The organism is Streptomyces toyocaensis, assembly GCF_000725125.1.
GTDB lineage: Bacteria > Actinomycetota > Actinomycetes > Streptomycetales > Streptomycetaceae > Streptomyces > Streptomyces toyocaensis.
In genome coordinates, this window is record NZ_JFCB01000009.1 from 1 (window position 1) to 115343 (window position 115343).

The 115343-nt window shown below is 70.7% G+C and carries 104 protein-coding genes and 2 pseudogenes (1 of these 106 running past the window's edge); 56 read left to right on the forward strand and 50 right to left on the reverse strand.

Features of this window, described 5'->3' with window-relative positions:
- Positions 1–308 (reverse strand): annotated as a pseudogene (locus BU52_RS35260) (hypothetical protein); the annotation flags it as partial.
- A 125-nt stretch (positions 309–433) separates the two neighbouring features.
- On the opposite strand from BU52_RS35260, the gene BU52_RS12305 reads away from it, so the two are divergent.
- Together BU52_RS12305 and BU52_RS12310 are read left to right on the forward strand one after the other, a co-directional pair.
- A complete protein-coding gene (locus BU52_RS12305; protein ID WP_037932579.1) occupies positions 434–1645 on the forward strand; it encodes a pyridoxal phosphate-dependent aminotransferase in 1212 nt (403 codons plus the stop codon).
- A gap of 93 nt (positions 1646–1738) precedes the next feature.
- Positions 1739–2161, forward strand: a complete 423-nt coding sequence (locus BU52_RS12310) for an SCO4983 family protein (protein WP_037932580.1) — start codon at positions 1739–1741, stop codon at positions 2159–2161.
- 79 nt (positions 2162–2240) lie between these two features.
- Here the strand turns inward: BU52_RS12310 and BU52_RS35635 are convergent, their stop codons facing one another.
- The 3 genes from BU52_RS35635 to BU52_RS12325 all read right to left on the reverse strand — a co-directional run bounded on the left by BU52_RS35635 (position 2241) and on the right by BU52_RS12325 (position 4633).
- Positions 2241–2417 (reverse strand): hypothetical protein, encoded by a 177-nt coding sequence (locus tag BU52_RS35635; RefSeq protein WP_037932583.1) that lies wholly within the window; start codon positions 2415–2417, stop codon positions 2241–2243.
- A 94-nt stretch (positions 2418–2511) separates the two neighbouring features.
- Complete coding sequence (locus BU52_RS12320) at positions 2512–4155, reverse strand: N-acetylmuramoyl-L-alanine amidase (protein WP_051858129.1); 1644 nt, start codon at positions 4153–4155, stop codon at positions 2512–2514.
- A 31-nt stretch (positions 4156–4186) separates the two neighbouring features.
- Positions 4187–4633, reverse strand: coding sequence for an MmpS family transport accessory protein (locus BU52_RS12325; RefSeq protein WP_078903208.1), 447 nt, complete (start codon positions 4631–4633; stop codon positions 4187–4189).
- Positions 4634–5032: 399 nt separating this feature from the next.
- On the opposite strand from BU52_RS12325, the gene BU52_RS12330 reads away from it, so the two are divergent.
- Positions 5033–13738, forward strand: coding sequence for a golvesin C-terminal-like domain-containing protein (locus BU52_RS12330; RefSeq protein WP_051858131.1), 8706 nt, complete (start codon positions 5033–5035; stop codon positions 13736–13738).
- Positions 13739–13850: 112 nt separating this feature from the next.
- A complete protein-coding gene (locus BU52_RS12335) occupies positions 13851–14813 on the forward strand; it encodes a hypothetical protein (protein ID WP_037932588.1) in 963 nt (320 codons plus the stop codon).
- Positions 14814–15074: 261 nt separating this feature from the next.
- On the opposite strand, the gene BU52_RS12340 is transcribed toward BU52_RS12335, so the two are convergent.
- Positions 15075–15182, reverse strand: a complete 108-nt coding sequence (locus tag BU52_RS12340; protein ID WP_037932591.1) for a helicase associated domain-containing protein — start codon at positions 15180–15182, stop codon at positions 15075–15077.
- Between the two features lie 223 nt (positions 15183–15405).
- Between BU52_RS12340 and BU52_RS12345 the strand changes: the two genes are divergently transcribed.
- The 8 genes from BU52_RS12345 (at position 15406) to BU52_RS12380 (ending at position 21898) form a co-directional block, all read left to right on the forward strand.
- A complete protein-coding gene (locus BU52_RS12345) occupies positions 15406–16014 on the forward strand; it encodes an SMI1/KNR4 family protein (protein WP_327149442.1) in 609 nt (202 codons plus the stop codon).
- Between the two features lie 444 nt (positions 16015–16458).
- A complete protein-coding gene (locus BU52_RS33470; protein ID WP_078903209.1) occupies positions 16459–16959 on the forward strand; it encodes an Imm21 family immunity protein in 501 nt (166 codons plus the stop codon).
- Between the two features lie 129 nt (positions 16960–17088).
- Positions 17089–17745, forward strand: coding sequence for a signal peptidase I (lepB, locus tag BU52_RS12355; protein ID WP_235216318.1), 657 nt, complete (start codon positions 17089–17091; stop codon positions 17743–17745).
- Between the two features lie 205 nt (positions 17746–17950).
- Positions 17951–18244 carry a hypothetical protein gene (locus BU52_RS12360; protein ID WP_037932595.1) on the forward strand — a complete coding sequence of 98 codons (294 nt, stop codon included), beginning with the start codon at positions 17951–17953 and terminating at the stop codon, positions 18242–18244.
- Between the two features lie 355 nt (positions 18245–18599).
- Positions 18600–19217 (forward strand): SMI1/KNR4 family protein, encoded by a 618-nt coding sequence (locus BU52_RS12365; protein WP_051858137.1) that lies wholly within the window; start codon positions 18600–18602, stop codon positions 19215–19217.
- Positions 19218–19701: 484 nt separating this feature from the next.
- Entirely contained in the window at positions 19702–19974 is a 273-nt protein-coding gene (locus BU52_RS12370; protein WP_037932597.1) for a hypothetical protein, read from the forward strand.
- Between the two features lie 149 nt (positions 19975–20123).
- Positions 20124–20522 carry a hypothetical protein gene (locus tag BU52_RS12375; RefSeq protein WP_037932599.1) on the forward strand — a complete coding sequence of 133 codons (399 nt, stop codon included), beginning with the start codon at positions 20124–20126 and terminating at the stop codon, positions 20520–20522.
- A gap of 986 nt (positions 20523–21508) precedes the next feature.
- A complete protein-coding gene (locus BU52_RS12380; RefSeq protein ID WP_037932602.1) occupies positions 21509–21898 on the forward strand; it encodes a hypothetical protein in 390 nt (129 codons plus the stop codon).
- Between the two features lie 114 nt (positions 21899–22012).
- Here the strand turns inward: BU52_RS12380 and BU52_RS12385 are convergent, their stop codons facing one another.
- Complete coding sequence (locus tag BU52_RS12385; protein WP_235216319.1) at positions 22013–22438, reverse strand: SMI1/KNR4 family protein; 426 nt, start codon at positions 22436–22438, stop codon at positions 22013–22015.
- 300 nt (positions 22439–22738) lie between these two features.
- On the opposite strand from BU52_RS12385, the gene BU52_RS12390 reads away from it, so the two are divergent.
- Positions 22739–23290: a GNAT family N-acetyltransferase gene (locus BU52_RS12390; RefSeq protein WP_037932604.1), complete on the forward strand. Its 552-nt coding sequence runs from the start codon at positions 22739–22741 to the stop codon at positions 23288–23290.
- A 62-nt stretch (positions 23291–23352) separates the two neighbouring features.
- Here BU52_RS12390 and BU52_RS12395 read toward each other — a convergent pair whose 3' ends face one another.
- Positions 23353–24207, reverse strand: a complete 855-nt coding sequence (locus tag BU52_RS12395) for an alpha/beta fold hydrolase (protein WP_037932606.1) — start codon at positions 24205–24207, stop codon at positions 23353–23355.
- A 138-nt stretch (positions 24208–24345) separates the two neighbouring features.
- Here BU52_RS12395 and BU52_RS12400 point away from each other — a divergent pair, with 138 nt between their 5' ends.
- The 3 genes from BU52_RS12400 (at position 24346) to BU52_RS12410 (ending at position 26944) form a co-directional block, all read left to right on the forward strand.
- Complete coding sequence (locus BU52_RS12400) at positions 24346–24828, forward strand: hypothetical protein (RefSeq protein ID WP_037932609.1); 483 nt, start codon at positions 24346–24348, stop codon at positions 24826–24828.
- A 65-nt stretch (positions 24829–24893) separates the two neighbouring features.
- Entirely contained in the window at positions 24894–26264 is a 1371-nt protein-coding gene (locus BU52_RS12405; protein WP_037932611.1) for an SMI1/KNR4 family protein, read from the forward strand.
- Positions 26261–26944 carry a hypothetical protein gene (locus BU52_RS12410; protein WP_235216320.1) on the forward strand — a complete coding sequence of 228 codons (684 nt, stop codon included), beginning with the start codon at positions 26261–26263 and terminating at the stop codon, positions 26942–26944. Before BU52_RS12405 ends, BU52_RS12410 begins: the two co-directional genes overlap by 4 nt.
- Positions 26945–26951: 7 nt before the next feature.
- Here the strand turns inward: BU52_RS12410 and BU52_RS12415 are convergent, their stop codons facing one another.
- The gene (locus BU52_RS12415; protein WP_037932613.1) at positions 26952–27134 is read right to left on the reverse strand and encodes a DUF397 domain-containing protein; all 183 of its coding nucleotides are present in this window, start codon (positions 27132–27134) and stop codon (positions 26952–26954) included.
- Positions 27135–27242: 108 nt separating this feature from the next.
- On the opposite strand from BU52_RS12415, the gene BU52_RS12420 reads away from it, so the two are divergent.
- Positions 27243–27875: an SMI1/KNR4 family protein gene (locus tag BU52_RS12420; protein WP_037932614.1), complete on the forward strand. Its 633-nt coding sequence runs from the start codon at positions 27243–27245 to the stop codon at positions 27873–27875.
- A 53-nt stretch (positions 27876–27928) separates the two neighbouring features.
- Here BU52_RS12420 and BU52_RS12425 read toward each other — a convergent pair whose 3' ends face one another.
- Entirely contained in the window at positions 27929–31549 is a 3621-nt protein-coding gene (locus BU52_RS12425) for a DNRLRE domain-containing protein (RefSeq protein ID WP_051858157.1), read from the reverse strand.
- 665 nt (positions 31550–32214) lie between these two features.
- Positions 32215–32721 (reverse strand): annotated as a pseudogene (locus BU52_RS37140) (UvrD-helicase domain-containing protein); the annotation flags it as partial.
- 121 nt (positions 32722–32842) lie between these two features.
- Here BU52_RS37140 and BU52_RS32755 point away from each other — a divergent pair.
- Positions 32843–33007: a hypothetical protein gene (locus BU52_RS32755; RefSeq protein WP_200881184.1), complete on the forward strand. Its 165-nt coding sequence runs from the start codon at positions 32843–32845 to the stop codon at positions 33005–33007.
- Positions 33008–33014: 7 nt separating this feature from the next.
- Here BU52_RS32755 and BU52_RS12440 read toward each other — a convergent pair whose 3' ends face one another.
- Both BU52_RS12440 and BU52_RS12445 read right to left on the reverse strand, forming a co-directional pair.
- Positions 33015–33290: a DUF397 domain-containing protein gene (locus tag BU52_RS12440; protein ID WP_037932619.1), complete on the reverse strand. Its 276-nt coding sequence runs from the start codon at positions 33288–33290 to the stop codon at positions 33015–33017.
- Positions 33271–34125 carry a helix-turn-helix domain-containing protein gene (locus BU52_RS12445; RefSeq protein ID WP_019526024.1) on the reverse strand — a complete coding sequence of 285 codons (855 nt, stop codon included), beginning with the start codon at positions 34123–34125 and terminating at the stop codon, positions 33271–33273. The genes BU52_RS12440 and BU52_RS12445 overlap by 20 nt, the downstream gene beginning before the upstream one ends.
- A gap of 158 nt (positions 34126–34283) precedes the next feature.
- Between BU52_RS12445 and BU52_RS12450 the strand changes: the two genes are divergently transcribed.
- Together BU52_RS12450 and BU52_RS12455 are read left to right on the forward strand one after the other, a co-directional pair.
- On the forward strand, positions 34284–34487 hold the full coding sequence (locus BU52_RS12450) for a hypothetical protein (protein WP_037932622.1): 204 nt from the start codon (positions 34284–34286) through the stop codon (positions 34485–34487).
- Positions 34487–34927 (forward strand): ATP-binding protein, encoded by a 441-nt coding sequence (locus BU52_RS12455; protein ID WP_037932624.1) that lies wholly within the window; start codon positions 34487–34489, stop codon positions 34925–34927. The genes BU52_RS12450 and BU52_RS12455 overlap by 1 nt, the downstream gene beginning before the upstream one ends.
- Positions 34928–34954: 27 nt before the next feature.
- Here the strand turns inward: BU52_RS12455 and BU52_RS12460 are convergent, their stop codons facing one another.
- On the reverse strand, positions 34955–36436 hold the full coding sequence (locus BU52_RS12460; RefSeq protein WP_051858143.1) for a VCBS repeat-containing protein: 1482 nt from the start codon (positions 36434–36436) through the stop codon (positions 34955–34957).
- Positions 36437–36669: 233 nt separating this feature from the next.
- Here BU52_RS12460 and BU52_RS12465 point away from each other — a divergent pair, with 233 nt between their 5' ends.
- Complete coding sequence (locus BU52_RS12465) at positions 36670–37191, forward strand: hypothetical protein (RefSeq protein WP_037932626.1); 522 nt, start codon at positions 36670–36672, stop codon at positions 37189–37191.
- A gap of 154 nt (positions 37192–37345) precedes the next feature.
- On the opposite strand, the gene BU52_RS12470 is transcribed toward BU52_RS12465, so the two are convergent.
- Positions 37346–38080, reverse strand: coding sequence for an NUDIX hydrolase (locus BU52_RS12470; protein WP_037932628.1), 735 nt, complete (start codon positions 38078–38080; stop codon positions 37346–37348).
- A gap of 115 nt (positions 38081–38195) precedes the next feature.
- Between BU52_RS12470 and BU52_RS12475 the strand changes: the two genes are divergently transcribed.
- The 3 genes from BU52_RS12475 (at position 38196) to BU52_RS12485 (ending at position 39562) form a co-directional block, all read left to right on the forward strand.
- A complete protein-coding gene (locus BU52_RS12475; protein WP_037932629.1) occupies positions 38196–38579 on the forward strand; it encodes a type II toxin-antitoxin system RelE/ParE family toxin in 384 nt (127 codons plus the stop codon).
- A complete protein-coding gene (locus BU52_RS12480) occupies positions 38576–38914 on the forward strand; it encodes a helix-turn-helix domain-containing protein (protein ID WP_037932631.1) in 339 nt (112 codons plus the stop codon). The genes BU52_RS12475 and BU52_RS12480 overlap by 4 nt, the downstream gene beginning before the upstream one ends.
- Positions 38915–39043: 129 nt before the next feature.
- Entirely contained in the window at positions 39044–39562 is a 519-nt protein-coding gene (locus tag BU52_RS12485; protein ID WP_037932633.1) for an SMI1/KNR4 family protein, read from the forward strand.
- 28 nt (positions 39563–39590) lie between these two features.
- Here the strand turns inward: BU52_RS12485 and BU52_RS12490 are convergent, their stop codons facing one another.
- The 4 genes from BU52_RS12490 to BU52_RS12505 form a co-directional block, all read right to left on the reverse strand.
- Complete coding sequence (locus BU52_RS12490; protein ID WP_037932635.1) at positions 39591–40004, reverse strand: hypothetical protein; 414 nt, start codon at positions 40002–40004, stop codon at positions 39591–39593.
- Between the two features lie 111 nt (positions 40005–40115).
- Positions 40116–40724, reverse strand: a complete 609-nt coding sequence (locus BU52_RS12495) for a hypothetical protein (protein WP_037932638.1) — start codon at positions 40722–40724, stop codon at positions 40116–40118.
- 17 nt (positions 40725–40741) lie between these two features.
- A complete protein-coding gene (locus BU52_RS12500; RefSeq protein WP_037932641.1) occupies positions 40742–41569 on the reverse strand; it encodes an SGNH/GDSL hydrolase family protein in 828 nt (275 codons plus the stop codon).
- Entirely contained in the window at positions 41556–42125 is a 570-nt protein-coding gene (locus BU52_RS12505) for a PadR family transcriptional regulator (RefSeq protein ID WP_037932643.1), read from the reverse strand. The genes BU52_RS12500 and BU52_RS12505 overlap by 14 nt, the downstream gene beginning before the upstream one ends.
- 97 nt (positions 42126–42222) lie before the next feature.
- On the opposite strand from BU52_RS12505, the gene BU52_RS12510 reads away from it, so the two are divergent.
- Positions 42223–42654 (forward strand): nuclear transport factor 2 family protein, encoded by a 432-nt coding sequence (locus BU52_RS12510; RefSeq protein ID WP_037932646.1) that lies wholly within the window; start codon positions 42223–42225, stop codon positions 42652–42654.
- Between the two features lie 300 nt (positions 42655–42954).
- The gene (locus BU52_RS12515; protein WP_037932648.1) at positions 42955–43686 is read left to right on the forward strand and encodes a dienelactone hydrolase family protein; all 732 of its coding nucleotides are present in this window, start codon (positions 42955–42957) and stop codon (positions 43684–43686) included.
- A gap of 145 nt (positions 43687–43831) precedes the next feature.
- Here the strand turns inward: BU52_RS12515 and BU52_RS12520 are convergent, their stop codons facing one another.
- From BU52_RS12520 to BU52_RS12530, 3 genes are all read right to left on the reverse strand, one after another.
- Positions 43832–45322, reverse strand: coding sequence for an AAA family ATPase (locus tag BU52_RS12520; RefSeq protein ID WP_327149377.1), 1491 nt, complete (start codon positions 45320–45322; stop codon positions 43832–43834).
- 106 nt (positions 45323–45428) lie between these two features.
- On the reverse strand, positions 45429–47162 hold the full coding sequence (locus BU52_RS12525; RefSeq protein ID WP_037932653.1) for a YncE family protein: 1734 nt from the start codon (positions 47160–47162) through the stop codon (positions 45429–45431).
- A gap of 314 nt (positions 47163–47476) precedes the next feature.
- The gene (locus BU52_RS12530; RefSeq protein ID WP_037932655.1) at positions 47477–49297 is read right to left on the reverse strand and encodes a phosphoenolpyruvate carboxykinase (GTP); all 1821 of its coding nucleotides are present in this window, start codon (positions 49295–49297) and stop codon (positions 47477–47479) included.
- Positions 49298–49623: 326 nt separating this feature from the next.
- Here BU52_RS12530 and trhA point away from each other — a divergent pair, with 326 nt between their 5' ends.
- Both trhA and BU52_RS12540 read left to right on the forward strand, forming a co-directional pair.
- On the forward strand, positions 49624–50337 hold the full coding sequence (gene trhA, locus BU52_RS12535) for a PAQR family membrane homeostasis protein TrhA (protein WP_037932657.1): 714 nt from the start codon (positions 49624–49626) through the stop codon (positions 50335–50337).
- Positions 50338–50524: 187 nt separating this feature from the next.
- Positions 50525–51256, forward strand: a complete 732-nt coding sequence (locus BU52_RS12540; RefSeq protein ID WP_037932660.1) for a Mut7-C RNAse domain-containing protein — start codon at positions 50525–50527, stop codon at positions 51254–51256.
- Between the two features lie 133 nt (positions 51257–51389).
- Here the strand turns inward: BU52_RS12540 and BU52_RS12545 are convergent, their stop codons facing one another.
- The 5 genes from BU52_RS12545 to BU52_RS12565 form a co-directional block, all read right to left on the reverse strand.
- Positions 51390–53813, reverse strand: coding sequence for a galactose oxidase-like domain-containing protein (locus tag BU52_RS12545; protein ID WP_037932663.1), 2424 nt, complete (start codon positions 53811–53813; stop codon positions 51390–51392).
- The gene (locus BU52_RS12550) at positions 53810–54991 is read right to left on the reverse strand and encodes a glycosyltransferase (RefSeq protein ID WP_037932665.1); all 1182 of its coding nucleotides are present in this window, start codon (positions 54989–54991) and stop codon (positions 53810–53812) included. Before BU52_RS12550 ends, BU52_RS12545 begins: the two co-directional genes overlap by 4 nt.
- Entirely contained in the window at positions 54988–56634 is a 1647-nt protein-coding gene (locus BU52_RS12555; protein WP_037932667.1) for an ArnT family glycosyltransferase, read from the reverse strand. The genes BU52_RS12550 and BU52_RS12555 overlap by 4 nt, the downstream gene beginning before the upstream one ends.
- Positions 56631–57941 (reverse strand): glycosyltransferase, encoded by a 1311-nt coding sequence (locus BU52_RS12560; protein WP_037932670.1) that lies wholly within the window; start codon positions 57939–57941, stop codon positions 56631–56633. Before BU52_RS12560 ends, BU52_RS12555 begins: the two co-directional genes overlap by 4 nt.
- Before the next feature lie 240 nt (positions 57942–58181).
- Entirely contained in the window at positions 58182–60215 is a 2034-nt protein-coding gene (locus BU52_RS12565) for a thioredoxin domain-containing protein (RefSeq protein WP_037933006.1), read from the reverse strand.
- 149 nt (positions 60216–60364) lie between these two features.
- On the opposite strand from BU52_RS12565, the gene BU52_RS12570 reads away from it, so the two are divergent.
- Positions 60365–63565, forward strand: a complete 3201-nt coding sequence (locus BU52_RS12570; RefSeq protein WP_037932673.1) for a tetratricopeptide repeat protein — start codon at positions 60365–60367, stop codon at positions 63563–63565.
- A 184-nt stretch (positions 63566–63749) separates the two neighbouring features.
- Here BU52_RS12570 and BU52_RS12575 read toward each other — a convergent pair whose 3' ends face one another.
- Both BU52_RS12575 and mca read right to left on the reverse strand, forming a co-directional pair.
- Positions 63750–63998: a hypothetical protein gene (locus BU52_RS12575; RefSeq protein WP_037932675.1), complete on the reverse strand. Its 249-nt coding sequence runs from the start codon at positions 63996–63998 to the stop codon at positions 63750–63752.
- The gene (mca, locus tag BU52_RS12580; RefSeq protein ID WP_037932678.1) at positions 63991–64872 is read right to left on the reverse strand and encodes a mycothiol conjugate amidase Mca; all 882 of its coding nucleotides are present in this window, start codon (positions 64870–64872) and stop codon (positions 63991–63993) included. The genes BU52_RS12575 and mca overlap by 8 nt, the downstream gene beginning before the upstream one ends.
- 148 nt (positions 64873–65020) lie before the next feature.
- On the opposite strand from mca, the gene BU52_RS12585 reads away from it, so the two are divergent.
- Positions 65021–65419 (forward strand): DUF4307 domain-containing protein, encoded by a 399-nt coding sequence (locus BU52_RS12585; RefSeq protein ID WP_037932681.1) that lies wholly within the window; start codon positions 65021–65023, stop codon positions 65417–65419.
- A gap of 169 nt (positions 65420–65588) precedes the next feature.
- Positions 65589–66086: a transcription elongation factor GreA gene (greA, locus tag BU52_RS12590; protein WP_037932683.1), complete on the forward strand. Its 498-nt coding sequence runs from the start codon at positions 65589–65591 to the stop codon at positions 66084–66086.
- 58 nt (positions 66087–66144) lie between these two features.
- Here the strand turns inward: greA and BU52_RS12595 are convergent, their stop codons facing one another.
- The 3 genes from BU52_RS12595 to ilvA all read right to left on the reverse strand — a co-directional run bounded on the left by BU52_RS12595 (position 66145) and on the right by ilvA (position 69434).
- The gene (locus tag BU52_RS12595; protein ID WP_037932688.1) at positions 66145–66990 is read right to left on the reverse strand and encodes an ABC transporter permease; all 846 of its coding nucleotides are present in this window, start codon (positions 66988–66990) and stop codon (positions 66145–66147) included.
- 1 nt (position 66991) lies between these two features.
- A complete protein-coding gene (locus BU52_RS12600; RefSeq protein WP_051858145.1) occupies positions 66992–68023 on the reverse strand; it encodes an ATP-binding cassette domain-containing protein in 1032 nt (343 codons plus the stop codon).
- A 181-nt stretch (positions 68024–68204) separates the two neighbouring features.
- A complete protein-coding gene (gene ilvA, locus BU52_RS12605) occupies positions 68205–69434 on the reverse strand; it encodes a threonine ammonia-lyase (protein WP_037932691.1) in 1230 nt (409 codons plus the stop codon).
- Between the two features lie 174 nt (positions 69435–69608).
- On the opposite strand from ilvA, the gene BU52_RS12610 reads away from it, so the two are divergent.
- The 3 genes from BU52_RS12610 (at position 69609) to BU52_RS12620 (ending at position 71066) form a co-directional block, all read left to right on the forward strand.
- Positions 69609–70097, forward strand: a complete 489-nt coding sequence (locus BU52_RS12610; RefSeq protein WP_456154824.1) for a MarR family winged helix-turn-helix transcriptional regulator — start codon at positions 69609–69611, stop codon at positions 70095–70097.
- Between the two features lie 203 nt (positions 70098–70300).
- A complete protein-coding gene (locus BU52_RS12615; RefSeq protein ID WP_037932696.1) occupies positions 70301–70804 on the forward strand; it encodes a sigma factor-like helix-turn-helix DNA-binding protein in 504 nt (167 codons plus the stop codon).
- A 13-nt stretch (positions 70805–70817) separates the two neighbouring features.
- Positions 70818–71066: a hypothetical protein gene (locus BU52_RS12620; protein WP_037932698.1), complete on the forward strand. Its 249-nt coding sequence runs from the start codon at positions 70818–70820 to the stop codon at positions 71064–71066.
- Between the two features lie 6 nt (positions 71067–71072).
- Here the strand turns inward: BU52_RS12620 and BU52_RS12625 are convergent, their stop codons facing one another.
- A complete protein-coding gene (locus BU52_RS12625; protein ID WP_037932701.1) occupies positions 71073–72230 on the reverse strand; it encodes a cystathionine gamma-synthase in 1158 nt (385 codons plus the stop codon).
- Positions 72231–72371: 141 nt separating this feature from the next.
- On the opposite strand from BU52_RS12625, the gene BU52_RS12630 reads away from it, so the two are divergent.
- Complete coding sequence (locus BU52_RS12630; protein ID WP_037932704.1) at positions 72372–73490, forward strand: membrane protein; 1119 nt, start codon at positions 72372–72374, stop codon at positions 73488–73490.
- A 64-nt stretch (positions 73491–73554) separates the two neighbouring features.
- On the opposite strand, the gene BU52_RS12635 is transcribed toward BU52_RS12630, so the two are convergent.
- Positions 73555–74595 carry an NAD(P)-dependent alcohol dehydrogenase gene (locus tag BU52_RS12635; RefSeq protein WP_037932707.1) on the reverse strand — a complete coding sequence of 347 codons (1041 nt, stop codon included), beginning with the start codon at positions 74593–74595 and terminating at the stop codon, positions 73555–73557.
- Positions 74596–74768: 173 nt separating this feature from the next.
- Here BU52_RS12635 and BU52_RS12640 point away from each other — a divergent pair, with 173 nt between their 5' ends.
- On the forward strand, positions 74769–75683 hold the full coding sequence (locus BU52_RS12640) for a helix-turn-helix domain-containing protein (RefSeq protein ID WP_037932710.1): 915 nt from the start codon (positions 74769–74771) through the stop codon (positions 75681–75683).
- Between the two features lie 70 nt (positions 75684–75753).
- Here the strand turns inward: BU52_RS12640 and BU52_RS12645 are convergent, their stop codons facing one another.
- The 3 genes from BU52_RS12645 to BU52_RS12655 all read right to left on the reverse strand — a co-directional run bounded on the left by BU52_RS12645 (position 75754) and on the right by BU52_RS12655 (position 81278).
- The gene (locus BU52_RS12645; RefSeq protein ID WP_051858160.1) at positions 75754–79011 is read right to left on the reverse strand and encodes a S8 family peptidase; all 3258 of its coding nucleotides are present in this window, start codon (positions 79009–79011) and stop codon (positions 75754–75756) included.
- 398 nt (positions 79012–79409) lie between these two features.
- A complete protein-coding gene (locus tag BU52_RS12650; RefSeq protein WP_037933009.1) occupies positions 79410–80660 on the reverse strand; it encodes a L,D-transpeptidase in 1251 nt (416 codons plus the stop codon).
- A gap of 237 nt (positions 80661–80897) precedes the next feature.
- On the reverse strand, positions 80898–81278 hold the full coding sequence (locus tag BU52_RS12655) for a hypothetical protein (RefSeq protein WP_051858148.1): 381 nt from the start codon (positions 81276–81278) through the stop codon (positions 80898–80900).
- A gap of 109 nt (positions 81279–81387) precedes the next feature.
- On the opposite strand from BU52_RS12655, the gene BU52_RS12660 reads away from it, so the two are divergent.
- Entirely contained in the window at positions 81388–81714 is a 327-nt protein-coding gene (locus BU52_RS12660; protein ID WP_167343514.1) for an LPXTG cell wall anchor domain-containing protein, read from the forward strand.
- Between the two features lie 57 nt (positions 81715–81771).
- Here BU52_RS12660 and hutH read toward each other — a convergent pair whose 3' ends face one another.
- The 3 genes from hutH to BU52_RS12675 all read right to left on the reverse strand — a co-directional run bounded on the left by hutH (position 81772) and on the right by BU52_RS12675 (position 85415).
- Positions 81772–83310, reverse strand: coding sequence for a histidine ammonia-lyase (gene hutH / locus BU52_RS12665; protein ID WP_037932719.1), 1539 nt, complete (start codon positions 83308–83310; stop codon positions 81772–81774).
- Between the two features lie 90 nt (positions 83311–83400).
- Positions 83401–84549 (reverse strand): GGDEF domain-containing protein, encoded by a 1149-nt coding sequence (locus BU52_RS12670; RefSeq protein WP_037932722.1) that lies wholly within the window; start codon positions 84547–84549, stop codon positions 83401–83403.
- 65 nt (positions 84550–84614) lie between these two features.
- A complete protein-coding gene (locus BU52_RS12675; RefSeq protein WP_037932725.1) occupies positions 84615–85415 on the reverse strand; it encodes an enoyl-CoA hydratase/isomerase family protein in 801 nt (266 codons plus the stop codon).
- Between the two features lie 208 nt (positions 85416–85623).
- On the opposite strand from BU52_RS12675, the gene BU52_RS12680 reads away from it, so the two are divergent.
- Positions 85624–86235: a hypothetical protein gene (locus tag BU52_RS12680; RefSeq protein WP_051858150.1), complete on the forward strand. Its 612-nt coding sequence runs from the start codon at positions 85624–85626 to the stop codon at positions 86233–86235.
- On the opposite strand, the gene BU52_RS12685 is transcribed toward BU52_RS12680, so the two are convergent.
- Together BU52_RS12685 and BU52_RS12690 are read right to left on the reverse strand one after the other, a co-directional pair.
- On the reverse strand, positions 86232–87341 hold the full coding sequence (locus BU52_RS12685) for an adenylate/guanylate cyclase domain-containing protein (protein ID WP_037932728.1): 1110 nt from the start codon (positions 87339–87341) through the stop codon (positions 86232–86234). The genes BU52_RS12680 and BU52_RS12685 overlap by 4 nt on opposite strands.
- Positions 87342–88024: 683 nt before the next feature.
- Positions 88025–88894, reverse strand: coding sequence for a biotin--[acetyl-CoA-carboxylase] ligase (locus tag BU52_RS12690; protein ID WP_037932731.1), 870 nt, complete (start codon positions 88892–88894; stop codon positions 88025–88027).
- A gap of 110 nt (positions 88895–89004) precedes the next feature.
- Between BU52_RS12690 and BU52_RS12695 the strand changes: the two genes are divergently transcribed.
- From BU52_RS12695 to BU52_RS12705, 4 genes are all read left to right on the forward strand, one after another.
- Positions 89005–90594 (forward strand): acyl-CoA carboxylase subunit beta, encoded by a 1590-nt coding sequence (locus BU52_RS12695; RefSeq protein ID WP_037932734.1) that lies wholly within the window; start codon positions 89005–89007, stop codon positions 90592–90594.
- 9 nt (positions 90595–90603) lie between these two features.
- On the forward strand, positions 90604–90813 hold the full coding sequence (locus BU52_RS12700) for an acyl-CoA carboxylase epsilon subunit (RefSeq protein ID WP_037932738.1): 210 nt from the start codon (positions 90604–90606) through the stop codon (positions 90811–90813).
- A 167-nt stretch (positions 90814–90980) separates the two neighbouring features.
- Positions 90981–91109, forward strand: coding sequence for a morphogenic membrane protein MmpB (gene mmpB / locus BU52_RS36815; protein WP_106979509.1), 129 nt, complete (start codon positions 90981–90983; stop codon positions 91107–91109).
- A gap of 31 nt (positions 91110–91140) precedes the next feature.
- A complete protein-coding gene (locus BU52_RS12705; protein ID WP_037932740.1) occupies positions 91141–91761 on the forward strand; it encodes a Maf family protein in 621 nt (206 codons plus the stop codon).
- Here the strand turns inward: BU52_RS12705 and BU52_RS12710 are convergent.
- Positions 91730–92272 carry a hypothetical protein gene (locus BU52_RS12710; RefSeq protein ID WP_037933016.1) on the reverse strand — a complete coding sequence of 181 codons (543 nt, stop codon included), beginning with the start codon at positions 92270–92272 and terminating at the stop codon, positions 91730–91732. The two genes, BU52_RS12705 and BU52_RS12710, sit on opposite strands and share 32 nt — an antisense overlap.
- Before the next feature lie 363 nt (positions 92273–92635).
- Here BU52_RS12710 and BU52_RS12715 point away from each other — a divergent pair, with 363 nt between their 5' ends.
- Positions 92636–94408 (forward strand): acetyl/propionyl/methylcrotonyl-CoA carboxylase subunit alpha, encoded by a 1773-nt coding sequence (locus BU52_RS12715; RefSeq protein WP_037932742.1) that lies wholly within the window; start codon positions 92636–92638, stop codon positions 94406–94408.
- 621 nt (positions 94409–95029) lie between these two features.
- Here the strand turns inward: BU52_RS12715 and BU52_RS12720 are convergent.
- Both BU52_RS12720 and BU52_RS12725 read right to left on the reverse strand, forming a co-directional pair.
- On the reverse strand, positions 95030–95983 hold the full coding sequence (locus tag BU52_RS12720) for a DeoR/GlpR family DNA-binding transcription regulator (protein ID WP_078903212.1): 954 nt from the start codon (positions 95981–95983) through the stop codon (positions 95030–95032).
- Between the two features lie 103 nt (positions 95984–96086).
- Positions 96087–97535 carry an NAD(P)H-quinone dehydrogenase gene (locus BU52_RS12725; protein ID WP_037932748.1) on the reverse strand — a complete coding sequence of 483 codons (1449 nt, stop codon included), beginning with the start codon at positions 97533–97535 and terminating at the stop codon, positions 96087–96089.
- A 97-nt stretch (positions 97536–97632) separates the two neighbouring features.
- Between BU52_RS12725 and BU52_RS12730 the strand changes: the two genes are divergently transcribed.
- From BU52_RS12730 to BU52_RS12740, 3 genes are all read left to right on the forward strand, one after another.
- Positions 97633–98073: a gamma-glutamylcyclotransferase gene (locus BU52_RS12730; protein WP_037932753.1), complete on the forward strand. Its 441-nt coding sequence runs from the start codon at positions 97633–97635 to the stop codon at positions 98071–98073.
- A gap of 92 nt (positions 98074–98165) precedes the next feature.
- The gene (locus tag BU52_RS12735; protein ID WP_037932756.1) at positions 98166–98990 is read left to right on the forward strand and encodes a purine-nucleoside phosphorylase; all 825 of its coding nucleotides are present in this window, start codon (positions 98166–98168) and stop codon (positions 98988–98990) included.
- Positions 98991–99548: 558 nt separating this feature from the next.
- A complete protein-coding gene (locus BU52_RS12740; protein ID WP_037932759.1) occupies positions 99549–101183 on the forward strand; it encodes a phospho-sugar mutase in 1635 nt (544 codons plus the stop codon).
- A gap of 177 nt (positions 101184–101360) precedes the next feature.
- On the opposite strand, the gene BU52_RS12745 is transcribed toward BU52_RS12740, so the two are convergent.
- Positions 101361–102059: a PH domain-containing protein gene (locus BU52_RS12745; protein ID WP_037932762.1), complete on the reverse strand. Its 699-nt coding sequence runs from the start codon at positions 102057–102059 to the stop codon at positions 101361–101363.
- A gap of 146 nt (positions 102060–102205) precedes the next feature.
- Here BU52_RS12745 and deoC point away from each other — a divergent pair, with 146 nt between their 5' ends.
- Genes deoC through BU52_RS12760 form a run of 3 tightly spaced genes read left to right on the forward strand, consistent with a single transcriptional unit; the run spans position 102206 to position 105484 of the window.
- Positions 102206–103159: a deoxyribose-phosphate aldolase gene (gene deoC, locus BU52_RS12750; RefSeq protein WP_037933020.1), complete on the forward strand. Its 954-nt coding sequence runs from the start codon at positions 102206–102208 to the stop codon at positions 103157–103159.
- Positions 103160–103164: 5 nt separating this feature from the next.
- Positions 103165–104601 (forward strand): aldehyde dehydrogenase family protein, encoded by a 1437-nt coding sequence (locus BU52_RS12755; protein ID WP_037932763.1) that lies wholly within the window; start codon positions 103165–103167, stop codon positions 104599–104601.
- Positions 104594–105484, forward strand: a complete 891-nt coding sequence (locus tag BU52_RS12760) for an aldehyde dehydrogenase family protein (RefSeq protein WP_037932767.1) — start codon at positions 104594–104596, stop codon at positions 105482–105484. The genes BU52_RS12755 and BU52_RS12760 overlap by 8 nt, the downstream gene beginning before the upstream one ends.
- Before the next feature lie 84 nt (positions 105485–105568).
- Here the strand turns inward: BU52_RS12760 and BU52_RS12765 are convergent, their stop codons facing one another.
- On the reverse strand, positions 105569–105907 hold the full coding sequence (locus BU52_RS12765) for a hypothetical protein (RefSeq protein WP_037932769.1): 339 nt from the start codon (positions 105905–105907) through the stop codon (positions 105569–105571).
- Positions 105908–105966: 59 nt separating this feature from the next.
- Between BU52_RS12765 and BU52_RS35930 the strand changes: the two genes are divergently transcribed.
- Positions 105967–106725 carry a uridine kinase family protein gene (locus BU52_RS35930; RefSeq protein WP_037932772.1) on the forward strand — a complete coding sequence of 253 codons (759 nt, stop codon included), beginning with the start codon at positions 105967–105969 and terminating at the stop codon, positions 106723–106725.
- A 226-nt stretch (positions 106726–106951) separates the two neighbouring features.
- Here the strand turns inward: BU52_RS35930 and BU52_RS12775 are convergent, their stop codons facing one another.
- The gene (locus BU52_RS12775; RefSeq protein WP_037932775.1) at positions 106952–107704 is read right to left on the reverse strand and encodes a SigE family RNA polymerase sigma factor; all 753 of its coding nucleotides are present in this window, start codon (positions 107702–107704) and stop codon (positions 106952–106954) included.
- 243 nt (positions 107705–107947) lie between these two features.
- On the opposite strand from BU52_RS12775, the gene afsQ1 reads away from it, so the two are divergent.
- The 5 genes from afsQ1 (at position 107948) to BU52_RS12800 (ending at position 111820) form a co-directional block, all read left to right on the forward strand.
- A complete protein-coding gene (afsQ1, locus tag BU52_RS12780; RefSeq protein ID WP_024883374.1) occupies positions 107948–108625 on the forward strand; it encodes a two-component system response regulator AfsQ1 in 678 nt (225 codons plus the stop codon).
- A complete protein-coding gene (locus BU52_RS12785; RefSeq protein ID WP_037932779.1) occupies positions 108622–110238 on the forward strand; it encodes a sensor histidine kinase in 1617 nt (538 codons plus the stop codon). Before afsQ1 ends, BU52_RS12785 begins: the two co-directional genes overlap by 4 nt.
- On the forward strand, positions 110238–110873 hold the full coding sequence (locus BU52_RS12790) for a hypothetical protein (RefSeq protein ID WP_107061153.1): 636 nt from the start codon (positions 110238–110240) through the stop codon (positions 110871–110873). The genes BU52_RS12785 and BU52_RS12790 overlap by 1 nt, the downstream gene beginning before the upstream one ends.
- 105 nt (positions 110874–110978) lie before the next feature.
- On the forward strand, positions 110979–111560 hold the full coding sequence (locus tag BU52_RS12795) for a VanZ family protein (RefSeq protein ID WP_037932784.1): 582 nt from the start codon (positions 110979–110981) through the stop codon (positions 111558–111560).
- Positions 111561–111619: 59 nt separating this feature from the next.
- The gene (locus tag BU52_RS12800; protein ID WP_037932787.1) at positions 111620–111820 is read left to right on the forward strand and encodes a PspC domain-containing protein; all 201 of its coding nucleotides are present in this window, start codon (positions 111620–111622) and stop codon (positions 111818–111820) included.
- An 85-nt stretch (positions 111821–111905) separates the two neighbouring features.
- Here BU52_RS12800 and BU52_RS12805 read toward each other — a convergent pair whose 3' ends face one another.
- Both BU52_RS12805 and BU52_RS12810 read right to left on the reverse strand, forming a co-directional pair.
- Complete coding sequence (locus tag BU52_RS12805; protein ID WP_037932790.1) at positions 111906–112253, reverse strand: hypothetical protein; 348 nt, start codon at positions 112251–112253, stop codon at positions 111906–111908.
- Between the two features lie 139 nt (positions 112254–112392).
- Complete coding sequence (locus BU52_RS12810) at positions 112393–113550, reverse strand: adenosine deaminase (RefSeq protein ID WP_037932793.1); 1158 nt, start codon at positions 113548–113550, stop codon at positions 112393–112395.
- 113 nt (positions 113551–113663) lie between these two features.
- On the opposite strand from BU52_RS12810, the gene BU52_RS12815 reads away from it, so the two are divergent.
- On the forward strand, positions 113664–114425 hold the full coding sequence (locus BU52_RS12815; RefSeq protein WP_037932796.1) for an alpha/beta hydrolase: 762 nt from the start codon (positions 113664–113666) through the stop codon (positions 114423–114425).
- Positions 114426–114442: 17 nt separating this feature from the next.
- Here the strand turns inward: BU52_RS12815 and BU52_RS12820 are convergent, their stop codons facing one another.
- A protein-coding gene (locus BU52_RS12820; protein WP_037932799.1) for a LysR family transcriptional regulator crosses the window boundary here: on the reverse strand, positions 114443–115343 show its 3' portion. Its footprint extends 62 nt past the window's final position; the window shows 901 of its 963 coding nt (coding positions 63–963); its start codon lies beyond the right edge, outside the window; the stop codon is at positions 114443–114445.

Here is a 115343-nt window from a genome sequence, read left to right on the forward strand (position 1 = left end):
CGCGGAGGGTCGCCGCGCGGCCGGTCCGGAGCGTCACCCGCCGCGTGCCCGGCCCCGCCGGAGTGCGGCGCCTCCCCCGGCGGGGCCGGCTCGCCACCGGGCGGCCCGGGCGGCGTCGGCTCACCGGCCGCCACCGGCGGCAGCTCGCGTGTCTCGTCGTACGCGTTCTGCCAGCCGTGGGCGGCCGCCGGGTCGGTGTAGGCGTCGTACGCGGGGGGCGGGGCGGTCTGCGGGAGGTACACGCTCGGCGGACCCTGGGGAACCGACGCGCCGTTCACTCCATCGGCGTACCGGGATGCGCTGGACATGGCCGCGCATTGTAGAGAGGTCGGGGCCCTCAGGGACAGTGAGCGGACATACCATCCGAAAGCGCAGCGTCCCACGTGGCGGAAAACACGGTCCGAAGGGCCATACCGGGCCGTAAGCTCCCAGCATGCAGGTGATCCAGTCGACCAAGCTCGCCAACGTCTGTTACGAGATCCGGGGCCCGGTGCTCGAGGAGGCGATGCGGCTGGAAGCGGCCGGTCACCGCATCCTCAAGCTGAACACCGGAAATCCGGCGGCGTTCGGCTTCGAGTGCCCGCCCGAGATCCTGGAGGACATCCTCCGCAACGTGTCGGCGGCGCACGGCTACGGCGACGCCAAGGGCCTGTTGGCGGCGCGCCGGGCGGTGGTCATGCACAACCAGACCCTCGGCATCGAGACCGACGTCGAGCACGTCTTCATCGGCAACGGCGTCTCCGAGCTGATCGTGATGGCGATGCAGGCGCTGCTGGACGACGGCGACGAGGTGCTCATCCCCGCGCCCGACTACCCGCTGTGGACGGCGGCCGTCTCGCTCTCCGGCGGTACGGCGGTGCACTACCGCTGCGACGAGCAGTCCGACTGGATGCCGGACCTCGCCGACGTGGAGCGCAAGGTGACCGACCGCACCAAGGCGATCGTCATCATCAACCCGAACAACCCGACCGGCGCGGTCTACGACGAGGCGGTCGTCAAGGGCCTGACCGACATCGCCCGCCGCCACAACCTGCTGGTCTGCTCGGACGAGATCTACGACAAGATCCTCTACGACGATGCGGAGCACATCCCGACCGCCTCGGTCGCCCCCGATCTGCTCACCCTCACCTTCAACGGCATGTCGAAGGCGTACCGGGTGGCCGGCTACCGGGTGGGCTGGATGTCGATCTCGGGGCCGCGCGCCCACGCCGACTCCTACATCGAGGGCCTGACGATCCTGGCGAACATGCGCCTGTGCGCGAACATGCCGGGCCAGCACGGCGTGGTCGCGGCGCTCAGCGGCCGCCAGACGATCAACGACCTGGTCCTGCCCGGCGGGCGGCTGCGCGAGCAGCGGGACACGGCGTACGACCTGCTGACCCAGATCCCTGGCGTGACCTGTGTGAAGCCCAAGGGGGCGCTGTACCTCTTCCCCCGCCTCGACCCCGACGTCTTCAAGATCAAGGACGACCGGCGGATGGTCCTGGACCTGCTGCGCCGAGAGAAGATCATGGTCGTCCAGGGCACCGGCTTCAACTGGCCGGAGCCGGATCACTTCCGGGTGGTCACCCTGCCGTCGGTCACCGACCTGCGGGACGCGGTGGGCCGGATCGGCCGCTTCCTGGACGGTTACGGCCAGCCCTGACAAGCGACGCCGATCGTCCGATCTTGAGAGCGACTCAACTTTAGACATGATCTAAGCTAGGATGGCTTCCTGTCAGCACCCAGGAGGCCATCCATGTACGAGCCGATACGCGCCAAGTCGGTCCACAGCACGATGGCCGGCACCCCCCACGACTTCCCCCACCGGTCCCGCGAGGAGGAGCTGGACATCCAGCTCGCGGGCCATCTCGCCGCGCTGCTCGCCGTCACCGACGACCTGCGCGCGGCGGCACCCTCGGCCGAGCTGGACGCCGCGGCCGAGCGGCTCACCGAGCAGGTCGCCCGCCTGCGGGGAGGACGTACGCCGGCCCGCATGCCGGCGACCACGCCGGGCCGCGCGCCGGACGCGGCGGCCCTGCACCGGCGCGCCCACGCCCTGGCGGGCCGCGCCCTGGTCGTCGCCGCGTCCCGCGCCGACACGGCGGTGGCGATCCTCGCCGCCGAACGGATGGACGCCCACGCCGCGGCCCAGCAGCCGCGCGCCCTCGCGTCCCGCTGAGCCCTTCCGGGCTCCCTCGGACGGCCCCGGTCCGCGTGCACCCGCAGCGACGCGCGGACCGGGCGCCCTCGTCCCGCGCTCAGCCGAGCAGCACCGTGATGATCACGAACAGTGCGAGGATGGCGAGGATGATCGCCCACACGGGCCACGTCCCGCGACCCTGCGGATCCTCCGGGCCGCCACCACGCGGGCGGTCCTCCTCGAGATACGGGTCCTCCGGCCGGTCGCGCGAGTAGAAGTCGTCACCGTCCGCCATGGCGTATCCCTCCTTCCGCCGGGCTCCGGGTACCCGGAGCCCGGCGGAAGGCAACGCACCTCACGCCCCGGATTCCCTCACGCCCCGCGCCCGATCAGCGCGCGTACACCGACGCGCCCGCCGCACTGCGGATCTCCGGGAGCGCCGAGTAGAGCGTGGCGCCAGGGCACAGCGTGGCGTAGCCGTCGCGGTGGCCGGAGATCGTGTTCAGCGTGGCCTGCTCGCCGCCGTCGTACACGCCGGTGTCGGCGGCGGCGGTCAGCGTCACCTGCGCCTCCGGGTCCACGCCGTGCAGGCCCAGCTTCCAGGCCGAGAGGTCGGCGATGGCCTGCTTGGCCGCGGCGGTCGGCGTGCCGCCGTTCTCGTAGTCGCCGAGGAGCGAGACACCGGACGAGTAGCCGTTGAAGCCGTAGGTGTGGGCGCCGCGGACCGGCTTGTCGACACCGCCCGCCCGGCCCTCGAAGACCGTGCCGCACTTGTCGACGAAGAAGTTGTAGCCGATGTCGTTCCAGCCGTTGCTCTCCACGTGGTACGTGAGGATCGCCCGGATGACGGCCGCCGAGTCGGCGCAGTCGTAGTCGTTCGTGCCCGCCGTGTGGTGGACGAAGACCGCGTCGACCGTGTCCAGGTAGGAGGGCGGGTCGACGACGAGCGACTCGTCCGCGCCCCAGTCGGCGCGGCTGACGATCGCGGGGGCGGCGGGAGCGGTGGGGGCGGCCGGTGACGTGGACCCGCTCGGGTCCGGCTCGGCGCTCGGCTCCGTCGTGGGCTCGGCTGCCGGGGCCGTCGTGGGCTGAGAGGTGGGTTCCTCGCTCGGGGCGGGGGCGCTGGGCTCGGCGGTCGGCTCCTGGGTCGGCTCCTGGCTCGGCTCCTCGGAGGGGGCCGGGGCGTCGGACGTCGCCGGCTGCTCGCTCGGGACGGGGGCACTGGTCTCCGCCGTCGGCTCCTGAGTCGGCTCCTGTGAGGGCGCCGGGGCGTCGGAGGTGGCCGGCTGCTCGGTGACCGGGGCGTCGGTCGCTTCCTCGGTCGGCTCGGCCGACTGCTCGGGAGCGGTGCTCGGCTCGGCGTCCCCGCCGGAGGGCGAGGCACTCGCGGTGGCGGTTGCGGGCTCCCCGGAACCGGGCTCGGCGGTCGGCTTGCCGGGACCGTCCCCCTTGCCGTTGCCGTCCTTGCCGCCGCCGTCCTTCGTGCCGCCCTCGCCCTGCCCCTTGCCGCCCTTCTCGTCGCCCGGGTCGATCATGTCGAGCCGCAGCGCGTCCGGGACGGCGGTCTCCTTGCCGCCCGCCACCACCCGGGCCTCGACCGCGTCCGACGGTCCCACCCACAGCGGCTCCGAGGCACCACGGACCCCCGAGGCGTCGCCCTCCGCCGTCTCCGGTGCCCGGATGCCGAAGTCGAGGTCCCGCCAGTCGGTCCAGGTGCCGCTGTCCGCCCCGCGGGTGCGGATCTGCGCGGTGCCCTCGAAGTCGTCGGCGCTGTCCTCCCAGGAGACGCCGACGAGGGAGAACAGCTGCGTGTCCGTGCGCGGCAGTTCGCGCTTCTTCGGGTCCTTGCCGTCCAGCGCCAGCGTGTGCGCCCGCGCGGCGCGGGAGCCGTCATCGGCGCCGGTGCCCCCGGGACCGCCGCCGGCGGCCACCGCCGTCACGCCGGTGCCCGCAAGGACCACCGCCCCGGCCGCCAGCCAGATCGTGCGCTTCGACGCGCTCGTGCGCCGTGCGCGGTTTCCCCTCGGGCTCATGCCCACCCCTCGTGAAGTGTGTACGTCGTGATCAGCTGCCGTCGGCGGGCAGCCGGCCGGCGCAGGTGGCGCGCCCGAACTCGCCCGACGCCGTCGCCCTTTGCACGTGCTTGCCGCGGATCGCGAGCGTGCAGGAGGCCTGTCCGCCCTTCTCGCCGAGGACGATCGCCACGGTGGGGGCCGTGCCGAGCGGCACCCGGACCGTGCGTTTCCAGGGAAGTTCGGCGTCCCGGACGACGGTGGCCGTGCCGTCCTCGTCCCGGCCGAGGAAGGAGATCTCGGCCGCGCCCTCACCGGTGACCTCGTAGGTCACGGCGGCGGCCGGCGTCGAGGGCTTCTCCGGCTCCTCCTCGGTGTCGAGCAGTCCGTAGCCGACGAGGCCGGCGCAGGCGAGCAGCAGGACGGCGGCGATCACCACACCGGCCCGGGTGCCGCTGTTCGCGTCCTTGCCCTTGTCACTCTGCGGGCCGCCCGCCACGGCGTTTCCTGCGCCGTTCTCCGCGTCTTTCTCCGCGCCGTTCTCTGTGTTTTCCGAGGATTCATTGGCTGACATGAACGGGCTCAGCTTTCCCTGGTCCGGATCAATGCGGCATGCAACTGAAGTGGAACCGGGCGGTTATACACCATCCGCAGCGGGCCACGCGAGCGACAAGACATAAGGGGGCGTACCGACGGCGTTCCGGGGCTTCAACGTCCGCATATGTCCGCTCGCTTGACAGAGCATCAGTGCACTGGCCAATAATCCCGCCGCCGCGCCCCGCGACCGGTGTTTCACCTGCTCGCGAGGGTGCTGCGCAGCTATGCACCAAGCCGCGCGGGACTCTCCGCGACGGCTCGTTCGGCGCGCCCGTTTCGCGTTCGGCGGGGAGGGCCGCCGATGTCGAAAGGTATGCACGTGAAGGTGCCGTACAGGAGATATCTCTCCTGTCTGGTGGCCGCGGCGATTGCGGGCACACTCCTGCCGCAAGTCGCCTATGCGGCCCCGCCGTCCGAACCCGGAAAGGGCGAGGACAAGGGGTTTTTCGATACGGTCTCCGGTTGGTTCGGGGACGACGGTCAGGAGAGCCCCGAGCCGCCGTCGTACGGCGACCGGCCCGTGGCCGACCGGCAGAAACTGGCCAAGGGGAAGAACGCCCCGAAGGCGAAGCGGGTCAAGGAACTCACCTCCCGGCGCACCCCGTCGGCCCGCTTCTGGGAGCTGTCCGACGGCCGCGTCGAAGCGGAGCTGACGGCCGCCCCGACCGCGTACAGGGACCCGTCCTCGAAGGCGTGGAAGGCGATCGACACCCGGGTGACGGGGACGGGGGCCAAGGGCTTCGATTTCGCCAACACGTCCAACACCGGCCGCAGCTGGTTCGGGTCGGACCCGGACCGGCTGCTGCGGTTCGAGACGGCGGACGGGGGCCAGTCGGTCACCCTCGGCCTGCAGGGGGCACGCGGTTCCCTGAAGCCGGAGGCCGAGGGCGACACGGTCACCTACAAGGAGGCGGTCGGCGGCGCGGACCTGTCCTACGAGGTCGGTCCGGGCAGGGTGAAGGAGGACATCACCCTCGCCGAGCGGCCGTCCGGCCCGGTGACGTACACCTTCACCCTGGACACCGAGGGCCTGACGCCGAAGGCGCGCAAGGACGGCTCGATCGCGTTCTTCGGTGAGCTGCCGAACACGCCGGTGCTGGTGATACCGGCGCCGTACATGACGGACGCGAGGAAGTCGGCGTCGTCGCCGTACGGGTACGCGTACAGCGCGGACGTCACGCAGAAGCTGGTCCGTGACGGTGACGGCTGGAAGCTGACGGTCACGCCGGACGCGACGTGGCTGGCGGCGAAGGAGCGGCAGTATCCGGTCGTGATCGACCCGACGATCACGATCGCGCCGTCGCCGTCGGGTTCGCAGGACACCATGGTCCTGTCGGACCAGCCGGACGTGAACTTCAACGCGTCCTGGAAGCTGGCGGTCGGCAAGACCTCCTCCACCGCCCAGGCGCGTTCGCTGCTGAAGTTCCCGCTGGACGAGATCCCGGCCGGGGTGAAGGTCGACGGCGCCCGGCTGGGCGTCTACTTCGACCAGTCGCACACCACCAACGGCAACGACGTCACCATCGAGGCGCACCGCGCGACCGGTCCCTGGACCGAAGCGGAAGCCACCTGGTCGAACACGTCCGGCCTGGTCGGCGAGCTGTCCGGCACGAGCGTCCAGGTCGACGACGGGGACGCGGGCACCACGGCCGCGACCGGCTCCTGGCCCACGTCGGGCTCGACGCTGACGCAGTACGCGATCGGCCAGGACTACCGCTACAACAAGGACGCGGTCGCCGGCGACACGTACACCTGGCAGCCGAAGGTCACCGACACCGCCACCTACCGCGTCGACGTGCACTACGTCGCGGCCACCGACCGGGCGACGAACGCCCCGTACACGGTGACGCACCGCGACGGCACGCAGACGTTCACCGTCGACCAGTCGGCCGGCACCAACGGTGTCTGGACGTCGCTGAACGGCGGCGGGCAGCTGCCGTTCACCAAGGGCACGGTCGGCAAGATCGCCCTGGGTGACGGCCCGGCGTCGACGTCGACCGCGGTGCTCGCGGACGCCGTGCGCCTGGTGAACCCGGCCCAGATCGTCAAGAACACGGGCGAGTACAACCAGTGGCACGAGTTCCCGGTCGCCGACACGGTACAGAAGTGGGTGAGCGGCACCGCCGCCAACCACGGCTTCGTGCTGGCGGCGAAGGACGAGTCGTCCACCGGCCCGCTCGGCGGCCCCCGCTACGAGGCCGGTGACGGCTACTACGGCGGCGAGACGTCCAGCATCCCCCGGCTGACGGTGACCTACGGCAAGGTCGGCACGTCGCTGAACTCCCCGACCGTGGTGCACTCCACGGGCCCGGAGCTGTCGTGGAAGGCGTACACCAACACCAGCGGTGACACCGGCCAGGACATCGTGGAGTACCAGCTGCACCGGTCCACGCAGCAGGCGTTCACGCCGTCCGAGGCGACCCTGATCGCGCCGATCAGCTCGTCGGCCACCACGTACACGGACACCACCGCGGTTCCGACGCCGGACTCGGCGGCCAACGAGATCGGGAAGTCGTACTACTACCAGATCGCGGTGAAGACCAAGAGCGGGGAGCTGCTCGGGTCGCCGACCCGCATCGTCGGTATCCCGAAGGCCGGCCGGACGATGAAGATCATCCAGGGCAGCCAGGGCGGCGTCACCGACACCACGCTCTCCTCCGCGCAGCCGTCCACCAACCAGGACACCATCCAGTCCTGGGGCGTGGGCCAGAAGTGGCTGAGCGTCGGCAACAACTCCGGCACCTACGGCACGACCCGCGCGGTGCTGAAGTTCCCCACCACCGGTATCCCGGCGACCGCCACCGTGATCAACAACCGGATGTTCCTGTGGGGCGCGGAGACCACCACCGACACCGATGGGGCGATCTACGAACTCCACGCCCTGACACGGGACTTCACCGAGACGCAGGCCACGTGGAACAACGCCACCTCCACCACCGCCTGGAGCAGCGCCGGCGGTGACATGTCCCCGGCCGTCTCCAGCACCGTCGGCCAGGTGGCGGACGTCGGCCGCCGCGAGTGGGACGCCACCAGCCTCATGCAGGGCTGGATCGACGACCCCGCTGGCAACAAGGGCGTCGCCGTCAAGCTGAAGGACGAGTCGTCCGCTGGACCGCAGGAGCGCACCCTGTTCCTGTCCGCCGAGGCCGCCGACCCCCAGCTGCGCCCGTACATGCAGGTCATCTACGTCGACTCCACCACGGAGGACACGTACTACGCCCCGCAGACGCCCTCCCGGATGACCCCGAACACCACCTACACGGTGGACTTCACGGTCACCAACACCACCTCCGCCGAGTGGGTGGCGGGCGAGCGGGAGCTCTCCTACACCTGGAAGCTGCCAGACGGCACGGACGTCACCACCGGCGGCAACCAGCTCGCCACCCCGATCCCGAGGCTGCTGCCCGGCCAGTCGGCCACGATCCAGGCGAAGGTCGCCACACCCGTCAACTCCGACTCCGGCAACAAGCGCGGCGAGTACGTGCTCGGCTGGGACGTCCGCAAGATCGCCGACGGCAGCTGGCTGTCGGCCGGCACCGGCGGCATCCCGTCGCTGAAGCAGAGCGTGGCGGTCGAGGACCCGACCTCCAACCAGCTCGGCCTGGAGAAGTTCTACTCCTACACCGGCAAGAACACCGGCGCCGGCTCGACGGTGATGAACAACCTGTCCTCCGGCAACAGCGTCTGGTCGTACAACGCGTTCTCCAACCCCGGACGCGGTCTGACGACGTTCGCGCGCTTCTCCTACAACTCACTCGACACCAGTGACACGGTCTCGGGCGCGGGCTGGTCGGCGCAGCTGGCGGGCCCCATCCGCCTGGGCGCGCCGCTGGACTTCCACCCCAACCCCAACCCCACCGAGGTCCGCCTGCCGGACGGCGACGGCACCACGCACGTCTTCCACAAGCAGGCAGACGGCACCTTCAAGGCCCCGGCGGGTGTCCACTACCGGCTGTCGATGAAGGACGGCCTGGACTGCAAGCCCACCGCTGACCCGGTCCCGGACGCCTGGACGATGCTGCGCCCGGACGGCACCCGCTTCCTCTTCGGCTGCGACGGCTACCTGACCTCGGTGGTCGACAAGAACGGCAACACGCAGACGTACACGTACGAGGAGCGCAAGTCCAACAACAAGCCGACCAAGTTCCTCAAGTACATCACCGACCCCGCGGGACGGACGTCGCTGACCGTCGACTACTACGACAAGGCCGACGCGCCCTTCCCCAAGGTCGCGGACCACGTGCGGTCCATGACCGACATCTCGGGCCGCAAGCTGACCTTCGAGTACTCGGACAAGGCGCTGCTGACGAAGCTGACCGACGGCGCGGGATCGTCCCAGCCGAAGGTGTTCGCCTTCACCTACGACGCCACCCAGGGCAACAAGAACGTCAAGCTGGTCACCGTCACCGACCCGCGCGGCAACGGCACCGACCTGGCGTACTACGCCCCGCAGAGCGGTGACGACCCGACGTACCACTGGTGGACGAAGACCGTCACCGACCGCCTCGGCGGGAACACGGGCTTCACCTACGCGGCGAACACCGCGACCCCCAAGTTCACCGACACCACCGTGACCGACGCCGAGTCCCACGCGACGAAGTACGTCACCGACGACTACGGCCGCCCCGTCCAGACCACCAACGCCAAGTCCCAGACCACCAAGATGAGCTGGGACGCGGACAACAACGTCACCTACCTGGAGGAGGCCAACGGCGCCAAGACCGCGTACTGCTACGACCAGAAGACCGGCTACCCGCTCTGGTCGCGTGACGCCGAGAACAACAAGACGGGCGTGCCCGACCAGGAGACCGCCTGTGTGACGGACACCTCCAAGTGGCCTGCCGACGCGGCGACGTACGAGTACCAGACCCGCGCCGACGGCTACGCCGCCGACCTGTGGCGCAAGACCTCACCCGAGGACCGCGCCTGGCAGTTCGGCTACGACACCTTCGGCAACCTGAAGACGGTCACCGACCCCAAGGGCGTCGCCACCACCACGGTGCCGGACGACTACACCACCACCTACGAGTACAACTCCTACGGCCAGCTGACCAAGGCCGTCGACGCCAACGGCAACCCCACCACGAACAGCGGCTTCGGCCCCACCGGCTACCCGGCCACGATCACCGACGCCCTGGGCAAGTCCACGACGTACGTCTACGACGAGCGCGGCCAGGTCCGCGAGGTTACCGACGCCCTCGGCAAGAAGACCACGCAGACCTACGATGCCTTCGGTCGGCCGAAGTCGGGCACGGTCGCGAAGGATCAGAACGCGGGTGTCTTCATCACCGCGCCAGCCCCGGTCTACGACGCCAACGACAACATCACCGAGTCGACGTCGCCGAACGGAGCGGTCTCGACCGCGGTGTACGACGTCGCGGACCAGATGACCTCGGCCACCGCTCCGAAGGACACCCCCACGTCCCCCGAGCGGCGGACCGACTACACCTACGACAAGGTCGGCAACCTCAGGACCGTCACGGAGCCGAAGGGCACACTGACCGCCTCGGACACCACCGACTATGTCACCACCAATCACTACGACGAGATCTACCAGCTCACCGCGGCGGTCAACGCGGCCGGTGACAGGATCAGCTACGAGTACGACGTCGTCGGCAACCCCGTCAAGGTCGTCGACCCGAAGAAGAACGCCACCACGGACACCACGGACCACACGTCCAAGATGGCGTATGACCTGAACCACCGGCTCACCACGTTCACGGACGCGGCGGGCAAATCCAGTTCGCGGACCTATGACCGGGACGGCCTCGTCCTCACATCCACGGACCCCGAGAACAGCACCACCACCTACACCTACGACGAGCGGGGCAAGCAGGCCGAGGTCAAGGCCCCGTACGACGCGACCACGTTCCGCATCACGAAGTATGCGTACGACCAGGTCGGCAACACCACCAAGGTCACAACGCCGCGGGGCACCGCGACGGCCACGGTGGACGACTTCGCCTCGCGTACCGAGTACGACGCGCTGAACCGTCCGGTGAAGCAGTACCAGCCGTACGACCCGAGCGACCCCCTGCACGACGACCCGAACGTCTACACGCAGACCGTGTACGACGCGCTGGGCCGGGTGCAGCGGCAGTCGCTGCCGCCGTCGGAGGGCCAGACGGTCCGCAACGACACGGTCTTCGAGTACTTCGACAACGGCTGGACGAGGAAGTCCACCGACCCGTGGGACATCAGCACAACGTACGACTACAACGAGATCGGGCAGCAGACGTCCCGTACCCTCACGTCGGCGGGCGGTTCCTCGGACCGCACGATGACGCAGTCGTACTATCCCGACGGCAAGCTCAAGTCCAAGTCGGACGACGGCGTACCGGCGGGCAAATCGGTCGTGCTCGTCGATAATTCCGACACCCAGCACACCTCGGCCACGGGCACGTGGGCGACAGACGACGTCGCCGGCCAGCAGGGCTACAACCACCGTACTCATGCGGCCGGTGCGGGAACGGACGCCTTCACCTGGACGCTGAACGTCCCGAAGGACGGCACGTACACCGCGTACGTGAAGTACCCGAAGGTCACGGGCGCCGCGACGGCGGCGAAGTACACGCTGGCGCAGGGCGCGACGACCCACCCGTCGGTCGACAAGGACCAGACGGCCGCCCCCGGCACCTGGGTGGCGCTCGGTTCGTACAGCTTGAAGCAGGGCAACGACGCCACGCTGAAGCTGGAACAGAGCAGCTCGGGCATCGTGGTCGCCGACGCCGTCAAGCTGGTGCGGGACACGTCCGGCGAGACGGACGCCGAGAAGCGGACGTTCACCTACGCGTACGACGTCAACGGCAACATGACCTCGATCGACGACACGTCGTCAGGCGCGAGGATCGACGCGTACACGGTCGTCTACGACGGACTGAACCAGGTGCAGAAGGTGACCGAGGCCCTCGCGGGCCAGGAGAAGAAGGTCACGTCGTACACCTACGACGCGAACGGCCAGGCGGACACGGTCACCCACCCGAGCCAGTTCTCCAAGTACGCCTACGACTCGCGCGAGCTGGTCAAGTCGGTCTCCATCGGCAAGTCCGCCACAGATCCCTCGCCCAAGGTCACCACCTTCACGTTCACGGACCGAGGCCAGCGGCTCAAGGAGACCAAGGCCAACGGCAACATGGTCGACTTCACGTACCACCTCGGCGGTGAGCTGAAGTCGACCACGGAGAGGAAGCCCAACGGCACCCTCGTCTCCTCACACACCTACGCCTATGACTTGAACGGCAACAAGGCGCAGGACGTCGCGAAGAAGATGAACGCCGACAACCACGCGGCGTACCTCGACTCCACGACGGACTACACCTACGACCCGGTGGGCCGGCTCGTCGAGTCGGTCAAGACCGGAAACGGCGCGGGCACCGAGAAGTACGTCCACGACGACAACGCCAACGTCGTCTCGCAGACGGTCAAGAACGTCACGACCACCTACGAGTACGACCGCAACCGCCTGCTGCTGGGCACCACCGGCGGCACGACGGCCACGTACAACTATGACCCGTTCGGCCGCCAGGAGTCGGTCGCCTCGGGCGGCAAGGTCATCGAGAGGAGCGTGTACGACGGCTTCGACCACGTCGTGGAGTCCCAGAAGACGGACGCCACCGGCGCGATGAAGTCGACGAAGTACACCTTCGACCCGCTGGACCGCACCGCGTCGAAGACCGCAGACGGCAAGACGACCGAGTTCAGCTACCTCGGCCTGTCCACGGAGGTACTGAGCGAGGAGGTCGCCGGCCAGCTCACCAAGTCGTACCAGTACAGCCCATGGGGCGAGCGTCTCTCCCAGGTCAAGCACAACACCGACGGCACGAGCGAGGACGGCTTCTACGGCTACAACTCGCACAACGACGTCGAGACGCTGACCGACAAGAACGGCGACACCAAGGCGACGTACGGCTACACCGCCTACGGATCCGACGACAAGTCGGAGTTCACAGGCATCGACAAGCCGGACGCCGCCGACCCGACGAAGCAGGAGTACAACCCCTACCGCTTCAACGCGAAGCGCTGGGACGCCCAGTCGGGTACGTACGACATGGGGTTCCGGGACTACAGCCCGGGGCTCAACCGCTTCACCACCCGGGACATGTACAACGGCGCGCTGGCCGACATGAACCTGGGCGCGGATCCGTTCACCGGCAACCGCTACTCGTTCGCCGGTGGCAACCCCACCAGCTTCGTCGAGCTGGACGGCCACTTCGCCATCCCGCTGATCTGGTACGCAGGTGCGGCTCTGGCCACGGCTCTGTACGCGGCGACGCCGTCGGGTCAGCAGAACCTGAACGACATGGCCATGGCCCTCGGCCAGCTGATGCCGTCGGCGGAGGACGTCTCTTCCTCCGAGTCGTCCAGCCGGACGGCCACCGGGCCCACGCCGTCGCCGGCTCCTGGGCCGGCGCCCACCCCGGGTGGCAGCGGTTCGAGCGGTCCGAAGGGGGTGGCCACCGGAGCCGCGGTCTCCATGATCGTGCGGATCTTCCAGGGCCTTTCGGCGCACAGTTCCGAGCCGGACACGTCGTACCAGCGCAAGGCGATCGACAACGCCGACAACGAGAACAAGAAGTGCCAGAGCTCCTCGGGCCCGAGCACCATCTGGAACTCGCCCGTGGACGGGCAGGGGCGGGCGACAGGTGGGTTCGCTTGTCTGAACCCGGCCGCTCCGGCGACGAGTAACTCGAGCGAACCGCAGGACCCGGTCGGCTGGAGCCTGCAGGACGAGGCAGACGACTGGAACCGGGCTCACCTGATCGCCCGTGAATTTGGAGGCTCCCACCTCCGGAAGAACATCATCCCGACGACCGCCTACGCCAATCAGAAGGAGATGCGGTCGGTGGAGTACGAGATCGAGAGACGGCTCAAGCGGGACGAACGGGTGTATTACCAGTCCGTTCCGATCTACATCCCGAACCGGGTGACTCCGATCGGCGTGCACATGTACGTCTCGAGTTCCTCGGGTACATTCTCACGGCTGATCAACAGCGGAGTCCACGATTGACGGGCTCCGGAGTCACGAAACCGTTGACTGACTGATCCAGCACGGCCGAGACGGTGGGGTGGGCGATCACTGATCGCCCACCCCACTGCCAACACCGATCAGAGAGGAACACATGAATCATCTCGACGTCGTCCGACTACTCGGCTTCGACGCCCCAGCACGACCGGAGGACGAGTACGGCCGGGTCGTTCCTGCGGACTTCGAACTCCTGGTCCAGGCCACACCGGCCGGGGTCTTCGCAGGCTCCGTGCTGCTCGAACGACCCGGCGCTCTCCCCGTGCGCTCCCTCGAGGAGTTCACCCGGCCCACCTCCATGCGCATCGGAGATATGGAGCTGTCGCTTCGCAGCCGTGACCAGCGGCTGTGGCTGCCGCTCCACCCGGAGCCCGGCGGCATGGTGCCGTGGGGCCGCAGCGCAACCGACGGCGTGCTGCTGTGGGACACCACCGCCGACGACACCGCAGACTGGACGACCGTCGTCACGGACGATGATTTCCAGCTGTGGCTCGACCTTCCCTTCTCTGCCCCGGAGTTCGTGGGGCGGGCGCTGCTCGAACGTCCCGAGGGGCTTCCCGCGTTCGAGACCATCGAGGAATACGAAGCGGGTTCCTTCTGGAAGGTCGCCGACGACATGCGGGCGACGGCCACGGTGCTGTCGAACCCGGACATCGGCGCAGTGGAGGAGCTCGTCGCCCGGATTCGGAACATCGGTGTTCCGGGCATCCGGCAGTACGCGCGGGAGCTCGTCGACAGGGCCGCGGAGAACACGAAGAAGCCGGACCTCGTGTTCCCGGAGGACTACCTGACAGTCATGCGGGAGTTCCCCGGCGGGGTGATCGCCGGAATGCGCGTGTTCCCCGTCACCAGGGCCGCCTGGCTGACCGAGGACCCGGTGTTCCTGCAGTGGGGCGAACTGGAGGGCAAGGCTTTCGGCTGGCTCGCCCTGACGAGCGACCCGCAAGAGTGGCGCGTCGCCTACATCGAGCCAGGGGGCACCTCGCTCACCCACCTGGAGGATCAGACCTTCGCCTCGTTCCTGCGACGTCGGCTACGGGGCGACAACTCACTGTTCTGACCGGGGGGCGCCAGCAGCCGCGCTCGCCGTCGACGGTGCCATGGGCCTGAGCTAACCGCTTCGGATTCGCTAGGGGAATCGATCGGCGGTCTGCCCCGCCGCCAGGCATCGGGTTCCGCTCCGGTGTCCTGGGCGGCGCGGGGCTTCCTTTACCCAGCCCCGCAGCGACTCCGAGCTGACCCTGAGTATGCGCGCGACCTCGTTCCTGTCCGGCCCCGACGGCTACACGAGTTCGACCGCGTCCCAGCGGGGCCCGCGGAGCTACGCCCACTGCATGCCCAGCTCGGCGAGTGCGGTGCGCTGCTCCCCGGTGAGTTTGTCGCGTCGGGTTTTGGTGTTGGAGATCCATACGCCCAGTTTCACGGTCACCGGCTCGGTGTCGCCGTCGAGCGCGATCGTATGAGATGACTGCCACTGAATTCCTGTATCGGATTCTTACAGAGCCAGAATTTCACCCCTATTCCGTGACACAACACATGCCCCATCCGCTCTTCGAGCCTGTGGTTCGTTCGTGAACCACAACACAGGCCGTCAGGTACCTGCCGGGGGGAGATGCCATGATGCCCACTCCGAGGAGGAGAAATAGGTGAGCATGGAAGACGAACTGGTGACGCTGCGGCAGGCGATGCCGCCCACGGCCTCGAGCAACGCATCGGTCGACTGGGATCAGCTCGCCCGGTCCTGGGGCAAGGAGTTCCCCTCCGACTACCGTCAGTTCATCGACGTCTACGGGTACGGCGGGATCGAGAGGTACCTGGCGGTCCTGAAACCGGAGCCCAAAGGGACGGTGACGGAAAACTCCGACATGGCCAACGAGACCGAGGTGGCCCGAGAGGCTTGGTCGTGGATGCGGAAGGCACCCGAGCTCGCGGAGGCCCGCCCTGAGCTGATCGCCTGGGGTGGAGACGCGAGCGCCGACCTTCTCTGCTGGGATGCCTCGGACGAGGACCCGGGCAGGTGGCCCGTCCTGGTGTACAACAGGGACGACGGTCTGTGGCGTCGTTACGACTGCGGGATGGTGCAGTTCCTCGTGCGCGTTCTGCGGGGGGACTTCGACGAGTGCCCTCTCGGTGATCTCTCACTCTGGGGACGGGAGTCAGCGGTTTTCCTGAACCGGGACGAGGAAGAGCGCATGTGGAAAGCCGGACTGGACCCCTGGACAGGCGAGCCGGATCCGTACGCCGGAATGTTCGGAGACTGACCCATGAATGACACCTGCTCACCACGCAAGTGAAACGGCAGGTGTCTGCCTCCTGGTGAACAATCTGTCCCCGGTCTCCCTCGTGGGCCCGCCGAATCCATCGGCGGGCCCGCCTGCTGCCTCTTCGAAGTCTCCGACCGAACCGACTATGGACCATCTCGCCCTGTCCGCCAAGATCCCGCTGACGCTTCCTCACCAGCTGCAAATCAAACGCCCGACCCCCGACCCCATTACGCGGCACCGAGATCTCGGCCGGACCGGACTCGGTTATCACCGTTTTGGTCCGATGCCCGTTGCGGTAGTCTTACCGGGCGCCCTCGACCCACTCGCCGGACGCGTGCCCCCATTTGATCGGTGTGGCGCCCGCGCCCGCGATGCGACCGGTCCATGGGCGAGTAGCCAAGGAACTCAGATACTGGAAAATGGGGATGCCGTGGACCTCACATGGGTCGAGTCAGCAGGTGGCCCAGTGATTGTCATGGAGGAGTCGCTCAGAAACCTCTGGGGTGGATACGCCAACTTCGACTAGGAAACGCGTGTAAGGTCGACGGCTACGCCGGGCTGGTCACATTCGGAAAGCCATCCGCTCCGGTAACGGGACTGGTAATCAACGACATCCCCGCTCCGACCGCGTTCATGAACGATTACCGATCCATTGTTCAGTGGATCTCTTCCTCCAGTGACGCTCGATTCGTCGAGGCGGTGCGTGAAGGCATCGGTTCCGTCGACATGTGGGACGAGGGGCCAATCGTGCGCGTGAACGGCCCGCTCGCGATTTTCGATGCGGCTCTTCCTGGGACCGAGGCTGGTACCGACGAACTTCTGCTCGTGGAGATCGAGCCCACGGCCTACCGGGTGCGGACCGCGGACATCGAGTCGGACACCGGCACCTGTGCGCGAGTCCATAGGCTGGATCCCGTAACCGAAATTTCCGCCGCAATCTAGGTTTTGAGCCCGCTTTCCGAGTGATGGCATTCAAGCCTTTCGGTACTGCGCAGTGCGAGTTTGAGCAGACATTCCGGCCGACCGCTCGGTCCACGGCAGTTGAGCAGAGACAGACAGGGAGCAGAGTTCGTGCAGTCACAACGTGCGGGGCGCGAGTTGAAAGTCGCCGCCTGGGTGTTGGTCCCGCTGGGGTTGGTCCTGTTGCTGGGAGCCACTGGTGGGTTCGTGGGCACCGGTGGCCTGGACCGGGAGCACGTCACAGTCGCGGGCGACGCGATGCGGCCCACGTACCATCCGGGCGATCGGCTGGCCATCGAGCGGATCGACGAAGGAGAGATACGCCGGGGTGACATCGTTCTCGTCACTGTGCCCGGCCGGTACAGGGGCGCGCCGGTCCTGCAGCGGGTGATCGGACTGGGCGGTGACCACGTGGAGTCCCGCGACGGCATGCGGGTCACGGTGAACGGCAAGCGGATCGACGAGCCCTACGTGATGCGTGACCCGCTCGGTTCGACAGGCTCACCGTACGACGTGACCGTGCCGGAGGGGCGCTTGTTCCTGCTGGGCGACAACCGGCCCAATGCGAATGACTCGCGCTACTTCCTCGATGAGCAGTCGGGCAGCGTCGCGGTCTCCGGGGTGCGCGGCCGCGTACAGGAGAAGCCGGCCGCCACCATGGCGCCGCTGCTCCTGGGGGCCTTCGGCGCCATGCTGACGCTGGTCGGGGTCGGGCTGGGAATCGGGGGGTTCATGGCCGGGCAGCGCCCCGGAGCGCGGATGCGGTAGTACCGCCATGATCTGGCCCCGCTCGAAGGGCGGCGCGGCAGAGCTCACCGTGCATAAGAACCCGTAGGCGTGCACCCGACTGGTCCGGGTGCGAGTACGCACGTTGTTATCGGGCCTGCTTCAGCAGGTTCCGGCCTCGTGGGGTACGCCGACGGCCCGCCGTCGGCGCACCCCACGTCAGTAACTTGTGCAGATGGAAAGACACATGACAGCGGAGCACCAGAAGCCAAGCCTGTGGCTGCGAGGTCTGCTCACCGCCGGACTGTACGCCGTCGCGTTCGGCATGCTGGCCCTGAGCCTGCCCGCCGTGGGCACCGAGAACACGCCGACATCGGACCCCGACACAGCGGCCGGTTCCTTCTTCTGCCTCGTGCTTTCCACGCTCTTCCTCGCCGCCGCGGCCGGGGTGTCGTTCAGATGGAAGTCCGTACGGCTGCTGTGCCTCGTCCACCTGGCCCTCATCGTGATCGTCTGGACGCAGGTCCCGAGCCCGTTCTGAGGGTGTCTACCACGGCCTGCAACGTCATCGACCAGGCCGCACCTGGTGGCACGACCTGCCTCGCGGCGTGCACGACGGCTTCGACACCGATCTCGAGAGATGAACTCTTCGGACAGTGAATTCGTGCGGCGCAGCATCTGGGAACATGTCCAGGAGGCTCGCCCTTTCATAACTGAGCTTGAGCGGGAGGAACTGGAACTCACGAACGACGAGTGTTCCGATCAACGCTGGGATATGTCGGCGAAGGAGACCATTGTCCACTGCAAACGAACCCTCGGTTCGTTCGTGGACCACGACACAGGTCGTCAGTTACCTGTCGGAGTGATGCCATGATGCGCACCCTGAGGAGGAAGATGTGACCGGGGAGGACGAGCTGAGGGAGCTGCGGCAGGCGATGCCGCCCACGGCCCCGAGCAACGCGTCGGTCGTTTGGGATCAGTTCAGCCGGTCCTGGGGCAAGGAGTTCCCCTCCGACTACTGTCGGTTCATCGACGTCTACGGGTACGGCTCGATCGGGAACTACCTGGAGGTCCTGAAACCGGAGCCCAAAGGGACGGTGTCGGAAAACTCCGACATGGCCAACGAGACTGAGACGGCCCGGGAGGCTTGGTCGAGGGTGCGGAAGGCACCCGAGCTCGCGGAGACCCGCCCTGAGCTGATCACCTGGGGCGGAGACGCGAGCGCCGACCTTCTCTGCTGGGATGCCTCGGACGAGGACCCAGGCAAGTGGCCCGTCCTGGTGTACAACAGGGACGACGGTCTGTGGCGTCGTTACGACTGCGGGATGGTGCAATTCCTCGTGCGCGTCTTGCGGGGGCGAGAACTCGACGAGTGCCCCCTGGGTGATCTCTCACTCTGGGGACGGGAGCCAGCGGTTTTCCTGAACCGGCACGAGGAAGAACGCAGGTGGAAAGCCGGACTGGACCCCTGGACAGGAGAACCGGATCCGTACGCCGGAATGTTCGGGAACTGACTCATGAATGGCGCCTGCACACCACACGGAACATGACAGGTGTCTGTCTCCCGGTGAACAGCCAGTCCCGGCCTCTCTCGCGGGCCCGCCGAATCCATCGGCGAGCCCGCCTGCTGCGTCCTCGAAGTTTCCGACCGTACTGATCAGCCAACAGCGAGCATGCCTCAGGGACACCCCATAATGCGCGGGACGAAGAGGAAGACGCCTTCAAGTGGTACCTGGTCGCCGCGCAAGGGGGCCACGTTCCCGCAATGTGGGTGGTCGCCGCGCGGTACGAGGCCGGCCTCGGGACGGCGGAGGACAAGGTACAGGCTGTCCGCTGGCTTTTGCAGATGATGCACCGAAGAAACGGTGACGGATTCCACGAGGCACTGCGCATCGCACGGGGCGTGCCCATGGACGATGTGCGCCGGGGGCCGGGGAGTTGGCGGACCGCACGGCTGACGCCGAAGCGATCGTACATGTGGCAGGAAACGCCTGAGCCTTGCACCTTCCTTGCGTCGCAGGGTCCACGGGCGAGGACACCGAGCTGAATCTGCAGCAGAGCAGCACCGGCATCGTGGTGGCCGACGCGGTCAAGCTGGTCCGTGACAACTCCGCCGACACCGACAACGAGAAGAAGACCTTCACCTACGCACAGAGCTTCCTGTGGGTCCATGTCGATGTACAGCAAACAGGGTTAGCGCACCTCCATACTGGCGGGCTGGCACAGGACTTCGATGTGTATGGTGCGGCCACAATGAGAGGCATGCCATGACGACTGAGATCAGGCGAGTGAGGCGCTGTGCAGTGCATGCAGTGGGTGCGACAGTCGCACCAGTGCTGACACTCGCTGCGTGTGGTGAAACAGGCTCCCGCGGGCCCACCGGAGATGCGAGCGCCCAGGCTGATGGGGCCACCGAGCGCGTGAAGACCACGTCGATCTCCCCCGAACTCGAGGGACAGCCACCCATTGGCCTTCTGAAGCGGTACGGCGTGTCCCTGCCGGAGGCTGCGACAGCGATCCGCTACCGGGAAGTTCTGCCGCGATCCGGCGGAACGCTCCACGTCCGCATGCGCGTTCCGGATGCGGCTGCCCGAGAGTGGCTGACGGCCCTCGGCGGGAATGCCTCGGATCTGACACGGGCATGGAGTCCCATCAATCGTCACGAACTGCACGAATCGGGCTGGGACATCGCGGTGTCGGGCGCGCTGTTCGGCGTCTGGATTCCCGTCGCGAAATCGGAGCCCGAGACCGATAAAAAGGTCGTGATCGTGGAGCGCTCGAGCGGCATTGCGCAGATCTACCTGGTGACGAACCGCTAGAAGGATCCGCCTACAGCACGCGCGACCAGTAGTGGGCACCCGGATCGCTTCAGTCGCCTCCACCCTTCCGGTCGATTCACGCCACGGCCCGCCACACACCGATCCAGTCGGGGCGGCGGGCCGCCATGTTGTACGGTCAGCGTCCCTGGCTCCGCCACCGGTTGGGGGCCCGGGCGGAGGACCGATCCGGACCGCGCGTTCGAACCGGCGTGGGCAACCTGTGAAAGCAGAAGCGATACATGGGTTTCTGGGGATCACTGCTCGTCGTCAAGTCCGGTGACCAGGTGAGCGCGCAACTGCCTGAAGTCACAGAGTCACACGAGTCCGTCTTTCTGGACGCTGAAGGGGGGTGGCGGGTGTGGGCCATCGGCCGAGAGGACACGATCTCCGAGAAAGAACTGTCCATGATGGTCGAACGATCCGAGGCCCCTGCCCTCTGCGCCTATGTCATGGACAGTGACTGTGCTGTGATTGAAGCCCTTGGCGTCCGGACCGGATTCTGGCGGACGTGCTTGGGAAGGGAATCGATGACTGCCTACATGGCCGAGAGCGGTGAGGTGGTCGAGGAATGGTTTTCGTCGGAACGCGTCAGTCCGAGCGGCGCTGGACTGGGCGAGGGAGGCGGGTGCCGATCCATCCGAGAGCCGTTTGGCGGCAGCTTTGGCCGCGGTGCCCGATCCGTTCGTAGAGCCGATCTTCGTGGCGATGCTGGAAGCCATGGGGGTCCGCTCCGTCTCCGACGGCTGATGTCCTCGGGGGGGGACAGCAAGTCAAGGCTCCTCGCAACCCGCCGCTACAGCGCACGTGAAGATATGCCCCACCATGCCACATTTCCCCTCCGACCACTGTCGGTTCATCGACGTCTACGGGTACGGCTCGGTCCAGGCTGCACATGGTGGCATCACCTGCTCTCAACACCGACTTCACCGGCACGGACAGCTCACCCCTCGCGGCGTGTACAACGGCTTTGAACCGGAAATAGAGAGATGAACACTTCGGACAGTGAATTCGTACGGAACAGCATCTGGGAACATGTCCCGGAGGCCCGCCCTTTTGTAACCGAGCTTGAGGAGGAGGAACTGGAACTCACGAACGGCGAGTGTTCCGATCCTGGCATGTATTCCATGCTGAGTTACGGTTTCATGCACCCTGTGTTCCGACCAGCGCTGGAAGAATCGACGCAGGAGACCATCGTCCACTGCGCCCGTCTGATAGAGGCGCTCCTTGGATCGGGACGACCCCAGGTCATCGAACTCGTCAGCATTCGTGTCACGGATCATCTGCTGGGTTTTCCCGAGCTCTGGGAGCGCTTCGCGGGCTATGCGGGCCCTCACATGCGGTTCGAGGCAGATCTGCGACGCGAGTACTACCGCTGACGTTCAGGCGTCGTCGGGCTCGTGCGGGAAAAGGCTCCCGCAGATCTCCGTCCGGCTTGGAGTGGGCAGTCGCCACCCTGTCTGTCACCGTCGCCTGGAAAGATGTTGACCGTCTCAGTTCCTTCCGAAGGCCTCGACTGAGGGCAGCACCGACGGCAACTGCCACAGGTCCAGGGACCCGCCGATCAGGTCCGCCAGGAACTGAACGGCCCCTCCCGTGTAGTGCCACCAGCCACCGTTACTGGAGGCCACGGTGACAGTCCACGCGTCGGGGCCGGCCTCGCTGGTGGTCCACAGAAAGTAGTCACCTTGGTTAGACGTGGCCCAGGGCAGCAGTCCTCCAGGAGCAGGAAACGGGGCCAGGGGGACGGCCGCCTCGGCGTCTTCACACCACTCGGCGAGGATCTCGAGATCCTCCGGGCCTTCGGCCCATGTCTTCTCCCGCCCGGGCGGCGGGAAGCCGACGCACAGGAAGTCACCGAAGACCACCATGGACGGGTAGCTCTCAGCGAGCAGCCTGTAGTCCGAGGGCAGGGCCACGCCCAGGCATTCCTCCACCTGGGTCCAGTCGATGCCGGCGGGGGCCGTACGCCGGCATCGGGCAAGCTCAGGTGCAGCCCGTTCCAGGGCTGCAAGCGCCGAGGCGGGATCGGTCAGTCGCCGATGAGGCACCTGAGTGCCAATGAGAGCGTCCACACGGACAGACTGGCAGTTCAGGGGGTCCATCTCTCCCGGGCATGCGCCTCCAGCCGTAGATCGTTACGTGCCTTGGGCTTGGGTCTGTGTGCCGCTGGCGGAAACTCAGGTGGCGACGGCGCGCTCGCTGGGTAAGGTCGGGCGATGCCCGAGCTGAAGCGGCTGCACGCCGATCACGCCCCGGCGGTCCTGGCCTTCGAGCTGGCGAACCGCGCCTACTTCGCCTCCTCGGTCCCCGACCGCGGCGACGCATTCTTCGACCGGTTCACCGCCCGGTTCGACGCCTTGCTGGCCGAACAGGAAGCGGGCGTCTGCGCCTTCCACGTGCTCGTCGCCGAGGACGGCTCGGTCCTCGGCAGGTTCAACCTGATGGACATCGAGGACCGCACCGCGGACCTCGGCTACCGGGTCGCCCAGCGTGTCGCCGGCCGTGGCGTGGCGACCGCGACCGTCCGGGAGCTGTGCCGGCTGGCGGCTGCCCAGTACGGGCTGCGCACCCTGAGGGCGGCCACCGCCCTCCGGAATGCCGCGTCGCAGAAGGTGCTGACCAAGTCCGGGTTCGTCCCTGTCGGTCCGGCCGATCCGGCTCACCTCAGTGGTGAGCCAGGCACCTGGTACCAGCGCGACCTGGCGCTCCGGCCGGACCCTGCGAAGGTGCAGGGAGACCGGCTGAGGGAAGAGGACGACCACCGCTGATCACCGGTGTCCCACGGCCTCTCACCGCGTGGAGGCCGGGCCCGCGTGTCACCCGCCGTCCTCTATCCGAGCGTGAGCATCGCCTCGGTGATCTCGTCGATCGCCGTATCGGGGATCGCCGTGGCGGTCTCCTTGAGGACGAGCAGCCGTGCCCCGGGGATCTCGCGTGCGATCGCCTCGGCGTTGCCGACGGGAAAGAACCGGTCGCGGCGGCCGTGGACAACGAGCGTGGGGACCTTGATCTCGGGCAGGCGTTCGCGCCAGCGGGGTGCGCAGTCGAGCCGGGAGAACACCATGCCCAGCTGGTTGGCCATCTGGACCGCAGGTGCGGTGCCGGGCGTGCGGTCCCAGATGCGCGCGGCGATGGCGCGTGCGGCGACGGGGTCGTCGCCGAGGATCTCCGCACCGGCTGCGGCGAAGTCCGCGACCGCCTCGCGGTCGCTCCAGTCGGGCATCGCGTGCGCGAACAGCCGGCTCATCGTCGCCTGGTCGTGGTCGGGGAGGTCGTCGTCGGGCGGGCCGGGCGCGACCGCGCGGGTGCCGACCAGCGTGAGCGCCGAGAACGCGTCCGGGTGGTCGAGCGCGGCGACCTGGGCGACCATCCCGCCGACGCCGATCCCGGCCAGGTGCGCGGGCCGGCCACCGAGCGCGTCGGCGAGGGCCGCCGCGTCGGCGGCGAGGTCGCGCAGGGTGTAGGCGGGCGCCTCCGGGTCGAGCGTCGTCGACGCGCCGCTGTCCCGCAGGTCGTAGCGCACGACGCGGCGCCCGCCTGCGGCAAGGCGCTCGCACAGCGCATCGGGCCAGGAGAGCATCGTCGTCCCGCCCACGAGCAGGACGAGCGGCGCGTCGTCGTCACCGAACGACTCGACGCCCAAGGTGACGTCGTTGGCTTTGACGGTGGTGGTGTGACGAGTCATGACAGAGCAGACTCCGTCCGCCTCCCGAACTCATCGCTCACGCGCCGGATGATCGGAGCACCGTCCGGCGGCTGCCCCGTTCCCTGTCAGTGGGCGGCCCTAGGATCACGCCGGATCCATGAGACAGGGGGGACGACCGTGGGCGCCAGTGGGTGGGAGTACGTCACCGCGTACGAAGGCAGCGTCGAGAGGTCGCTGGAGGCTTTGCACCGCCAGGTCTTCGACGAGTACTACGGCCACGACGACATGTACGGCTGTCTGGACGACCTCTGGGCCGCCGAAGAGTTCATGGGTGAGGAGGGGACGCACTCCATCCTCGACATCCAGCGGGTCGTCCGCTCCACCGCGGTGCCGACACCGCTCAACGTCGAGGACTACGGGACACTGCGTCCCCTGACGGAGGAACGCGTCCTGCACCACTTCGGCACCGTCCGGCCGACACCGGTTCGATTCGCGGAACTCCTCGACCACGCCCGCACGGCCGACCGGCTCCCGCCCGATCCCGAGGAGACGCTGCTGGACGAGTGCCGTATGCGGTGGACGGGCGTGTACGTCCTCCCCTACGCCGACGACCAGCCCGAGCCGACCCACCTGGGCATCTTCGGATACTCGGGCGACTGAGCCGTCCCGCGGCGCCCCCCCCATTGCTTCCCCGTCCTCAACAACCGACCTACCGGAGTACACCGTTGTCCTCGATAAATGACCTCGCGACCTGGGAGCCGCTGCTGCGGCTGGTGCGGGATGCCCACGCGGAACAGCCCGCCGCGCCGGGTGGTTGCTTCACGGGGCAGATCACTCTCGGCAGTTGGACCCTGCCCGCGCCACAGCCTCACCCGATGCCGGGGCGAGCCCTTCAGGTGGCGGACATGCAGGACCAGTTCACCGCCGTGGAACGGGTACAGGACGCCCTCAGAGCCGACGGGGCGAGCAGCGTTTCGTACATGGTCGAGACGGCGCCGGACGGGAGGTCGCTGCTTCACGTCGTCGACTTGGGCCCTGCCGTGGAGCACGGCGTCGTCAGCCCCTTCGTGGGTGCCCTGCTCCTGGTCGAAGGCGCCGTTCCCGAACCCTGGCGGCGCCTGCCGAAGGATGTGCCGGGTGCGGCACTGGCGCCGTCGGCCGACCCGGGGCTGCTGGAACGGACCCTGCGGGAACGGCTGCCCGACGCCATCGGCGCCACCGAGGAGGAGATCGCGGAAGCGGAAGCGCGCCTCGGTGTCGCGCTGCCCGAGGAACTCAAGGCGCTCTACCGCGTCACCCGCGCCCGGTGGCAGGACTGGGGCGACGACTACGAGGCGGCGGAGCGCGTCGCTGACGCCGTCGGCTGCGAGCTCTTCTCCCTGGATTCGCTGTACATCGCGGACGCGGCCTCCCGTCCCTGCCCTTGGCAGTTCGCTGCCGACGACGCCGCCATCACCGCGCCGGACGCCGCCGTGCAGGGCCTCGTCGGCTCACCAGGCTGGATCGCCTTCGGCGACAACGGCGGCGGCGACCGGCTGGCCATCGACCTGACGCCCGGCCCGGGCGGACACACCGGGCAGGTCATCGTGATCGACCACGAGCGGACCATCGGCGCCGGACTGCGCGCAGACTCCCTCACCGACATGGTGATCAACCGACCCGGCGGCTGGCGCCAGGACCATGACATGGACAACCCGCCGGTGGTGGCCCGGGTGAACATCCGCGCCCTGCAGAGTGTGGAGGCCGCCGCCCGTCCCGAGCTGGAGGTGCTCAGCATCGGCGTGTGGGAGGGCGAGCCACTCAGCCTCGCCCCGGTCGTCGGGCTTCCCCGCCTGCGGACCCTCACCGCCATTCCGGGTACGCTCGCCGATCCCCTGGAGATCGCCGGGCTGACGGGTCTGGAGTATCTGAGCCTCGGACCCGAGGACTGGCGCGTCCTGCTCGACGCCGGTGCCGTCCCCCGGAGCCTGTCGGCGGCCCACATCGAGGTGCGGGGCGAACAGCACCCGCTGCCGATCCTCGACCTCGCCAACGAACTCCTCGCCCTGTGGGACCGCCCCCTCATCGGCCGGACCGTACTGGACGCCGGCCGGTGAGCGAGGACGGACTGGAGGTGGAGTGGACGCCGCCCTCCGAGTACAGGATCGAGATCGGTACCGAGCCGCTGGACCGGCCGGCCCGGAACTCGGTCGGCGGGTGGCCCTACTTCGACGACGGCCAGGAGTGGCCGCGGTGCTTCTGCGGCGAGCGGATGGCGCTGTTCTTCCAACTGGATCTGCCGGAGGACATCGAGTTCTTCGGCGGAGAACACCTGTCGGTCTTCCACTGCGCGCACCACAACGAGGCGTCCGACCCGGTCACGGCCGACGGCCGCCTCGTGCCCCGGTTCTGGGAGGCTCCGCAGCCGCCGTTCCCGGGCTCGTTCTGGCGGGTGCTGCTCCAGCGTGACCCGGGGATACCGGAGGCGGAGCCCGAACCGGCCGTGCGGGCCCTGCCCCTGACCCTGCGGCCCGCCAAGGACACGTATTTCAAGGTGGGTGGTACGGCGTCCTGGGTGCAGTATCCCGAGTACTACCGGTGCGCGTGCGGGGCGGAGTTGGCCTTCGTCTGCCAGGTACCGGAGAACTGGGCGTTCGGCGTCAGCCCCGGGGCCCCGGTGCAGCCCTACAGCATCCGGGACGACGCCTACCTCCTCTTCCTCGGCAACGAGGTCTACCTGCTGGCCTGCCCGCAGCGTTGCGACCCGGCGGCCGTCTTCCCGGTGAACCAGAACTGACTTCGGATCACTTGAGGGAGGCGACGAACGACGTCCAGGCCTGGGCCGTGACGGTGAGGACCGGGCCGTGGGGGACCTTGGAGTCGCGGACGGGGACGACGGCGGTGTGGGCGTCGCAGACTTCGAGGCAGTTGCCGCCGTCGCCGTTGCCAGTAATGGGTTGACGTGCCGGAGGAGGCCGGAGTACCACGGTTCTGCATCCGTGGCGCCGACGGTACGTGCCTGCCGTTGATACAACCAACCTCTTGCCGGGCCGGTTTCACCGTCACCCCGTCCGAGGACTCAGTAGGTTGGCGGGATGAGTGAGCAACGGAACCTGGAGTTGGCCTGGCGTCGCCTCATGGACTGGCTGGAGGCGAATGCGCCGGTTTCCCGCGCCTCCCTGCTGCCGCCGGCCCCGGAGCACACCATTGAGGCTGCCGATGCGCAACTGAGGCAGCACCTCGGGTTCGGTCTTCCCGCGGAGCTGGCCGCTCTCTGGCGGCTGTGCGGCGGTGTGGAGCACCAATACATCGAGGCCAACGAGGACGAGGGTGAGGTCGGCTCGGGGGCGTTCCTGCCCGGCGGGATGCTGCTCGGTCCGGCGGACGCGCTCAGGACGCGGCTGCCCGAGACCGGTCGCGGGGATGCGTGGGGCGGTGCCTCTGTGGTGCCGTGGCTGACGGACGACGAAGCGGGGCCCGAGTCCGGGCATTACGTGGGGGCGGACGGCGTCGGTCGCTGGTCGCTGCCGGACAACCTGGCCTGCGACAAGCCGGACTTCCCGTCGATCGCCGCCTATCTCGATGCGGTGCACCGCACGCTCACCGAAGGGCCGGGCGATGCCCTGGGTTCGGATGTTCCTGGGCTGGTGTGGGGCTGTCTGGTCTGGGACGACCCCGAGGCGCCTTTGCTGGACGAAGCGCTGGAGCACTGGCATCCCGTCCATTGACCTGTGAGCCCGGGGCCCGCCGACCAGGCGGGCCCCGGGCAACGGGCTGTTGGCTACGGCTTCTTCATCTCGCAGACGAGGGTCGCCGCACCGGTGTCGCAGTCCTTGAACCACGGCCGACCGGGATCGACGGCGAACGCGTCGCCGTCGATGACCCGCATCCGGGACAGGAACTCGTTGCCGTACTTGTTCATCGCGCCCTGGTTGACGTATCCGGACATCGAGGAGCGGCCGCACTTCTCGGTGAACGCCGGTGCGTCGTAACGGGTGTCGTCGAGAAGGTGTTCACTGCCGTCGTCGGCCTTCGCCGCCACAGTCTGGATGCACTCGCCGCCTCCGGCCTTGCCGGCCGGGTTCAGCCCGCCGGCGGTAGCGGGCAGCCCCACGGTCTCGTACGCCGAGGCGAACGGCACCTCGTCACAGTTCACCTTGTCCGGATTCGGAAGGGGAACCTGCGGACGGAACTCCGGGTGCAGGAACGTCTTCGGATGCGGCACGAACCCCTTGGTCGGCACGTAGCCGTCGGTTCGGCTGCCGCCGTAGTAGCCGCACACCCGGGCACGGATCTTCTTCTTGGTCCACGTGGAGTTCACACGGCCGTTGTCCGCGTCGGGACGGTAGTGCATCGGCTCGGCGATCGTCCCCAGGCCCTTGACGCCGGACTTGTTCTGGACCATCCACAGGTGAGCCGCGGCGGCCGGGTAACGGGCGGCGTCCATCTGGTACTCGGGAACGTACTGCGTCAGCACACATCCCGGATCGCCGTACGATTCGACCTTGTCGCAGCGCACATCGATACCGGGCGAGCGGGCGTCACCGCCGTCGGTGTCGTCGTCCTTGCCCTCGATCGGTACGTACTCGCTCTCCGGGTTGTAGACGAACCAGATCGGCAGCTTCCTGGACAGCCCGGCGTCGGTGGGGCCGGCGCCGTCGGTGGAGCCGTCCCACTTATGCGTGGCGGTACCGGTGGCCATGTGGGAGTCGACCGGGTTGCTGTCGCCTCCGCCCTTCCAGCTGAGGTCGCCGTAGAAGTCGAAGTTCTGCACGTCCTTGCCGTCGGTGGCGTCTTCGCACGCGCTGCTGAAGCACATCGAGTCGATGTGGGCGATGGGGTTGCCGTCACCGAACAGTACGGACCTCTCGTCGCCCGGGAAGTCGTTGTAGACCGGGTTCATTTCGATCCACGTCTTGATCGTCCCGTCGTTCCGGTCGGTCTTGACCTGGAATGCGATCTCGAAGGAGGCATGGTGCTCCGCGATCTTGACGCCGTGGAGGTAGTACTCCTTCTCGTAGTTCAGGTCGAAGAAGACGCAGGCTTCGTTGCGGGTGATCAGCGACTTCTGCGCCTCCCCGGACAGCGACGGCTGGCACCAGGTGCCGGTGACGATCGGATCGGGGTAGGACGGGGCCCGCATCCTGCTCCGCTCGGCCAGCTCCTTCGCGGCCTTACGGGTTCCCGCGAGTGACCGCTCGTCCTTCGGAGTGATGGTGACCGTCTCATCGCCCTTGCTCAGGGTCCGGGACGCGCTGCCCTGCTTCCAGTCCGCGATGCGCTGTGGTTCGTTGAGGTACGCGGCTGCGTCGGAGGTCAGGTCCGGCTGCGGCAGCTTGATGTCGATCTTCTGGGCGCGGTTGTAGTCCCGGTTGCCGGCGGTGAACCCGTAGTCCCTGATCGGGCCCACGTTTCCTGCCCGGTCCACGGTGCGCGTCTGCGTCACATGGTTGCCGTCGGCGGCCGGCGTCGCGGTGTAGGAGGCTTCCGGCGCCGGTGCTGCGGCCCTGGCCGTAGGCGTGGTGGTGCGTACCGATGCCCAGCCGTAGTCGTCCGCGTCGTCCTCGTACGGGTCGAAGCGGTACTGCACCTCGTACGGGGACGGATCGCCGGTGGTGACGTCGAAGCGGCCCTCGATCCCGGCGCCGCCACCGCCCCAGTTCTCCGGGTAGGTGCTCGACGTAACGGACTCCGGTTCCTCGGGTGCCGTGGTGTCGACGACGAACTGGGTCCAAGCCGACCAGTTGAGGTTGTAGTGCGTGCCGTCGTAGGCGTTGGTGCGGAACTTGTAGGTCCTGCCGTCCTGGAGCTGTCCGGCCGGCACGGTGACGGAGGCGGGCTTCCCCGAGTCCACCGAGTCCGAGACGATCAGGCCCTCACCCGCCGGAGTGGTGATGGGGGTGTTGGTGGCGGCGTCGTAAACCTGGAAGGTGGCGGTGACCTTGTCGCCGTCGGCGTCGGTGAAGGTGTCCCGCAGGGTCGGGGTGGTGGTGTTGACGGCCCAGACGCCCGCGTACTGCCGGAACGGCGCGCCGGCCTGCCGGTTCGTGCCATCCGAGGGGCGGTAGTTGTAGGTGACGGACAGCTTGGGCTGATTCGTCGTGGCGTTGGCGGAGTTGACCCGCTTCCACTGCTTGACGTCGTCGGTGGCCGCGCGCAGACCCATGTGGCCGCGGGAGGCCTTGGCGGACGCCCAGGTCTGGACGAGGGCGTCGACATCGGCGTTGATCCAGCCGTCGGCGCCGCAGGAGGGGTTGCCCTTGGTCTCGGTGGAGGAGTGGTACTGCTGGTTCCACGCGGGCTGGCTGGTCCAGCGGGACGCGGTGGACGGGGCACCCGTGTCCCACACGGTCCAGCTCTGCGCCGTGCAGTCGGTGTTGCCGGAGTGGAAGTTGTACAGCGACAGGTTGGTGTCGACGATCAGCGCGTCGGCGATCGCCGAGGTGTTCCAGGTGATGAAGGAACGGGCCGTGCGGAAGGTGCCGTCGGCGTTCTTCGTGCCGGGGTTGCCGAGGTCGAGTTCGGTGTCGGCCGACCAGTCGACGGTCTCGCCCTGCTGGACGTAGGTGTCGAAGGTGTTCGACAGTGCCGAGGTCGAAGGGTCGACGGTGACCGGGTAGACGGTCTTCGGGTCCGCGAGGAACGCCGCGTCCGGGGTGACGACGAGGTCGATCAGGCCGTTGCCCCTGTCGACGACCTTCATGCCGACCCGGGTGCGGTTCTCATGCTTCCCCGACCGCTTGTCGACCGACGCGTCCCACATCACCGGGGCGGGCATGGTGGCCCGTGCGTCGCCGGTCCTCGCGTCGGTGAAGGTGACCGAACCGTCGTTGTTCGCTTCGGCCTTGAGGCCCTTGGCCTTCACCGGGAGCGTGTAGGTGTAGCCCGCCGTCTCCGGCCGCTCGCGTATCTCGACGAACTGCTCGAAGCCGGTGCGGGTCGCCTCGACGACGACGTCCGCGCCGGGGACGGCCTCGCGGTAGCGGGCCGTGGCGCCGTCGACCGCAGGTGCGGGCAGTCCGCCCTTCCACTGCAGGGTCACGCTCTCGTCACCCTCGCCGAGGGTGACGAGGTCGCGCGGGGCGGCATCCTTCGCGGCCCGCAGCGACGGAGCCCTCGTGTCGCCCTTTCCACCCAGACGCAGGCCCTTGGGGTGGCTCTTCGCCCGGACACCGCCGTCCGCGCCGCGGGCGAGGGTGACGTCGACCTTCTGCCATTTCCCGTCACGCAGGACGCGTTCGGGGCCGGCGGTGAGTTCCGTGGTCAAGGTGCCGTCGGGGTTGGCGACGGTGTACGTCGTCTCGGTCGTCTCGTCGGTGACGACAACCTTCTTCCCGATCCTCTCCGCTTCCAGGATCGCCCACGCCTTGGAGCCCTTGGCATGCCGGGCCGCCCAGGCCATGTCGGAGGCGAGGATCTCTCCCTCGGACGGCTGGTGACTCCGCAGCAGGGCTTCCTCGGCCTGAGGAGCCGCCGTCACGGCCGCACCGCCGGCGACGAGGGCGGCCTCGGCGACCAGGAGCAGCGCTGCCGCGGTCGCCGTACGGGACACCCGTCTGCGCCGTCCCGACCCGGAGAACTGTGTGTCAGGTGACACGAAGTGCTGCCTTCCTCTCGGGAATCCAAACGTGTGTGCTGGGCACACAGTTGCAAGACGCTATGTGCGCCGAGCGGATGGCAGTAGTGCGTTTCCGGCCCGGTGGAGAACTGCGTTCCGCGCAGGCCGCGATGGCGTTTGCGGCCATGAAGGTGCGGCCTTCAAACATCGGATTGCTCACACTGTGGCGTGGCGTCGAGGGGCGTGAGCGGCTGTGCGCCGGTCCTCGATTCGTGGATATGCCACGAGGAAGTCGTGAGTGTCGGACAAACCGTCCGTAATGCCTCAGACATCTCAAGTCGTCGTGCCGGGTGAAGTGTTCTGGCCGGAAGGCGTCCCGGTGTCGCAGCCGGGCGCGTGACCGCGTCGTTGTCAGGGTGAGGGCATCGACCGACGGCAGGTGCGCGAGAATGGTTGACTTCTTCCGCGCGTGCCGTCGACACCGGGCCTCCGGCCGGGCGGTCCGCGCGCCGACACATCGCCACGATCGTCTTGCCGGCGCCGGGCCCGCCGCCCACCCGGGCCGGGCCGCTGTAGTCGCGGGTGACCAGCTTGGCCTGGGCGGGGTGCAGGAACACCTTCCAGCGCCCGACGTCCTCGCCCTCCAGCGCCTCGCGCAGGGCGTCGTCGGTCGTGGTGACGATGGTGGCGGGACGGTCGACGGCGGCGCTGAAGTCCTCGGGGTCCACGGTGTCGGGCGCCGCGACGGGCGCGGTGACCTGCTCGAGGAGGTCGTCGTACTTGCCGTCGTACAGGGGCCAGCAGCACTTCGCCGAAGAGCTCCGGCGCGTACTCGACGAGGCGAGGAGCTGGTCCTCGGTGGTCAGCGCGGCGACGACGGGCACCAGGGAGGGGGCTACGCCCAGGTCGGTGAGCTGCTGTTCCGACCACTGCGCGAACAGCGGCTGCGGGGCGTCGGGGACGACGGGTTCGGCGGGGGTGAGCACCTCCTCCTGGACGACCTGGAGGTCCACGTACCCGAGCCGACGGGGGAGCTTGAGGATCTCCCGGTCGGCCTTGGGCGGAACTGCAGCTTGGGTTCAGGACCCCGAGTACCACCGGTGCGCGTGCGGGTCGGAGTTGGCGTTCGTCTGCCAGGTGCCGGAAAACCGGGAGTTCGGCGTCAGCCCCGGGGCCCCGGTGCAGCCCTACAGCATCCGGGACGACGCCTACCTCCTGTTCCTCGGCAACGAGGTCTATCTGCTGGCCTGCCCGAGGCGCCGCGACCCGGCGGCCGTCCTTCCGGTGAACCAACGCGGTTAACCGTGCCTCACTTGAGTGAAGTGACGAACGCCGTCCAGGCCGGAGCCGTGAGGGTGAGGACCGGGCCGTGGGGGACCTTGGAGTCACGGACGGGGACGACGGCGGTGTGGGCGTCGCAGACTTCGAGGCAGTCGCCGCCGGTGCCGTTGCTGTAGGTGCTCTTGCGCCAGCGGGCGGCGCCGGGGAGCGCTTCGGCTACCTCGACGCAGTCGCCGCCGTCACCGTTGCTGTAGGTGCTCTTGCGCCAGACTGCGTGGCTCAAGTCAATCGCGCTGGTTGCCATTTCTGCCGTCCTCTGCCGCTTGCTCGATCAGGGCGAGGGACGCCTCCAGAGGCAGTGCGGCGGCCCTGAGCCGATCGTATGCCTTGCGGTACTGCTTCACGAGGGCCGGGTCATCGAGGGTGTCTCCGCTGTACTGCGACTCCAGATAGACCAACGGTGGGGCATCGGTGAAGGCCATGACCTTCGCCATACCCATCATGAGAGGGTGCGGCCCGCAGTTCCACGGAAGGATCTGGGAAACGATCCGGTGGCGCCGCGCCAGTTCCGTCACGCGCTCCAATTGTTCGGCGTGCTGCTCCGGGGGCAGAATCGGCTGGCGAAGCAACGACTCCGGCAGGATCACCCAGTACTCCGGCGTCTTGTGGTTGTCCTCGAAGAGCTGAGCCCGCGCCAGCCGTGCAGACACCTTCTCCTCAACCTCCTCGTCGGGCGCCAAGGGATGCGCCGACCGCGTCACCGCCCGCGCATACGCCTCCGTCTGCAACAACCCCGGAATCAGCGTCGGACACCACTCCTCGATGGTCTCCGCGTGCTTCTCCGCCTCCAGTACCCGCTCGAAATAACTCGCGTGCCCCCGCCGCTTCGCCCGCCGCACGTCCTCGCACCGGCGTCGGAAGAAGCCGTCCGTGCCGAGCACCTTGTCCACGTGCTCGGCCAGTTCCGCCGGCATCCGGCGTGTCCCCCGCTCGATCTCGCTGAGGTGGCTCGGGCCGTAGAAGCTGCCCTCGACCAACTGCTGGAGGGTGAGCCCCGCTTCCTCCCGCTTCCAGCGCAGTTCGCTGCCGTAGAAGGTCGGGACGCCCGTCGAGCCGTCGATGTCCTTGCGCTGCCCCATCGTTCACCGTCCATGGGTTGCCGTTACCGCCCGCTCCCCCTTCCCGCACTGCATACGTGCAGTTCAGGGCCGGGATGCCGAAGGTCTGTCACGCTACGCCGACCGGCGGCACAGTGTGAGCGGTTCGTCACACAGCGCACTGGAAGGTGTGAACCCCCATGCACAGCCCCACCGAAGCCGACGCCTGCGCCGAGGAGTTGCGGGCGGCGCTCGCCGCGCACGGCATCACGCTGCCGTCCCTCGGCGTCGACCTCCCCACGTTCGCCTCCCGTTGCCCCGTCCGGCCGTTGATCGCGCTCGGCAACTGCAACCTCCTCACCGCCCAGGCCCTCACCGCCGTCCTCCGAAAGGGGGCCGCGTGATGCGACCGGCCACGACGCTGGAACTGCTCGCGACACCCGCCGAGGTGTCCGGCGTACGGCGTGCCCTGCGCGCGTACGGCGCCGACGTCCAGCTCTGCGCGAGCGAGCTCGTCACGAACGTGGTCCAGCACCTCGGGGAGGGCGTCCCCGTCACCGTCCGGGTGTGGTGCGACGACGGCGGGCGCACGCGCCTGGAGGTGACCGATCCCGACCCGCGTGCGCTGCCCGTCCTGCGGGCGTCGGTGGGCGCCGACGAGGAGTCGGGGCGGGGGCTCGCGCTGCTGGACGCGCTGGCGGCCAGGTGGGGCGTGGCACACGGGCCCGGCCGCGGCAAGACCGTGTGGTGCGAGCTGGAGGCGGGTCCGGGCGGCGGCGCCGTGCCCGTGGTGTCCGCCGGAGGGCCCGGACGTACGGCTACCGCGGGCCGCGACCCGCGGTAGCCGTCCCTCATGCCGTGCTGCGGGGCATCAGCCGTCCAGGACCGAGCCGAACTCGGCGTCCGGGTGGGTGAGGCCGACGTCCTGCGCGCTGAACGAGGTCGCGCCGGTCGTGGTCAGGCCGGCCGCCGAGCCGCGCAGGACCCAGTCGGCGCCGTCGCGGATCGATCCGGCGAGGACGTCCTCGCCCTTCGCCGCGATCGTGACGTCCGCCCTGCCGTCGCCGTCGAGGTCGGTGATCTCCACGGCGGAGCCGAACCAGTCGTCCGCCTCCGCCGTGCCGGGCAGCCCGTCGGTGGCCTGGTGGACCACCTGGGCGTCTGTGTCGGTGAGGCCGGTCGCCGAGCCCCGCAGCAGGACCGCCGCGCCGGTCCCGGGCACGCCGCGGACCGTCGCGCCCGGCGCCCCGGCCACCACGTCGTCGTAGCCGTCACCCGTGACGTCGCCGACCGCGACGGACGCGCCGACGTTGTCACCGGCCCGGCCGCCGTCCAGGGCGTCGAGCGTGGCGGTGCGGTGGGCGCCGAGGCCGTCCGCGCTGCCGTGGCGGACGTGGACGAAGCCCGCGGCGTCCGAGTACTCGCCCGTGGTGGTCGCCGACGCGGGGACGTGGCCGGTGACGAGGTCGGCGTAGCCGTCGCCGTCGACGTCGCCGGCGGACGTCGAGACGGTGGGCGCCTCGTTCGTGCCGGAGACGTCGCCGCCCGGGTCCGGCAGCCACGCCTCCTGCAACCCGCTGTCGCTCCATGTGTAGACGGCGGTGTGCTGGCAGCCGCCCGACGTCCCCTCGCAGTTCTCGCCCCCGGTGACGACGAGCTGGGCGCGTCCGGCGCCGGTGAAGTCGGCGGCGGTGAGGGTGCGCGGCTGTATGTAGGCGTTGTAGTTGTGGAAGCGCGCCACGTCGGTGGGCGCCGTGCGGCCCGCCAGGTCGTCGTACGCCCACAGGTTGGTGCGGCTGAGCGTGGCGATCTGCGGGACGCCGTCGCCGTCCAGGTCGGCGACGACGACCTTCTTGCCGTAGTCCTTCTCGGAGGACCACTCGCTGGTGGCGTACGGGCTGGCGATCGAGATGCCGTCGCCGGTCAGGCCGTCAGGTCCGCCCCACAGCACGGTGAGCGTGCCGTAACTGCTGCTGTACGGCACCGAGTCGCCTGGCGCGCCGATGACGAGGTCGGCGTAACCGTCGGCGTCCAGGTCACCGCTCGCGTGCGTGGCGCCGAACAGGTGGTGGGAGCGGACGTCGCCGGGGACGCCCGGGGAGTTCTGGGTGAAGGTGGCCGAGCGGTCGGGCGAGACGCCGTCCGCGGAGCCGTACAGGACGGTGACCGAGCCGGCGCTGACGTGACCGTCGGCGGGCGCGTGGGGTGTGGCCACGACGAGGTCGGCGACGCCGTCGCCGTTGAAGTCGTCGGGCACGGAGGTGGCCGCGCTCGCCGTGGGGGCGAGGGTGAGGGACAGGCCCGCGGCCGCCGTGGCGACGGCCAGGGCGACGGCCAGGGTGCGTGTGCGCAAGAGTGCTCCAGTCTCGGGGACAGAGGTGAGGCGTGGGGGGCCGCACGCATGACCGTCGCGGTGGGGCGAGGGTTGTGCCCCGAGCGGCGAGGAACACGGATCCTCACGTACAACCACGTTTCATCCACCTGTAGTTCACATGTGAGGCACCGTGGCGGTCGGCGAGGGAGAATGCCCCCGCGGGGGCGGCGGACCGGTGCCGGATCCCGGCGACGACAAGTGACGGTGCCCCTGTGTTCCTGCGGTCTGTCCCCGACGTCCGGCGCCTTCGTGCGCGTCTGCTCCGTGTGGTGGCCGGGGGCGGCGGTCTCGCGCTGACCGGGGTGCTCGTCACCGGGTGCGGTGCCCGGACCGGTTCGGCGCCGGAGCCTGACGTCCGGCGGGACGAGAAGGTCGTCCGGCAGTACTTTCCCGCATTCGGTGACGTGGAAGAGGTCGTGTGGAGGGGTGAGACGCTGGGCCTCGACTCCAGGGGCTCGGTGCCCGGGCCCTCGGACGTCCGGATCTCCGGGGCGGCCCGGCTGGCAGAGCCCGACGCGCGGCGGCTGCGCGACGCGTACGAGTGGCACGCCGCACCGGGGAGCCCGGACGTCCTCCCCGGCGTCCGCTCGCGCGTTCCGGGGCAGGCGGACTGGCGGACCAGTGACGGGTTCACCGCCGCGGTCACCGGGGACCGTTACGCCGGGTCCTTCCACGTCGACTTCCGGGAGAGGATTCTCGTCTTCGACGCGACGAACCCCGTGAAGCACGGGTGACGTTCCCGCCTCGCTCACCGTGGGGCACGACCCGGCCAGGTGGCCCGTGCCGGCGAAGGAGGACGTCCCCCGACTGGTCCGTCCACCGTCAGCTCACCGACCCGGACCACCTGTTCTCGGCAGCCCGCTGGTTCGACGTCCACTGGTACCAGGACTACGGCTCGCCGTCCCCTGACCAGGACCGGCCGTGACGGCGGAGGACCGGTTCCAGGTAGGACACGTGCGGGCCGGTGAGAGGGGCCAGGTCGGTGGGGGTGCGGACGAGGGCGAGCCGGTCGAGTTCTGGGGTGCGGCCGAGGGCGTGTTCGGCCGCCGTGAGGGTCGCGTGGCGGTCGTGCAGCCACGCGGCCGGGCGGGGTGGGGCATGGAACAGGACGCCGACGCTGCCGTTCGCTCCCCGGGTGACCTGCCAGGGTGTGAGGCCGTCGGCGGGGGTGTCGACACCGGTCTCCTCGGCCAGTTCCCGGGCCGCGTGGCGGCGCAGGGCGGCCAGGTCGAGGGTTTCGCCGTCCGGCGGGGGCTCGACCGAGCCGCCCGGGAGCTGCCAGCGGCCGGGTGAGGCCGTCCAGGAGGCCATTCGCCCCACCAGCAGTCGCCCGTCGTCCGCCGGCTGCGCGACCGACACGAACAGGGACGGCAACCGTACGGATGCGCCGGGCAGCCTGCGCAGGATGTAGAAGCGGTAGGTCGCCCGGACCCAGGTCAGGACGAGGTCGCCACGTGCGTCGTGCTCCAGACCCGTGCACCCGGCCACCGGCCCGTCGAAGAGGGTCGGATTGGCCCGGACCGCCGCGTCCCAGGCGTCGTCCATGGCGCGACGCTCCTTGGGCGACAGCCGAGGTGGCAGCGCTTCGACCAACCGCAAGCGGTCGGCGGCGAAAAGATCCATGCCGGGACCGTATCGAAACCGTCCGGTACGTCACCGACAGGCCTGCACAGGTCATGGAAGACGAGCTCACCACCGCCGCGTTGCGTATGTCGTTGACGACATATATCGTTGCGCCGTGGATGAGCTGTTCACGATCGAGCTGGAACCCGAAGTGCGTGACTGGCTGGAAGCCCTGCCGGCCAAGCACTTTCTCAAGATCGACGAGTATGTCGGTCTGCTGGCGGAGCACGCTGCCGAGCTCGGCGAGCCCTACGCCCGCTACCTCGGCGACGGAGTCCGGGAGCTGCGCCCCACGCTTGATGGCGCTGCCCTACGCCTCACGTACTGGGTGACCCCGCATCGCACCGCGGTCCTGCTGACCGTCTTCCGCAAGACGAGAATGCGAGAGGACGCCGAAGTCAGGCGCGCGAAACTCGCACAGAAGGTCTGCGAGGCGGAACACGAACCGGCTCATGAGGAGTTCATTCGTACCGTCGACGAGGGAGAGGTGGAGCGATGAGCCACAGCCGCTGGAAGAGCCTGCGTGAGAGAAGGCTCGCTGAGGGCCTTACCGAGCCTGAGGACGTGGCCGAGGCGCGGCGCGAGATCCGGCTCTCGATGGCACTGGCGAAGGCCGTGTACGACCGGCGGACGGAGCTCGGACTCACCCAGACCGAACTGGCCGACCGTGCCGGCCTCACCCAGGCCAAGATCTCCCGGATCGAGGGTTCCGACACGGTTCCCACGCTGCCGCTTCTCTCCAAGCTGGCAAAGGCGCTCGACGCGACACTGAACATCGCCCTGGACGACGACGACACGCGCGTGATCTTCACCGCTCACGACCACGCAGCCTGAGGGCTGCCGGGGCGGCATCGCCAGGCGAGGCACTGTCAGTGGAGGGGCCTAGGATCGCGCAGCGCGCAGTGATCAGGAGCTGCGGCCGGCCGACCCACCGGAGACAACCACGTGAGGAATCCCGTTGCGGTGACCCTTTCCGACATCCGTCGCCTACTGGGTGAGCCCCAGTTCAACTGGGACGATCCGGCTCCGTGGGAGGACCTGGAGCGGGAGCTCGGTGTCGCATTCCCCTCGGACTTCCGGGAGATCGTGGACGCCTACGGGTCGGTCCAGATCAACGGGCAGTTGTATCTGCAGCACCCCGCGCCGCACCTGCTGCACAGTCTGAGCGACAACGTCAGGGACGACCTCGAACTCTGGCGGGAGGAGGACATGGCGGAGTTCCTGCCCGGTCCGGTGGGGGGTGGTCCCGGGGAGCTGATACCGGTGGCGACGGCCGTGACGGGTGAGGCGGTCTTCCTGTGCGTTCCCGAGGGCCCTTCGTCGCCCTGGCGCGTCGTGGTCCAGGAGTTCGACAGTCCGGCCTGGACCCTGTACGAGATGACGTTCGGTGAGTGGCTGCTGGACTATCTCAAGGGGCGGGACGTCACGTTGTGCGTGCGGAACCGGGCGCCTGACGGGCCGTTCTGGGAATTCCTGCCCTAGGAGTCCCGTAACCCCGTGCGGCTGAGGGTCATGCTGCGTCAGGGTCGGTGCCGATGGCACCGGCCGAGCGAAGCGAACGCCCGAGGTCTCCGGTGAGGATGCGCGGGTGTCGCCGCCACCACCACAGGTCGGGGCCGGGCAGTCGGTGGAACTGGTCGAGCGCTTGGCCGTCGTCGTCGACGGTCGCGGCCCTGTATCGGTCGTCCAGAGCTCTGATCCGCGGGGTCCAGAGCTGGACGATGTGTTCGTCCAGCAGGAGCCATGCCTCGTGCAGCCAGTTCCGGCAGTAGAGGTCGTTGGTGTACTCGTAGATGTCGTCGCCGTAGCCGCGCTCGATGACGCTCACCAGGGCGGCCCACGCGTTCACCCTTTCGGTGACCGTGCATGCCGTCCGCCAGCCGCGCTGGTGCAACAGCTCTCCCACCTCGGTCTCCGTGGCCACGGGCGGAGGATCTCACGCGGAAGCCGTCCGGGCGATCGAGATCTCACCCTCACCGGCTGAACCGAGCAGGCAGGTCAGTGGGCACGACCGTGATCAATGACGGGACAACGCTCAGAAGGGGGGTTGCCAGCCGGCCCAGTGCGTCTTGTGACCGGGCGGGGGCCAGGACGCCGTTCCACCTGGATGGGGCCACAGGCGGCCCACCCATTCACACTCCGGGATCGCGCCTTCCCAGTCATCGGTGCACCGGTCGGCCCAGGTCCGGCCCACCATGACCGGCCGGGTCACCACGCCGCCGGCGACCTCCTGCACTCGCACCACCAGACCGAGTTCATTGACTCCAGGATTCCCCCGCGGGCCGTAGGACACATCGAGCACCTCACACCAGTGAGCGTGCAAGAGGAACCGTTCCAGATCGGCAGGGGCACATGCGGTCAACTCCCTTCCCCAGAGAGTCACCTGAGGGCCTTGGACCGCGTCGACCGCGACGCAGAACAATCGGCCGTCGACGAAGTAGGAGTACACGGCAGGCTTCGCACGTCCCCTGCCGAACTCCACGCCGAGGATCTCCGCAAAGGGGTCGGCCTGGAACCGACGCAGCTCGGTCATGCCCGACAGCACTGCGGCGACCTCGGTGACAGGCATGCCGAAACACAGCGGACCGACACCTTCCAGGGGCATCAGCTCCCAGTCCCACCGCGCCGGCACCTGAATCCCCACCCTGCTCGCGGACTTCCTCAGACCTGCTCACCGTAAGGCCGCAGCGCGGGACGGCTCGGCATGCCTACCGCGGTGAGGTACGGACGCTTGGCGGTGTGGCCGTCGCCGGAGGAACCGCCGCGGAGACGCCGGGCGAGCCAGGGGCGGAGGAAGGTCGCGGCCCATCGAAGTTCGTCGGTGGCTGCACGCCATCCGGTGGGCGTGGGCGTCGCCGGCGCGGGCAGGGGGTGGGTCCAGGTGTCGTCGGCACCGGGGAGGTGGAGAGCGTGGGCGAGGGCGGCAGCGATGCGCTGGTGGCCGAGGGGGCTGGCGTGGAGGCGGTCGGGGCTCCACAGGCGGGGGTCGGTGACGACGGGGTGGTGGGCGGTTTCGGCGATGGTGACGCCGTGGTGGCGGGCGGCTTCGCGGATGCGGTGGTTGAGGGCGATGACGCGTGGGGCAAGCGGGCGTGCGAGTGGGGTGATGCCGGCGAGGTCGGGGAAGGTCAGGGTGGCGACGTGGGTGCCCCCGGCGGTGAGCGCGGCGAACATGGCTTCCAGGTGTCCGCCGACCTCGTCGGCGTCGAAGCGGGGTCGTAGCAGGTCGTTGACGCCGGCGACGACGGTGGCCAGGTCGGGGCGCAAGGCCAGGGCGGGCGCGAGCTGTTCGGCGTGGATCTGCGCGGCGAGGCGGCCTCGTACGGCCAGGTTGGCGTAGACGAGGCTGGGGTTGTGGCGGGCGAGGTGTTCGGCGAGGCGGTCGGCGAAGCCGCGCAGGCCGGTGGTGTCGTCGCCGTCGCCCAGGCCTTCGGTCTGACTGTCGCCCAGGGCGACGTAACGAGCGTATGCCGCGTCAGTGCTGGACATGGGCCTTCTGCCTCTCCCGCAGGACCGCGATGGTGTGTTCGCACCAGTCGCGGTTGCCCTCTTCGAAGGCCAGGCCGCGCAGGCAGGTCAGGTACGGGCCGATGCGGTGGCCGTGGCGCAGAAACTCCTCCTCCGTATGGTCGCCGCGCATGCTGCGCAGCATCTTGCCGAAGAGGTCGATCTTGGCCCGGGCGAAGGCGGCGCGTTCGGAGAGCTGAGCGATCAGGGCCTCGGAGTCGACGTGGTCGGCGGCCTGGACCTTGACGAGCAGGTCGTCGCGGATGAAGGAGGGCTTCGCCGCTGCGGCCGTGAACTCCTCCAGCTCCGCCAGCCCGGCGTCGGTCAGACGGAACAGGCGCTTGTTGGGCCGGGCCTCCTGGATCACCTCCCGGCCCGCGATGAGCCTGCCCTTCTCCAGGCGGGTCAGCTCGGCGTAGAGCTGCTGCGGCTGGGCGTACCAGAAGTTCGCCACACCCAGGTCGAACGCCTTGGTCAGCTGGTAGCCGCTGAGCTCTCCTTCGAGCAGTGCCGCCAGCACGGCGTGCCGTAGCGCCATCGGGTCGCCTCCTTACATGCCTCTGTCGCCCACGCCCCACCCATGATAGTCATGAAAGTGACTAGTCTTATTCATGACTATGGAGAGGGAGCAAGCCATGACCGCTGCCGACCGCTTCCGTGCTGCCGTGGACCGCCGTGACCTCGCGGCACTGGACGACCTGTTCACGGAGGACATCCGCCTCTACAGCCCGGTGAAGTTCACTCCCTTCGAGGGCAAGCCGATGGTGCTGGGCCTCTTCGGAGTCCTGCTGCGCACGTTCGAGGACTTCCGCTACATCGGCCACTACACCGGCACCGCGCAGACCAGCACCGACAGTTCGTCCGCCGCCTCGGCAGTGCTGCTCTTCCGTGCCAGGGTGGGCGGCAAGGAGATCCACGGCATCGACCTACTGCACTTAGACGACGACGGCCGGATCAAAGAGTTCACCGTCATGGTCCGCCCTCAGTCCGCCGTCCACGCCCTCGGCGAAGCGGTCCTTGCCGGGCTGGTCGCGGACGGCCTCGTGCCGGCGCCCTCCGGTCAGTAACCGCCCCCCGCACCACCACTCCAGAAGGCGCGGCAACGTAGGCGGTGATGCGTTCGGACGGGGGTTCCTCAACCTCACCGTCGGCACTGTCGAGACAACGCCGTCTGACTCAGTCCGCAGCATCACGCAAGCCAAGGGAAACGGCGTCTTGGTGGCGGCCCCGCCTGCTAGATTCGGCGTCGCTGTGCGTTCCCGCGAACCGAGGAGGTGAGTCCGATCAACGCTGTGACAGGTCGGGGCTCCCTCCCGTGCACGGCCTAGGGAGTGCCCGCAGAGGCATCTCGAAAGGCTCGAAACGCCATGCGCTTCACCTCTCGCACGTCGTCCGACGGCGTGTCCGAACAGCTCTTCACCCTCGGTGAGATCCCCGGTGTGCTGTGGACGCCGGAAGGCGCCACCGGTACGCGTCCCCTGATTCTGATCGGGCACGGTGGCGGCCAGCACAAGAAGGCCCCCGGCGTCCTGTTCCGCGCCCGCCGCTTCGTGGCCGACTGCGGTTTCGCGGTGGTGGCGGTCGATGTGCCCGCCCACGGCGACCGGCCGAAGGACGAAGGGCTGGACCGGATCGCCACCGAGAACCAGGCCCGCGTGGCGGCCGGTGAGGAACTGGCGCCGCTGATCGCCGAGTTCCAGGCACTCGTCGCCCGCCGGACCGTCCCGGAGTGGCGGGCGGTCCTGGACGCCGTCCAGGAGGCCGACCACGTCGGCCCCGGCCCGGTGGGCTACTGGGGCGTGTCGCTGGGCTGCGGGCTCGGCGTCCCCTTCGTCGCCGACGAACCGCGGGTGCGGGCGGCGGTGCTGGGCCTGGGCGGGGCACTCGCCACGGCCGAGGCCGCCGCGCGGATCACCGTGCCGGTGGAGTTCCTGGTCCAGTGGGACGACGAACGGGTCCCGCGCTCCCAGAGCCTGGCCCTGTTCGACGCCTTCGCCTCGGCCGAGAAGACCCTGCACGCCAACCCCGGCGCACACGCCGACATCCCGGCCCACGAACTGGACAGCAGCGTACGGTTCTTCACCCGGCACCTCACCTGACGCCACCGGAGCACCCGGCCGCACGTCCGCCGGAACGAAGCACCGCGCCCCTCGCACCGGGGGGGCGCGGTACCGGTCCGTCCTCTGCCGTGCTGGACCGTGCCCGCCACGCCGCCGCCCGATCCGAGCCGGCGCGCCCTGGTCCTCAGGAACCGTGGTACAGCCGGCGCAGGTCGACGAGGACCACCTCTCCCCGCTCCTCGGCCGCCCGCAGTTCGGAATCGAATCCGGCCCCGCTGTAGCAGGCGGGTCGGGCATGGGTGGTGTCCACGCCTCGCGCCTCCAGCAACCCCAGCATGCGGCGCAGGCGTTGGAGGTGTCCGAGGTGCATGACCTTGTGCCACTTGGCTTCGCCGACGGACAGCAGGATGCGCTGGTCCTGGCCGATCGCTCCGTGCACCACGACCTCGGCCTCGAGGGAGGTCCGGTTCACCGGGTCGGCGACGGTCCCGGAGGCGACCTGGATCGGCATGCCCCCGAAGGTCGCGGGGTCCGCGTGCCACTCCACCCACTCACGGCACAGCCGCTCGAAGTGCGGGCCGACGACCTTGCTGAGGAACGTGGGCCGGCTGTGTTCCCACATCCTGGCCGCGCCTCGGCGGCGACTGAGCAGGGCCGTCTCGGGGCGGATGACGGCATGGTGGAAGGTGATCAGCGGCTCCGCGACGTGGTAGGTGGTGCGGTTGGCGCGGAAGGCGTCGGGCTCGGCGGTGAGCAGACCGCAGTTCCTCAGGACGGACAACGGCAGCGAGATGTCCGTGGCCTTGCGCCCTACCGCGCTCGCGATGCCGCCACTGGTGCGGTTGCCGCCCGCCACCGCGGCGAGCACCGAATGGTACAGGGACCGGTTGCGCAGGTCCGGCTCCGCGGCCAGGAGATACGGTGCCTCACCGTGGATGGGCCGGGCCGGGTTGAGTACGGTCCGGCAGACCCAGGCGTCGAAGTCGTCGGGCCCGTCCGGGACGTCGTCGTCGACGAACTCCCTTCGGTACGCGGGGGTACCGCCGACGATCGCGTGGACGAGCACCGCGAGCCGCGGGTCCTCGATGCCCCAGAACTCGGCGGCCTCGCGGAAGCCGAGGGAGTGGACCGTGAGATCGAGGCCTGCCCGGCCGTAGAGCGGGGAGGCCCCGGAGAGCAGTCCGCCCATGAAGGCCATCGCGCTGCCGCACAGCAGGATCCGGGGCCGTTCCCTTCGGTGGCGCTCTGAGCGCACCCCGAGGGCGGCCTGCAACTGGGACGGGAGGGCGGGGGCGTTCCGCACGAGGTAGGGGAACTCGTCGATCACCACGGGCAACGGCCGGTCCGCCGCGAGCCCGAAGAGCAGCTCAAGGGCCTGGTCCCAGTTCGCCGGCCTCGGCGGGACGGCGGCACCGGTGAAGCGTGCGACCGCCTCGCCCAGCAGGTGCAGGGACTCGGTGGCCGATGCCTCGACCGCCGCGTAGTAGAAGCCGTCAGTGGCGTCCGCGAGCGCCTGGAGCAGGAAACTCTTGCCCTGCCGACGACGGCCCGACACGACGCCGAGCCGGGGCCCGGTGCCCTCGCTGGTCGCGAAGGCGGTCAGCTCACTCCACTCCCACTCCCGGTCGAACATGTCCGGCGGTCTCGGCAGATGGCGTGCTGTGTGGCGGACCACGGCACCTCCCCGTTCTTAGAGACGTGCCTCTTAGAAGTACATCCCTAAGAACGAGGCCGGGGGCGATCGGTTACGCCCGCGCTGGGGCGGGAGGTCCCGCGACGGGTCAGCGGGTGACGTACACCGTCGCCGACGCCGTCGCGCCCTCGTGCAGGTCGTCACCCTGCCAGCTCACCCGGTAGGTGGTCTCCCGCCGGGTGCGCGGGATGTCGTTGACGGTGAAGGTGCCGTCCGCGGCGACCGTCACCGACGACAGGGTGCCGGTGCCGAGCCGGTCGGTGCGCTCGACCTTCAGCACCGCCCGGTCCGGCAGCGCCTTGCCCTGGGCGGTGAAGGTGCCGGTGATCTCGACGCCGGTGCTCATCGAGGCCTCCGCCGGGGCGGTCAGCGCGATCGAGCTGGCGGCCTTGCCGACGGACACGGTGTGGGTGACGTCGGTGGCGGGGCGGTGGGTGAGGTCGCCGAGGTAGGAGACGGTGTAGGTGGCGTCGCCGACCAGGCCGGGCTCGTCGAGGACGGTGTAGGAGCCGTCCTCCTTGACGGTGAAGGTGCCCAGGTCATGGGTGCCGCCCGCGTCCGTGCGGGTCGCCGTGACCTTCATCGGCTCGGCGGGCGCCGGTCCGTCGTACTCCAGCCGGCCCCGCACCGACAGCGGCTCGCCCGCCACGGCCTGGGCGGGGCTGTGCGTCAGCGTCCCGTCGAGGCGGACGTCGTACTGGACGGCCGGGGGCTGGACGATGTGCAGCCAGTACTGGCCGCCGCCGGTGCTCGCCGTGACCGCGAAGAGGCGGGAGCCGTCGGCCGACCACTCCATGCCGCGCGGGACGACCCGGTCGCCGTCGAGGCTGCCTTCGAAGACGAACTCCAGCGGCGGCGTGGAGTCGGCCGGATCGGCGGGCTGCACCAGCAGGTCCGGGGTCGAGCCGGTGGCCGAGGCGCCGCGCGCGATGTACTTGCCGTCGCCGCTGAAGGCGACCGCGCTGGCGGTGGCCCCGGACGGCAGCGCCTGGTAGCCGGCCGGCGCGTCGGACAGGTCGTCGGCGTTCAGCAGCCGCGTGCCGAAGGCCGCGTCGGCCACGGCGACCTTGGTGCCGTCCGCGGAGAACGCCATGTCCTTGAAGTCCAGGGCGCCCTTGCCCTCGCTGTCGGCGAAGCGGCGCGCGGCATTGCGGACGAGGCTGTCGCCGCTGGTGTCGAACACCGTGACGAAGGGGTTGGGCGCGCTCGCGTTGCGCGGCTGGCCCATGAGCATCCTGTTGCCGGGGCCGGACTCGAGCTGGAGGTCTCCGGAGTCGTTCCAGCCGGTGCGCTGATAGGCCCCGTCGACGACGGCGTCCACGTAGGTGCTGGAGGTGGCGCACTCCCCGGCGTACTGCGCGTACGGCGTCGTGACGTACAACTGGCCGCCGGAGAGGGCGAGGTCGCGGCCGCACGTGTCGGTGTAGGTGCTGGCGACGGGGGTCTGCTGGTAGGTGGTGGTGTCGATGGCGTCGATGCGGTCGCGCGTCCCGACGTACACCTTGCTGCCGTCGTCGCTGACCGCCAGGCCGGAGACGTGCTTCTGGTTGGTGATGATCGTGGTGAGCCGCTCACCGGCGAAGCTGTAGACGGCGACGGTGCCGGAGTTGTAGGCGTAGCCGGTGGCGCTGTCGGCGACGAAGACCTGCCGGTGGACGTTGTCGACGGCCAGTGCCGAGAACGAGGACATCGGCAGCTTGATGACGGCGTCGGAGGCCGCCGCGTGCGCCGCGGGCGCGGCGGCGACGGTGAGTCCGGTCCCGGCGAGCGCGGCGGTGAGAACGGTGACCGCGAGGCGTCCGGGACGGTGTGCTGTATTCAACTGTGCCCCCCACAGGCTGTGTTGAGGTCTCACGCGACAGGTGAGACACCCGTGAAGGACATGGAACAGCCGTGAAGATCGAAGAGCAAGGGGGACACGCGGGGCATGCACACGCCGAGAACGGGACGGAGCACGGCATGGCGAGGGCCTGCCGTCGTCCCCTGCGCCGGGGCGGGCGGAGGGGACGACGGCAGGCCCAGGAGCCCGCACGCCGTTGTGCGGGCCTCGCCGGTGTGTTCCGCGGCCGGCCGGATCGTGACGATCGCTGGTCAGGGCATCCTCATCCCGGCCGGCCGCGGGGTCCTTGCGGGCGGTCAGCCCAGGCGCTTCACCAGCGCGTGGTACTGGTCCCACAGTTCCTTGGGCGTGTGGTCGCCGAAGGTGTTCAGGTGGTCGGGGACCAGGGCGGCCTCCTCGCGCCACACGTCCTTGTCGACGGTGAGCAGGAAGTCCAGGTCGGCGTCGGACAGGTCCAGTCCTTCGGTGTCCAGGGCGGCCTTGGCCGGGAGGACGCCGATCGGGGTCTCGACGCCCTCCGCCGTGCCGTCCAGGCGCTCCACGATCCACTTCAGGACGCGGGAGTTCTCGCCGAAGCCGGGCCAGACGAACTTGCCGTCGTCGTTCTTGCGGAACCAGTTGACGTAGTAGATCTTCGGCAGCTTGGACTGGTCCTTGTCCTTGGCCACGTCGATCCAGTGCGCCATGTAGTCGCCCATGTTGTAGCCGCAGAACGGCAGCATGGCGAAGGGGTCGCGGCGCAGCTCGCCGACCTTGCCCTCGGCGGCGGCGGTCTTCTCGGAGGCCACGTTGGCGCCGAGGAAGACGCCGTGGTTCCAGTCGAAGGACTCCGTCACCAGCGGTACGGCGCTGGCGCGGCGTCCGCCGAAGAGGATCGCGGAGATCGGCACGCCCTTGGGGTCCTCCCACTCCGGCGCGATGATCGGGCACTGCGCGGCGGGGGTGGTGAAGCGGGCGTTGGGGTGGGCGGCCGGGGTGCCGGACTCGGGGGTCCAGTCGTTGCCCTTCCAGTCCGTGAGGTGGGCCGGGGTCTCCTCGGTCATGCCCTCCCACCAGACGTCGCCGTCGTCGGTGAGCGCGACGTTGGTGAAGACGGAGTTGCCCCACAGGGTCTTCATGGCGTTGGCGTTGGTGTGCTCGCCGGTGCCGGGCGCGACGCCGAAGAAGCCGGCCTCGGGGTTGATGGCGTAGAGGCGGCCGTCCTCGCCGAAGCGCATCCAGGCGATGTCGTCGCCGATCGTCTCCACCGTCCAGCCGGAGATCGTGGGCTCCAGCATGGCGAGGTTGGTCTTGCCGCAGGCGGACGGGAAGGCGGCGGCGACGTACTTGGACTCGCCGTGCGGCGGGGTGAGCTTGAGGATGAGCATGTGCTCGGCGAGCCAGCCCTCGTCGCGGGCCATGACGGAGGCGATGCGCAGGGCGTAGCACTTCTTGCCGAGCAGGGCGTTGCCGCCGTAGCCGGAGCCGAAGGACCAGATCTCGCGGTCCTCGGGGAAGTGGGAGATGTACTTGGTCCCGTTGCAGGGCCAGGGGACGTCCTCCTGGCCGGGCTCCAGCGGGGCGCCGACGGAGTGGACGGCCTTGACGAAGAAGCCGTCGGAGCCGAGCTCGTCCAGGACCGGCCGGCCCATGCGGGTCATGGTGCGCATGGAGACGGCGACGTACGCGGAGTCGGTGATCTCGACGCCGATGGCGGACAGCGGCGAGCCGACGGGGCCCATGCAGAAGGGCACGACGTACATGGTGCGGCCCCTCATCGAGCCGCGGAAGACGCCCTTCTCGCCCTGGAAGATGTCCCGCATCTCGGCGGGGGCCTTCCAGTGGTTGGTCGGGCCGGCGTCCTCCTCCTTCTCGGAGCAGATGAAGGTCCGGTCCTCGACGCGGGCCACGTCGGTGGGGTCGGAGGCCGCGTAGTAGGAGTTCGGGCGCTTGATCGGGTCGAGCTTCCTGAAGGTGCCCTTGGCGACGAGTTCCTCGCACAGGCGCTCGTACTCGGCCTCTGAGCCGTCGCACCAGACCACGTTGTCCGGCTGCGTCAGGTCTGCGATGTCGTTGACCCAGGAGATCAGTCCCTGGTGGGTGGTGGGGACGCCGGGTTCCGCGATGTCGCGCGCCACGTTTGCTCCTAAATGAGGGATTTTTTGTTGGAGGCCCCGTGGGGGCTGCGACCCGGATGCTTCAGACGGTGATCTTTGGCGCTCATCCGGTGTCGACCGCACTCATTTGATCATCCGACGAGAGCGCCCATCTGTCCAGAGGGCCGCACAGGTGAGCAACGTGACGCTGACCACGGTCTTTCCTGTGGCTTTACGCGCACGTTGAGTAGACCTGACGATTTCTTTGCGTGACATTTCCGCGTGGTGGCGTGAGATGATGGCCACTCCGGAAGGTCAATACGCCATCACGACGCGTAACTTACGGGCCCGTAGGTACGATGCGAGACATGACTGCGTTCGCCCCCGACGCCTCCGCGAACCCGCCGGCCGACGGCCCCGGACCGGTGGCGACCTCCCTGCCCCATCCCGTCAAGCCCAAGCTGCGCGGCTGGCTGCACCTCGGCATGTTCCCCGCCGTGCTGGTCGCCGGCCTGGTGCTCACCGCCTTCGCCGAGTCGACCCGGGGGCGCCTCGCCTGCGGGGTCTACGCCCTCACCGCCTGCCTGCTGTTCGGCGTGAGCGCGCTGTACCACCGGGGCGACTGGAGCCCCCGCATGGACAGGGTGCTGCGCCGCCTCGACCACGCCAACATCTTCCTGATCATCGCGGGGACCTACACGCCGCTGACCATCCTGCTGCTGCCGCACTCCACGGGGCAGTGGCTGCTGTGGGGCATCTGGGCGGCGGCGGCCGCCGGCATCGCCTTCCGGGTCTTCTGGGTCGGCGCGCCCCGCTGGCTCTACACGCCCTGCTACATCGCGATGGGCTGGGCGGCCGTCTTCTTCCTCCCGGACTTCATGCGCACCGGCGGCATCGCCGTCCTGGTGCTGGTCATCACCGGCGGCGTGCTCTACAGCGCGGGCGGGGTCGTCTACGGCATCAAGAAGCCCAACCCGTCCCCGCGCTGGTTCGGCTTCCACGAGGTGTTCCACTCGTTCACCCTGGCCGCCTTCATCGCCCATTACGTGGGGATCTCCCTGGTGGCGTACCAGCACGCCTGAGAGGCGCCGGGCGCACCACCGGCCGCGGCTTCGGCGCCGCGGCCTTCTTCATGCGCGCACGGCACCGACAGCCTGCCGGAGGACGACCTCACCGGCCTCGTAGACCGGGCCCTCGACGTCCTCGCGCACGTGCCGCCCCCCGCGAGATCCTGAGGCGGCACACCCCGGACATGACATCCTTGGCCGGGTGAACGGTCCCGAGATCCACGTCGAGTTCGATCCCGAACTGCTGCTCTTCGTCCCCCAGGCGCGGCCCACGGGCGCCACGAAGACCACCACCGACGGCGTCTCCAGCCTCGGCCACGTCGTCGAGTCCCTCGGCGTCCCGCTGACCGAGGTGGGCACGCTGCTCGTGGACGGCCACGAGGTACCGGCCGGCCATGTTCCGGCCGCGGGCGAGTCGGTGACCGTGCGGGCGGTCGGGCATCCGCAGCGGGTGCCGGGCGCGCCGCTGCGGTTCCTGCTCGACGTACACCTCGGCACGCTGGCGCGGCGGCTGCGGCTGCTCGGCGTGGACACGGCGTACGAGTCGACCGACATCGGCGATCCGGCGCTGGCCGCGCGGTCGGCGGCGGAGAAGCGGGTCATGCTCAGCCGCGACCGGGGGCTGCTGCGGCGGCGGGAGCTGTGGGCGGGGGCGTTCGTCTACAGCACGCGGCCGGAGGAGCAACTGACGTACGTGCTGGACCGGTTCGATCCCGAGCTGCGCCCGTGGACCCGGTGCACCTCCTGCAACGGGCTGCTGCGCCGGGCCACCAAGGAGGAGATCGCCGACCAGTTGCAGGGGGGCACGCACCGTAACTACGACGTGTTCGCGCAGTGTTCCGACTGCGGGCGGGCGTACTGGAAGGGCGCGCACCACGAGCAACTGGTCGCCATCGTGGAGCGGGCGGTCGCTTCGCGCTCCTCACGGGGGTGAGGGGTCGCTCCGCTGGGAAGCGCCGTGGGAGGGAGCGCCGTGGGAGGGAGCGCCGTGGGAGGTAAGCGCAGTGGGGAACTGCGGGCCGTTTGTGGCTGGTCGCGCAGTTCCCCGCGCCCCTGGCGGGGCGCTGTCAGCGCATTCTGAGATCCTTCGCGCCGCAGGCGATGCCGTCGCGGTTTCTGTCCAGCTTCAGCGGGTCGTCCTTGCCGTTGACCTTCAGGCGGCCGTAGTCGTGGTCCTTCAGCCACATGCAGCGGGCGAACGTGGTCGGCTTCACGTCCGCCGGGAAGGCCGTCGGCACGCAGACGTTGGCGGAGCCGTAGTGGCGGTCGCAGCCCGAGACGGTCGGGGCGACCGGCTGTGACGTGCGCTTCTTGCCTGCCTTGGTCACCTTGCCCGCCGGGGCCTCGGCGAAGTCGTGGACGTGGGCGGAGGCGTCCTGGGCAGTGAGAGCCGCCGGGCCCTGGAGGTGCACCCACTTCGCCACCGAGGGAACGCCGGCCGCGTCGACCGCGAAGAGCATGTACCAGCCGGGCGGGGCCAGGTTGGGGTTGCTCGTCACGTTCAGGTCGACCGTGTTGCCGTCGACGGACAGCGGCAGGTCCACGAACCGCTGGTTCGGGTCCGAGGAGTGGGTCACGGCGGCCGGGCGGATCAGCTCGGCCTTGGCGATGGGCCGGTCGACGGTGATCCGCTGGGTGTCGCCGTAGTTCCACTCGGTGTCGATGACCGAGGTGATCACCGGCCGCTCCCCCTTGAAGAGGTAGGGCGGGCTGTAGACCGACACGTTGTGGTTCCAGGAGCCGTTGCCCGGGTTGTCGCCGGTGGTCATCACACGGCCGTCGGGCAGCAGGAACGCCGAGGAGTGGTAGCCGCGCGCCTCCGGGTCGACGGCCACCGGGTCGAAGGTCTCCGAGGCCGGGTCGAAGACCGACGTCTCGAACACCGGGTCGGCCCGGTTGTGCAGCGCGCCACCGGTCTCCAGCACCTTGCCGTCGGGCAGCAGGACGGCGGAGAGGTACATCTTGCCCTGGTCGCCGGTCTGCGGCACCGGACCGTTGCCGTGGTCGACGGTGCCCTGCGGGATCGGCGGGCCGGCCACGTAGGTCGGGTCCGGCTGCTTGAGGTCGATGATGTCGGTGAGCCGGTTCGCGTCCGGGTTGGAGTCGATGTTGCCGCCGCCGAGGGTGAGGACCTTCTGGTCCTGCGCCGGGGGCAGCAGCACGCTCGTCGACTGGTCCCGCTCGTCCTTGTTCCGCAGGCCCGGGGTCTGGGTGATGGTGTTGGCGTCGTAGTCGTAGATCGCGGATCCGGTGCCCGGGATGTTGTTGCCGAAGACGTGGCTGCCGGAGTAGAAGAGGCGGCCGTCCTGCATGAGGATCATCGACGGGTACAGGCCCCAGTACGACCAGGTCTGGTTGACCTTCCAGGTGGGCAGCCACCGCTGCTCGGCGTCCGACCACCGCTCGGCGGTGACCGAGCCGGTGGAGTCCTCGCGCAGACCGCCGAAACTGATCACGTCACCGTTGCCGAGGATCGTCGCCGACGGGTACCAGTGGCCGTCGTTCATGTCGTTGGTCTTCGTGTACGACTCGGTCTCCGGGTCGAAGACGTACGAGTCCTTGTAGCCCTGGTAGCCGATCGTTCCGTCGGCGGACGGATAGCCCTTGTTGCCGCTCATGACCAGGACCCGGCCGTCCTTGAGCTGGACGTGCCCGGCGCAGAACATGTCGTCCGGGGTCGGGACGACCTTGTAGGTGCCGTCCTCCGGGTCGTAGACGGCGCTGGTGAAGGTGCCCGCTTCGAACCGCTCCGGGTCGTTGCCGGAGCCGGCGATCAGCAGCACCTTGCCGTTGTGCAGGACCACGGAGTGCATGGAGCGCACCGGGTTCTGCGCGGGCAGGACCTCCCAGCTGCCGTCGGCGCACTCCTGGGCGGTGCCCGTGCAGCCCGGTTCCGGGACCGGCTCGGCGACCTGTTCCATCGTGTAGTCGTCCGTGGTGGCGGAGCCGGTGCCGTAGACGGACACGCCCCAGGAGATGCGGTCGGTGCCGGCCGGGACCTCGGGGGTGCGGACGGTGGCCTCGGTCCAGTCGGCCTGCAGGTCGAGGGTCTTGAGGTCGGTCCAGTACTGCCAGCCGGCCGTGGAGTCGTGCCGGAACAGGGTGACGGCCGCGTCCGGGGTGGTCGTCCTGTACCAGAGCCCGAGGTCGTACTGCTTGCCCGGCGTCACCACGGGCGCGCAGTCGGCGGACTCGGTGATCAGGGCCTTGCGGTCGCCGTCGACGCGGCGGGTCAGCTCGACCTTCATCGCCTTGTCGCCGGTGTGCGCGTCGGCGGTGGTGGTGAACGTGAAGTCGTTGTCGCCCCAGCCGGACTTCTCCCAGCAGTACGGCATGTCGCCGGTGCCGGCGGTCTCGAAGCCCGGGTTCTTGATGAGGTTGGCGGCGGAGGCGGGTTGCGGGGCGGTGAGGAGGAGGCCGGTGGTGAGGGCACCGACGGCCAGCAGGGCCGTGGTGCGTCTGGACGCCGGCGGTTTTCCGGGTGTTCTCATGCGGTGCTCCTTGCCGTACGGCTCCTGCTCGGGAGGTACACCAGCGCCTCGGTTCCCACGAAGCGCAGGACGAAGGTGATCACGAGTGCCAGCGCGGTGGCGGGCAGTGCCGCCATGCCGAACCGGCCGACCAGCAGCGCGATCAGCGGCAGGCGCAGCACCAGGTCGGCGTTGGCGAGCAGCGCGAACCGCGCGGTGCGGTCGGCCCAGTGCCGGTGCCGCCGCCGCTCGCGGAACAGCAGTCTCTCGATCAGCAGGAAGTTCCAGGCCACGCCGAACTGGTTGGCGACGATCTCGGCGGGCAGATAGTGCAGCCCGGCCTCGGTCAGCGCCGACAGCGCGACGAGGTTGGGTACGAAGCCGGTGAGCCCGATCAGCCCGAAGACGACCATGCGGGCGAGGGGGGACCGCGTGCGCAGCCCGGCGAGGTGCCGCAGGAAGCGCATCCCCTCCTGCGCGGACGACTTGGACTCCCCGGCGAACCGGTCCTGGAAGACGAACGGCACCTCGGTGACCGTACGGGGTCGGCTGCGGACGGCGAGTTCGAGGAGGATCTTGTACCCGAGAGGCTTGAGGGCGTCGGCGGTGACGGCGCCGCGGCGGATGGCGAAGAAACCGCTCATGGGGTCGCTGATGCCGTGCAGCCGGCGCGGGAAGAGGGCCTTGGTCAGCCAGGTCGCCCCGCGTGAGACGGCCACCCGGTAGCTGCCGGCGAGCCCGGCCCGGCTGCCTCCCTTGATGTACCGGGAAGCGACGACGAGCCCGGCGTTCGCCCGCTCCCCCGTCGCCACCAGCTCCGGGACGAGGGACGGCGGGTGCTGGCAGTCGCCGTCCATGACGACGACCCAGTCGGACGAGGCGGCCCTGATGCCCTCGACGACGGCCCCGCCGAGCCCGCCGACGGCTTCCTCGCGGTGCAGGACGGTGACCGGGAAGGGGCAGTCCCGGGCCGCCTCCCGGACGACGTCGGGGGTGTCGTCGGTGGAGTCGTCCACGAAGACGACCTCGCAGGGCAGCCGGGCGGGCACCGATTCGGTGATCTGGTGCAGCAACCGCCGTACGTTGGCGGACTCGTTGAAGGTGGGCACGACGATGGTGACGGCGCCGGGCTCAGGTACCTGAACCGGGTCGAGCGTGGGGTCGCCCAGCTCGCCGGGGACGATGGACTCCTGGCTCATCGGGTGCCTCCGGCGGTCTCGACCTGGCGGATCTCGATACGGTCGGCACCGGTGCCGAACACGGCGACCGGTTTCGAGTGCTCGACGGCCTGCCTGACGTTGGGCAGGTCCTTCGCGTCGCGCCGTACCGTCGGTGAGGCGACCACGTAGTCGATGTCCCGCCAGCCGTTGGGCAGGGTGTCGGTCACCGCGGGGTCGAGGTCGGCCTTGTAGAACCAGATGACGCCGGGGCCGGGCCGGTACCCGGCGTGCACCAGGTCCAGCCACATGGCGTCGTCGACCAGCACCCGGGTGCCCGCCGGGTCCACCACCTCGGTGGCCATCCACGTCGAGGCCGCCTCGTAGGGCGCGTTGGCCTCGGTGGTGACGGCGGTGCGGGCGCCGTCGTACCAGCGGGGTACGACGTAGGCCGTGGCGGCGAGGGCGAGGACACCGGCGAGGGTGTACCGGGCGTAGGTCAGCGGCCGTCCCTCGGTCGCGGAGCGCCGTCGCCGCAGCACGGCGTGGGCGACACTGGCGGCCCCGCCGGCCAGGACGAGGGCGAGGAAGGGCAGCGCCTGGATGATGTACATGGCCGGCAGATAGCCGTCCGGGCGCAGGGCCAGCGCGGCCAGGATCGCCACGGTGAGGGCCGGGCCGGCCAGGGCGCGGGCGGTGACCGACCAGCGCCAGGTGACGATCAGCAGCAGGGCGCCCGCGAGGCCGCCGAGGGGCAGGATGCGGTCGTAGTACAGCCAGGACTGGAGCACCCCCCAGGAGCCGGAGCCCTCGTCGAGGATGAAGCCGGAACCCGGCCGGGTCATCTGGTACGCGACGCCGTCCCACAGGGAGACGTGTCCGCTGCCCGGGAACAGCTCGCCCTTGAGCAGGGCGAACAGCGGGTAGGAGAAACCGATCAGCGCGCAGGCCGTGACGGCGCCGGTCAGCGCGAACTTGCGGGTGTCCCTGTGGCTGTGGCGCCAGGCGGTGACGAACAGGGCGGGCAGGACGACGAGCATCGTCTCCTTGGTGAGGACGCCGACGGCGGCGGCGATGCCCGCGCCGAAGTGGTGCCACAGGTGGCGGCTCGGGGAGGCGGCGAGGGTGAAGGCGAGCAGCGTCCACATCACCGCGAGGTTGTCGAGGAAGATCTCGCGCTGCAGGACGACGGACAGCGGGGAGAGGCCGAAGATCACCATGCCGAGCGCCGCCGCCCAGCGGGGCAGGGAGAGGCGGCGCCCGAGGACGTAGACCAGGACCGCGCTGATGCCGCTGATCAGCAGCATCACGCCGCGCATGGTGCCGACGGTCATCGACTCGGGGCTGATCATCGCCGGTATCCAGGTCAGGACGGCGAGCTGGATCCAGCCGAGCGGCGGGTGGTCGTACCAGTAGGTGTAGTGGGCGAGGCCCCGGCCCTCCTGGACGGCCCAGGCCTGGGCGAGGTAGGTGCCCTCGTCGTCGCTGAGGGTCGGGTAGTCGGCGATGTTCCAGCCCTGGACGACGAGGATCGCGACCAGGAGGCCACCGCAGAGGAGGAGGTCGGAGCGGGAGGAGCGGAGCCGGCCCGGCGGCCGTGTCCGGCCGGCCGGAGCGGTGGTGGGCACGGGTCGGCGCTGCGCGGGGACCTTGGGGCCGGTCACCGCGGGAAGGGTGGAGGTCACGCGGGGACGTCCTCTCGGGTCGCGGTCGCGGTGCCACGGGTCACGGCGGAGGCGTCCCGTGCGGCCGTGGGCGCGTCGATGTGCGCGCCGACGTGCGTGGTCAGCTCCCAGTCGTTGCGGCCGCGCTGCTCGCGCCACACCGCGCGGACCGCGGCACCGGCGAGGAGCACCTGGTAGAACGGGCCGCCCACGATGAGCTTGAGGTAGTGGACGAACCGGACGCGCAGCCCGTACTGCCTGCCGAAGTCGTGCAGCCCGACCACCTCGAAGACGAAGGTGACGAGGGCGGTGACGGCCGGCAGGAAGGTGAGGAAGGCGAGGGAGACGGGCACGTCGAGGAAGATCGCGACCGCCACGTTCAGCGGGATGATCAGGCCGGTGAACGCCTGCAGGAAAGGCGTCATCAGCGTGTAGCGGGCGAGCATCCGCTGCCCGAACGTGGGCAGTTGCTTCCAGTCCTTCTTCCGGTACACCTGCAGGAAGCCCTGGTTCCAGCGGGTGCGCTGTTTCAGCAGCGACATCAGCGAGCCCGGGGTCTCCTCGCGGGTCACCATGTCGGAGTCGTAGGCGACGACTACCTGTCTGCCGACGCTGGAGAGCCGGACGCCCAGATCGCAGTCCTCGGCGAGGCAGTCGGGATCCCAGCCGTCCGCTTCCCGCAGGACGTCGGTGCGGACGAAGACCGTGTTGCCCCCGAGCGGTATGAATCCCTTCTGCGCGTGCAGGTGGAGCCGCGAGCGGAACCAGAAGAAGTACTCCAGGCAGTTGCGCAGGCTGTACCAGCTGGAGTGGAAGTTGATCAGCTGCACCCCGCCCTGGACCACGTCGGCCCCGGTGGACCGGAAGGCGTGGTCGACGTGGGCGAGGAGTTCCGGGTGGACCTGGTCCTCGGCGTCGAAGACCCCGACGACGTCGCCGCGGCAGTGCGGCAGCGCCGTGTTCATGGCCTTCGGTTTGTTCTTCTTCTCGTGGGTGTCGACGACCACCCGGACCCGTGGGTCCCGGCGGGCCGCCGCCTCGGCGACGGCGGTGGTCGGGGGATCGTCGTGGCCGACGATCACGATGATCTCGAAGTCGGTGTGGCTCGACTCGAGCAGCCGCTGGATGGTGTGGTCGAGCACCGCCTGTTCGTGGCGGGCCGGCAGCAACAGCGAGAACGACAGGTGCCCGCCGCCGTCCGGGCTGCTGAACCGGGTGGAGGCCAGCACCTCGGGCGTACGCCAGGCGTGCATCTGCCACCACAAGGTGAACGCGGCCATCCAGAACAAGGCCAGCGAAACGACAGCGATGAATACAGACGTGAGCAAACAGATCCCCCCAGATCCCGAAACCCCCCGCAACGTGACGGCGCGTCACTCCTGCGGCGCCCCGTCCGCCACGTCACCGTGCAGAGATTAAGGGGGAATTGTGAAACGTGGGGGCACTTCCGATAAAGACCCTGTTGCGGAACAGTGCTGTGGCATAACGGAGTTGACCGGAATCAGCCAGTGACGCGACCGGTCCCCGGTGCCTCCGTGCAGCCCAACAGGCTTGGCTGGCAGGCCCGTTCAGTTGCCCAGTGCCGCCCGCAACCGGTCGGAGTCGGTCGTCGGTGCGTCGCACGTGAAGTTACGGCAGACATAGGCGGCCGGTTCACCGCCGACCAGGGGACGGCCGGCGAGCAGCGGGAACTCGTCGCTCCCCTCGGTCCCGACGGCGACCACCGCGCCGGGCGCGGCGCCCCGGAGCGCCGTGCGGTGCAGGACGACGGTCGCCGGGTCGTCGAGTGCCGGGCCCACCACCGCGATCTCCCGCGGACCGTCCAGCACCGCCTCGGCCACCGCAAGCCCCCACCCGATGAACCGCGGCACCCGCGGACCGAGCGTCTTCACCACGCCCAACGCCCTTTCCGCCGCCAGGCGGTGGGGCTCGGAGCCGGTGTGCGCCGCGTAGCTCAGCAGCGCGCCCGCCGCGGCCGTCCAGCCGGACGGCGCGGCGTTGTCGGTCGGGTCCTGCGGGCGCCGGATCAGCCGTTCCGCGTCCGACGCCGTGTCGTACAGCGCACCCGACGCGTCGTCGGTGAAACGGGCCAGGATATGGTCGACCAACAGCCCGGCGAACTCCAGCCACACCCCCTCCCCGGTCACCGACGCGAGCGCCAGGAAGCCCTCGGCGACATCGGCGTAGTCCTCCAGCACCCCCGCGTTGGCCCCGACGTGCCCGTCCTTGCTGGTACGGGCGATACGGGCCTGCTCGTCGAGGTGCAGCCGCACCAGCAGGTCCCCGGCGGCGACGGCCGCCTCCGTCAGGTCCGGCCGGTCGAAGCAGGCCCCGGCCTCGGCGAGCGCCGCGATCGCCAGGCCGTTCCAGGCGGCGACCACCTTGTCGTCCCGGCCGGGGGCGGGCCGCGCGGAGCGCGCCGCGAGCAGCCGCTCCCTGACGCCGCCGATCCGCCCCGCGTCGAACACCTCCTCCCGCTGCGGAAGCTGCAGCACCGAGGCGCCCTCCTCGAAGGTGCCCTCCTCGGTCACCCCGAAGTACCGCGCGGCGAGTTCCGCGTCCTCCTCGCCGAGGACCTCGCGCAGCTGCGCGGCCGTCCACACGTAGTAGGCACCCTCGACGTGCTTCCCGCTGCCGTCGTCGCTGTCGGCGTCCAGCGCCGACGCGAACCCGCCCTCCGGCGTCCGCAGCTCCCGGACCATGAAGTCGGCGGTCTCCAGCGCCACCCGGCGCGCCAGTTCCGACCCCGTGGAGCGCCACAAGTGCGTGTACACCCGGCACAGCAGCGCGTTGTCGTACAGCATCTTCTCGAAGTGCGGCACCACCCAGTCCCGGTCCACGGAGTACCGCGCGAAGCCCCCGCCGAGCTGGTCGTAGATCCCGCCGCGCGCCATCCGCTCGCACGTGTCCCGCGCCATCTGCAGCGCGCCCTCGGCGCCGGTGCGGGCGTGGTGCCGCAGCAGGAACTCGATCACCATGGACGGCGGGAACTTCGGTGCCCCGCCGAACCCGCCTCGCTGCGGGTCGTACTCGCGGGTCAGCCCGAGCAGCGCCTGCGCCAGCTCCTGCTCACCGGGCACCTGGTCGTCGCCGTAGGACAGCTCACGGTCGGCCAGGTCCCGGGCGATCTTCCCGGCCACCTCACCGACCTCGTCCCGCCGCTCGTCCCACGCCTGGTGCACGCCCTGGAGCACCTGCCGGAACGACGGCATGCCGTGCCGGGGCGCGGGCGGGAAGTACGTGCCGAAGTAGAAGGGCTCGGCGTCCGGCGTGAGGAACACCGTCATGGGCCACCCGCCCTGCCCGGTGGCCGCCTGCACCGCCTCCATGTAGACGGCGTCGACGTCGGGCCGCTCCTCGCGGTCGACCTTGACGCTGACGAAGTGCGCGTTCATCACCTCGGCGGTGTCCCGGTCCTCGAAGGACTCGTGCGCCATCACGTGGCACCAGTGGCAGCTGGAGTAGCCGACGCTCAGCAGCACCGGCACCTGCCGCCGTCGTGCCTCGTCGAACGCCTCCCGGGACCACGGCCACCAGTCGACCGGGTTGTCGGCGTGCTGGAGCAGGTACGGGGACGTCTCGTGGGCCAGTCGGTTCGGCATGGTGTCCATCCTGCCGCAGTACCCGCCCAGGAGCCCGGCAGCACACAGCCGGGCGATCCGGCCCTCTCCCCACGGCGGCCCCCGCACGACACACTTGTGACCAGGGAACGCGGCCGGAACCGGCCGACGCCACCGGAGGGGGACATCACATGCGGGACAGTCACCGGGCTGATGCCGAGCGGCTGTTGGCGCGGGCCGTGGAGGAGGAGGTGCGCCGGTCGGGCGGACGCACCGACGGGAAGGTGCTGCTCGCGCGGGCCCGCGGGGCACTGGACGCGATGGCGGCGACGGCGGCCGAGGAGTACGGGGCGTACACGCGTGCCCTGGACGAGTCGGAGGCCGGCCGGCTCACCTTCCGGCAGCGCTACGCCCGCGAGGGCGCCGGGACACCGCTGCTGGTGGCCGGGGTGGCGGGGCTCGCGGCCGTGGCCGCCGACATGGCGCTCGGCACCGGCACCGGGACGGCGCTGGGCGCGGGCGTGACGGTCGGCGTCGTCGGCGCGGCGGCGACCGTGGTGAAGGTGGCCGGTGCCCATGTGCCCGCCGCCCATCACCGGGCCGGCGCGGTGAGTCAGCCGGGCGGGCCGGAGCAGCTCCGGCTGCAGTGGCTGACGGCGCTGGAGGTGCGCGGGATCCGCCCGTTCCTGGACCAGCAGCGGGTGCTGGCCGCGTCCACGGGGCGCACGAAGGCGGGGCCGCGGCTGCGCGGCACGGACAAGAGCGCGGCGGCCCGCGGGCGCAGTGTGCTGGACCAGTCCTTCGGGCAGCTCCCCGAGCCGCTGGGCCCGTTCGCCGGCCGGCGGCAGGAGACGGCGCGGATCAGGCAGTGGGTGCGGGCGGCCCGCGCCAGTACCGAGACCCGGCCGACCGTGGTGGTGCTGCACGGGGCGCCCGGCAGCGGCCGCACGACGCTCGCGGTGCGCGCCGCGCACGAGCTGAAGGACCACTTCCGCGGCGCCTGCGTCGTCGACCTGCGCGGCGACAGCCCGGGTGAGCCCCCGCTGTCCACCCGGGACGCGCTGCTGCATCTGCTGAACCGGCTCGGCGCGCCGCGCGAGCAGCTGCTGTTCCGTGAACGGTCCTCCCCCGACCAGCAGGTCAAGCGGCTGAGCGAGCTGTACCACCAGCATCTGACCGGGATGCCCGTCACCGTGGTGCTGGACGACGCCTCCGATCCGCAGCAGGTCCGCACGCTGATACCGGAGCGCTCCGACAGCCTGGTCCTGGTCACCTCCCGGGCCCCCCTCGGGCTGCCCGACGACCTGCCGGCCCGGGTCCACCAGCTGCCGGTGGAGCCCCTGGACGCCGCCGGTGCGGAGGAACTGCTCACGGCCGCCGCGCAGGACTCCTCGGGGCCGTACGACGCCGAGTCCGCCGAGCGGGTGCGGGAGCTGTGCGGGGGCCTGCCCCTGGCGCTGCGGGTCGTCGGCGCGGCCCTGGGTCCGCGCTCGCCGCTCGCGCTCGCCACCGACCTGGGCGCCTACGGGCCCGTCGAGCCGGTCGAGCGCGCTCTGTGGCTGCGCTACACCGATCAGCCGGAGATCCTGCGCCGGCTGCTGCGCCGGCTGGCGCTGGCCGGCCGGGCCTCACTGGGTGCCGCCGCGGCGGCAGCGCTCCTCGGCACCGACGAGGCCGAGGGGACCCGGCACCTGGCCGCGCTGGAGCGCGCCGGGCTGATCGACCGCGTACGGCACAGCCGCTACCGGCTGCACGACCTCGTCCGCGCGTTCGCGCTGGCCCGGCTCCTCGACGAGGAGGACCCGGCCGAGCGCACGGCCGCGCAGGAACGGCTGATCGTGAACTACGCCGAGCTCGCCGACTCGGTGCTGCGGCTGGTCGACGGCAACATGTCGACCCGCTCGGACCGCTTCAGCCCGTACGGCTTCACCTCGCTGGACGAGGCACTGCGCTGGCTGGACGACGAGTCGAGCTTCATCACGGCGGCCCTGCGGCACGCGGAGGGCGTCGACCGGAGGGCGGTGCTGAACCTGCTCGGCGCGCTGTGCGACTACTGCCTGCTGCGCGGCGACCTCTACCGCCTCGGCGAGATCAACGAGCTGGCGCAGGCCGTGGACGAGGGGCTGCTGGTGCGCTCCGTGCAGTGGCGCACCGGCATCGCCGCGCGGCAGCTCGGCGAGCTGGACAAGGCGCGGACCACCCTGACGTCGGTCGTGGACCTGTACCGGGAGGCGCAGCACGACGCGGGCGCGGCGCGGGCGCTGACCTCGCTCGGCATCACGCTGCACCACCAGGGCAACCTGACGGAGGCGTCGGCGAAGCTGCGGGAGGCGCTGGATCTGCAGTCCGCGCCCGAGCTGGCCACGGACCGCGCCTGGACGATGCACGCGCTGGCGGCGGTGGAACGCGACCGCGCCCGGCCGGCCGAGGCCCTGGACCTGCTCACCGAGTCGCTGGTGCTGCACCGCGCGGGCGAGTCCCTGCACGGCCAGGCGTGGGCGCACTTCCAGCTGGGGCAGCTGTACCTGCGGATGGGCGACGTGCCGCGCGCGGAGAGCGAACTGCGCACGGCCCTGGACCTGTACGGCCGTACGCGCGACGCCCGTGGTGAGGCGTGGGCGCTGACGGAGCTGGCGCGGACCCGGCTGGTGGACGGTGACGCCTCGCCGGCGGTGGAGGACCTGCGCCGGGCCGCGGCCCGGCACCGTGACAACGAGGACGCGCGGGGCGAGGCCTGGACGCTGTACTACCTGGGCCAGGCCCTGGAGGAGACCGGCGACCTGGACCGCGCGGTGCGCGAGCTGGAACGGGCCCGCACGATGTTCTCCCGGATGCGGGACGTCTACGGACTGGCCTGCGCCCGGCACCACTCGGCGCGGGTGACCCGGGACCAGCGGGCGGCCCGGACGGGGTCGCTGCGCAACTCCGGCTTCGCCCGCCAGCTGCTGGTGGACGCGCGCGCCGACTTCCAGCGCATCGGGGTGGCGCACGGCGAGGCGTGGACCTGCCTGGAGCTGGCGGTCGTCGACGCGGGCAACGCGCGCACGCAGCAGGCCCTCGCCCTGTGCGACGAGGCGGTGACCCTGTTCGTGTCCTACGGCGACCGGCGCGGCGAGGACTGGGCACGCTTCCTGCGCTGCACGCTGCTGCCGTACGCGGCCCCGGGCGGCACGGAGGTCGGTACGGCGGTGGCCCAGGAGGAGCTGTCCCGGCTGGGCCGTGCCGGCCACCCCGCCCGCGACGGCAAGCTGGCCGACTGCGTGGAGGCCTACCAGCTCCTCCTGGAACGGGGCGTCACCCTGGAGTCCGGCTGGCAGGCCTGGCACCTGGGCATGGTCCCCAGCCGCCACGCCCGAGAGGTCATGGGAGTACCAGTGCAGCCCACGCCGTAACAGCTACGGACAGCCGCACCGCCGCAACTGCGGGCAGTCGTGCCGCTGGGGCGGCACGGGTGGGCGCAGCGGCACCCCGCAGGCGCCGGGCTGCGCAACACCCCGCGGCCCACACCAACGCCGGGTGCCCAGCTGACGCCGCCCAGCGGTCAGCAGTCAGCGGTCAGCGGTCAGCAGTCAGCGGTCAGCCGGACTTCTTGCCACCGTCGGCCACGACGCTTCCCGTCTCGCCCCCGGGCTCCTCGGACTCCACGAAGTTCACCCGCCCCATGTGCCGGTTCATCGACTTCATCAGCCCCCACACCGCCAGAGCCATCACCGCGAACACGATGAACCCGAGGACACCGGGAGTCACCTTGTCCTCGTCGAGCTCCTTGGCCAGAGGCACCAGGTGGGTCATTGCCAGGCTTGCGCTTGCGCTCATGTCAGGCATTGTCCCGGATGCCCGCGAAGAGGTCGTCCTCGGGGAGGGAGGTATCGACGAGCGACTTCGCGAGCTCGTACTCCTCCGTCGGCCAGACCTCCTTCTGGAGCTCCATCGGCACCCGGAACCACCCCCCGTCCGGATCGATCTGCGTGGCGTGCGCGATCAGCGCCTTGTCACGGATCTCGAAGAAGTCGGCGCACGGCACGTGCGTGGTGAGGGTGCGCTCCTTGCGCTCGAACTCGCTCCAGCGCTTGAGCCAGTCCCCGTACGGCGACTCCAGGCCCCGGTCCAGCAGGGCCTGGTGCAGCGCCTCGGTGCGGGGGCGGTTGAAGCCCTGGTTGTAGTACACCTTCAGCGGCTGGAACGCCGGACCGAACTCGTCCTCCGGGTACTTCTCGGCGTCCGCCGCGCCCTCGAACGCCACCATCGTGATCTTGTGAGTCATGATGTGGTCGGGGTGCGGGTACCCGCCGTTCTCGTCGTACGTGGTGATCACCTGGGGACGGAACGCGCGGATCTTGCGCACCAGCTCACCGGCCGCCTTGTCGACGTCCTCCAGGGCGAAGCAGCCCTCCGGCAGCGGAGGCAGCGGGTCGCCCTCGGGCAGGCCGGAGTCGACGAAGCCGAGCCACTCCTGCTTCACGCCGAGGATCTCGCGGGCCTCGTCCATCTCCTTCCTGCGCACCTCGTGGATGTTCTCCTCGATGTACGGGTCGCCCTGCAGCTTCGGGTTGAGGATGGAGCCGCGTTCCCCTCCCGTGCAGGTCACCACGAGCACGTCCACCCCCTCGGACACGTACTTCGCCATGGTGGCCGCGCCCTTGCTCGACTCGTCGTCGGGGTGGGCGTGGACGGCCATCAGTCGCAGCTGGTCAGTCAAGACTCAATCCTCAAGTCGTTAGGCGCCCTGTGTGCGGCGGCGCAGTCGCAGGCTTCTATAGTGACCGAATCGGGGGACGAAAAATTCCGGAGTCCCGCTCCGGGGACCGCCACGGGGACGCCGGTCCCTTCCTGCCGAGGAGACGATCATGAGTACGTCGAGCACGCGGCTGCCCGAGGGCCGTTACGGCCGCTCCTCGGACCAGCGTGCCGACCGCACCCTCAAGGTCGTCGGCGCCGTGCTGTCGGTGCTGCTGCTCGGGCTGATCGGCTGGTTCGGCTACCACTACGTGGCGCAGAACGAGATCAGCGCCGAACTGATCGGCTTCGAGATCACCGACGACGCGGTGCAGGTGCGCCTGGAGGTGCACAAGGACGCGGGCGTCGCCGGCTACTGCACGGTGCGCTCCCAGGCCGAGAACGGCGCCGAGGTGGGCCGCGCCGATTTCCGCTTCGCCGGGGACGCCACGCGCGTCGACGAGGTCGTCACCCTGCGCACGACCTCCCCGGGCACCACTGCCGAGCTCGTCGGCTGCCACGCGGAGTGATGTGGCGGGGAATACCCGCCCACTGACCTGCGCTGACATGAGTCCGGCGGCTTATGTCCTCCCCCTGCGGGCACTCAATTGTTAGGCTCGTGGTTTCGCCCGTCCCTGGAGGACCATCCTTCTGGGTAGGGCGATGCTTTGTATTTCCCAGTACCTACGAGGAGCACCTGTGACCCAGACCAGCGAGTCCGTCACCTGGCTGACCCAGGAGGCGTACAACAAGCTCAAGGACGAGCTTGAGTACCTTACTGGTCCCGCGCGCACGGAGATCGCCGCCAAGATCGCCGCCGCGCGTGAGGAGGGCGACCTGCGGGAGAACGGCGGGTACCACGCGGCCAAGGAGGAGCAGGGCAAGCAGGAGCTCCGTGTGCGCCAGCTCACCCAGCTCCTCGAGAACGCCAAGGTCGGCGAGGCTCCGGCGGCCGACGGCGCCGTGGCGCCCGGCATGGTCGTGACCATCGCCTTCGACGGCGACGAGGACGACACGCTGACCTTCCTGCTCGCCTCGCGCGAGTACGCGAGCGCCGATGTCGAGACCTACTCGCCGCAGTCCCCGCTCGGCTCCGGCGTGATGGGCCACAAGGTCGGCGACGACGCGGAGTACGAGCTGCCCAACGGCAAGAAGGCCTCCGTGAAGATCCTCAAGGCCGAGCCGTACAACGGCTGACCCGCCCCCGCGGTGTCCCGGCGGACCCCCGGCGCCCTGTGCGGCGCCGGGGGTCCCGTCATGCCGCGGCCGAGCGGTACTTGCGCACCGCGAGCGTGCGGAAGAAGGCGATGATCAGGACCGAGTAGATCAGCGAGGCCCACACCGGGTGCTGCATGGGCCAGGCGTCCGAGGTGGAGACACCGGGGTTGCCGAAGAGCTGGCGGCAGGCCTGGACGGTGGCGCTGAACGGGTTCCAGTCGGCGATGTGGCGCAGCCAGGGCGTCATGTTGCTGGAGTCCACGAACGCGTTCGACACGAAGGTGACGGGGAAGAGCCAGACCAGTCCGCCGGAGGTGGCCGCCTCCGGGGTGCGGACCGACAGCCCGATGACGGCGCCGATCCAGGTGAAGGCGTACCCGCTCAGGAGCAGCAGCGCGAACGCGCCGAGCACCTCGCCGGCGCTGGTGTGGGTGCGCCAGCCGACCAGGAGGGCGACCACGGCGAGCACGAGCAGGGTGAGCGCCGTCTGCACCAGGTCGGCGAGGGTGCGGCCGGTGAGCACCGCGCCGCGCGCCATCGGCAGGGAGCGGAAGCGGTCGATGAGCCCCTTGTGCATGTCCTCGGCGATGCCCGCACCGGCTCCGGCGGTGGCGAAGGTGACGGTCTGGGCGAAGATCCCGGCCATCAGGAACTCGCGGTAGACCTCCGGACTGGTGCTGCCGGCGATCTCCATGGAGCCGCCGAACACGTACGAGAACAGCACGACGAACATGATCGGCTGGATGAGCCCGAAGATGACCACTTCGGGGATGCGGACCATGCGGATCAGGTTGCGCCTGGCGATGACCAGGGAGTCGCGGATCGACTGGCCCACGGGGTTGCCGGGTGCCGTGACCCGCACGGCGTCGGTGACGGCACTCATGTCAGGACCTCCTTGCCGGGGCGGTGCCCCTGGTGGGCTGCTCGGTGTCCCGCGTGCCGTCGTCGTCCTCGGCCGGGGCCTCGGCGACATGTCCGGTGAGGGAGAGGAAGACGTCGTCGAGAGTGGGGCGGCGCAGGCCGATGTCGTCGATCTCGATGCCGTCGGTGTCGAGCTCGCGGATGATCTCGGCGAGGAGCTTCGCCCCGCCGGAGACCGGCGTGGTGATCTTGCGCATGTGCTCCTCGACCGTGGTGTCCCCCGTGCCGGGGCCGCGCAGGCTGTACTTGTCGAGGAGGGCGGAGGCGGCCGGGATGTGCTCGCGGTCGTGCACCACGACCTCGACCCGCTCTCCTCCGGTGCGGGCCTTGAGCTGGTCGGAGGTGCCCTGGGCGATGACCCGGCCGTGGTCGACGACCGCGATGTCGTGCGCCAGGTGGTCGGCCTCCTCCAGGTACTGGGTGGTCAGCAGCAACGTCGTGCCCCCGGAGACGAGCTGCTTGATCACCTCCCACAGCTGCTGGCGGTTGCGCGGGTCCAGGCCGGTCGTCGGCTCGTCCATGAACATCACCGGCGGTGACACGACCAGGGCCGCCGCGAGGTCGAGCCGGCGGCGCATGCCTCCGGAGTAGGTCTTCGCGGTGCGGTCGGCGGCGTCCGCGAGGTGGAACTGCTCCAGCAGTTCGTCCGCGCGGGCCTTCGCGTCCTTCGCCCTCATCTGGTAGAGCTGCCCGACCATCTGCAGGTTCTCGCGGCCGGTCAGATACTCGTCGACGGCGGCGAACTGGCCGGACAGGCCGATGGAGCGGCGCACGGCGTCGGGGTGCCTCAGCACGTCGATGCCCGCGACGACGGCCTTGCCGCTGTCGGGCCGCAGCAGGGTGGTGAGGCAGCGGACGGTGGTGGTCTTGCCCGCGCCGTTCGGCCCGAGCAGGCCCAGGACGGTTCCCTCGGGGACCTCGAGGTCGACACCGTCCAGAGCCCTTACGTCTCCGAAGGTCTTCACCAGACCTTCGGCATAGATGGCGCCTGGCATATGAGTCTCCACGTCGTCGTGATTTCTCCGGAAAGCCTAGGTTTGCGCGCGGTGACGTGCTGAGATTTTTCCGCCCGACACCGCAGCGGGACACGACTGCCGGACAGTGACGCGAACTCACCATAACGCGATGTATCGCGTCTCTCAAGGGAAGTGACACGAAGGAGTGACACCCCCGGCGTCAGACCATGACCGTGTAACCAGCCTCGCGCAGGGCCCGTTCGACCTCGGCGCAGTGCGCCGGGCCCTTCGTCTCCAGGTGCAGCTCGACCTCCGCCTCCGTGAGCCCCAGCCGGGGATCGGTGCGTACGTGACTGACGTCGAGAACGTTGGCATCGACCACCGACAACGACCCCAGCAGCGAGGCGAGGGCGCCCGGCCGGTCCGTCAGACGCAGCCGTACGGCCAGGTAGCGGCCCTGCGCCGCCATGCCGTGCCGCAGCACCCGCTCCATCAGCACCGGGTCCACATTGCCGCCGGACAGCACCGCGACGACCGGCCCCTCGAAGGCCCCGGGACGGCTCAGCAGCGCCGCGACCGGGCTCGCCCCGGCCGGCTCGACGACCAGTTTGGCCCGCTCCAGACACAGCAGCAGCGCGGCCGACAGCTCGTCCTCGGTGACCGTGCACACCTCGTCCACCAGTTCGCCGACGATCCCGAACGGCACGTCACCCGGCCGCCCCACCTTGATCCCGTCGGCCATCGTCACCGGGTTGCGCACCGCCACCGGGCGGCCGGCCGCCAGCGAGGGCGGATACGCCGCCGCGCCCGCCGCCTGCACACCGACGATCCGCACATCGGGCCGCAGCGCCTTCGCCGCGACCGCGATCCCCGCGGCGAGCCCGCCCCCGCCGACACCGACGACGATCGTCCGCACCTCGGGGCACTGCTCCAGGATCTCCAGGCCCACCGTGCCCTGGCCCGCGATGACGTCCGGGTGGTCGAAGGGGTGAATGAACACCGCGCCCGTCTCCTGCGCGTACTCCACCGCCGCGGCCAGCGACTCGTCGACCACCTGGCCGTGCAGGCGCACCTCGGCGCCGTACTCCCGGGTCGCGCTGATCTTCGGCAGCGGGGCGCCCTTCGGCATGAACACCGTGGAACGGACCCCGAGCAGCGACGACGCCAGCGCCACGCCCTGCGCGTGGTTGCCGGCGCTCGCCGCGACGACACCGGCGGCCCGCTCCTCGGGCAGCAGCCCGGCGATCCGGACGTACGCGCCGCGCAGCTTGAACGACCCGGTCCGCTGGAGGTTCTCGCACTTCAGGTGCACCGGAGCGCCCACCCGCCGGGAGAGGTGCCTGCTGCCCTCCATCGCGGTGGTCCGCGCCACGCCGGAGAGCATCTTCTGCGCGCCGCGCACGTCGTCGAGAGTGACGGCCCGCAGGGAACCGGCCGTGCTGTGGCTCATGCCCCCAGCATCGCAGTCCGCGGGAGACGGCGACCGGTGTGACCAACCCGCGGACTCCGCTTTGCGCAGCGCCGGTACGGGCCGCGGCCCGGCCGCGTACCCTGTCCCCCAATGAGCAGCCCTCCACGAAGTGAGCCTCCGGCCATGCCCACAACACCTGAAATGTCGATGGACATGACGACGGACCTGACGGCCGTCGGTGACACGGGTCTTCTCGACACGCTGCAGCACGAGGTGGCGCTGTTCGCCCGCCGTGCCGAACAGACGCGGCTCGGCGGGGTCGGCCAGGTGCGCCACTCGATGGACCGCGCCGCGTACCTGCTGCTCAACCGCCTCGACAAGGAAGGCCCGATGGGCGTCAAGGCGCTCGCCGGGAGCATGGGCATCGACTCCTCGACGGTCACCCGTCAGGTGGCCCCACTCGTGGACACCGGCCTGGTGAAGCGGACCTCGCACCCCGAGGACGGCCGCGCGGTCGTCCTCCAGCTGTCCCCGCGCGGGAAGGCGCGGCTGGAGGAAGTACGCGCCTCCCGACGCCAGTTGATGGCCGAGCTGACGCACGACTGGGCGCCGGAGGAGCGCGAGGCGTTCTGCGCGCTCCTCACGCGCTTCAACGGTGCCCTGTCCTCCCGGATGTCCGTTCAGGACCGTACGGACTCCTGACCTCCGGGGGCTGCGCCCCCCAACCCCCTTCGGCCCTGAACGGGCCTCGCCCTCGAACGCCGGACGGGCTGGTGTGCGGCCCTCCGGCGTCCGACGAGCCGACCGGAGCCCGGAACTCCCGCGCCGCCGGGCGTGCGCGACTCTTGACCCCGGGGGCGCGCGCTGGCCTGATATGAGGGGGGAGCCCCGGCGGGGAGGTGCGGTTGCGACCACGGCACGCGTCCGAGAACGTCCACCGCGCCCGCGAGTTCGAGGCGTACGTCGCGGGCGCGGGCGGACGGCTGCTGCACACCGCGACCCTGCTCACCGCGGAACCGCGGGACGCCAACCCGCTCGCGCGGCGCCTGCTGACCCTGGCGCTGGCCCACACGTACGCGTGCTGGGACCGCCTGCACGGCGAGGATCCCTACGACCACACCCGCCGGTACCTGGCGACCCGGTTCGCGCACGGCGCGTGGCACCGGCACGGTGGCCTGCTCCGCTCGCGCCCCCGCCCCGGCGGTCCGCTCACCGCACTGAGCCCGCAGGAACGTCTGGTCCTGGTGCTGCGGCTTCACGAGGGCATCGCCGAGGAACAGACGGCGGCGCTGCTCGGTCTGCCCGCGGAGCGCGTGCGGGCGGTCTTCAACCGCGCGATGGCGACCGTGCTGCGCCCGCCCGGCAACCCCGCCCCCGCGGTGGGAGGCGCCCGGGCGGTGCCGTCATGAACAGGGAGCCGGTATGGCGGCGATGAGGCGCGAGGCGACCGTACGGCGGCTGCTGGAGCAGTCACCGCCGCCCGTGCCGCCCGACCTGCACACGGACGCCGTGCGGCGCGGCACCCGCATCCTGCGGCGCAGGACGCTCGCCCGCCGCGTGCTGTGGCTGCTGTCGCTGGCGCTGACCGTGGCGTTCGTGGTGTGGGCGCTGACCGCCCGCCCCTGGGTGGAGCCGCCGTCGGAGACGACCCCACCCCTGACGGGCTGGTGACCGGAACTACCGGCCGAGCGCCTGCTCCAGGTCCTCGAGCAGGTCGTCGACGTTCTCGATGCCCACGGACAGGCGCACCAGGTCGGCGGGGACCTCGAGCGCGGAACCGGCCGCCGACGCGTGCGTCATCCGCCCCGGGTGCTCGATCAGGGACTCGACGCCGCCCAGCGACTCGCCGAGCGTGAAGACCCGGGCCCGGTCGCAGACCTCGACGGCCGCCTCCTCGCCGCCCTCCACGCGGAAGGAGACCATCCCGCCGAAGGCACGCATCTGCTTGGCGGCGATCTCGTGCCCCGGGTGCTCGGGCAGTCCCGGGTAGAGGACGCTCGTCACGCGGGCGTGGCGGCTGAGCATGTCGGCGACCTTCGTCGCGTTCTCGCTGTGCCGGTCCATGCGCACCGAGAGCGTCTTGGTGCCGCGCAGCACCAGCCAGGAGTCGAAGGGCCCGGCGACCGCGCCCATCGCGTTCTGGTGGTACGCCAGCTCCTCGCCCAGCTCCGCGTCCCCGGTGATCAGGGCGCCGCCGACGACGTCCGAGTGGCCGCCCATGTACTTGGTAAGGGAGTGCACGACGACGTCCGCGCCGAGCGCGAGCGGCTGCTGGAGGTACGGAGTGGCGAAGGTGTTGTCGACGACCAGCCGGGCGCCGGCGTCCTGGGCGACCTGGGCGACGGCGGCGATGTCGGTGATGCCGAGCAGCGGGTTGGAGGGGGTCTCCACCCAGACGACCTTGGTCTTCGGGGTGAGGGCGGCCCGCACCGCGGCCGGGTCGGAGGTGTCGGCCACCGACCACTCCACGCCCCAGCGGGCGACGACCTTGGCGAAGAGACGGAACGTGCCGCCGTACGCGTCGTTCGGGATCACCACGTGGTCACCGGGGCTGAGCAGCGTACGCAACAGGCAGTCCTCGGCCGCCAGTCCGGACGCGAACGCGAGGCCGCGGCGGCCGCCCTCCAGGGCGGCGAGGTTCTCCTCCAGCGCGGTCCTGGTGGGATTGGCGCTGCGGCTGTACTCGTAGCCGCCGCGCAGGCCGCCGACGCCGTCCTGCTTGTAGGTGGACACCTGATAGATCGGCGGGACGACCGCGCCCGTCAGGGGATCGGCGGTGTTGCCCGCGTGAATCGCGAGCGTCTCGAAGTGCTGACTGATGTGCCTGTCGCTCATGGGCACCGAGCGTAGTGCGCGAGCGGGGCGGATGGCGGGCGCGGGCGGCCGGGCGGCCGTCGCGGGGCGGCTGCGGGGAGTTTTCCACAGGGCCGGGCACCGGGTTGGCCAAGTGACGGCGCGGTCTGGTTCGCTTGTGACATGGAGATTCTCTGGGTCCTGATCGCGCTCGTCATGCTCGGCTTCGTGGTGTTGCCGTTCCTCAGGCGCCGGCGCGGCGCGGTGGGCCTGGTTCCGCCCGGCCACCCGGACGCGGCGGACCCGGCCACGTACGGCTTCGCCCGCGAGGAGGAGCTGGACGTCCGCATGCCCGGCCCCGACGAGGACCTGCTGGACGTGCTGGACCTGGTGCAGCGCACCCAGGACCACCGGGCGGCACAGCAGCTGCTGGCGGGCACCGGCGCCGAGGGCGAACTGCGCTGGCAGCGCGTCCAGGCCTTCGCGGGCGCGGCCTCCCTGGAGCTCGCCCAGCGGCCCGGCGGGGCGGGTTCGGCGCCGGGCGGTCAGTGGCTGCGTGTGTGGCGGACCGAGGCGCCCAAGGACGCGGGCGGCGCCGCGGTGCACGCCGAGTTCCTGGTTCAGCAGGCATGGCGGACGGCGACGCCCGGGACGGACGAGTTCCGGATCATCATGGAGGAGGCGAGGGCGGCGTGCGGCGAGGCGGCGCTGCTGGCCCCGGGCGACCCGGTCCCGTACATCGTGGAACTCTCGGTGGCCCGTGGACTCGGCTACTCCCAGCAGGACTTCGAACAGGTCTGGCTGAAGATCCTGGACCGCGCCCCGGCCCACATGGGCGCGCATCTGGCCGCGCTGCAGTACTGGTGCGAGAAGTGGCACGGCTCGCGGCAGCAGGCGTACTCCTTCGCGGAGGCCGCGGCGGCGCGGGCCCCCCAGGGGTCCCTCCTCGCCGCGATGCCGCTCTTCGCGGTGTTCGAGCATCTCCCCGAGGTGACCCTGGTCGCCGGTTTCTACCAGAGCGAGGTCGTCGGCAAGGCGATCCACGGAGCGCTGCACGCGGTGCACTCGGCCCGCCCCGACGACCCGATGCTGGCGCACGTGCGGCATCTGCTGGTCTTCTTCCTGGTCCGCGCGGAGCGCTGGGCGGAGGCCATGAGCCAGCTCATACACATCGACGGCCACGTGGGCGCCCTGCCCTGGACCCTGTCCGCCGACCCCGCCGGCGAATTCGCGGTCTACCGCGCCCTGGCGGTCGCCGGCTACGAGGCCAACGGCGGCAGCCCGGCCACGCTGCCGCGCTGACCGTCGCAGTGCGGGTCCCCGGCCAGGGGCGGAGGGGCCGACGGCCGGGAGGCGCCGCCCGGTGTCAGATCGTCGCCGTGTCGATCACGAAGCGGTAGCGGACGTCGCTGGCCAGGACGCGCTCGTACGCCTCGTTGATCTCGGTGGCGCCGATCAGCTCGATCTCCGCGCCGATGCCGTGCTCGGCGCAGAAGTCCAGCATCTCCTGGGTCTCGGCGATGCCGCCGATCATGGAACCGGCGAGCGTCTTGCCGCCGCCGATCACCGAGAAGAGGTTGAGGGAGACGGGCTCCTCGGGAGCGCCGACGTTCGCCAGCGTGCCCTCCGTCCGCAGCAGGGACAGGTAGGCGTCCAGGTCCAGCGGGGCCGAGACGGTCGACACGATCAGGTCGAAGGTGCCGCGCAGGTCCTCGAAGGTCTTCGGGTCGGCGGTGGCGTGGTAGTGGTCGGCGCCCAGCTTCAGGCCGTCGTCCTTCTTGCGCAGGGACTGCGACAGCACCGTCACCTCCGCGCCCAGCGCGTGCGCGATCTTGACAGCCATGTGACCGAGGCCGCCCATGCCGAGGATCGCGACCTTCTTGCCGGGGCCCGCGCCCCAGCGCCTCAGCGGGGAGTAGGTGGTGATGCCGGCGCACAGCAGGGGCGCGGCGACGTCGAGGGCCAGGCCGTCGGGTATGCGCACGACGTAGTTCTCGTCGACGACGACCGTCTGCGCGTAGCCGCCGTAGGTGGGCTCGCCGTTCTTGTCGAGGGCGTTGTAGGTGCCGACCATGCCGCCGGCGCAGTACTGCTCCCGTCCGGCCCTGCAGTTGTCGCACTCACGGCAGGAGTCGACCATGCAGCCGACGCCGACGCGGTCACCGACGGCGTACTTCGTGACGCCGGGGCCGACCTCGGACACCACACCGGCGATCTCGTGACCGGGGACCATCGGGAAGATCGCCTCGCCCCAGCCCTCACGGACCTGGTGGATGTCGGAATGGCAGATGCCGGCGAACTTGATGTCGATCAGGACGTCGTGCTCGCCCACCTCGCGCCGCTCGATGGTCGTGCGCTCCAGGGGAGCCTTGGCGGCGGGCGCGGCGTACGCAGCGACAGTGGTCATACCGGGGTTCTCCTCATGAGGTCGTGCGCCCGGCCGCCTTCGAACCGGCCGGGCTCGGCCTCCAGCCTGCGGCAACGGCCGTGGCGCAGCCAGCCCACGGCTCTTCCTACGTTGGCTGTGCGTACTACTGGCGGGGACAGGCTGCTGTGCGTACGACCGGGAATACTGGACACATGGACGAGCAGCACACCGACCCGGCCGGCCCCGCGAGCGGCGGCCTCGACCCGCGTGCGGGACTCAGCGAGTTCCTGCGGACCCGACGGGCCCGGCTGAAGCCGGAGGACGTCGGCCTGCCGGACTTCGGACGCCACCGCCGGGTCCCGGGCCTGCGCCGCGAGGAGCTGGCGCAGCTCGCCGGGGTGTCCGTGGCGTACTACACGCGGCTGGAGCAGGGCAACGGGCGGAACGTGTCGGCGGAGGTGCTGGACTCGATCGCCCGCGCCCTGCGCCTCACCGACGCCGAGCGCGCCCACCTGACGCATCTGGCGAAGCCGAAGCGGCACAGGAAGAAGCAGGCGCCCCGCGCCCAGCAGACACGCGTGGCGCTGCGGCAGCTGCTGGACTCGATGGACACGGTCCCGGCGTACGTGGTGGGCCGGCGCTCGGAGATCCTCGCCTGGAACCGGATGGCCGCGGCGCTCTTCGGCGACTGGGGCCGGATGCCGGCGCAGGAGCGGAACTGGGCCCGGCTGGTGTTCCTGAACCCGGACCACCGGGAGCTCTTCGTGGAGTGGGACCAGAAGGCGTCCGACATGGTCGCCTATCTGCGCATGGACGCGGGCTGTCATCCGGACGACCCCCAGCTGTCCTCGCTGGTCGGTGAGCTCTCCGTGAAGAGCGAGCAGTTCAGGCGGCTGTGGGCCGCGCACGACGTGAAGGAGAAGAGCCACGGCGTCAAGCGGCTGAGGCATCCGCTGGTCGGGGAGCTGACGCTGCAGTGGGAGTCGTTCCGCCCGGCCGGTGAGACCGAGCAGTCCCTGGTCACCTACTTCGCGGAGCCGGGTTCCCCGTCGGCGGAGGCACTGCGGCTGCTGGCCAGCTGGGGCGCGGACGCGAGGCGGTCGGGGGCGGACGCCGCGACTCCGTGAGAGGGGAGGCCCCCGAACGACGGGACGGCCCGCCGGGAGCAGTGCTTCCGGCGGGCCGTCCGTGCACGGTCTACTTGCCGTAGTAGGCGTTGTAGATCGAGATCGTCGACTTGTTGCCCTTCTTGTCGGCGATCTTGGCGTGGAAGGAGATGGCCTTCCCCTTCGCCGGGTTCTTGACGGTGATCTTCCCCTTGGTGACCGTGGTCTTCTTCCAGGTCTTGCCGTAGTCGTAGGACACGTACACCGACAGGGACTTGAGGTTCTTGCCCTTGGCGGCGCCCTCCACGGAGACCGGGACGCCGACCTTCTTGCCGGCCGTCACCTTGCTGTCCAGACCCGTGGCCGCGAGGAAGCGGACCGTGGAGGCCGGAAGCTGCTTGAGGTCGGCGGTCTTCTTGGAGCGGAAGGTCCAGCTCGCGTCGATCCGCGTGGAGGCGGCGGCGACCTTGGCGCTCCGCTTGACCGAAGTGGTCAGCTTGTAGGAGGCGTCGGCGGACGGGACCTTGAACACACCGTCACCGAGCAGCGGGTCGTCGTTCGAGCCGACCTTCTTGCCGTTGCGGTAGAGGCTGGTGGTGGCCGAGGTGAACAGCGACGAGCCGACGTGGCCCTTGCCGTCGGCGAACAGCGGGAGCATCCCGGAGATGGTGTTGCCGTCCCGGAAGAGGCCGTACTCGGAGGTGAGGCGCGGCCCGAAGACGGCCGTGTTCACGGTCTCCTTGTACGACTTGCCGGCCTTGTAGCTCTTTCCGGCGCCGATGAGGTACCCGGCGTCGGAGACCGGCCAGCCCTCCGCGTCGACACCGCTCTGCTGCTCGAAGTCGAGGTCCCACGTGACCCCGCCCGCAGCGGACAGGTGCAGCGTGCGGGTGCCGGGCAGGCTCTGCGCGTAGCCGAACGCGGAGGCGCCGCCGCTCCGGGGCAGCATGCCGAAGGCGTTGACGACACCCTTCTTGCCGCTCGCCGCCGCGCCCATGCCCACCTTCACCGTGGCGAGGTCGCCCGCCTTGTAGTGCCGGGTGTAGCCGGTGGCGAGCTTCTTCACCTTGGCGCCGGTGACGGTGCTGTACTGCTCCTTGGTGCCCTTGCTGAAGTGGGCGTCCCACTGCTGGGACAGCGAGCCGTCGGTGATCTGCGGCCCGAGGTGGGCGGAGCGGAAGTTGTCGTACGAATCCAGCCACCAGCCGAAGGCGTGGCCGCTGTCCTTGGTCTCGACGGTGTAGTCGGCCGAGGCGAACTCGGGCTTGGCGCCCTTGTCCGGCACGGTGATCTTCACCGGCTTGGCCTTGCGGGCGTCCAGCGTGATCGTCGTGGTCCTGTTGACGTCCAGCTTCGGCTGGGCGAGCCAGTCGGCGCCCTCGTACTTCTCCGGGTCCGGGCTGACGAAGACGCCGGTGTCCAGGACGTAACCGCCCTTCGGCACGCGGACGGTGACGGTGCCGTCGGCGTCGTAGGGCTGGTACCACTGGCCGGCGCCCAGACCGGAGAGTCCGGCCAGACCGGCGACGTAGTTGCCGGCCGGCTTGCCCGCGCGGTCGAGGAACTTCAGCGTCACGTCGTACGACTCGACCTCACGCTGCACCGCGGCGCCCGTGCGCACGGTCTGCCCGCCGCCCGTCGCGACCACGTACGCCGAGTAGGCGCCGTCGAGTGTGCCGCCGAGCCGGGTGTCGACGGTGACGTCCACGGAGGCCTTGCCGCCCGCCGGGACCGTAACCGTGCCGGCGCCCAGCGTGAAGAAGCCGGCCGGGGCCGCCTTGCCCTTGGGGTTCGTGGCGGTCGACGTCAGCTTCAGGGTGACGTCCTCGGTGCCCAGGTTGCGGTAGGTGAGCGACTTGGTGACCGGCTTGTCGTCGGTGTGCGGCCACTGCTGGACGCCGAAGCTGAGCGACACCGGGTCGGCGATGACGGTCTGCTTGATGGCCTTGTCGACCTGGACGCGGCCCGAACCCTGCTGGAACGGCGTGTACGTGCCGCCCTTGGTGGAGCCGGTGAGCGCGGCCTTGAGCTCCGCCTGGGTCCATTCCGGGTGCTGCTGCTTCAGCAGCGCCGCCGCGCCCGCGACGTGCGGGGTCGCCATCGACGTACCGGAGATGGTCATGTATCCGGCCGGCTTCTCGCCGACCTCCTTGGCGATGTCGTTGCCCTTGGCGGATGCGGCCGTGATGTCGACGCCGGGCGCGGTGACGTCCGGCTTGATGGCGCCGTCGCCGGTGCGGGGGCCGGTGGAGGAGAAGTCGGCGAGCGCGTCCTTGTCGTCGACGGCGCCGACGGTGAGGGCGGCGTCCGCGCTGCCGGGCGAACCGATCGACTGCGGGCCCTCGTTGCCGGCCGCGATGGCGAACAGGACGCCCTTCTCGGCGGAGAGCTTGTTGACCGCCGCCTCCAGCGGGTCGACCTCGGGCGTGTCCATGCCGCCCAGGCTCATGTTGATGACGTCGGCGCCCTGCGCGGCCGCCCACTCCATCCCGGCGAGGATGCCGGAGTCGTCACCGAAGCCGGAGTCGTCGAGGACCTTGCCGTTGAGGACCTTGGCCCCGGGCGCGACACCCTTGTACGTGCCCTTGGACTTGGCGCCCGTACCTGCCGCGATGGACGCGACGTGGGTGCCGTGGCCGACCTTGTCGCCGGCGGTGGCCGCGGAGGTGAAGTTCTTGGACGCGGCCACCTGGCCCTTGAGGTCCGGGTGGGTGGCGTCGACGCCGGTGTCCAGGACGGCGATCTTGACGCCCTTGCCGTCGTAGCCGGCCGCCCAGGCCTTGGGGGTGCCGATCTGCGCCACGGACGTGTCGAGAGAGGCCTTGCGGACCCCGTCCAGCCACACGTGGGCGACACCGGCGGCGGTCTTCTCGCCGTTGGTGACGGCGTCCCACAGCTCGGGCGCGTCCTCGTGCGGGGTCTGCACCGCGTCCGCGTTCAGGGACTTCAGCGTCCGGCGGACCGTGCCCGCGTCACGGACGTCGGCCTTGGCGGCCCGCGCGCCGCCCCGGTAGCCGACGATGACCTTCAGGCCCCGCTCGTGGGAGCCGCGGGTCGCGGACTTGTTCAGCTCGGTGATGTCGAAGAGCCGCTGGTCCAGCTTGCCGCTCGCGATCAGCCGGGCGGCGTCCACCGGCAGCACGAGGGTGTGCCCGCCGGTCCTGCGGATCTGGACGGGTATGTGCTCCCGGCCCCCGGCCGGCTCCAGCCCGACCACGCGGCCCTTGCCGTCGACCGCGACCCGGTCACCCGTGATCAGAGTGATCCGGTGCTTGGCCTTCGGCGAGGACGCCCCCACCGAGGAGCCGGCGGCCGCGCGCTCCCCGTTCGCCGACGCCGGGCCGGCCATGCCCGCCGCGAGCGCCACGGCGGTCGCCGTGGCGATCGTGGCCGCGCACGCTCTCTTGACTTGTCTGCGCAAGGTTCCCCCTAGCGAAGTCGCCGGGCGAGGAAAGGGTCACCCGGCCGGGGGTGGTCTTGTACGCATGCGCGCACCCCCCGGAGCACGCAGTATGCCGGGGGGTGATCAAGCGCCTCAACCAGTACGGGAAGGGGTGCCAAAGTCGCCGGGTGACTGTAACGCCACCGCCGTAACTCCGTTACGGGAACGATGGGTTGGCGGGAGCCCGCCGCCCGTTCGGCACGCGGGTGGCGCAAGGAAGAACCGATGCCCTCGTCCCCTCCCGGAGGAGGGGACGAGGGCATCGGTCACGTGGGGTGTGGTCGCTCCGTGTCCGGAGGGTGGCGTCAGACTGCCGAGCCCGCCTTCCACTGCTCCCAGCTCATGTTCCAGCCGTTGAGGCCGTTGTCCGGGGCGATGGTCTTGTCGCCGGTGTTCTGCACGACGACCACGTCACCGACGATCGAGTTGTCGTAGAACCAGGAACCGGGCGTGTTCGGGTCGCCGGCGCCCTTGGCGTCGGCCAGGCCGATGCAGCCGTGGCTGGTGTTGACACTGCCGAAGATGGACTTGGCACCCCAGTAGTTGCCGTGGATGAAGGTGCCGGAGTTGCTCAGGCGCATGGCGTGCGGCACGTCCTTGATGTCGTACTCGCCCTTGCCGTCGTCGTCGGTGAAGCCGACCGTCGCGCCGTTCATCCGGGTCTCCTTGAACTTCTCGGAGATCACCATCTGGCCCTCGTACGTCTTGTTCTCGGGCGCCCCGGCGGAGATCGGAATCGTGCGGACGGTCTTGCCGTCCTGCGTGACCTTCATCTGCTTGGTCTTGGCGTCGACGTACGAGACCTGGTTCCGGCCGATCTTGAAGGTGACCGTCTTCTGCTGGACGCCGAAGACGCCCTCGGCTCCCTCGACACCGTCGAGGGCCAGCTTCAGGGTGACGGTGGCGCCCTCCTGCCAGTACTCATCCGGCCGGCAATCCATGCGGTTGGCGTTGAACCAGTGGCAGGCGACCTCCTGGCCACTGGTGGTGGAGACGGTGACGCCCTTCTGGACGGCGGCCTTGTCGGTGATCGCCTTGTCGAAGTTGATCGACACCGGCATGCCGACGCCGACCGTGGTGCCGTCGTCCGGGGTGAAGTTGCCGATGAAGCTGTTGGCCTGGGAGACCGTGGTGAACGACGCGTTCTCGTGGGCGGCGAGGCCCTCGGAGTCCTCCGCGGTGGCCGACAGCTTGTACGTGGTGGCGCGCTCGAGCTGGACGCTGGGCTTCCAGCTCTTCTTGTCGGCCGATATCTCACCCGCGACGGCGGTGCCGTCGGCGGTGGTCATCTTCACCTCGGTGAGCGTGCCCTTGCTCACGGTCACGGCGGCGGAGTTGTTGATGGAGGCGTTGGTCGAGCCGTCCTTGGGCGTGATCTTGATCTGCGCCGCGGACGACTTCTTGGCCGCCGCCTCGTCCACCTGGGCCTGGGAGGTGTCCTTGCCGTCGCCACCCGAGCCACCGTCGTCACCACCGGAACACGCCGAGAGCACCAGCACTCCGCCGAGCAGAGCGGACGCGGCCGCCAGACCCCTGCGCCGCTTACCGTCCGTCATCACACGCTTCTCCATCGTTGCCGAATCCCAACCCCACGAGTCCCCGGCACGCAGCCGAGAGACCTCGTCCACAATCTTCAACGCTACGACCGGGTGATCCGGTTCCCCACGGCCCGGGGGTGTGGGGCTCACCACGTCCGCCGGGGCGGACGGTGAAAACGGCGGCCAGTGCGCCAGTTGAGACGTCGTGAACCGGGCGGCGGTTGCCGCCCGGGGTCACGATTTCCCCAAGACGCCTCAGCCCGCCCGGCCCGCCTCGTCCTCGTCCTCGTCCTCGTCGCCGTAGGACCCGTGGTGGGACTCCTCGCCGTCTTCCTCGTCGAGGTCCCACTCCGGGGAGTCCGGGTCGTACTCGATCCGTTCACTGCTCCAGGAGGCCTGCAGGAGATCGACCCCCGGCACCCCGCCGACCAGGCTGACCGGGTCCACGAGATACGCGAGCGCCTCCGCGGTGTCCTCCCTCACAGCACTCTCGGCGTGTACCCGTTCCTCCGCGGGCATATCGCCCTCGTCCGCGATCCTGCGCAGCGCGGCCTTGGTCAACGCGTCCTCGTCGTCGACTTCGAGGACGACCTCGACGCGAAGCCGCACAAACCGTGATGTCTCTGGAGTGCTCATCCCCGGAGCCTACGGCCACCGGCTCCCGTGACTTTCCCGTGACCCGCGCCATTCACTACCATCGCCCCACACGGCCAATTCGCCAGCGCCACAAGGGGATCGATATTCCGTGTCATCCGCGCTCCGTCCGTTGCTGACCGCCACCGCCGCGGGCACCCTGCTGTGCGCCCTGTGGTTCGTCCCGTCCGCGAACGCGTCGTCGGACACACCGGCGGGGGACGCGCCTTCGGCGACCCCGTCCGCCCAGGTCACCGAGCAGGCGAGAGCCGTGTCCGGCACCAGGTCGGCGTCGCTGGAGACCACCGGCCAGGAGGTCCGTCTCGCGGACACCGGCAGCTTCGACAGCACCCCGTACATCATCGGCGGCACGGCCTCCCTCGCCCTCGGCGCCGGCTTCGTCGTCTACTCGGTACGCCGGGAACGGCTGGACTTCTGACGCCGCCGGACCGGCTCACACCCAGGCCCCGCGGCTCGGCCGCGGGGCCCCGCCGGGTCAGCGCAGCGGCCCGGTGCCCCTCTCCACGGCGGCGACCAGCCGCCCGTCCCGCACGAACGCGTCCGCCGCCTCGAGGTCGGGCGCCAGGTAGCGGTCCGGACCGGGGCCGCCCACACCCGCTGCCCGCGCGGCCTCGATGACGGCCCGCGTCGCCGGCGCCGGGGTCAGCCCCTCGCGCAGTTCCACGGCCCGCGTGGCGGCGTACAGCTCCACGGCGACGACCCGGGTGAGGTTGTCGACGGCGGTCCGCAGTTTGCGCGCCGCCGACCAGCCCATCGAGACGTGGTCCTCCTGCATCGCGGAGGACGGGATCGAGTCCGCCGACGCGGGTACGGCGAGCCGCTTCAACTCGCTGACCAGGGCGGCCTGCGTGTACTGAGCGATCATCAGCCCGGAGTCCACGCCGGCGTCGTCGGCGAGGAACGGCGGCAGTCCGTGGCTGCGGTTCTTGTCCAGCAGCCGGTCGGTGCGGCGCTCGGCGATGGACGCGAGGTCGGCCACGGCGATGGCGAGGAAATCCAGCACGTAGGCGACCGGGGCACCGTGGAAGTTGCCGTTGGACTCCACCCTTCCGTCCGGCAGCACGACCGGGTTGTCGACGGCTGCGGCGAGTTCACGCTCGGCGACCAGCCGGGCGTGCTCCAGGGTGTCCCGTCCGGCGCCGGCGACCTGCGGGGCACAGCGCACCGAGTAGGCGTCCTGCACCCGGGGAGCGTCGTCCTGGTGATGTCCCGTCAGCCCCGAACCCTGCAGTACGGCGAGCATGTTGGCGGCGCTGGCGGCCTGACCCGGGTGCGGACGGATGGCGTGCAGCTCGGGGGCGAGCACCTTGTCGGTGCCGAGGAGCGCCTCCAGGCTGAGCGCGGCGGTGACGTCGGCGGACTTGTAGAGGAGGTCCAGGTCGGCGAGGGCCATGACCAGCATGCCGAGCATGCCGTCGGTGCCGTTGAGGAGGGCGAGCCCTTCCTTCTCGCGCAGTTCCACGGGCCGGATGCCGTGCTCGGCGAGCAGGTCACCGGCCGGCCGCACGGTCCCGTCGGGGCCCTCCGCCTCCCCCTCGCCCATCAGGGTGAGGGCGCAGTGGGACAGCGGGGCGAGGTCGCCGGAGCAGCCGAGGGAGCCGTACTCGTGGACGACCGGGGTGATCCCGGCGTTCAGGACGTCGGCCATCGTCCGTGCGACCTCGGGCCGGACCCCGGTGCGCCCGGAGCAGACGGTCTTGAGCCGGAGGAACATCAGGGCGCGGACGACTTCCCGCTCCACGCGGGGTCCCATGCCGGCGGCGTGCGAGCGGACGATGTTGCGCTGCAGCTGCGCGCGCAGCTCCGGGCTGATGTGCCGGGTCGCGAGGGCGCCGAAACCGGTGCTCACCCCGTAGACGGGGTCCGGCTTGGCGGCCAGGGCGTCCACGATCTCGCGGGACGCGGTGAGGGCGGCCACCGCCTCCGCGGACAGTTCGATGCGGGCACCGCCGCGCGCCACGGCGAGCACGTCGGACGCGGTCACGCCGGACGTCCCCACCACCACAGTGTGCATAGTCATATTCAGGAGCGTACGCAGTGAATTCGATGATGTCACCCCTGGGCAGGGCCCTCACCCCTTACCTGCGGGTCACCGGGGCGCCGGCTACGGAGAGTGCCGCCCACGGAACCGGCGCCGCTCCCCGTCCGGCGCCCGCGAGGGCTCGTCCGCGAGACGTACGACCGGGTCCTCCGGTCCGGCCCGCCCGGCCACCACGGGATGGTCGGCCCGCTCGGCCTTGGCCCGGTACTGCGCGGCATCGGCCAGCCGGAACAGCCGCCGGGCGGAGTGCACCGGCCCGATGGGGTCCTCGGTGGACGCCACGCCGCAGGCCACACCGTCCCCGATGCCGAGCACCACCGCCCGCCGGCACACCTCGTCGGCCGCCTTGACGACCTCGTCGGCCGGTGGCCCCACCGCCAGCAGACAGAACTCGTCCCCGCCGAGCCGCGCCGCCAGGGCGCCGGGCACCATGGCCCCGCACAGCGACAGCACGGTCCCGAAGCGCTCCAGCAGCCGGTCCCCCACGGCGTGCCCCAGCGTGTCGTTGACCCGCTTCAGCCCGTTCAGATCGCACACCACCAGGCTGACGACGACCCCGTCCCGCCGGTGACGCTCGACCGCCTCGTCGAGCCGGGTGTCCACGGCACGCCGGTTGGCCAGCCCGGTCAGCGCGTCCGTGAAGGCCAGCCGCCGGGCCTCCTCCAGCCGCTCGGTCTGCGCGAGCCCGGCGGCCACCACGGCGGCCAGGACCGTCGCGAAGTCCGCGTCGGCCCGGCCGAAGACGGGCACACCGGCCGGCCGGGCCACGTACAGCTCGCCCCACGCCCGACCGTGCAGCACGATCGGCGCGATCACGCAGCAGCCGCGCCCCCGCCGCCTGAGCGCCGCGACCCGCCGATGGGAGTACCCGGCCCGGCCCGTCGAGGTGCCCTCGGCGGTCTCCACCCACGCGTCGGGCTCCCCTCCCCCCGCCCACCGCTCGTGCAGGAATTCGGCGATCTCGGCGAACTGGTGCACCGGGTAGGACTCGTCCTCGGGGAACTCCTCCTCCCCCTCCGCCAGCTCCCCCACGTTCACCAGTACCCGCAGCCGCCCGAGCTCCCGCTCCCACACCGACAGCGCGGCGAAGCTGCCGCCCAGCGCCCGGCAGGCCCCGCCGGCCGCGGCCCGCCAGGACTCCCGCGAACTGTGCGCGGCGGCCATGCCCTGGGCCAGCGCCACCACGGCCGCCAGCCGGCTCTCCTCACCCATTCCCCCAGATTAGTGAGGTTCGCGACCAACCGGGACATCAAGGATGTGAACGAAGCGGCGCCCGGCTACTCCCCGGGCCACTGCGGCCTGCGCTTCTCGTTGAAGGCGGCGACCCCCTCCGCCCGGTCCCCCGAGAACGCCACCGAGCGCCAGGCGGCGTCCTCGACCTCGAGCCCCGCGGACAGGTCGAGGCCGTGCCCCAGCCGCAGCGCCCGCTTGGCCGCCCGCAGCCCCACCGGGGAGTTCGCGGCGATCCGGGAGGCCATGGCGAGGGCCTCCTCCCGGTCCCGTCCCTCCTCCACCAGCTCGTCGACCAGACCCAGCTCACGGGCCTCGCCGGCCTCCACCCGACGCGCCGTGAAGATCAGCTCGGCGGCCCGGGCCGCCCCCACCCGCCGGGGCAGCAGCTGCGTACCGCCCCCGCCCGGGATCACCCCGACGGACACCTCGGGCAGCCCCATGACCGCCGTGCGGTCGGCGACGATCACATCGCACGACAGGGCCAGCTCGAAACCGCCCCCCAGCGCGAACCCGTGCACGGCAGCCACCGTCGGCACCGGCAGTTCGAGCACTCCGGTGTACGCCCCGCGCGCGACGGGACGCTGGCGCACCAGGTCGGCGTCGCTGAAGGAATTGCGCTCCTTCAGATCGGCACCCACGCAGAACGCCCGCTCGTGCGACGAGGTCAGTACGACGGCCCGTACCGCGCGGTCCTCCCCCAGCGCCGCACAGGCCCCGGCGATGGACCGGGCCATCTCCGTCGACACGGCGTTCATGGCCTTGGGCCGGTCGAGGACGAGCTCCGCGACATGTCCCTGCTCGTGCCGACGCACCAGCACGAACTCCCCGAACCGTTCCTCACTCATGACACCCTCCGGTTAACGCGGGTTAACATCACTCGCCCCGATCATCGCAGCCGACGGCCGCCCGGAAAAGGGCGCACGCCCGGTTCCCCCGTCACCCCCCGCCCACCCGTTCGAGTGACATCCGGATGACTCCGGCACCGCTCCCCGTGGCAGCGCGTAGCGTGCGCACACCGCAGCGCGTCGGGGGCGCGCGGCAGGGGAGGAAGCAATGACACCGAAGAGACCGCCGGCACAGTTCGCGCCGCACACCGCCGAGCCGCCCGCCCGCACGGGCTTCCTCCCCCGCATCAGGGGCCGCCACCGCAAGCCCCGCCCCCGCAAGGTGCTGCTTGCCGCGGGCGGCCTGGCCCTGGCCGCGGGCACCGTGAGCCTGATCCGCCTGACCCCGGCGCCCGACGGCGGAGGCGTCATCGGCGTGGAGGCAGGCCCGCACCCCGCCCCGTCCGCGGCGACCACCACCCCCGTCGGCCCTCCTCCTCCCGAGACGCCGGCCCCCGAGGCGAGCCCGTCCTCACCCAAGGCCCTGGGCGGCAAGGACGAGACACCGCTCACCCCGCCCGAGCCGCCGCCCACGCCCCCCACGCCCACGGCCGTCCCGGACACGACGCCCACGACGCCCCCGACCCCGCCCGCGCCCTCGACGAGCGGCCCCGGCACACCCCGCGCCCCCGGCCCCCCACCACCGGAACACCGGGACCCGGCGCCGCACCGGCCGGAGAACCCTGCCCCCGCACCCGAGCCCCCGCCCACCCCCGAGCCCGACCCGGGCCTGTGCGTACCGATCATCGGACTGTGCGTGGGCGGCGCGGCACCCGGCTAGGAGGAGGACGGCGCCCCGTTGCGGCGGGTGAGCAGCCAGGGCTCCACCACACCGAGCCCACGCACCGGCCGCTGCCACATCGGCTGGAGCGCGAACCGGTACGTCGGCGGCTCCTCGCCCTCCTTCTCTGCCGCGGCCACCGCCTCGGCCGCCGCGGCCTCGGAGGCGGGCGCGTCACCGGTACGGATCAGTTCCTGGGCGAACGCGGTGTCGACGAGCACGGCGTCACGAGGGGCTATGGAGGTGAGCCGGGAGGCCAGGTTCACGGTCGTACCGAACACATCGCCCATCCGGGTGGTCACCGTGCCGAACGCCATGCCGACCCGCAGCTCCGGCATGGTCTCGTCGTTCGCCATGGTCTCGATCAACCGCATCGCGATCTCGGCGGCGGTCCCCGCGTCGTCGGCCGCGTACAGCACCTCGTCACCGAGCGTCTTGATGAGCCGCCCGCCACGCGCCGCGACCAGATCGGCGGCCGTGGTCTCGAAGGCCTCGACGAGCTCGCCGAGCTCCTCCTCCTCCATCCGCCGGGTCAGCCGGGTGAACCCCACGAGGTCCGCGAAGGCGACGGCCAGCCGGCGGTCGACCATCTCCTCGTCGTCGGCCCCCTGCACGACCCGCCCGGCGGAGGCGGCGAGCTGCCGCCGCCAGACGTACACCAGGAACTCCTCCAGCTCGGGGAGGAGCAGTTCGACGATCGGATAGGTGACCTCGGTACGGGTCATCCCCGGTTCGGGCGGCTCGGTCAGCCCTTCCAGGAACGAGTCGATCTGCCATTCGGCCAGCCGTGCGGTGGTCTGCCCGGTGGACCGTGCCACCTGCACCGCCATGGCCTCGCTGAGCAGCCCCGCCTCCACCAGACCGGCGAGCCTGCGCAGCGCGAGTACGTCCGCCTCGGTGAGGGCCTTGGCCTGTCCGACGTCGGCGAAGCCCATGGCCCGCCAGAAACGGGTGGCCAGCTCCATGGTGACGCCGGCGCTGCGGGCGGCCTGGAACGGCGTGTAGCGGCGCTCGGCGCCCAGAATGAGCTGCTCGAGGCGCAGAGCAAGCGGATCCTCGCCGGCGCCCTGCGCGTCCGTTCCGGAACCCGAGTCGTCGACGGTCACGCGTTGCTGCCCTTCCGATCTGCCATGGCCATGGTTCGACCGGGCTCAACTCTACGGCAGGTGTGCGCCAGCTCACTCCGTCAGGTTGAGCCGGGGGTGGGTCCGCGACCCGGTGCTTTGTCAGGTGCCCGGCGTGGGTGCGGGCCGGGGGTGTTCGCGCAGCCCGGCGCTTGCGGGGTGCCGTCGCGCCCACCCTCCCCCACTCTCGGCTTCGCTCGAGCGGGGGGACCCCCATGAGCGGGAGGTACCCCCATCGCCCCAGCGGCACGACTGCCCGCGGGAACGCGGGAATGCGGGAACGCGGGCACGGCGGGTGCGGCGGCCCGCGAAGACAGCGGAGGCGGCGGCCCGCGGAAGCGGCGGCAGGCGCGGAGCGCGGAAGCGGCGGCAGGCGCGGCCCACGGAAGCGGCGGCAGGCGCGGAGCGCGGAAGCGGCGGCAGGCGCGGAGCGCGGAAGCGGCGGCGGGCGCGGAGCGCGGTGGGCGTGGGACAGCCGCCTACGGCGGGAAGGGGGCGGGGCGGGGGTGTGCGCCCGCAGCGGCTGGTGCGAGCAAACGCCCCGCACCTCCACCGGCCGACCCGGTCGCGCCAGTCCGAGGACGGACACCCCCGACCCGACCCCGACCCACCTACCACCCGAAGGCGCCACCCGAGCCCAAGGCCGAGCCCACCCCCCCCGAGCGTCACACGGCCGGGCGCAGGTGGACGATGTCACCCGCGCCCACCGGCTCCCGCACCCCCGACTCCGTGGCCAGCACCAGCCGCCCGTCACCGTCCACCGCGACGGCCTCCCCCACCAGCGCCCGGTCCCCCGGCAGCTCCGCCCGCACCGTCCGCCCGAGCGTCGCGCACCCCGCCGCGTACGTCTCCTGCAAACCGCACGCCCCCGCGTCCCCACCCGCCGCCCGCCACCGCCCGTACCACTCCTCCAGCGACCGCAGCATCCCCCGCAGCAGCGGGTCCCGGTCCGTACTCACCGCCCCCGCCAGCGCCAGCGACCCCGCCGTCGGCACCGGCAGCTCGTCCGCCCGCAGGCTGACGTTGATCCCGACGCCGACCACCACGCCCCCCTCCCCGGCGCCCTCCGCCAGGATCCCCCCGGCCTTGCGCTCGGCTCCCCCCACGGTCACCAGCACGTCGTTCGGCCACTTCAGTGCCGTATCGACCCCCGCCGCCCGCGACAGCCCCGTGGCCACCGCCACCCCCGTCAGCAGCGGCAGCCACCCCCACCGGGCCACCGGCACCTCCCGCGGGGTGAGCAGCACGGAGAAGAACAGCCCGGACCGGGCCGGCGCGCTCCACTGCCGGTCGAGCCGCCCCCGCCCGGCGGTCTGCTCCTCGGCGACGAGCACCGCGCCCTCCCCCGCCTCCCCGGCCGCCGCCCGCGCCACCAGATCGGAGTTCGTCGACCCCGTCCGCTGCACCACGTCCACCCGCGACCACAGCGCCCCCTCCCGCACCAGACCGCGCCTCAACGCGCCCACGTTGAGCGGCGGCCGGTCCAGGTCGGACCAACGGTTCCCGTACGGCTCTGAAGCATCTCGCGGCGTCATGCAAGCCACCCTAGGTGTGGTAAACGCCGCACTGCCGAAGCGAAGGCCCCCCACTACGCTACGGATGAGTAACCGTCCCCCCTTTTGAGCAGGCAGGGAGCCGCATCCCGATGTCCGAGCCGGAAGAGCAGCAGCCTGACATCCACACCACCGCGGGCAAGCTCGCGGATCTTCAGCGTCGTATCGAAGAGGCGACGCACGCCGGCTCCGCACGCGCCGTCGAAAAGCAGCATGCCAAGGGCAAGCTGACGGCCCGTGAGCGGATCGACCTCCTGCTCGACGAGGGTTCCTTCGTCGAACTGGACGAGTTCGCCCGGCACCGCTCCACCAACTTCGGCCTCGACGCCAACCGCCCCTACGGCGACGGCGTCGTCACGGGCTACGGCACCGTCGACGGCCGCCCGGTCGCCGTGTTCTCCCAGGACTTCACCGTTTTCGGCGGAGCCCTCGGCGAGGTCTACGGCCAGAAGATCGTCAAGGTCATGGACTTCGCGCTGAAGACCGGCTGCCCGGTCATCGGCATCAACGACTCCGGCGGCGCCCGCATCCAGGAGGGCGTGGCCTCCCTCGGCGCGTACGGGGAGATCTTCCGCCGCAACACCCACGCCTCCGGCGTGATCCCGCAGATCAGCCTGGTCGTCGGCCCGTGCGCGGGCGGCGCGGTGTACTCCCCCGCGATCACCGACTTCACGATCATGGTCGACCAGACCAGCCACATGTTCATCACCGGCCCCGACGTCATCAAGACGGTCACCGGCGAGGACGTCGGCTTCGAGGAGCTCGGCGGCGCCCGCACCCACAACGCGACCTCCGGCGTGGCCCACCACATGGCCGGCGACGAGAAGGACGCGATCGAGTACGTCAAGCAGCTCCTCTCCTACCTCCCGTCCAACAACCTCTCCGAGCCCCCGGCCTTCCCGGAGGAGGCGGACCTCACGATCACCGACGAGGACCGCGAACTCGACACGATCGTCCCGGACTCGGCGAACCAGCCGTACGACATGCACAGCGTCATCGAGCACGTCCTCGACGACGGCGAGTTCTTCGAGACGCAGCCGCTGTTCGCGCCGAACATCCTCACCGGCTACGGCCGGGTCGAGGGCCGCCCCGTCGGCATCGTCGCCAACCAGCCGATGCAGTTCGCCGGCTGCCTGGACATCACCGCGTCCGAGAAGGCGGCCCGCTTCGTGCGGACCTGCGACGCCTTCAACATCCCGGTCATCACGTTCGTCGACGTCCCCGGCTTCCTGCCGGGTGTGGACCAGGAGCACGACGGCATCATCCGCCGCGGGGCCAAGCTGATCTTCGCCTACGCCGAGGCCACCGTCCCGCTGATCACCGTGATCACCCGCAAGGCCTTCGGCGGCGCGTACGACGTCATGGGCTCCAAGCACCTGGGCGCCGACCTCAACCTGGCCTGGCCCACCGCCCAGATCGCGGTGATGGGTGCGCAGGGCGCCGTCAACATCCTGCACCGCCGCACCATCGCCGAGTCGGGGGACCCCGACGAGGCACGTGCCCGGCTGATGCGGGAGTACGAGGACGCGCTCCTCAACCCCTACGTCGCGGCCGAGCGCGGATACGTCGACGCGGTGATCATGCCGTCCGACACCCGCCGGCACATCGTCCGCGGCCTGCGCCAGCTCCGCACCAAGCGCGAGAGCCTGCCCCCGAAGAAGCACGGCAACATCCCCCTCTAAGGAGCCGCTGTGATCAAGGTCGTACGGGGCAACCCGACCCCGGAGGAGCTGGCCGCCGCACTGGCGGTGGTCCGGGCCCGCGCCGCGGCGGCCTCCGCCGTGCCGTCCGGCGCGCCCGCACCCCGTGACTCCTGGTCCGACCCGTCCCGCGTCGCCGCCCACCGCCTGCCCCAGCCGGGGCCGACGGCATGGTCGCGGACGTACTGGCCGGGCGCGTGACGACGTACTGGCAGGACGCCTGACGACGACGGGCCGCACCCCCGGGTGCGGCCCGTCACCGCCACTCCGCGAGGGTCCTCGCGCACCCCGCGCGGGCCCTCGCGGGCCGGCCAAGTTGAGTACGCGTACTCAGGCGACTCCCGCCAGCTCAGCGCCACGCTGGTGGCATGCTGTGGTCCGACCCCGAGAACGAGCCGCCGAAGGAACTGCGGGACACGCAGGACATGCTGCGGCGGCTGGGCGTTCTGATGGCGCTGGCCATGGTGCTCGCGATGCTCGTGATCGGCGTGAGGTGAGGCATCCGGGCGACGTCGATACGCTGACCGCATGACAGATCAGCCGCGCCGCCGCCTCGTGCTCGCCTCCCAGTCCCCCGCCCGGCTCGGACTGCTCCGCCAGGCCGGCCTGGCCCCCGAAGTGATCGTCAGCGGGGTCGACGAGGACGCCGTCACCGCCCCCACCCCCGCCGACCTGGCACTCGCCCTGGCCGAGGCCAAGGCCTCCGTCGTCGCCGCGAAGCCGGAGGTCAAGGGTGCGCTGGTGATCGGCTGCGACTCGGTCCTGGAACTGGACGGCCAGGCCCTCGGCAAGCCCGCGGACACCGAGGAGGCCACCGCCCGCTGGAAGGCCATGCGGGGCCGCGCGGGCACGCTCCAGACCGGCCACTGCGTCTACGACACCCTCAGCGGCAGGTACGTCTCGGCCACCGCCTCCACCGTCGTCCGTTTCGGTGACCCCACCGACGAGGAGATCGCCGCCTACGTCGCCTCCGGCGAACCGCTCCACGTCGCCGGGGCGTTCACCCTGGACGGCCGCTCGGCGCCGTTCATCGACGGTATCGACGGCGACCACGGCAACGTGATCGGCATCAGCCTGCCCCTGGTACGCCGTCTGCTGGCCGACCTGGGCGTCGGCATCACGGAACTGTGGGCGCCGCCGGAGGGGTGACCGGCGAGCGGTCGCTTCCGGTGCCGCCCGGACCGTCCGTGCGGCCCGGACCGTCCGTGCCGCCGGTGCCGCCGGTGCCGCCGGTGCCGCTCTCGGGAGCGGTGCCGGCGGACTCGCCGGAACGGCCGTCGTACGTCATCAGGAGCAACACGATGAGTCCGAGGACGACCACCATGGCCAGGAACGCGGTCCAGCCGATCAGCCCCCACGCGAACGCGCCCAGCAGCCCGTGCACCACCGCGGCGCTGATCAGCAGCACCCGGCCGACGCCTGCCGGCGCCCGGTCCCGCAGCGCGACCAGCAGGGCCACCAGACCGCACAGCGCGAAGTAGAGCCCGAAGACGATCCCCCCGATCTTCGAGGACACCGACATCATGTGCGGGTCGAGACCCGCCAGCGACATGTCCTGCCGGTCGACGACGACGCCCAGGAACCAGTTCACCGCCGCGATGCCGAGCGCCTCCGCGAACAGCACGAGCGCCACGATCCACGCCACCGGTCTGCGCACCACCGGCCCCACCCACTTCCGAGCACGACTGCGGTTACCCCGAGTATCTTCGGGCCGACGCGAAGGCTACTGACTGGTAAACCTCGGTACAAGGGTTCCGTGGACGGCAAAGAATCATTGGGCCATTCGTAGGGACTCGACAAAGAAACGAAGTGGGCCGCAGCACGCCCTTACAGAGACCTTGACCACACAGGACGGCTAGGGTTTCCGGGAGGAGTCCTGCCTACCGCGGTGCGACAAGGGATTTCGCGGGGCCAGCGAGCCTCGTATCACGCTCCGTGTGGGCAAGCTCACCTCTGGGGACGGGTCGAAGTGCCGTGTCGGCAGTCCCTAAACTCGGCTTGTTTCAAGGAGGGAGCCTCAATCGTGCGCAAGGTGCTCATCGCCAACCGTGGCGAAATCGCTGTCCGCGTTGCCCGGGCCTGCCGGGATGCCGGAATCGCGAGCGTTGCCGTCTACGCCGACCCGGACCGGGACGCTCTGCATGTCCGCGCCGCGGATGAGGCGTTCGCCCTGGGCGGTGACACTCCGGCCACCAGCTACCTCGACATCGAGAAGGTCCTGAAGGCCGCGAAGGAGTCGGGCGCGGACGCCATCCATCCGGGCTACGGCTTCCTCTCCGAGAACGCCGAGTTCGCCCAGGCGGTGCTGGACGCGGACCTGATCTGGATCGGCCCGCCGCCGCAGGCCATCCGCGACCTCGGCGACAAGGTCGCCGCGCGGCACATCGCCCAGCGCGCGGGTGCGCCGCTCGTGGCGGGTACGCCCGATCCGGTGAGCGGCGCCGACGAGGTCGTCGCCTTCGCCGAGGAGCACGGGCTGCCGATCGCCATCAAGGCGGCGTTCGGTGGTGGCGGGCGTGGTCTGAAGGTCGCCCGGACGCTGGAGGAAGTGCCGGAGCTGTACGACTCGGCCGTGCGAGAGGCCGTGGCGGCGTTCGGGCGGGGCGAGTGCTTCGTCGAGCGCTACCTGGACAAGCCGCGGCACGTCGAGACGCAGTGCCTGGCGGACCGTCACGGGAACGTGGTCGTCGTGTCCACCCGTGACTGCTCGCTCCAGCGCCGGCACCAGAAGCTGGTCGAGGAGGCTCCGGCGCCGTTCCTGTCCGACGCGCAGGTCGCGCAGCTGTACTCGGCGTCCAAGGCCATCCTCAAGGAGGCCGGTTACGTCGGTGCCGGCACCGTGGAGTTCCTGGTCGGTCTCGACGGGACGATCTCGTTCCTCGAGGTCAACACGCGTCTGCAGGTGGAGCACCCGGTGACCGAGGAGGTCGCCGGCATCGACCTGGTGCGGGAGATGTTCCGCATCGCGGACGGTGAGGAGCTGGGGTACGACGACCCGGTGCTGCGCGGTCACTCGTTCGAGTTCCGTATCAACGGTGAGGACCCGGGGCGCAACTTCCTGCCCGCCCCCGGCACCGTCACGACGTTCGCCCCGCCGTCCGGTCCCGGTGTGCGGCTGGACGCGGGTGTCGAGTCCGGCTCGGTGATCGGTCCGGCGTGGGACTCGCTGCTGGCGAAGCTGATCGTCACCGGCCGCACCCGCAAGGAGGCGCTGGAGCGGGCCGCCCGTGCGCTGGAGGAGTTCCAGGTCGAGGGCATGGCCACGGCGATCCCGTTCCACCGTGCGGTGGTGAAGGACCCGGCGTTCGCTCCCGAGCTCACCGGTTCGGCCGATCCGTTCACGGTGCACACCCGGTGGATCGAGACGGAGTTCGTCAACGAGATCAAGCCCTTCGCCGCCGCGGTGGACGTGGAGGCCGAGGAGGACGCGGGCCGCGAGACGGTGGTCGTCGAGGTCGGCGGCAAGCGGCTGGAGGTCTCGCTCCCGGCGTCGCTGGGCATGTCCCTGGCCCGTACGGGTCTGGCGGCGGGTGCGAAGCCGAAGCGGCGGGCGGCGAAGAAGTCCGGTCCGGTGGCTTCGGGTGACACCCTCGCCTCTCCGATGCAGGGCACGATCGTGAAGATCGCCGTGGAGGAGGGGCAGGAGGTCAAGGAGGGCGATCTGATCGTCGTCCTTGAGGCCATGAAGATGGAGCAGCCCATCAACGCACACCGGTCGGGCACGATCAAGGGCCTGAGCGCGGCGGTGGGGGCGTCGGTCACGTCCGGCGCGGCGATCTGCGAGATCAAGGACTGAGCCGGGTCCTGCACGTTCCCGGCGACCCGCCGGGGTCCGTACGGATCCCGGCGGGGATGCCTGCGGCGCAGCGGTCTGTGCGGTGGGGGTGCGCGTAGCGCCTTCGGGTGGTGGGTGGGTCGGGGGTGTCCGTCCTCGGACTGGCGCGACCGGGTCGGCCGGTGGAGGTGCGGGGTGCTTGTTCGCACCAGCCGCTGCGGGCGCACACCCCCGCCCCGCCCCCTTCCCGCCGTAGGCGCCTGTCCCACGCCCACCGCACCCCGCACTCCGCGCCTGCCGCCGCTTCCGCGCCCCGCGCCTGCCGCCGCTTCCGCGGGCCGCCGCGCCTGCTGTCTTCGCGGGCCGCCGCCCCCGCCGCTCCCGCGGGCAGTCGTGCCGCTGGGGCGGCACGGGTGGGCGCGACGGCACCCCGTGGGCGCCGGGCTGCGTAACCTCCCCCCGCCCACACCCACGCGGAGCACCCCGCAGGCACCGGGAATGAGCAGCCGCCCGCGGCCCACACCTACGCCGGGCACCCCGCAAGCGCCGGGCTGCGCGAACACCCCCGGCCCGCACCCACGCCGGGCACCTGGCAAAGCACCGGGCTGCGGACCCACCCCCGGCCCACCCCACCGGCGGTGCTCAGCGCCTCCGTAGGTCGGCGACCCGCGCCCGCTCGCCCGTCGGCTCCGCCGCCCCCAGCGCCACGGCCGTGCGCAGTCCGGGCCCCTGCCGCCGGGGCCCCGGAAGCGGCACATCCCGGCGTTGGCGGGCCGACGGCGGCCCCTCACCCCCCGCGCCCGCGGAACCCCCCGGCGCCCCCGCGACAGCGATCTGCACGCCCTGGTCCGCGAGCGCCTGCAACTCCGTCCCCGCACGGTCGTCGTGCGCGGGCGGCTCGTCCGTCACCAACCGCGTGATCAGATCCGTCGGCACCGTCTGGAACATGGTGTCCGTCCCGAGCTTCGTGTGGTCCGCGAGGACCACCACCTCCGCCGCGGCCTGCACCAGCGCCCGGTCGACGGACGCCGACAGCATGTTGGACGTGGACAGCCCCCGCTCGGCGGTCAGGCCGCTGCCGGAAAGGAAGGCCCTGGACACCCGCAGTCCCTGCAGGGACTGTTCGGCACCGCTGCCGACGAGGGCGTAGTTCGAACCGCGGAGCGTACCGCCGGTCATCACGACCTCCACCCGGTTGGCGTGGGCCAGCGCCTGGGCCACCAGCAGGGAGTTGGTGACGACCGTCAGTCCGGGCACCCGGGCGAGCCGGCGGGCCAGCTCCTGCGTGGTGGTACCCGCGCCGACCACGATGGCCTCTCCCTCTTCCACGAAACTCGCGGCGAGGTCGGCGATGGCGGTCTTCTCGGCGGTCGCGAGATGTGACTTCTGCGGAAATCCGGACTCTCGCGTGAAACCGCCCGGAAGTACCGCACCGCCGTGCCGGCGGTCGAGGAGTCCTTCTGCCTCCAGCGCGCGCACGTCCCGCCGTACGGTCACTTCGGAGGTCTGGACGACGCGGGCGAGCTCACGGAGCGACACGGCCCCGTTCGCTCGCACCATTTCGAGGATCAATTGGCGACGTTCTGCAGCGAACACGAAACTGACAGTAACGCCGACGACCGTCTGGTTTCAGCAGTTTGCGCTGAATAGCAGAAGTTGTTCACACGGTCCCACACCAAGTGGTATGGGACCTGTACCGTCAGGCCTCCGCTCCCGTCTTCCGCGTGTGCAACTGCCGTGCCACCTCGGCGATCGAGCCCGACAGCGACGGGTACACGGTGAAGGCGTTGGCGATCTGCTCGACGGTCAGATTGTTGTCGACCGCGATCGAGATGGGGTGGATGAGTTCCGAGGCGCGCGGCGCCACGACCACGCCGCCGACCACGATGCCGGTGCCGGGCCGGCAGAAGATCTTGACGAAGCCGTCGCGAATGCCCTGCATCTTCGCGCGCGGGTTGCGCAGCAGCGGCAGCTTCACCACCCGTGCGTCGATCTTGCCGCCGTCGACGTCGGCCTGGGAGTAGCCGACGGTGGCGATCTCGGGGTCGGTGAAGACGTTCGACGAGACCGTCTTGAGGTTCAGCGGTGCCACCGCGTCGCCCAGGAAGTGGTACATGGCGATACGGCCCTGCATCGCCGCCACCGAGGCGAGCGCGAAGACGCCGGTGACGTCACCGGCGGCGTAGACGCCCGGGGCCGTGGTCCGCGAGACCTTGTCGGTCCAGATGTGGCCCGACTCCCGCAGCCTGACCCCTGCCTCCTCCAGGCCCATGCCCTCGGAGTTGGGGATGGCGCCCACGGCCATCAGGCAGTGCGACCCGGTGATGACCCGGCCGTCGGCGAGGGTCACCTCGACGCGGTCCCCGACCCGCTTGGCGGACTGGGCCCGGGAGCGCGCCATCACGTTCATGCCGCGGCGGCGGAAGACGTCCTCCAGCACGGCCGCCGCGTCGGGGTCCTCGCCCGGCAGCACCCGGTCGCGCGAGGACACGAGCGTCACCTTGGACCCCAGCGCCTGGTAGGCGCCGGCGAACTCGGCGCCCGTGACACCCGATCCGACCACGATGAGCTCCTCGGGGAGCTCGTTCAGGTCGTACACCTGGGTCCAGTTCAGGATCCGCTCGCCGTCGGGCCGGGCGTCGGGGAGTTCGCGCGGGTGGCCGCCGGTCGCGATGAGCACGGCGTCAGCGGTGAGCGTCTCCTCGCTCCCGTCGGCGGCGCGGACCACGACCTTGCGCGACCCGTCGAGCGCCTGCATGCCCTCCAGCCGCCCGCGCCCGCGCAGCACCCGCGCGCCGGCCCGGGTCACCGAGGCGGTGATGTCGTGCGACTGGGCGAGGGCGAGGCGCTTCACACGCCGGTTGACCTTCCCCAGGTCCACGCCGACCACCCGGGCGGCCTGCTCCTGGGGCGGGGTGTCGTCGGCGACGATGATCCCCAGTTCCTCGTACGACGAGTCGAAGGTGGTCATCACCTCGGCCGTGGCGATCAGGGTCTTGGACGGCACGCAGTCGGTCAGCACCGACGCCCCGCCCAGGCCGTCGCAGTCGACGACGGTCACCTCCGCGCCGAGCTGAGCGGCGACCAGCGCCGCTTCGTATCCGCCGGGTCCGCCACCGATGATCACGATCCGAGTCACGTACTCCATTGTCCCGCACACTTCAGCGTGCGACCGCCCGGGGGGCCGGGCCGTGGCCCCGCTGTTACCGGAGTGGCACCGGTTGCGGCTGCCGTACCCTTCCCCCATGTCGCTCTACGCCGCGTACGCCGGCAACCTCGACGCGCGGCTGATGTCCCGCCGCGCACCGCACTCGCCGCTGCGCGCCACCGGCTGGCTGAACGGGTGGCGGCTGACGTTCGGGGGCGAGCACATGGGCTGGGAGGGCGCGCTCGCGACCCTCGTCGAGGATCCGATCTCCCAGGTCTTCGTGTCCCTCTACGACATCGCCCCGATGGACGATGAGGCCCTCGACCGCTGGGAAGGGACCGGCGACCTGGACCTCTACCGGCGCACACGGGTCCGCGCCCACACGCTGGACGGCGAGGAGTCCGCCTGGACCTACGTCCTGAACAGCTACGAAGGCGGCCTCCCCTCGGCTCGCTACCTGGGGGAGATCGCCGACGCCGCGGAGTCCGCGGGCGCGCCCCACGACTACGTGATGGAGCTGCGCAAGCGCCCGTGCTGAGGGCACCTCGTCGGAAACGACAAGACAACGATCGCCATCCCGTTCCCTCCGACATCTACGCGCGTAGGCGAGAACCGGCTACCCTCATCGGCGTGAACGCTTCTCTTCTTCCGGACGACATCCAGGGCGACCCGTACGCCGCAGCCGACGCCGCCGCCGTGCGCCTGCGCGAACTCACGGGCGCCGAGACCCACGACGTCGCCCTCGTGATGGGCTCCGGCTGGGCCCCGGCCGTGGACGCCCTCGGCACCCCCGAGGCCGAGTTCCCCGTCACCGAGCTGCCCGGCTTCCCGCCGCCGGCTGTCGAGGGCCACGGAGGCAAGATCCGCTCGTACCGCGTCGGCGCGAAGCGCGCCCTGGTCTTCCTGGGCCGTACGCACTACTACGAGGGCCGGGGTGTCGCGGCCGTCGCCCACGGCGTCCGCACGGCGGTGGCCGCGGGCGCCAAGACGATCGTCCTGACCAACGGCTGCGGCGGCCTGCGCGCGGGCATGCGCCCCGGGCAGCCGGTCCTGATCAGCGACCACATCAACCTCACGGCCACGTCGCCGATCGTCGGCGCCAACTTCGTCGACCTCACCGACCTCTACTCGCCGCGTCTGCGGGCGCTGTGCAAGGAGATCGACGCGAGCCTGGAAGAGGGCGTCTACGCGCAGTTCCCCGGGCCGCACTACGAGACTCCGGCGGAGATCCGGATGGCCCGGGTGATCGGGGCGGACCTGGTCGGCATGTCGACGGTTCTCGAGGCGATCGCCGCGCGGGAGGCGGGGGCCGAGGTCCTGGGGATCTCCCTGGTCACGAATCTCGCGGCGGGCATGACGGGCGAGCCGCTCAACCACGAGGAAGTCCTCCAGGCGGGCCGTGACTCCGCGACGCGGATGGGGTCGCTGCTGGCGCAGGTGCTCGGCCGCCTCTAGGCGGCGGAGCCGAACGCGGACGGGTACCCCATCCGTACCGGTGCTGGTGCCGGCCGGGGGCCGCTTCCGCCCGCCCGGCACCCCGGGTGACCCGGCTGGGTTCACGCAGCCTGGCGCCTGCGGGGTGCCGTCGCGCCCCCTCCCCCACTCTCGGCCTCGCCCGAGCGGGAGGTACCGCCATCGCCCCTGGGCACTCGTGGAGGCACGACTGCCCGCGGAAGCCGAAGCGGCGGGCGGCACGTGGCGACCGGCAGCCGCGCGTGGCGTGTGGCACGCGTGGTGGTGCAGCCGCGCGTGGCGTGTGGCACGCGTGGTGGTGGGCGTGCTGTTGGCGCGTACGGCGGGAAGGGGACGGGGCGGGGGTGTCCGCCCGCAGTGACTGGCGCGTCCGCGCCCCAGCCCTTCCAGCGAACCCGGTCGCGCCGGTCCGAGGACGGACACCCCCGACCCGGCCCCGACCCACCCACCACCCGTAGGCGCTGCCCGAGCCCCCACCGCACAGCCCGCTGCGCCGCAGGCACACGACCCCCACCCGACCCAACGAGAGGCTGACCGACCGTGCAAGACGACGCCCTCCTCGCCCAGGCCCAGGCGTGGCTCGCCGAGGACCCCGACCCGGACACCCGCGAGGAACTCACCCGCCTCCTCGACGCCGGCGACCAAGCCGAGCTCGCCGCACGCTTCGGCGGCACCCTCCAGTTCGGCACCGCCGGCCTCCGCGGCGAACTCGGCGCCGGCCCCCTGCGCATGAACCGCTCCGTGGTCATCCGCGCCGCCGCCGGCCTCGCCGCGTATCTCAAGAAGCAGGGCCACACCGACGGCCTCGTCGTCATCGGCTACGACGCCCGCCACAAGTCGCAGACGTTCGCGCAGGACACCGCCGCCGTCATGACCGGCGCCGGCCTCAGGGCAGCCGTACTGAACCGCCCCCTCCCCACCCCCGTCCTCGCCTTCGCCATCAGGCACCTCGGCGCGGTCGCCGGCGTGGAGGTCACCGCCAGCCACAACCCGCCCCGCGACAACGGCTACAAGGTGTATCTCGGCGACGGCTCCCAGATCGTCCCCCCGGCCGACGCGGAGATCGCCGCCGAGATCACCGCCGTGGGCTCGCTCACCACGGTCCCCCGCCCCACGGAAGGCTGGGAGACCCTCGACGACACCGTCCTGGACGCCTACCTCGCCCGCACCACGCACGTCCTGGCGGAGAACTCCCCCCGCACGGCCCGCACCGTCTACACGGCCATGCACGGCGTCGGCAAGGACACCCTCCTCGCCGCCTTCGCACGGGCCGGATTCCCCGCCCCCGCCCTCGTCGCCGAGCAGGCCGACCCGGACCCGGAGTTCCCGACCGTCGCGTTCCCCAACCCGGAGGAGCCCGGCGCGATGGACCTCGCCTTCGCGAAGGCCCGCGAGACCGACCCCGACCTGGTCATCGCCAACGACCCCGACGCCGACCGCTGCGCCGCCGCCGTCAAGGACGGCGCCGACTGGCGCATGCTGCGCGGCGACGAGGTCGGCGCGCTGCTCGCCGCCCACCTGGTCCGCCGCGGAGCGACCGGCACGTTCGCGGAGTCGATCGTGTCGTCGAGCCTCCTCGGCCGCATCGCCGAGAAGGCCGGCCTCCCCTACGAGGAGACGCTGACCGGATTCAAGTGGATCGCGAGGGTCGAGGGCCTGCGCTACGGCTACGAGGAAGCCCTCGGCTACTGCGTCGACCCGGACGGCGTGCGCGACAAGGACGGCATCACGGCGGCGCTGCTCCTCACGGAACTGGCCTCCGAGCTCAAGGAGGACGGCCGTACCCTCCTCGATCTGCTCGACGACCTCGCCCTGGAGCACGGCCTGCACGCCACCGACCAGCTCTCGGTCCGGGTGAGGGACCTCGGCGTCATCACCTCCGCGATGCGCCGCCTGCGCGAGCAGCCGCCCACGGAGCTGGCCGGCCTGCGCATCACCAGGGCCGAGGACCTCACCGGGGGCACGGAGAAGCTCCCGCCCACGGACGGCCTCCGCTACACCCTGGAAGGCGCGCGGGTCATCGTGCGTCCCAGCGGCACGGAGCCGAAGCTGAAGTGCTACCTCGAGGTGGTCGTCCCGGTCGCGTCGAGGGCCGGCCTCCCCGAGGCCCGCACGCGGGCGGCAGCGCTCCTCGGGCGGATCAAGCAGGACCTGTCCGAGGCAGCCGGCATCTGAGCGGACCCCACGCGGGGCGAACAGCGCCCCGCGTGGCCCACTCGGGCGCCACCCGGCCCAACACCCGGCCCAACACCCGGTCCACGCCACTCGGGCGCCTCCCGGCCCAACACCCGGCCCACGCCACCCGAGCCCCGCCTCACCGGCCCAATGCCACCCGGCCGCGTGCCGCCCCGCTCACCCCACGGCCAGCAGAACCGCCAGCAGCACGGCCCCCGCGACAGCCGGCCCCGCGATCTCGTAGGCCCACCGCACGGTCACCTCGCCCTGCGCCGCCTCGGCCCCCTGCCGCCGCTCGTGCAGCTCGCGCATCTCGGCCATGGCCCGGTCGCTCTCGGCCTGCCGGGGAGCCTCGGAAACGCCCCCCGGGCCGGACCCACGGCCGCCGCGGCCCCCGGCCGCCCCGCCGTCACCGCGGGCGGCCTGCCGCGCCACCCGCGCCTCGTGCCGTGCCGCCTTGCTGCGGGCCCGCAGCGAGACCGGGAGGGCCCAGAGCTGGTACTTGGTGCCGGAGTCGTCGACGACCTCGTTGGAGAACCCGGACCGCAGCGAGGCGACCTGCCCCCAGGGCAGCACGATCACGCGGAACGGGTTGCGGACGCGCAGCCGGTCCTCGTTCACGTAGACGGCGGGGCGCAGGGTGTAGGCGACGACCAGCGGCACGAGCAGGAGCATCACGGCGAGGGAGAGCCAGGGGGTGCGGCCCTCTCCGGCGACCACCGCGTCGATGCCGAGCCAGCCGATGATGGCGAGCAGCAGCACACCACCGACGAGGCCCGCGGGCGAGCGGTAGATCCGGTCCTGGAACTGGGGCGCCGCGGGCTCAGCAGGCCTCGTGGGCTCCGGGCCGGGCGACTGGGGGTCGGGGGTCGTCATGCACCCGATTCTGCACGACGCCTCCGCCGAAGCCGTACGCGGTGGACACCGCACGCCACCCCGCACCGCGGGCCCCCCGCCCACCCACGAGATGCCCCACGGGGCTGTACAGCCGCTACGCGCGTAGATATGCTCGTCTGGTGACCATGCCCACCACTGCACCAAACGCTCTCAGCGACGTCACCGCGTCCGACGGCACACTGCGCCGCTTCCTCCACGGGCTGCCCGGCGTCGACGCGGTCGGCCTGGAGGCGCGTGCCGCTTCCCTCGGCACCCGCTCGATCAAGACGACCGCGAAGGCGTACGCCATCGACCTCGCCATCTCGATGGTCGACCTGACGACGCTGGAAGGCGCGGACACCCCGGGCAAGGTCCGGGCGCTCGGCGCGAAGGCGGTCCGCCCCGACCCGACCGACCGCACCACGCCCTCCACGGCGGCGGTCTGCGTCTACCCCGACATGGTGGCCACGGCGAAGGAGGCCGTCGCCGGCTCCGACGTCAAGGTCGCCTCCGTCGCCACCGCCTTCCCGGCCGGCCGCGCCCCGATCGCCGTCAAGCTGGCGGACGTCCGCGAGGCCGTCGCCGCCGGTGCGGACGAGATCGACATGGTCATCGACCGCGGGGCGTTCCTCGCGGGGCACTACAAGAAGGTGTACGACGAGATCACCGCCGTGAAGGAGGCCTGCGGGACGAACGCCCGCCTCAAGGTCATCTTCGAGACGGGCGAGCTGTCGACGTACGACAACATCCGCCGGGCGAGCTGGCTCGGCATGCTGGCCGGGGCCGACTTCATCAAGACCTCGACCGGCAAGGTCGCCGTCAACGCGACCCCCGCGAACACCCTCCTCATGCTGGAGGCGGTCCGCGACTTCCGCGCACAGACGGGCGTCCAGGTCGGTGTGAAGCCGGCCGGCGGCATCCGCACGTCCAAGGACGCCATCAAGTTCCTGGTCCTGGTCAACGAGACCGTGGGCGAGGACTGGCTGGACAACCACTGGTTCCGCTTCGGCGCCTCCTCGCTGCTGAACGACCTGCTGATGCAGCGCCAGAAGCTGGCAACCGGCCGCTACTCCGGCCCCGACTACGTGACGGTGGACTGATCACCATGGCATCCGCATTCGAGTACGCACCTGCGCCCGAGTCCCGCTCGATCGTCGACATCGCGCCGTCGTACGGCCTGTTCATCAACGGGGAGTTCACCGAGGCCGCCGACGGCAAGGTCTTCAAGACGGTCTCCCCCTCCACCGAGGAGGTCCTCTCCGAGGTCGCCGAGGCCGGTGAGGCGGACGTCGACCGCGCGGTGCAGGCCGCCCGCAAGGCGTTCGAGAAGTGGTCGGCGCTGCCCGGCTCCGAGCGCGCGAAGTACCTGTTCCGCATCGCCCGGATCATCCAGGAGCGCAGCCGCGAGCTGGCCGTCCTGGAGACCCTCGACAACGGCAAGCCGATCAGGGAGACCCGCGACGCCGACCTCCCCCTGGTCGCCGCGCACTTCTTCTACTACGCCGGCTGGGCGGACAAGCTCGACCACGCCGGTTACGGCGCGAACCCGCGCCCCCTGGGCGTGGCCGGCCAGGTCATCCCGTGGAACTTCCCGCTCCTGATGCTCGCGTGGAAGATCGCCCCGGCCCTCGCGACCGGCAACACGGTCGTCCTGAAGCCCGCCGAGACGACCCCGCTCTCGGCGCTGTTCTTCGCGGACATCTGCCGTCAGGCGGGCCTGCCCAAGGGCGTCGTCAACATCCTCACCGGCGACGGCCGCGCCGGAGCCGCGCTGATCGCCCACCCGGACGTCGACAAGGTCGCCTTCACCGGCTCGACCGCCGTGGGCAAGCAGATCGCCCGCACGGTCGCGGGCACCCGCAAGAAGGTCACCCTCGAACTGGGCGGCAAGGGCGCCAACATCGTCTTCGACGACGCACCCGTGGACCAGGCCGTCGAGGGCATCGTCAACGGCATCTTCTTCAACCAGGGCCAGGTCTGCTGCGCCGGCTCCCGCCTGCTGGTCCAGGAGTCGATCCACGACGAGCTGCTGGACTCCCTGAAGCGGCGCCTGGGCACGCTCCGTCTCGGCGACCCGCTGGACAAGAACACCGACATCGGCGCGATCAACTCCGCCGAGCAGCTGGCCCGGATCACCGCGCTGGCCGACCGGGGCGAGGCGGAGGGCGCCGAGCGCTGGTCCCCGGCCTGCGAACTCCCGCAGAACGGATTCTGGTTCGCGCCGACGCTGTTCACGAAGGTCACCCAGGCGCACACGGTCGCCCGCGACGAGATCTTCGGCCCGGTGCTGTCCGTCCTCACCTTCCGCACACCGGACGAGGCCGTCGCCAAGGCCAACAACACCCCGTACGGCCTGTCGGCGGGCATCTGGACGGAGAAGGGTTCGCGCATCCTGGCGGTCGCGAACAAGCTCCGCGCGGGCGTGATCTGGTCCAACACGTTCAACAAGTTCGACCCGACGTCGCCGTTCGGCGGCTACAAGGAGTCGGGCTTCGGCCGCGAGGGCGGCCGCCACGGCCTGGAGGCGTACCTCGATGTCTGACGCACGACTTTCCGTACTGAAGACCTACAAGCTGTATGTCGGCGGGAAGTTCCCGCGTTCCGAGAGCGGCCGGGTGTACGAGGTGACGGACTCCAAGAACAACTGGCTGGCCAACGCCCCGCTCGCGTCCCGCAAGGACGCCCGTGACGCGGTGGTCGCCGCCCGCAAGGCGTTCGGTGGCTGGTCCGGCGCGACGGCGTACAACCGCGGCCAGATCCTCTACCGGATCGCGGAGATGCTCGAGGGCCGCAGGGGCCAGTACGTCCGTGAGGTCGCCGACGCCGAGGGCCTGTCGAAGTCGAAGGCCGCCGACCAGGTGGACGCGGCGATCGACCGCTGGGTCTGGTACGCGGGCTGGACCGACAAGATCGCCCAGGTGGTCGGCGGCGGCAACCCGGTCGCGGGTCCGTTCTTCAACCTGTCCTCCCCCGAACCGACGGGCGTGGTCGCCGTACTGGCCCCGCAGGCGTCGTCCTTCCTGGGCCTGGTCTCGGTGGTCGCCCCGGTGATCGCGACGGGCAACACGGCGGTCGTGGTGGCGTCCGAGCGGTCCCCGCTCCCCGCCCTCTCCCTGGGCGAGGTGCTGGCCACCTCCGACCTGCCCGGTGGCGTGGTCAACATCCTCTCCGGCCGCACGGCGGAGATCGCCGCCCCGCTGGCCGCCCACCAGGACGTCAACGCGATCGACCTCGCGGGCGCCGACGAGGCGCTGGCGAAGGAGCTGGAGATCGCGGCCGCGGACAACCTGAAGCGCGTTCTCCGTCCACAGCCTGTGGACAACTGGTCGGCGACGCCCGGCACCGAGCGCATGACGGCGTTCCTGGAGACCAAGACCGTGTGGCACCCGACGGGGTCGCTGGGCGCGTCGGGCTCCGCCTACTGAGCGGCGCCCCACCCACAGCCGGAGCGCCGTGCCCCTTCTCCGTCCGGGAGGGGTACGGCGTTCCGCCGCCGCACCCCCGCCCGGTCAGCTCCTCAGCAGGTCCGTCGCCTGCCCGGCCCCCGGAATGCTGCCGACCGACGGCGCCTGGGCGACCGGACCGGTCACCTCCCGGGAGTCCACCGCCCGGAAGTCGGCGATCTGTGTGCTGACGCCGTTGTCGAGCGGGTCGACGCCCGTGCCGGCGAGCGGGTTGGGCTTGAGGTCCGCGACCGTACCCACGACCTGGCCGGCATCGCCGAGAAGTGCCTCGGAGTCCGCGGCCGCCGCCGTGGCCGCGCCGACGCCGAGGGCCACGCCCGCGGTCGCCAGGACGGTCAGGGCGCGTCGGGCGGTCGGCGTCTTGGGTGCCTTGTGTCGGGCCATCGCTGTGCCACCTATTGCCTTCGCTGGGTGATCGGTTCGACGCGAAGAGTAGTGGAGATGTGACGCGCGCTTCAAAGCCGCACCTCGGGGTCGTACGCCACCCGAACGATGCCCCACACTGGTGTCCCGTGAGTTCCCAGTCGCCCATATCCGCGCGAGTCGTGCTGCTCTGCGGCCCCTCCGGCTCCGGCAAGTCCCTCCTCGCTGCCCGCTCCGGCCTCCCGGTGCTGCGTCTCGACGACTTCTACAAGGAGGGCGACGACCCGACCCTCCCCCTGGTCGCGGGCACGTCGGACATCGACTGGGACGACCCCGGCTCCTGGGACGCGGACACCGCCGTCGCCGCGATCGAGCGGCTGTGCCGGACGCGTCGTACCCAGGTCCCCGTCTACGACATCTCCCTGAGTGCCCGCACGGGCGAGGGGACCGTCGACATCGGCGGGACCCCGCTATTCATCGCGGAGGGGATCTTCGCCGCGGAGATCGTCGGCCGCTGCCACGAACGGGGGCTGCTGGCCGACGCGCTGTGTCTGAGCCGCGGTCCGGTGCGGACGTTCCGGCGGCGCTTCCTGCGGGACCTCAGGGAGGGCCGCAAGTCGGTGCCGTTCCTGCTGCGCCGCGGCTGGCGGCTGATGCGGCTGGAGCGGGCGATCGTCGCCCGCCAGACGGCGCTGGGCGCTTACGCGTGCGACCGGGACGAAGCGCTGGGCCGCCTCGCTGCCGCGGCCGTCTCCGGACGTACGGCGACTGGTGCCGGCGCGACGAAGAGCGACAGCACCAGCACCAGCACCAGCACCAGCACCAGCACGCCGGCCTAGCGGGAGGGGCGTACGCGGGAACGCTCGGACGCACGAAAGGCGGGACTGGGCGGGCCCCCCGGCCCCTCCAGTCCCGCTGTTTCGCACTCCCCCGTGCTCCCCCGGATCCCAAGGGCCCCCGTGTCCCCCCTGTGCTTCCCCCTCTTGCTCCCCCCGGGATCCCCCGATCCCCCTTGCCACGACGACGCCCCCGGTGTCCCCGCGGTTCCCCCGTTTCCCCCTGCCTTCAGGCCACGAGCTCCCCGAAGGCGTTCTCCTCGTCACGGCCGAAGCTGAGGACCTCGTCCTCGCGCAGCCGGCGGAGCGACCGCCAGATGCTGGACTTCACCGTGCCGACGCTGATGCCGAGGATGTCCGCGATCTCCGGGTCCGTGCGGCCCTCGTAGTAGCGCAGGACCAGCATGGTGCGCTGGTTCTCGGGCAGCCGGGCCAGCGCCTGCCACAGCACGGCGCGCAGCTCGGTGCCGCGCATCGCGTCCGTGTCACCGGCCGTCTCCGGCAGTTCCTCGGTCGGGTATTCGTTCAGCTTGCGGCGGCGCCACGCGCTGATGTGCAGGTTGGTCATGGTGCGGCGGAGGTATCCGCCGACCGCCGCCTTGTCGCTGATCCGGTCCCACGCCCGGTAGGTCGAGAACAGTGCGCTCTGCAGCAGGTCCTCGGCCTCGAAACGGTCGCCGGTCAGGTGGTAGGCGGTGGCGTACAGGGAGGCGCGGCGCTCCTGGACGTAGGCGGTGAACGCCGCTTCGGCGTCCGCCGCCCGTGCCGGAGTGCGCCGCTCCCCCGAGGCCTCCCCGGACGCGTTCCCCCCGTTGGCGCCCTCCGTGGACGCGTCAACCACCGCCATGATCGCGGTGTGCTGACGCCCGGTGCCGCGAGCGCACCCCCGCATGCCCGCCGCACCGGACTTCTCGGAACCCCGGTGCACGTCGTGCAGACGCGTGACCACTGCGCTGGTGCTGGTGCCGTGCAGCGTGTTCATCTCGCGCCCCCCGTCGTGGACTTCCGGTGTTTCGCCCTGCTGTCGTGCTTGTGCCGAAAAGCTTGCCGGGGGACCTTCATGGCCGTGTCAGCCGACTGTCACAGACGTGTCACAGGGGTCGGTCACGGCGGGACCACGGATCCTTCACGAAAGTCCGCGCACGTAGCGGCACGTATGGGGGCTCATTGGGCAACTGCCGCCCACGGGTCGAACAGGGAGCCCTCCATGGGCCAGAATGAGCCCGTGCCTTCCCTGTTGCTGATCGAGGACGACGACGCCATCCGCACGGCCCTGGAGCTCTCCCTGACGCGCCAGGGTCACCGGGTCGCGACCGCTGCCAGTGGTGAGGACGGTCTGAAGCTGCTGCGCGAGCAGCGCCCGGATCTGATCGTGCTGGACGTGATGCTGCCCGGCATCGACGGGTTCGAGGTGTGCCGTCGCATCCGGCGCACGGACCAGTTGCCGATCATCCTGCTGACCGCGCGCAACGACGACATCGACGTGGTGGTCGGGCTGGAGTCCGGCGCCGACGACTATGTCGTCAAACCCGTGCAGGGCCGGGTGCTGGACGCCCGTATCCGGGCCGTGCTGCGGCGCGGCGAGCGGGAGTCCAGCGACTCGGCGACCTTCGGCAGCCTGGTCATCGACCGTTCGGCGATGACGGTGACGAAGAACGGCGAGGACCTCCAGCTGACCCCGACGGAGCTGCGGCTGCTGCTGGAGCTGAGCCGGCGGCCTGGCCAGGCGCTGTCCCGGCAGCAGTTGCTGCGGCTGGTGTGGGAGCACGACTACCTGGGCGACTCGCGTCTGGTGGACGCCTGTGTCCAGCGGCTGCGTGCCAAGGTCGAGGACGTGCCGTCGTCCCCGACACTGATCCGTACCGTGCGCGGTGTCGGCTACCGGCTGGATCCGCCTCAGTGACACAGGAGCACCAAGGGGGGGTCCGCGGCTGGTCCGCGGCGCGCAAGGGAGTCTGGTCACGGCTGCGGTTCACCAGCCTGCGGCTGCGGCTGGTCGTGGTGTTCGGGCTGGTCGCGCTCACCGCCGCGGTGTCCGCGTCCGGCATCGCGTACTGGCTGAACCGCGAGTCCGTACTGACCCGCACCCAGGACGCGGTGCTGCGCGACTTCGAGCGGGAGATGCAGAACCGGGCGGGCGCGCTGCCCGAGCACCCTTCGCAGGACGAACTGCAGCGCGCCGCGGGCCAGATGGCGACCAGCAGTCAGCGCTTCTCCGTGCTGCTGGTCGCGGAGGACCCGGACGGGCGGACGCTGTACGGCAGTTCGGGCGGACTGAACGGCTTCTCGCTGAACGACGTGCCGCGCTCGCTGCGGGAGGCGGTCACCGAGCGGCAGAAGATCACGTCCGGCAACACGTACCCGCACCACCTGTACTGGCAGCGGACGGTCGACGACGACACGCCGTACCTGGTGGCGGGGACGCGGGTGATCGGCGGCGGGCCGACGGGCTACATGCTGAAGTCTCTGGAGCCGGAGGCCAAGGACCTCAACTCGCTGGCCTGGTCGCTGGGGATCGCCACGGCGCTCGCGCTGATAGGTTCCGCGCTGCTCGCGCACGCCGCCGCGACGACGGTGCTGAAGCCGGTGCAGCGGCTGGGGGTGGCCGCGCGCCGGCTCGGCGAGGGGAAGCTGGACACCCGGCTCAGGGTGTCGGGCACCGACGAACTGGCCGATCTCTCGCGCACGTTCAACAAGGCGGCCGAGGCGCTGGAGAAGCGGGTGGCCGACATGGCCGCGCGGGACGAGGCGTCGCGCCGGTTCGTGGCGGACATGAGCCACGAGCTGCGAACGCCGCTGACCGCGATCACGGCGGTGACCGAGGTGCTGGAGGAGGAGCTCGAGTTCGAGGGCGGCGGCATCGACCCGATGATCGAGCCCGCCGTACGGCTGGTGGTGAGCGAGACCCGGCGGCTGAACGACCTGGTGGAGAACCTGATGGAGGTGACCCGCTTCGACGCGGGTACCGCCCGTCTGGTCCTCGACGACGTCGACGTCGCCGACCAGATCACCGCCTGCATCGACGCGCGTGCCTGGCTGGACGCGGTCGACCTGGACGCCGAGCGCGGTATCCACGCACGGCTCGATCCGCGCCGGCTGGACGTGATCCTGGCCAACCTGATCGGCAACGCCCTCAAGCACGGCGGTTCGCCGGTCCGGGTGGCGGTGCGGGAGTCGGTGGCGGAGAGCGGAGAGGGCGCGGAGGACGCCGGGGACGGGGGCACGGTGGTCATCGAGGTGCGCGACCACGGGCCGGGCATCCCGGAGGAGGTCCTGCCGCACGTGTTCGACCGCTTCTACAAGGCGAGCGCCTCCCGGCCGCGTTCCGAGGGCAGCGGCCTGGGGCTGTCCATCGCGCTGGAGAACGCCCACATCCACGGCGGCGAGATCACCGCGGCCAACTCCCCCGAGGGCGGCGCCGTCTTCACACTGCGGCTGCCGCGGGACGTCTCGGCGCGCGGCTCCGCGGAGAAGGCCGGCGACGCCGGGGACGAAGGCGCCGGAGGGGACGCCTGATGGACGGACGTCGGATGACCCTGCGGCGTGCGGCCGTGCGGGGCGCACGGGGGCTGCTGGCCGCCGGGGCGTTCGGGGCGCTGCTGGCGGGGTGCGGGATCCGGGCCACGGAGGTGCCGACCGACTTCGGCCCGGCGCCCTCACGGGTGCGCTGCTCGCTGGCCGAGCCGGAGGTGTCGACGCAGGCCGTGCGCGGGCTGCCGGTGCAGGTGTTCCTGCTGTGCGGGTCGTCCCTGGTGGCGGTGGACCGGACGGTACGGGTGCCGGACGGGGCGGCGGACGCGCGGCGGGTGCTGGTGGCGCAGGGGCTGCTGGACGAGCTGTCCGAGGAGCCGCCGGCCGCCGAGCGGGAGGCCGGGTACACCACGCGAGTGCGGCGCGGGACGACCGTGAGCGGTCCGCGGCCGGGCGACCCGGAGGACACACTGCGGCTGAGCACCGCGCCGGGGAGCCTGCCCTCCTCCGCGCTGGCGCAGGTCGTGTGCACCTTCTCCGACTCGGCGGCGGCCGAGGGAGACGGCTCGGTGATCCTCGGCGGCCCGGACGACAGCCGGCCGCGCCGCTACAAGTGCACCGACGAGGTCCGGTCGCGCCCGGCCGAGGAGCCGCCCTCCTCGGAGGCCACGGAGGGCTGATCCGCGGGGCGGGCCGGGCGGCTCCGCGCACTGTGGCGCATGCCTCATCCGGTGAACGGGTGACATCCCGGAACCATCCGCGCCGAGCGCCGCGTCTAGGGGGTCGTGCAGCGTCAAGGCTTCATCGGCGGCACCGCCGCATTCCGCATCCGGGTGACAGGGGGTCTCCTCCTGGCCGCGCATCTCGCGTTCGTCGCCTGGTACACGCTGCGTCCGCTGGACGTCCCCTGGGTGATGCCGGCGAATCTGCGGCCGTTCGACGGCATCCGGGCGGATTACGCGCTGGGGTGGGCGACGGGGGTCCGCCGGACCGCCGGGGCGATGGCGCTGCTGGCGCCGCTCGGGGTGCTGCTGCCGATGGCCGGCGGGCGCCTGGCCGTGTCGCGGCTGGGTTCGCTGATCCGCACCGTGACGGCGACCGCGCTGGTCTCGCTGGCCGTGGAGATGCTGCAGACCGCGGTGCCGGGGCAGGTGGTGGACGTCGACTCGCTGCTGCTGAACACGGCGGGCGCGGCGCTCGCGCACGCGGCCGTGGTGCCCGCGGGCCGCGCCTGGCTGCGCCGCAGGGAGGCGCGGCTGCCCGCCGCGGCCCTCCTCCCGGAGGAGCCGGCTCAGGGGAGGACCCCGACGATTCCCAGGGTCGGTATCGCCCCGTGGAGCGACGCTTTGCCCCCTTCGTCTCCGTAACGTGGAGTGCGTGGAGGCAGCCGGCCGGGAGGCCTCCCACCCCTCTCGAAGGAGCCGTCATGAGCCGCCTCGCCCGCCCCACCAACGACCGGATGATCGGCGGAGTGTGCGCCGCGCTGGCCCGGCGCTTCGGCACCTCCGCGAGCACGATGCGGGTGATCTTCCTGGCGTCGTGCCTGCTCCCGGGCCCGCAGTTCCTGCTGTACCTCGCCCTGTGGATCCTGCTGCCCTCGGAGGACAAGGCACGGACGGCCTGGTAGGCCCCCGGAACCGTCTCCCCGCGAGTACGCCGATGGGGCGCACCCCGAGTCCGGGTGCGCCCCATCGGCCGTGTGCGCCCGGCGGTCAGCCGCCGAGCGGAACGCCGTTGACGGTGAGGCCCTGCGCGGGCACACCGTTCAGCGGCAGACCGCCGAGCAGACCGGCGCCCGGAACCTGGGGGCCCGCCTTCTCCGCCACGGGCTGCACGGTCGCCATGCCGGTGCCGGCCAGCTCCTGGCCCGTCGCCAGCGCCTCGGACGGGGCCGGCACCGCGCCGGACAGCCGCTCGGCCGGAACGGCCTGGGTGACGGTGTCCAGCGTCGGAGCGGCGTCCGGGACGGCCGGGGCCGCGTTGGCGGCGCCCGCACCGGCGGCGGCGAAGGCGGCACCGAGAGCGGCGACACCGAGGGTCTTGGCAGCAGACTGCTTCATGAAAACGCGTCCTCGAAATGGGATACGGGGATGTGAGCGGTGCTGTGACCGTAAACACGCGGCACCATCCGCCGCAAACATCGAAATGCGGACGGATGGTGAACGTCGCCGCTGCCCTCGTTTTCCGAGAACGCCGATCTCAGTCCTTGGCGGCCGCGGAACCGCTGGTGGAGGCCGTCTGCCGGAACAGCCATTCGGATTTCAGCTCGGCGTATCCGGGCTTGATGACGTCATTGATCATGGCCAGTCGTTCGTCGAAAGGAATGAACGCTGATTTCATCGCATTGACGGAGAACCACTGCATGTCGTCGAGCGTGTAACCGAACGCTTCGACCAGGTGCTCGAATTCCCGGCTCATGCCGGTGTGCGACATGAGGCGGTTGTCGGTGTTGACAGTGGCGCGGAAGTGCAGCCGGCGCAGCAGACCGATGGGGTGCTCGGCGTACGAGGCGGCGGCCCCGGTCTGGAGGTTGGAGCTCGGGCAGAGCTCCAGGGGGATCCGCTTGTCCCGGACGTAGGAGGCGAGCCGGCCGAGCTCCACGGTGCCGTCGTCGTGCACCTGGATGTCGTCGATGATGCGCACCCCGTGCCCGAGCCGGTCGGCGCCGCACCACTGCAGGGCCTGCCAGATGGACGGCAGCCCGAACGCCTCGCCTGCGTGGATGGTGAAGTGGTTGTTCTCCCGCTTCAGGTACTCGAAGGCGTCGAGGTGCCGGGTGGGCGGGTAGCCGGCCTCGGCGCCCGCGATGTCGAAGCCGACGACGCCCAGGTCGCGGTAGCGGTTGGCGAGTTCGGCGATCTCCAGGGCGCGGGCGGCGTGCCGCATCGCGGTGAGCAGGGCACCGACCCGGATGCGGTGGCCGTTCTCCTTCGCTCGCCGCTCCCCCTGCCGGAAGCCCTCGTTGACCGCCTCGACGACCTCCTCGAGGCTCAGCCCGCCCTCGAGGTGCTGCTCGGGGGCGTAGCGCACCTCGGCGTAGACGACGCCGTCCTCGGCCAGGTCCTCGGCGCACTCGGCGGCGACCCGGACGAGCGCGTCGCGGGTCTGCATGACGCCGACGGTGTGCGAGAACGTCTCCAGGTACCGCTCCAGGGAGCCCGAGTCGGCGGCCTGGTGGAACCAGAGGGCGAGCTTGTCGGGGTCGGTGGCCGGGAGTGCGGTGTAGCCGGTCTCCCGGGCCAGGTCGACGACGGTGCCCGGGCGCAGCCCGCCGTCGAGGTGGTCGTGCAGCAGAACCTTGGGCGCCCGGCGGATCTGGTCCACGGTCGGGGTGTTCGCGATGGTCTGGCTCGTCATCTCCGCACTCTAACTCCTACGCGCGTAGATCGTCCGGTGTGCGAATTCGTCGATATGGAACGGTGACCGCACGGACGGGTCGCGTACACCGGCGCTTCTGAGACTGTTCTGTCATGGCACAGCAAGCGACGCCGGTTCGCACGGCCCGGCTGGGGAGGGCGCTCGGCCCGGAGCAGACGGCGGTGAGCGGTGTGGTGCTGCTGCTCCCCGGCGGCGAGGAGGTCTCCAGCCGCCGGCCGTCCCCCCTTCGGGCGGCCGCCTCCGTACGGGGCCTCGGCCGCCGTCTCACCCGCGCGGGACGGGAGCAGAGCCTCGCCGCCCACGTCGTCCACTACCGCTGGCGCGGCTGGAACGGCAGCGAGGCGCATCTCGCGCACGACGCCGCCTGGGCCGCGGACGAGGCCGTACGGCGCTACGGGGACGTCCCCGTCTGCCTGGCCGGTCTCGGCATGGGCGGCAGGGCCGCGCTCCGCGCGGGCGGTCACGAGGCCGTCAACTCCGTACTGGCCCTTGCCCCCTGGCTGCCGGAGGAGGACGTGGCGGCGCCACCCGAACCGGTGAAACAGCTCGCCGGCCGGCGCGTGCTGATCGTGCACGGCACCAATGACGCGCGGACCGACCCCGAGTTGTCGTTCCGGCTGGCGGCACGCGCGAAGAAGGCGAACCGTGACGTGTGCCGGTTCGAGGTGCATGCGGACGGGCACGGGCTGAGCCAGTACCGGGACGAAGTGATGGCGCTGTCCGAGGACTTCGTGATGGGGGCGTTGTTCGGGCGGGCGTTCTCCCGGCCCGTGCAGGATGCCCTGGCGGCGCCCCCGCCGCTGGGGTTGCGGATGCCGCTCGCCGCGGGGTTCGGGAAGTCCCTGCGGCGGTAGCGCCGTCGCGCCCGGTGTCATGTGGGGAGCAGAGTTCCCCTCTTGGAGAGCAGGAACTTCTTGAAGGCGGCCACCGGGGGCGTGTCCGGACGGCCGGCCAGCCAGGCCACGCCGATCTCCCGTGCCGCCCTGGGGGCCGTCACCGTCAGCTCCACCACGCCGGGACGGGGGAACGGCGGCGGGGGCAGGAGGGCGACGCCCAGGCCCGCGGCGACCAGTCCGCGCAGGGTCTCGGCCTCCTCGCCCTCGAAGGCGGTGCGCGGCGTGAAGCCCGCCCGTGCGCAGAGGTCGTCGGTGATGCGGCGCAGGCCGTAGCCGGGTTCCAGGGTCACGAACGTCTCGTCGGCGGCCTCGGCCAGGCGGACGCGGCGGCGGCCGGCGAGGCGGTGGTCGGCGGGGACGACCAGGCGCAGCTTCTGCTCGTCGAGGCGGCGGGCGACGAGGTCGGGTGCGTCGGGCACCGGAGAGGTCAGGCACAGGTCGAGTTCACCCGCCCGCAGGCCCTCCAGCATGGCCTCGCCGTAGTTCTGGACGAGGCTGAACCGGATGCGCGGGTGGTCGGCGCGGAAGGCGTGCAGCAGGCCGGGCACGGTCTCGGCGCCCATGGTGTGCAGGAAACCGAAGGCGACCTTGCCGGTGGCGGGGTCGGCGTCGGCGCGCACCTCCTCAGCGGCGCGCCCGATCTCGGCGAGGGCGCGTTCGACGGAGGCCAGGAAGGTGCGGCCGGCGGGGGTCAGGGAGACCGTGCGGCCGTGCCGGGCGAACAGCTCCACGCCCAGGTCCTGTTCGAGGCGGACCATCGCGCGGGAGAGGGTGGACTGCGGTACCTGCATCTCCTGGGCGGCACGCGTGACGTGCTCGGTGCGGGCGACGCCGGCGAAGTGCGCGAGGCGGGGCGCGAGCAGTCGCGCCATGTCG

Coding starts and splice junctions, on each gene's coding strand:
- BU52_RS12360 (WP_037932595.1), top strand. CDS start 17,951: ATGACAGCGGAGCACCAGAAGCCAAGCCTGTGGCTGCGAGGTCTGCTC.
- BU52_RS12445 (WP_019526024.1), bottom strand. CDS start 34,125: ATGGGGCAGCGCAAGGACATCGACGGCTCGACGGGCGTCCCGACCTTC.
- BU52_RS12800 (WP_037932787.1), top strand. CDS start 111,620: ATGAGCCGCCTCGCCCGCCCCACCAACGACCGGATGATCGGCGGAGTG.
- ilvA (WP_037932691.1), bottom strand. CDS start 69,434: ATGAGCCACAGCACGGCCGGTTCCCTGCGGGCCGTCACTCTCGACGAC.
- BU52_RS12335 (WP_037932588.1), top strand. CDS start 13,851: ATGAATCATCTCGACGTCGTCCGACTACTCGGCTTCGACGCCCCAGCA.
- BU52_RS12310 (WP_037932580.1), top strand. CDS start 1,739: ATGTACGAGCCGATACGCGCCAAGTCGGTCCACAGCACGATGGCCGGC.
- BU52_RS12690 (WP_037932731.1), bottom strand. CDS start 88,894: ATGACGCCGCGAGATGCTTCAGAGCCGTACGGGAACCGTTGGTCCGAC.
- BU52_RS12450 (WP_037932622.1), top strand. CDS start 34,284: ATGCACAGCCCCACCGAAGCCGACGCCTGCGCCGAGGAGTTGCGGGCG.
- BU52_RS12620 (WP_037932698.1), top strand. CDS start 70,818: ATGGCGGCGATGAGGCGCGAGGCGACCGTACGGCGGCTGCTGGAGCAG.
- BU52_RS12500 (WP_037932641.1), bottom strand. CDS start 41,569: ATGTCCAGCACTGACGCGGCATACGCTCGTTACGTCGCCCTGGGCGAC.
- BU52_RS12725 (WP_037932748.1), bottom strand. CDS start 97,535: ATGGAGTACGTGACTCGGATCGTGATCATCGGTGGCGGACCCGGCGGA.
- deoC (WP_037933020.1), top strand. CDS start 102,206: ATGCCCACCACTGCACCAAACGCTCTCAGCGACGTCACCGCGTCCGAC.
- BU52_RS12760 (WP_037932767.1), top strand. CDS start 104,594: ATGTCTGACGCACGACTTTCCGTACTGAAGACCTACAAGCTGTATGTC.
- mmpB (WP_106979509.1), top strand. CDS start 90,981: ATGCTGTGGTCCGACCCCGAGAACGAGCCGCCGAAGGAACTGCGGGAC.
- BU52_RS12765 (WP_037932769.1), bottom strand. CDS start 105,907: ATGGCCCGACACAAGGCACCCAAGACGCCGACCGCCCGACGCGCCCTG.
- BU52_RS12610 (WP_456154824.1), top strand. CDS start 69,609: ATGACGACGGACCTGACGGCCGTCGGTGACACGGGTCTTCTCGACACG.
- BU52_RS12545 (WP_037932663.1), bottom strand. CDS start 53,813: ATGAGAACACCCGGAAAACCGCCGGCGTCCAGACGCACCACGGCCCTG.
- BU52_RS12550 (WP_037932665.1), bottom strand. CDS start 54,991: ATGAGCCAGGAGTCCATCGTCCCCGGCGAGCTGGGCGACCCCACGCTC.
- BU52_RS12745 (WP_037932762.1), bottom strand. CDS start 102,059: ATGACGACCCCCGACCCCCAGTCGCCCGGCCCGGAGCCCACGAGGCCT.
- BU52_RS12585 (WP_037932681.1), top strand. CDS start 65,021: ATGAGTACGTCGAGCACGCGGCTGCCCGAGGGCCGTTACGGCCGCTCC.
- BU52_RS12635 (WP_037932707.1), bottom strand. CDS start 74,595: ATGACCACTGTCGCTGCGTACGCCGCGCCCGCCGCCAAGGCTCCCCTG.
- BU52_RS12705 (WP_037932740.1), top strand. CDS start 91,141: ATGACAGATCAGCCGCGCCGCCGCCTCGTGCTCGCCTCCCAGTCCCCC.
- hutH (WP_037932719.1), bottom strand. CDS start 83,310: ATGCACACTGTGGTGGTGGGGACGTCCGGCGTGACCGCGTCCGACGTG.
- BU52_RS12695 (WP_037932734.1), top strand. CDS start 89,005: ATGTCCGAGCCGGAAGAGCAGCAGCCTGACATCCACACCACCGCGGGC.
- BU52_RS12645 (WP_051858160.1), bottom strand. CDS start 79,011: ATGGCCGGCCCGGCGTCGGCGAACGGGGAGCGCGCGGCCGCCGGCTCC.
- BU52_RS12790 (WP_107061153.1), top strand. CDS start 110,238: ATGGACGGACGTCGGATGACCCTGCGGCGTGCGGCCGTGCGGGGCGCA.
- BU52_RS12510 (WP_037932646.1), top strand. CDS start 42,223: ATGACCGCTGCCGACCGCTTCCGTGCTGCCGTGGACCGCCGTGACCTC.
- BU52_RS12805 (WP_037932790.1), bottom strand. CDS start 112,253: ATGAAGCAGTCTGCTGCCAAGACCCTCGGTGTCGCCGCTCTCGGTGCC.
- BU52_RS12505 (WP_037932643.1), bottom strand. CDS start 42,125: ATGGCGCTACGGCACGCCGTGCTGGCGGCACTGCTCGAAGGAGAGCTC.
- BU52_RS12625 (WP_037932701.1), bottom strand. CDS start 72,230: ATGAGCGACAGGCACATCAGTCAGCACTTCGAGACGCTCGCGATTCAC.
- BU52_RS12305 (WP_037932579.1), top strand. CDS start 434: ATGCAGGTGATCCAGTCGACCAAGCTCGCCAACGTCTGTTACGAGATC.
- BU52_RS12470 (WP_037932628.1), bottom strand. CDS start 38,080: ATGGATCTTTTCGCCGCCGACCGCTTGCGGTTGGTCGAAGCGCTGCCA.
- BU52_RS12390 (WP_037932604.1), top strand. CDS start 22,739: ATGCCCGAGCTGAAGCGGCTGCACGCCGATCACGCCCCGGCGGTCCTG.
- trhA (WP_037932657.1), top strand. CDS start 49,624: ATGACTGCGTTCGCCCCCGACGCCTCCGCGAACCCGCCGGCCGACGGC.
- BU52_RS12480 (WP_037932631.1), top strand. CDS start 38,576: ATGAGCCACAGCCGCTGGAAGAGCCTGCGTGAGAGAAGGCTCGCTGAG.
- BU52_RS12420 (WP_037932614.1), top strand. CDS start 27,243: ATGAGTGAGCAACGGAACCTGGAGTTGGCCTGGCGTCGCCTCATGGAC.
- BU52_RS33470 (WP_078903209.1), top strand. CDS start 16,459: ATGGGTCGAGTCAGCAGGTGGCCCAGTGATTGTCATGGAGGAGTCGCT.
- BU52_RS35635 (WP_037932583.1), bottom strand. CDS start 2,417: ATGGCGGACGGTGACGACTTCTACTCGCGCGACCGGCCGGAGGACCCG.
- BU52_RS12675 (WP_037932725.1), bottom strand. CDS start 85,415: ATGAGTGAGGAACGGTTCGGGGAGTTCGTGCTGGTGCGTCGGCACGAG.
- BU52_RS12515 (WP_037932648.1), top strand. CDS start 42,955: ATGCGCTTCACCTCTCGCACGTCGTCCGACGGCGTGTCCGAACAGCTC.
- BU52_RS12570 (WP_037932673.1), top strand. CDS start 60,365: ATGCGGGACAGTCACCGGGCTGATGCCGAGCGGCTGTTGGCGCGGGCC.
- BU52_RS12755 (WP_037932763.1), top strand. CDS start 103,165: ATGGCATCCGCATTCGAGTACGCACCTGCGCCCGAGTCCCGCTCGATC.
- BU52_RS12395 (WP_037932606.1), bottom strand. CDS start 24,207: ATGACTCGTCACACCACCACCGTCAAAGCCAACGACGTCACCTTGGGC.
- BU52_RS12630 (WP_037932704.1), top strand. CDS start 72,372: ATGGAGATTCTCTGGGTCCTGATCGCGCTCGTCATGCTCGGCTTCGTG.
- BU52_RS12650 (WP_037933009.1), bottom strand. CDS start 80,660: ATGACGGACGGTAAGCGGCGCAGGGGTCTGGCGGCCGCGTCCGCTCTG.
- BU52_RS12380 (WP_037932602.1), top strand. CDS start 21,509: ATGAACACTTCGGACAGTGAATTCGTACGGAACAGCATCTGGGAACAT.
- BU52_RS12595 (WP_037932688.1), bottom strand. CDS start 66,990: ATGAGTGCCGTCACCGACGCCGTGCGGGTCACGGCACCCGGCAACCCC.
- BU52_RS12440 (WP_037932619.1), bottom strand. CDS start 33,290: ATGGCAACCAGCGCGATTGACTTGAGCCACGCAGTCTGGCGCAAGAGC.
- BU52_RS12815 (WP_037932796.1), top strand. CDS start 113,664: ATGGCACAGCAAGCGACGCCGGTTCGCACGGCCCGGCTGGGGAGGGCG.
- BU52_RS12425 (WP_051858157.1), bottom strand. CDS start 31,549: ATGGCCTGGGCGGCCCGGCATGCCAAGGGCTCCAAGGCGTGGGCGATC.
- BU52_RS12575 (WP_037932675.1), bottom strand. CDS start 63,998: ATGCCTGACATGAGCGCAAGCGCAAGCCTGGCAATGACCCACCTGGTG.
- BU52_RS12330 (WP_051858131.1), top strand. CDS start 5,033: ATGTCGAAAGGTATGCACGTGAAGGTGCCGTACAGGAGATATCTCTCC.
- BU52_RS12320 (WP_051858129.1), bottom strand. CDS start 4,155: ATGAGCCCGAGGGGAAACCGCGCACGGCGCACGAGCGCGTCGAAGCGC.
- BU52_RS12655 (WP_051858148.1), bottom strand. CDS start 81,278: ATGAGCACTCCAGAGACATCACGGTTTGTGCGGCTTCGCGTCGAGGTC.
- BU52_RS12640 (WP_037932710.1), top strand. CDS start 74,769: ATGGACGAGCAGCACACCGACCCGGCCGGCCCCGCGAGCGGCGGCCTC.
- BU52_RS12565 (WP_037933006.1), bottom strand. CDS start 60,215: ATGCCGAACCGACTGGCCCACGAGACGTCCCCGTACCTGCTCCAGCAC.
- BU52_RS12810 (WP_037932793.1), bottom strand. CDS start 113,550: ATGACGAGCCAGACCATCGCGAACACCCCGACCGTGGACCAGATCCGC.
- BU52_RS12775 (WP_037932775.1), bottom strand. CDS start 107,704: ATGAACACGCTGCACGGCACCAGCACCAGCGCAGTGGTCACGCGTCTG.
- BU52_RS12345 (WP_327149442.1), top strand. CDS start 15,406: ATGGAAGACGAACTGGTGACGCTGCGGCAGGCGATGCCGCCCACGGCC.
- BU52_RS12600 (WP_051858145.1), bottom strand. CDS start 68,023: ATGCCAGGCGCCATCTATGCCGAAGGTCTGGTGAAGACCTTCGGAGAC.
- BU52_RS12680 (WP_051858150.1), top strand. CDS start 85,624: ATGACACCGAAGAGACCGCCGGCACAGTTCGCGCCGCACACCGCCGAG.
- BU52_RS12670 (WP_037932722.1), bottom strand. CDS start 84,549: ATGGGTGAGGAGAGCCGGCTGGCGGCCGTGGTGGCGCTGGCCCAGGGC.
- BU52_RS12455 (WP_037932624.1), top strand. CDS start 34,487: ATGCGACCGGCCACGACGCTGGAACTGCTCGCGACACCCGCCGAGGTG.
- BU52_RS12730 (WP_037932753.1), top strand. CDS start 97,633: ATGTCGCTCTACGCCGCGTACGCCGGCAACCTCGACGCGCGGCTGATG.